103 protein-coding genes and 14 pseudogenes (1 of these 117 only partly in view) are annotated in these 113,566 nt (G+C 69.6%); 68 read left to right on the plus strand and 49 right to left on the minus strand.

What is annotated here, in order from left to right; all coding sequences use genetic code 11:
• Both LRS74_RS32650 and LRS74_RS32655 read left to right on the plus strand, forming a co-directional pair.
• Positions 1 to 121, plus strand: the 3' end of a protein-coding gene (locus LRS74_RS32650; RefSeq protein WP_277744399.1) for an oxidoreductase. The gene continues 725 nt to the left of window position 1, outside the view; 121 of the gene's 846 nt are visible here — the last part of the coding sequence; its start codon lies beyond the left edge, outside the window; the stop codon is at positions 119 to 121.
• Positions 122 to 237: 116 nt separating this feature from the next.
• Positions 238 to 687, plus strand: a complete 450-nt coding sequence (locus tag LRS74_RS32655; protein ID WP_277744400.1) for a GNAT family N-acetyltransferase — start codon at positions 238 to 240, stop codon at positions 685 to 687.
• Between the two features lie 196 nt (positions 688 to 883).
• Here the strand turns inward: LRS74_RS32655 and LRS74_RS32660 are convergent, their stop codons facing one another.
• Positions 884 to 2,488, minus strand: coding sequence for an MFS transporter (locus tag LRS74_RS32660; protein WP_277744401.1), 1,605 nt, complete (start codon positions 2,486 to 2,488; stop codon positions 884 to 886).
• A 274-nt stretch (positions 2,489 to 2,762) separates the two neighbouring features.
• Here LRS74_RS32660 and LRS74_RS32665 point away from each other — a divergent pair, with 274 nt between their 5' ends.
• Both LRS74_RS32665 and LRS74_RS32670 read left to right on the plus strand, forming a co-directional pair.
• The gene (locus LRS74_RS32665; protein ID WP_277741837.1) at positions 2,763 to 3,611 is read left to right on the plus strand and encodes an IS5 family transposase; all 849 of its coding nucleotides are present in this window, start codon (positions 2,763 to 2,765) and stop codon (positions 3,609 to 3,611) included.
• A complete protein-coding gene (locus LRS74_RS32670; RefSeq protein WP_277741838.1) occupies positions 3,608 to 4,006 on the plus strand; it encodes a hypothetical protein in 399 nt (132 codons plus the stop codon). Before LRS74_RS32665 ends, LRS74_RS32670 begins: the two co-directional genes overlap by 4 nt.
• Positions 4,007 to 4,078: 72 nt before the next feature.
• Here LRS74_RS32670 and LRS74_RS32675 read toward each other — a convergent pair whose 3' ends face one another.
• Positions 4,079 to 4,789: an N-acyl homoserine lactonase family protein gene (locus tag LRS74_RS32675; RefSeq protein WP_277744402.1), complete on the minus strand. Its 711-nt coding sequence runs from the start codon at positions 4,787 to 4,789 to the stop codon at positions 4,079 to 4,081.
• 276 nt (positions 4,790 to 5,065) lie between these two features.
• Between LRS74_RS32675 and LRS74_RS32680 the strand changes: the two genes are divergently transcribed.
• Positions 5,066 to 5,722, plus strand: coding sequence for a hypothetical protein (locus tag LRS74_RS32680; protein ID WP_277744403.1), 657 nt, complete (start codon positions 5,066 to 5,068; stop codon positions 5,720 to 5,722).
• A 178-nt stretch (positions 5,723 to 5,900) separates the two neighbouring features.
• Here the strand turns inward: LRS74_RS32680 and LRS74_RS32685 are convergent.
• The 3 genes and pseudogenes from LRS74_RS32685 to gyrB form a co-directional block, all read right to left on the minus strand.
• Positions 5,901 to 6,221: pseudogene (locus tag LRS74_RS32685) on the minus strand (MarR family transcriptional regulator); the annotation flags it as partial.
• Between the two features lie 377 nt (positions 6,222 to 6,598).
• On the minus strand, positions 6,599 to 7,432 hold the full coding sequence (locus LRS74_RS32690; protein ID WP_277744404.1) for an NAD(P)H-binding protein: 834 nt from the start codon (positions 7,430 to 7,432) through the stop codon (positions 6,599 to 6,601).
• 181 nt (positions 7,433 to 7,613) lie between these two features.
• Positions 7,614 to 9,647: a DNA topoisomerase (ATP-hydrolyzing) subunit B gene (gene gyrB / locus LRS74_RS32695; RefSeq protein ID WP_277744405.1), complete on the minus strand. Its 2,034-nt coding sequence runs from the start codon at positions 9,645 to 9,647 to the stop codon at positions 7,614 to 7,616.
• A gap of 670 nt (positions 9,648 to 10,317) precedes the next feature.
• Between gyrB and LRS74_RS32700 the strand changes: the two genes are divergently transcribed.
• Together LRS74_RS32700 and LRS74_RS32705 are read left to right on the plus strand one after the other, a co-directional pair.
• Positions 10,318 to 12,567, plus strand: coding sequence for a helix-turn-helix domain-containing protein (locus tag LRS74_RS32700; protein WP_277744406.1), 2,250 nt, complete (start codon positions 10,318 to 10,320; stop codon positions 12,565 to 12,567).
• Positions 12,568 to 12,579: 12 nt separating this feature from the next.
• A complete protein-coding gene (locus tag LRS74_RS32705) occupies positions 12,580 to 13,137 on the plus strand; it encodes an XRE family transcriptional regulator (protein WP_277744407.1) in 558 nt (185 codons plus the stop codon).
• A 121-nt stretch (positions 13,138 to 13,258) separates the two neighbouring features.
• On the opposite strand, the gene LRS74_RS32710 is transcribed toward LRS74_RS32705, so the two are convergent.
• The gene (locus LRS74_RS32710) at positions 13,259 to 13,714 is read right to left on the minus strand and encodes a hypothetical protein (protein WP_277744408.1); all 456 of its coding nucleotides are present in this window, start codon (positions 13,712 to 13,714) and stop codon (positions 13,259 to 13,261) included.
• A gap of 123 nt (positions 13,715 to 13,837) precedes the next feature.
• Here LRS74_RS32710 and LRS74_RS32715 point away from each other — a divergent pair, with 123 nt between their 5' ends.
• Both LRS74_RS32715 and LRS74_RS32720 read left to right on the plus strand, forming a co-directional pair.
• Positions 13,838 to 13,987, plus strand: a complete 150-nt coding sequence (locus LRS74_RS32715) for a hypothetical protein (protein WP_277744409.1) — start codon at positions 13,838 to 13,840, stop codon at positions 13,985 to 13,987.
• A complete protein-coding gene (locus LRS74_RS32720) occupies positions 13,984 to 15,096 on the plus strand; it encodes an ABC transporter substrate-binding protein (protein WP_277744410.1) in 1,113 nt (370 codons plus the stop codon). Before LRS74_RS32715 ends, LRS74_RS32720 begins: the two co-directional genes overlap by 4 nt.
• Positions 15,097 to 15,255: 159 nt before the next feature.
• On the opposite strand, the gene LRS74_RS32725 is transcribed toward LRS74_RS32720, so the two are convergent.
• Positions 15,256 to 15,792, minus strand: a complete 537-nt coding sequence (locus LRS74_RS32725; protein WP_277744411.1) for a hypothetical protein — start codon at positions 15,790 to 15,792, stop codon at positions 15,256 to 15,258.
• A 235-nt stretch (positions 15,793 to 16,027) separates the two neighbouring features.
• Between LRS74_RS32725 and LRS74_RS32730 the strand changes: the two genes are divergently transcribed.
• Positions 16,028 to 16,183: a hypothetical protein gene (locus tag LRS74_RS32730; protein WP_277744412.1), complete on the plus strand. Its 156-nt coding sequence runs from the start codon at positions 16,028 to 16,030 to the stop codon at positions 16,181 to 16,183.
• Positions 16,184 to 16,404: 221 nt separating this feature from the next.
• Here LRS74_RS32730 and LRS74_RS32735 read toward each other — a convergent pair whose 3' ends face one another.
• The 3 genes from LRS74_RS32735 to LRS74_RS32745 all read right to left on the minus strand — a co-directional run bounded on the left by LRS74_RS32735 (position 16,405) and on the right by LRS74_RS32745 (position 19,353).
• Entirely contained in the window at positions 16,405 to 17,589 is a 1,185-nt protein-coding gene (locus LRS74_RS32735; protein WP_277745038.1) for a DUF6596 domain-containing protein, read from the minus strand.
• Between the two features lie 23 nt (positions 17,590 to 17,612).
• Positions 17,613 to 18,020, minus strand: coding sequence for a YciI family protein (locus tag LRS74_RS32740; protein ID WP_144385189.1), 408 nt, complete (start codon positions 18,018 to 18,020; stop codon positions 17,613 to 17,615).
• 658 nt (positions 18,021 to 18,678) lie between these two features.
• Positions 18,679 to 19,353 carry a TetR/AcrR family transcriptional regulator gene (locus LRS74_RS32745; RefSeq protein ID WP_277744413.1) on the minus strand — a complete coding sequence of 225 codons (675 nt, stop codon included), beginning with the start codon at positions 19,351 to 19,353 and terminating at the stop codon, positions 18,679 to 18,681.
• A gap of 205 nt (positions 19,354 to 19,558) precedes the next feature.
• Here LRS74_RS32745 and LRS74_RS32750 point away from each other — a divergent pair, with 205 nt between their 5' ends.
• Together LRS74_RS32750 and LRS74_RS32755 are read left to right on the plus strand one after the other, a co-directional pair.
• On the plus strand, positions 19,559 to 20,767 hold the full coding sequence (locus LRS74_RS32750; RefSeq protein ID WP_277744414.1) for an FAD-dependent oxidoreductase: 1,209 nt from the start codon (positions 19,559 to 19,561) through the stop codon (positions 20,765 to 20,767).
• Positions 20,768 to 20,831: 64 nt separating this feature from the next.
• Positions 20,832 to 21,752, plus strand: a complete 921-nt coding sequence (locus LRS74_RS32755; RefSeq protein ID WP_277744415.1) for an RNA polymerase sigma-70 factor — start codon at positions 20,832 to 20,834, stop codon at positions 21,750 to 21,752.
• Positions 21,753 to 22,015: 263 nt separating this feature from the next.
• Here the strand turns inward: LRS74_RS32755 and LRS74_RS32760 are convergent, their stop codons facing one another.
• Positions 22,016 to 23,386, minus strand: a complete 1,371-nt coding sequence (locus LRS74_RS32760) for an FAD-binding oxidoreductase (protein ID WP_277744416.1) — start codon at positions 23,384 to 23,386, stop codon at positions 22,016 to 22,018.
• Positions 23,387 to 23,549: 163 nt separating this feature from the next.
• Here LRS74_RS32760 and LRS74_RS32765 point away from each other — a divergent pair, with 163 nt between their 5' ends.
• On the plus strand, positions 23,550 to 24,248 hold the full coding sequence (locus LRS74_RS32765) for a helix-turn-helix domain-containing protein (RefSeq protein WP_277744417.1): 699 nt from the start codon (positions 23,550 to 23,552) through the stop codon (positions 24,246 to 24,248).
• 50 nt (positions 24,249 to 24,298) lie between these two features.
• Here LRS74_RS32765 and LRS74_RS32770 read toward each other — a convergent pair whose 3' ends face one another.
• From LRS74_RS32770 to LRS74_RS32785, 4 genes are all read right to left on the minus strand, one after another.
• Positions 24,299 to 25,303, minus strand: coding sequence for a MerR family transcriptional regulator (locus tag LRS74_RS32770; protein ID WP_277744418.1), 1,005 nt, complete (start codon positions 25,301 to 25,303; stop codon positions 24,299 to 24,301).
• A 3-nt stretch (positions 25,304 to 25,306) separates the two neighbouring features.
• Entirely contained in the window at positions 25,307 to 25,978 is a 672-nt protein-coding gene (locus tag LRS74_RS32775; protein WP_277744419.1) for a HEAT repeat domain-containing protein, read from the minus strand.
• A 167-nt stretch (positions 25,979 to 26,145) separates the two neighbouring features.
• Positions 26,146 to 27,066, minus strand: coding sequence for a hypothetical protein (locus tag LRS74_RS32780; RefSeq protein WP_277744420.1), 921 nt, complete (start codon positions 27,064 to 27,066; stop codon positions 26,146 to 26,148).
• Complete coding sequence (locus LRS74_RS32785) at positions 27,063 to 29,165, minus strand: PEP/pyruvate-binding domain-containing protein (RefSeq protein WP_277744421.1); 2,103 nt, start codon at positions 29,163 to 29,165, stop codon at positions 27,063 to 27,065. Before LRS74_RS32785 ends, LRS74_RS32780 begins: the two co-directional genes overlap by 4 nt.
• 402 nt (positions 29,166 to 29,567) lie before the next feature.
• On the opposite strand from LRS74_RS32785, the gene LRS74_RS32790 reads away from it, so the two are divergent.
• From LRS74_RS32790 to LRS74_RS32800, 3 genes are all read left to right on the plus strand, one after another.
• The gene (locus LRS74_RS32790) at positions 29,568 to 30,803 is read left to right on the plus strand and encodes a glycosyltransferase (RefSeq protein WP_277744422.1); all 1,236 of its coding nucleotides are present in this window, start codon (positions 29,568 to 29,570) and stop codon (positions 30,801 to 30,803) included.
• Between the two features lie 465 nt (positions 30,804 to 31,268).
• Positions 31,269 to 32,450 carry a serine hydrolase domain-containing protein gene (locus tag LRS74_RS32795; RefSeq protein ID WP_277744423.1) on the plus strand — a complete coding sequence of 394 codons (1,182 nt, stop codon included), beginning with the start codon at positions 31,269 to 31,271 and terminating at the stop codon, positions 32,448 to 32,450.
• A 200-nt stretch (positions 32,451 to 32,650) separates the two neighbouring features.
• Positions 32,651 to 33,061 carry a hypothetical protein gene (locus LRS74_RS32800; RefSeq protein ID WP_277744424.1) on the plus strand — a complete coding sequence of 137 codons (411 nt, stop codon included), beginning with the start codon at positions 32,651 to 32,653 and terminating at the stop codon, positions 33,059 to 33,061.
• 1,150 nt (positions 33,062 to 34,211) lie between these two features.
• Here the strand turns inward: LRS74_RS32800 and LRS74_RS32805 are convergent.
• Entirely contained in the window at positions 34,212 to 35,507 is a 1,296-nt protein-coding gene (locus LRS74_RS32805; RefSeq protein WP_277744426.1) for a hypothetical protein, read from the minus strand.
• Positions 35,508 to 35,604: 97 nt separating this feature from the next.
• Positions 35,605 to 35,964, minus strand: coding sequence for a hypothetical protein (locus tag LRS74_RS32810; protein ID WP_277744427.1), 360 nt, complete (start codon positions 35,962 to 35,964; stop codon positions 35,605 to 35,607).
• 958 nt (positions 35,965 to 36,922) lie between these two features.
• Here LRS74_RS32810 and LRS74_RS32815 point away from each other — a divergent pair.
• The 6 genes from LRS74_RS32815 (at position 36,923) to LRS74_RS32840 (ending at position 42,201) form a co-directional block, all read left to right on the plus strand.
• On the plus strand, positions 36,923 to 37,405 hold the full coding sequence (locus LRS74_RS32815; RefSeq protein ID WP_277744428.1) for a macro domain-containing protein: 483 nt from the start codon (positions 36,923 to 36,925) through the stop codon (positions 37,403 to 37,405).
• A 316-nt stretch (positions 37,406 to 37,721) separates the two neighbouring features.
• Positions 37,722 to 38,921 carry a Cmx/CmrA family chloramphenicol efflux MFS transporter gene (locus LRS74_RS32820; RefSeq protein WP_277744429.1) on the plus strand — a complete coding sequence of 400 codons (1,200 nt, stop codon included), beginning with the start codon at positions 37,722 to 37,724 and terminating at the stop codon, positions 38,919 to 38,921.
• Positions 38,922 to 38,951: 30 nt separating this feature from the next.
• Positions 38,952 to 39,344, plus strand: coding sequence for a RidA family protein (locus tag LRS74_RS32825; RefSeq protein ID WP_277744430.1), 393 nt, complete (start codon positions 38,952 to 38,954; stop codon positions 39,342 to 39,344).
• A 61-nt stretch (positions 39,345 to 39,405) separates the two neighbouring features.
• Entirely contained in the window at positions 39,406 to 40,011 is a 606-nt protein-coding gene (locus tag LRS74_RS32830) for a TetR/AcrR family transcriptional regulator (protein WP_277744431.1), read from the plus strand.
• Positions 40,012 to 40,138: 127 nt separating this feature from the next.
• Positions 40,139 to 40,627, plus strand: coding sequence for a DUF4265 domain-containing protein (locus LRS74_RS32835; protein WP_277745039.1), 489 nt, complete (start codon positions 40,139 to 40,141; stop codon positions 40,625 to 40,627).
• Positions 40,628 to 41,253: 626 nt separating this feature from the next.
• Positions 41,254 to 42,201, plus strand: a complete 948-nt coding sequence (locus tag LRS74_RS32840) for a hypothetical protein (RefSeq protein ID WP_277744432.1) — start codon at positions 41,254 to 41,256, stop codon at positions 42,199 to 42,201.
• 445 nt (positions 42,202 to 42,646) lie between these two features.
• Here the strand turns inward: LRS74_RS32840 and LRS74_RS32845 are convergent, their stop codons facing one another.
• A complete protein-coding gene (locus tag LRS74_RS32845) occupies positions 42,647 to 42,781 on the minus strand; it encodes a hypothetical protein (RefSeq protein WP_277745058.1) in 135 nt (44 codons plus the stop codon).
• Between the two features lie 390 nt (positions 42,782 to 43,171).
• Here LRS74_RS32845 and LRS74_RS32850 point away from each other — a divergent pair, with 390 nt between their 5' ends.
• Both LRS74_RS32850 and LRS74_RS32855 read left to right on the plus strand, forming a co-directional pair.
• Complete coding sequence (locus LRS74_RS32850) at positions 43,172 to 43,672, plus strand: hypothetical protein (protein ID WP_277744433.1); 501 nt, start codon at positions 43,172 to 43,174, stop codon at positions 43,670 to 43,672.
• Between the two features lie 553 nt (positions 43,673 to 44,225).
• Positions 44,226 to 44,360: pseudogene (locus LRS74_RS32855) on the plus strand (IS5/IS1182 family transposase); the annotation flags it as partial.
• On the opposite strand, the gene LRS74_RS32860 reads toward LRS74_RS32855, so the two are convergent.
• On the minus strand, positions 44,357 to 44,986 hold the full coding sequence (locus tag LRS74_RS32860) for a type III effector protein (protein ID WP_277744434.1): 630 nt from the start codon (positions 44,984 to 44,986) through the stop codon (positions 44,357 to 44,359). The pseudogene LRS74_RS32855 and the gene LRS74_RS32860 sit on opposite strands and share 4 nt — an antisense overlap.
• A 125-nt stretch (positions 44,987 to 45,111) precedes the next feature.
• Between LRS74_RS32860 and LRS74_RS32865 the strand changes: the two genes are divergently transcribed.
• From LRS74_RS32865 to LRS74_RS32875, 3 genes are all read left to right on the plus strand, one after another.
• Positions 45,112 to 45,543: an Hsp20/alpha crystallin family protein gene (locus LRS74_RS32865; protein ID WP_277744435.1), complete on the plus strand. Its 432-nt coding sequence runs from the start codon at positions 45,112 to 45,114 to the stop codon at positions 45,541 to 45,543.
• Between the two features lie 100 nt (positions 45,544 to 45,643).
• A complete protein-coding gene (locus tag LRS74_RS32870) occupies positions 45,644 to 46,039 on the plus strand; it encodes a DUF2267 domain-containing protein (protein ID WP_277744436.1) in 396 nt (131 codons plus the stop codon).
• A gap of 58 nt (positions 46,040 to 46,097) precedes the next feature.
• Positions 46,098 to 46,541 carry a DUF2267 domain-containing protein gene (locus LRS74_RS32875; protein ID WP_277744437.1) on the plus strand — a complete coding sequence of 148 codons (444 nt, stop codon included), beginning with the start codon at positions 46,098 to 46,100 and terminating at the stop codon, positions 46,539 to 46,541.
• Between the two features lie 490 nt (positions 46,542 to 47,031).
• On the opposite strand, the gene LRS74_RS32880 is transcribed toward LRS74_RS32875, so the two are convergent.
• A complete protein-coding gene (locus LRS74_RS32880; RefSeq protein WP_277744438.1) occupies positions 47,032 to 47,793 on the minus strand; it encodes an SDR family oxidoreductase in 762 nt (253 codons plus the stop codon).
• A 167-nt stretch (positions 47,794 to 47,960) separates the two neighbouring features.
• Here LRS74_RS32880 and LRS74_RS32885 point away from each other — a divergent pair, with 167 nt between their 5' ends.
• The gene (locus LRS74_RS32885) at positions 47,961 to 51,752 is read left to right on the plus strand and encodes a BTAD domain-containing putative transcriptional regulator (RefSeq protein ID WP_277744439.1); all 3,792 of its coding nucleotides are present in this window, start codon (positions 47,961 to 47,963) and stop codon (positions 51,750 to 51,752) included.
• A gap of 184 nt (positions 51,753 to 51,936) precedes the next feature.
• Here the strand turns inward: LRS74_RS32885 and LRS74_RS32890 are convergent, their stop codons facing one another.
• Positions 51,937 to 52,272: a hypothetical protein gene (locus LRS74_RS32890; protein WP_277744440.1), complete on the minus strand. Its 336-nt coding sequence runs from the start codon at positions 52,270 to 52,272 to the stop codon at positions 51,937 to 51,939.
• Positions 52,273 to 52,383: 111 nt separating this feature from the next.
• Here LRS74_RS32890 and LRS74_RS32895 point away from each other — a divergent pair, with 111 nt between their 5' ends.
• Entirely contained in the window at positions 52,384 to 53,466 is a 1,083-nt protein-coding gene (locus tag LRS74_RS32895; RefSeq protein WP_277744441.1) for a hypothetical protein, read from the plus strand.
• Positions 53,467 to 53,528: 62 nt separating this feature from the next.
• Here LRS74_RS32895 and LRS74_RS32900 read toward each other — a convergent pair whose 3' ends face one another.
• From LRS74_RS32900 to LRS74_RS32910, 3 genes are all read right to left on the minus strand, one after another.
• The gene (locus tag LRS74_RS32900; RefSeq protein WP_277744442.1) at positions 53,529 to 55,694 is read right to left on the minus strand and encodes a peptidase domain-containing ABC transporter; all 2,166 of its coding nucleotides are present in this window, start codon (positions 55,692 to 55,694) and stop codon (positions 53,529 to 53,531) included.
• A complete protein-coding gene (locus LRS74_RS32905) occupies positions 55,676 to 59,038 on the minus strand; it encodes a type 2 lanthipeptide synthetase LanM family protein (RefSeq protein WP_277744443.1) in 3,363 nt (1,120 codons plus the stop codon). Before LRS74_RS32905 ends, LRS74_RS32900 begins: the two co-directional genes overlap by 19 nt.
• Positions 59,039 to 59,154: 116 nt before the next feature.
• On the minus strand, positions 59,155 to 59,337 hold the full coding sequence (locus LRS74_RS32910; protein ID WP_277744444.1) for a hypothetical protein: 183 nt from the start codon (positions 59,335 to 59,337) through the stop codon (positions 59,155 to 59,157).
• Between the two features lie 347 nt (positions 59,338 to 59,684).
• On the opposite strand from LRS74_RS32910, the gene LRS74_RS32915 reads away from it, so the two are divergent.
• The 3 genes from LRS74_RS32915 to LRS74_RS32925 all read left to right on the plus strand — a co-directional run bounded on the left by LRS74_RS32915 (position 59,685) and on the right by LRS74_RS32925 (position 63,738).
• A complete protein-coding gene (locus LRS74_RS32915) occupies positions 59,685 to 59,936 on the plus strand; it encodes a mersacidin/lichenicidin family type 2 lantibiotic (protein WP_277744445.1) in 252 nt (83 codons plus the stop codon).
• Entirely contained in the window at positions 59,903 to 60,178 is a 276-nt protein-coding gene (locus LRS74_RS32920) for a mersacidin/lichenicidin family type 2 lantibiotic (protein ID WP_277744446.1), read from the plus strand. The genes LRS74_RS32915 and LRS74_RS32920 overlap by 34 nt, the downstream gene beginning before the upstream one ends.
• Before the next feature lie 161 nt (positions 60,179 to 60,339).
• Positions 60,340 to 63,738 carry a type 2 lanthipeptide synthetase LanM family protein gene (locus tag LRS74_RS32925; protein WP_277744447.1) on the plus strand — a complete coding sequence of 1,133 codons (3,399 nt, stop codon included), beginning with the start codon at positions 60,340 to 60,342 and terminating at the stop codon, positions 63,736 to 63,738.
• Positions 63,739 to 63,816: 78 nt separating this feature from the next.
• Here the strand turns inward: LRS74_RS32925 and LRS74_RS32930 are convergent, their stop codons facing one another.
• The 5 genes from LRS74_RS32930 to LRS74_RS32950 form a co-directional block, all read right to left on the minus strand.
• Complete coding sequence (locus tag LRS74_RS32930; RefSeq protein ID WP_277744448.1) at positions 63,817 to 64,305, minus strand: AfsR/SARP family transcriptional regulator; 489 nt, start codon at positions 64,303 to 64,305, stop codon at positions 63,817 to 63,819.
• A gap of 1,148 nt (positions 64,306 to 65,453) precedes the next feature.
• Positions 65,454 to 66,164, minus strand: a complete 711-nt coding sequence (locus LRS74_RS32935; RefSeq protein ID WP_277744449.1) for an endonuclease/exonuclease/phosphatase family protein — start codon at positions 66,162 to 66,164, stop codon at positions 65,454 to 65,456.
• A 67-nt stretch (positions 66,165 to 66,231) separates the two neighbouring features.
• A complete protein-coding gene (locus tag LRS74_RS32940; RefSeq protein ID WP_277744450.1) occupies positions 66,232 to 66,546 on the minus strand; it encodes a hypothetical protein in 315 nt (104 codons plus the stop codon).
• Positions 66,547 to 66,979: 433 nt separating this feature from the next.
• Positions 66,980 to 67,414: a hypothetical protein gene (locus tag LRS74_RS32945; protein WP_277744451.1), complete on the minus strand. Its 435-nt coding sequence runs from the start codon at positions 67,412 to 67,414 to the stop codon at positions 66,980 to 66,982.
• A 2-nt stretch (positions 67,415 to 67,416) separates the two neighbouring features.
• On the minus strand, positions 67,417 to 67,632 hold the full coding sequence (locus LRS74_RS32950) for a hypothetical protein (RefSeq protein ID WP_277744452.1): 216 nt from the start codon (positions 67,630 to 67,632) through the stop codon (positions 67,417 to 67,419).
• A 433-nt stretch (positions 67,633 to 68,065) separates the two neighbouring features.
• On the opposite strand from LRS74_RS32950, the gene LRS74_RS32955 reads away from it, so the two are divergent.
• Positions 68,066 to 68,359 (plus strand): hypothetical protein, encoded by a 294-nt coding sequence (locus LRS74_RS32955; RefSeq protein ID WP_277744453.1) that lies wholly within the window; start codon positions 68,066 to 68,068, stop codon positions 68,357 to 68,359.
• 326 nt (positions 68,360 to 68,685) lie between these two features.
• Here the strand turns inward: LRS74_RS32955 and LRS74_RS32965 are convergent.
• A pseudogene (locus LRS74_RS32965) lies at positions 68,686 to 68,946 on the minus strand (transposase); the annotation flags it as partial.
• Positions 68,947 to 69,689: 743 nt separating this feature from the next.
• Between LRS74_RS32965 and LRS74_RS32970 the strand changes: the two are divergent.
• Both LRS74_RS32970 and LRS74_RS32975 read left to right on the plus strand, forming a co-directional pair.
• Positions 69,690 to 70,115 carry a hypothetical protein gene (locus tag LRS74_RS32970; protein WP_277744454.1) on the plus strand — a complete coding sequence of 142 codons (426 nt, stop codon included), beginning with the start codon at positions 69,690 to 69,692 and terminating at the stop codon, positions 70,113 to 70,115.
• Between the two features lie 212 nt (positions 70,116 to 70,327).
• On the plus strand, positions 70,328 to 71,665 hold the full coding sequence (locus LRS74_RS32975) for a serine/threonine-protein kinase (RefSeq protein WP_277744455.1): 1,338 nt from the start codon (positions 70,328 to 70,330) through the stop codon (positions 71,663 to 71,665).
• Positions 71,666 to 72,277: 612 nt separating this feature from the next.
• On the opposite strand, the gene LRS74_RS32980 is transcribed toward LRS74_RS32975, so the two are convergent.
• Positions 72,278 to 72,727, minus strand: coding sequence for a hypothetical protein (locus LRS74_RS32980; RefSeq protein ID WP_277744456.1), 450 nt, complete (start codon positions 72,725 to 72,727; stop codon positions 72,278 to 72,280).
• Between the two features lie 666 nt (positions 72,728 to 73,393).
• Between LRS74_RS32980 and LRS74_RS32985 the strand changes: the two genes are divergently transcribed.
• Positions 73,394 to 73,825, plus strand: coding sequence for a VOC family protein (locus LRS74_RS32985; RefSeq protein WP_277744457.1), 432 nt, complete (start codon positions 73,394 to 73,396; stop codon positions 73,823 to 73,825).
• Positions 73,826 to 74,185: 360 nt separating this feature from the next.
• Here the strand turns inward: LRS74_RS32985 and LRS74_RS32990 are convergent, their stop codons facing one another.
• Positions 74,186 to 74,989, minus strand: a complete 804-nt coding sequence (locus tag LRS74_RS32990; protein ID WP_277744458.1) for an NAD-dependent epimerase/dehydratase family protein — start codon at positions 74,987 to 74,989, stop codon at positions 74,186 to 74,188.
• Between the two features lie 54 nt (positions 74,990 to 75,043).
• Here LRS74_RS32990 and LRS74_RS32995 point away from each other — a divergent pair, with 54 nt between their 5' ends.
• Entirely contained in the window at positions 75,044 to 75,628 is a 585-nt protein-coding gene (locus tag LRS74_RS32995; RefSeq protein ID WP_277744459.1) for a YdeI/OmpD-associated family protein, read from the plus strand.
• Between the two features lie 32 nt (positions 75,629 to 75,660).
• Here the strand turns inward: LRS74_RS32995 and LRS74_RS33000 are convergent.
• Both LRS74_RS33000 and LRS74_RS33005 read right to left on the minus strand, forming a co-directional pair.
• A pseudogene (locus LRS74_RS33000) lies at positions 75,661 to 75,794 on the minus strand (IS630 family transposase); the annotation flags it as partial.
• A 180-nt stretch (positions 75,795 to 75,974) separates the two neighbouring features.
• The gene (locus LRS74_RS33005; RefSeq protein WP_277744460.1) at positions 75,975 to 76,196 is read right to left on the minus strand and encodes a hypothetical protein; all 222 of its coding nucleotides are present in this window, start codon (positions 76,194 to 76,196) and stop codon (positions 75,975 to 75,977) included.
• Positions 76,197 to 76,199: 3 nt separating this feature from the next.
• Here LRS74_RS33005 and LRS74_RS33010 point away from each other — a divergent pair, with 3 nt between their 5' ends.
• The gene (locus LRS74_RS33010; RefSeq protein WP_277744461.1) at positions 76,200 to 76,565 is read left to right on the plus strand and encodes a hypothetical protein; all 366 of its coding nucleotides are present in this window, start codon (positions 76,200 to 76,202) and stop codon (positions 76,563 to 76,565) included.
• A 262-nt stretch (positions 76,566 to 76,827) separates the two neighbouring features.
• Here LRS74_RS33010 and LRS74_RS33015 read toward each other — a convergent pair whose 3' ends face one another.
• Positions 76,828 to 78,429 carry an NACHT domain-containing protein gene (locus LRS74_RS33015; RefSeq protein WP_277744462.1) on the minus strand — a complete coding sequence of 534 codons (1,602 nt, stop codon included), beginning with the start codon at positions 78,427 to 78,429 and terminating at the stop codon, positions 76,828 to 76,830.
• 128 nt (positions 78,430 to 78,557) lie between these two features.
• Here LRS74_RS33015 and LRS74_RS33020 point away from each other — a divergent pair, with 128 nt between their 5' ends.
• Complete coding sequence (locus LRS74_RS33020) at positions 78,558 to 78,782, plus strand: hypothetical protein (RefSeq protein WP_277744463.1); 225 nt, start codon at positions 78,558 to 78,560, stop codon at positions 78,780 to 78,782.
• 121 nt (positions 78,783 to 78,903) lie between these two features.
• Here the strand turns inward: LRS74_RS33020 and LRS74_RS33025 are convergent, their stop codons facing one another.
• Positions 78,904 to 79,092 carry a hypothetical protein gene (locus LRS74_RS33025; RefSeq protein ID WP_277745059.1) on the minus strand — a complete coding sequence of 63 codons (189 nt, stop codon included), beginning with the start codon at positions 79,090 to 79,092 and terminating at the stop codon, positions 78,904 to 78,906.
• A gap of 351 nt (positions 79,093 to 79,443) precedes the next feature.
• The gene (locus tag LRS74_RS33030; protein WP_277744464.1) at positions 79,444 to 80,181 is read right to left on the minus strand and encodes an SDR family oxidoreductase; all 738 of its coding nucleotides are present in this window, start codon (positions 80,179 to 80,181) and stop codon (positions 79,444 to 79,446) included.
• Positions 80,182 to 80,273: 92 nt separating this feature from the next.
• On the opposite strand from LRS74_RS33030, the gene LRS74_RS33035 reads away from it, so the two are divergent.
• The 4 genes from LRS74_RS33035 (at position 80,274) to LRS74_RS33050 (ending at position 85,309) form a co-directional block, all read left to right on the plus strand.
• On the plus strand, positions 80,274 to 81,137 hold the full coding sequence (locus LRS74_RS33035; RefSeq protein WP_277744465.1) for a LysR family transcriptional regulator: 864 nt from the start codon (positions 80,274 to 80,276) through the stop codon (positions 81,135 to 81,137).
• A gap of 406 nt (positions 81,138 to 81,543) precedes the next feature.
• Complete coding sequence (locus LRS74_RS33040; RefSeq protein WP_277744546.1) at positions 81,544 to 82,197, plus strand: TnsA-like heteromeric transposase endonuclease subunit; 654 nt, start codon at positions 81,544 to 81,546, stop codon at positions 82,195 to 82,197.
• A 542-nt stretch (positions 82,198 to 82,739) separates the two neighbouring features.
• Entirely contained in the window at positions 82,740 to 84,290 is a 1,551-nt protein-coding gene (locus LRS74_RS33045) for a Mu transposase C-terminal domain-containing protein (protein ID WP_277744547.1), read from the plus strand.
• Positions 84,287 to 85,309 carry a TniB family NTP-binding protein gene (locus LRS74_RS33050; RefSeq protein ID WP_277738996.1) on the plus strand — a complete coding sequence of 341 codons (1,023 nt, stop codon included), beginning with the start codon at positions 84,287 to 84,289 and terminating at the stop codon, positions 85,307 to 85,309. The genes LRS74_RS33045 and LRS74_RS33050 overlap by 4 nt, the downstream gene beginning before the upstream one ends.
• Here the strand turns inward: LRS74_RS33050 and LRS74_RS33055 are convergent, their stop codons facing one another.
• The gene (locus tag LRS74_RS33055) at positions 85,310 to 85,621 is read right to left on the minus strand and encodes a hypothetical protein (RefSeq protein WP_277738997.1); all 312 of its coding nucleotides are present in this window, start codon (positions 85,619 to 85,621) and stop codon (positions 85,310 to 85,312) included.
• Positions 85,622 to 85,729: 108 nt separating this feature from the next.
• Between LRS74_RS33055 and LRS74_RS33060 the strand changes: the two genes are divergently transcribed.
• From LRS74_RS33060 to LRS74_RS33075, 4 genes are all read left to right on the plus strand, one after another.
• A complete protein-coding gene (locus LRS74_RS33060) occupies positions 85,730 to 86,560 on the plus strand; it encodes a TniQ family protein (protein WP_277744466.1) in 831 nt (276 codons plus the stop codon).
• 496 nt (positions 86,561 to 87,056) lie between these two features.
• Positions 87,057 to 87,638, plus strand: coding sequence for a restriction endonuclease (locus LRS74_RS33065; RefSeq protein ID WP_277744467.1), 582 nt, complete (start codon positions 87,057 to 87,059; stop codon positions 87,636 to 87,638).
• Between the two features lie 303 nt (positions 87,639 to 87,941).
• The gene (locus tag LRS74_RS33710) at positions 87,942 to 88,289 is read left to right on the plus strand and encodes a hypothetical protein (protein ID WP_347178183.1); all 348 of its coding nucleotides are present in this window, start codon (positions 87,942 to 87,944) and stop codon (positions 88,287 to 88,289) included.
• Positions 88,262 to 88,747: a hypothetical protein gene (locus LRS74_RS33075; RefSeq protein WP_277744468.1), complete on the plus strand. Its 486-nt coding sequence runs from the start codon at positions 88,262 to 88,264 to the stop codon at positions 88,745 to 88,747. Before LRS74_RS33710 ends, LRS74_RS33075 begins: the two co-directional genes overlap by 28 nt.
• Here the strand turns inward: LRS74_RS33075 and LRS74_RS33080 are convergent.
• Together LRS74_RS33080 and LRS74_RS33085 are read right to left on the minus strand one after the other, a co-directional pair.
• Positions 88,740 to 89,466, minus strand: a pseudogene (locus LRS74_RS33080) (transposase); the annotation flags it as partial. The gene LRS74_RS33075 and the pseudogene LRS74_RS33080 overlap by 8 nt on opposite strands.
• 132 nt (positions 89,467 to 89,598) lie before the next feature.
• Positions 89,599 to 90,537 (minus strand): hypothetical protein, encoded by a 939-nt coding sequence (locus tag LRS74_RS33085; RefSeq protein ID WP_277744469.1) that lies wholly within the window; start codon positions 90,535 to 90,537, stop codon positions 89,599 to 89,601.
• A gap of 105 nt (positions 90,538 to 90,642) precedes the next feature.
• Between LRS74_RS33085 and LRS74_RS33090 the strand changes: the two are divergent.
• A pseudogene (locus LRS74_RS33090) lies at positions 90,643 to 91,557 on the plus strand (IS5 family transposase).
• On the opposite strand, the gene LRS74_RS33095 reads toward LRS74_RS33090, so the two are convergent.
• Complete coding sequence (locus tag LRS74_RS33095; RefSeq protein ID WP_277744470.1) at positions 91,543 to 91,803, minus strand: hypothetical protein; 261 nt, start codon at positions 91,801 to 91,803, stop codon at positions 91,543 to 91,545. The pseudogene LRS74_RS33090 and the gene LRS74_RS33095 sit on opposite strands and share 15 nt — an antisense overlap.
• Positions 91,804 to 92,299: 496 nt before the next feature.
• On the opposite strand from LRS74_RS33095, the gene LRS74_RS33100 reads away from it, so the two are divergent.
• Positions 92,300 to 92,482, plus strand: coding sequence for a hypothetical protein (locus tag LRS74_RS33100; protein ID WP_277744471.1), 183 nt, complete (start codon positions 92,300 to 92,302; stop codon positions 92,480 to 92,482).
• Positions 92,483 to 92,556: 74 nt separating this feature from the next.
• Here LRS74_RS33100 and LRS74_RS33105 read toward each other — a convergent pair whose 3' ends face one another.
• A complete protein-coding gene (locus LRS74_RS33105) occupies positions 92,557 to 92,685 on the minus strand; it encodes a hypothetical protein (protein WP_277744473.1) in 129 nt (42 codons plus the stop codon).
• Positions 92,672 to 93,004: pseudogene (locus LRS74_RS33715) on the minus strand (hypothetical protein); the annotation flags it as partial. The gene LRS74_RS33105 and the pseudogene LRS74_RS33715, both read right to left, overlap by 14 nt.
• A 9-nt stretch (positions 93,005 to 93,013) precedes the next feature.
• On the opposite strand from LRS74_RS33715, the pseudogene LRS74_RS33110 reads away from it, so the two are divergent.
• Positions 93,014 to 93,814 (plus strand): annotated as a pseudogene (locus LRS74_RS33110) (nucleotide sugar dehydrogenase); the annotation flags it as partial.
• Positions 93,815 to 93,822: 8 nt separating this feature from the next.
• On the opposite strand, the gene LRS74_RS33115 reads toward LRS74_RS33110, so the two are convergent.
• The gene (locus LRS74_RS33115; RefSeq protein WP_277744475.1) at positions 93,823 to 94,152 is read right to left on the minus strand and encodes a hypothetical protein; all 330 of its coding nucleotides are present in this window, start codon (positions 94,150 to 94,152) and stop codon (positions 93,823 to 93,825) included.
• 85 nt (positions 94,153 to 94,237) lie between these two features.
• Positions 94,238 to 95,292, minus strand: a pseudogene (locus tag LRS74_RS33120) (transposase); the annotation flags it as partial.
• Positions 95,293 to 96,390: 1,098 nt separating this feature from the next.
• Here LRS74_RS33120 and LRS74_RS33125 point away from each other — a divergent pair.
• The 11 genes and pseudogenes from LRS74_RS33125 (at position 96,391) to LRS74_RS33175 (ending at position 104,445) form a co-directional block, all read left to right on the plus strand.
• The gene (locus LRS74_RS33125) at positions 96,391 to 96,816 is read left to right on the plus strand and encodes a DUF6069 family protein (protein ID WP_277744476.1); all 426 of its coding nucleotides are present in this window, start codon (positions 96,391 to 96,393) and stop codon (positions 96,814 to 96,816) included.
• 34 nt (positions 96,817 to 96,850) lie between these two features.
• Positions 96,851 to 97,047: pseudogene (locus LRS74_RS33130) on the plus strand (IS110 family transposase); the annotation flags it as partial.
• Positions 97,048 to 97,098: 51 nt separating this feature from the next.
• On the plus strand, positions 97,099 to 97,389 hold the full coding sequence (locus tag LRS74_RS33135; protein WP_277744477.1) for a hypothetical protein: 291 nt from the start codon (positions 97,099 to 97,101) through the stop codon (positions 97,387 to 97,389).
• A 1,048-nt stretch (positions 97,390 to 98,437) separates the two neighbouring features.
• Complete coding sequence (locus tag LRS74_RS33140; RefSeq protein ID WP_277744478.1) at positions 98,438 to 99,190, plus strand: DUF6236 family protein; 753 nt, start codon at positions 98,438 to 98,440, stop codon at positions 99,188 to 99,190.
• 60 nt (positions 99,191 to 99,250) lie between these two features.
• Positions 99,251 to 100,099, plus strand: a complete 849-nt coding sequence (locus tag LRS74_RS33145) for an IS5 family transposase (protein WP_277741837.1) — start codon at positions 99,251 to 99,253, stop codon at positions 100,097 to 100,099.
• A complete protein-coding gene (locus LRS74_RS33150; RefSeq protein WP_277741838.1) occupies positions 100,096 to 100,494 on the plus strand; it encodes a hypothetical protein in 399 nt (132 codons plus the stop codon). Before LRS74_RS33145 ends, LRS74_RS33150 begins: the two co-directional genes overlap by 4 nt.
• 88 nt (positions 100,495 to 100,582) lie before the next feature.
• Positions 100,583 to 101,056, plus strand: a pseudogene (locus LRS74_RS33155) (DUF6236 family protein); the annotation flags it as partial.
• Between the two features lie 471 nt (positions 101,057 to 101,527).
• Positions 101,528 to 101,941, plus strand: coding sequence for a hypothetical protein (locus tag LRS74_RS33160; protein ID WP_277744479.1), 414 nt, complete (start codon positions 101,528 to 101,530; stop codon positions 101,939 to 101,941).
• Between the two features lie 418 nt (positions 101,942 to 102,359).
• Positions 102,360 to 102,449, plus strand: a complete 90-nt coding sequence (locus LRS74_RS33165) for a helix-turn-helix domain-containing protein (RefSeq protein ID WP_277744480.1) — start codon at positions 102,360 to 102,362, stop codon at positions 102,447 to 102,449.
• Positions 102,450 to 102,500: 51 nt separating this feature from the next.
• Complete coding sequence (locus LRS74_RS33170) at positions 102,501 to 103,700, plus strand: IS21 family transposase (RefSeq protein ID WP_277744481.1); 1,200 nt, start codon at positions 102,501 to 102,503, stop codon at positions 103,698 to 103,700.
• Complete coding sequence (locus LRS74_RS33175; RefSeq protein ID WP_277744482.1) at positions 103,693 to 104,445, plus strand: ATP-binding protein; 753 nt, start codon at positions 103,693 to 103,695, stop codon at positions 104,443 to 104,445. Before LRS74_RS33170 ends, LRS74_RS33175 begins: the two co-directional genes overlap by 8 nt.
• Here LRS74_RS33175 and LRS74_RS33180 read toward each other — a convergent pair.
• The 4 genes from LRS74_RS33180 to LRS74_RS33195 form a co-directional block, all read right to left on the minus strand.
• Positions 104,381 to 104,872 carry a hypothetical protein gene (locus LRS74_RS33180; protein ID WP_277744483.1) on the minus strand — a complete coding sequence of 164 codons (492 nt, stop codon included), beginning with the start codon at positions 104,870 to 104,872 and terminating at the stop codon, positions 104,381 to 104,383. The two genes, LRS74_RS33175 and LRS74_RS33180, sit on opposite strands and share 65 nt — an antisense overlap.
• A gap of 119 nt (positions 104,873 to 104,991) precedes the next feature.
• Positions 104,992 to 106,614: an integrase gene (locus LRS74_RS33185; protein WP_277744484.1), complete on the minus strand. Its 1,623-nt coding sequence runs from the start codon at positions 106,612 to 106,614 to the stop codon at positions 104,992 to 104,994.
• Between the two features lie 13 nt (positions 106,615 to 106,627).
• Entirely contained in the window at positions 106,628 to 106,942 is a 315-nt protein-coding gene (locus LRS74_RS33190; protein ID WP_112437628.1) for a helix-turn-helix transcriptional regulator, read from the minus strand.
• Entirely contained in the window at positions 106,939 to 108,003 is a 1,065-nt protein-coding gene (locus LRS74_RS33195) for a site-specific integrase (RefSeq protein ID WP_277744485.1), read from the minus strand. Before LRS74_RS33195 ends, LRS74_RS33190 begins: the two co-directional genes overlap by 4 nt.
• 148 nt (positions 108,004 to 108,151) lie before the next feature.
• Between LRS74_RS33195 and LRS74_RS33200 the strand changes: the two are divergent.
• From LRS74_RS33200 to LRS74_RS33230, 7 genes and pseudogenes are all read left to right on the plus strand, one after another.
• Positions 108,152 to 108,313: pseudogene (locus tag LRS74_RS33200) on the plus strand (ATP-binding protein); the annotation flags it as partial.
• Complete coding sequence (locus LRS74_RS33205; protein ID WP_277744486.1) at positions 108,303 to 108,635, plus strand: hypothetical protein; 333 nt, start codon at positions 108,303 to 108,305, stop codon at positions 108,633 to 108,635. The pseudogene LRS74_RS33200 and the gene LRS74_RS33205, both read left to right, overlap by 11 nt.
• Before the next feature lie 72 nt (positions 108,636 to 108,707).
• A pseudogene (locus LRS74_RS33210) lies at positions 108,708 to 109,034 on the plus strand (hypothetical protein); the annotation flags it as partial.
• A 667-nt stretch (positions 109,035 to 109,701) separates the two neighbouring features.
• Positions 109,702 to 110,148 carry a hypothetical protein gene (locus LRS74_RS33215; RefSeq protein ID WP_277744487.1) on the plus strand — a complete coding sequence of 149 codons (447 nt, stop codon included), beginning with the start codon at positions 109,702 to 109,704 and terminating at the stop codon, positions 110,146 to 110,148.
• A 93-nt stretch (positions 110,149 to 110,241) separates the two neighbouring features.
• Positions 110,242 to 110,439 (plus strand): annotated as a pseudogene (locus LRS74_RS33220) (NADP-dependent phosphogluconate dehydrogenase); the annotation flags it as partial.
• Between the two features lie 342 nt (positions 110,440 to 110,781).
• Positions 110,782 to 111,291 carry a replication-relaxation family protein gene (locus LRS74_RS33225; RefSeq protein WP_277745040.1) on the plus strand — a complete coding sequence of 170 codons (510 nt, stop codon included), beginning with the start codon at positions 110,782 to 110,784 and terminating at the stop codon, positions 111,289 to 111,291.
• Positions 111,292 to 111,913: 622 nt separating this feature from the next.
• Complete coding sequence (locus tag LRS74_RS33230) at positions 111,914 to 113,098, plus strand: IS701 family transposase (RefSeq protein WP_277739403.1); 1,185 nt, start codon at positions 111,914 to 111,916, stop codon at positions 113,096 to 113,098.
• The last annotated feature ends 468 nt before the right edge of the window (positions 113,099 to 113,566 follow it).

Genomic DNA, 113,566 nt, shown 5'->3' on the forward strand with positions numbered 1-113,566 from the left:
GCTGCGGCTCGCCCTGGGCGGCGACGCGGTGGACTTCCTCGTCGGCCACCTGGACTCGGTGCGGGCCGAGCTCGCCGCGTGGGAGGAGGTCTCCCGGGGGACGGACTTCGACGCGCGGTGACGGTCCCGGGCGGCGCGGGACCCGTCGCTGCGGGCGGAATCCGCTGTGATCGACGTCGGGGAGTCCGGTGGAGTGGTTTTACGCTCGTGAAACACGTCTGACGGACAATCCGCAGCGTGAAGATCAGACAGGTCGCCTGGGAAGACGCCGATGCGATGAGGCTGCGGGCGCGGCAGCGAGCCGAGATCGCCGTCCGCTATGGCACCGAGGACAGTGAGCCTGGTGTGGCGCCGTCCGCTGCGGACGTCGCGGTGTTCTTCCTCGCTCACGACCATGACGGCGTGGCCGTGGGGTGCGGAGGGCTGCGTGATCTCGGGGCGGGGGTGGGCGAGGTCAAGCGCATGTACGTCGAGCCGGATCGGCGTGGCTCACACGTCGCGACGCTGGTTCTCCGCGCGCTGGAGGACTGGGCGCGCGCTCGGGGTTGGACCCGACTTCGGCTGGAGACGGGAGACCGCCAGCCCGATGCCGTGCGCTTCTACAGCCGCTCCGGATATGAGCGGATCCCGAACTTCGGCGCGTACGCGGGCGTGGAGTCCTCGCTGTGCTTCGAGCGGCTGCTGTAGCCGACACCGCCGCGTTGGTGGTGGACAGTGGTTCACCGCCGTGGTGTCACGGCCTCTGGTGGGGACGTCGCCTGACCCGGAGGCCGCGCCGTGGGGGAGGGCGGCTGGGAGGCTGATGGACGGCCGGCCCGCACCACCACCTCGGCCCCGACGGTTCCGGCCGGTTTCCCAGGGGAGAGGTGCTCGTGGGTGTGGGTCAGGGCGTCTCAGCTGTGGGGTGGGGCTGCTCGCGTGGTTTTCGCCGCGGCAGATGGCGGGTGAACGGGAACGCGGCGAGGGTGATGGCCGCGGTGACCAGGACTGCCGCCTTGAGTGCCTGGATCTGTGCGTCGGCGTATGCGTCGACGATGGCGTCGGCCTCGGACGGCGGCAGCCCGGCGCGCGTGGCGGCGGCCCGTACCTGGTCGGTGCTCACGAAGCTGACCCCGGCCTGCAGGGCGATGCTGGTCTGCTCCTGCGCCGCTTCGGAGATGTCGGGGTGGCTCTCGATCCGGGTGGTGAACGCGTTGACGAGGGCACCGATCAAGAGGGCGCCGATGAGCGCGGTGCCGAGGGATGAGCCGAGGTTCTGGGCGGTGTACTGCAGACCGCCGACCTCACTGCGACGGGCTTCCCCGACGCTCGACTGGGTCACGTTTCCCAGTTGGGAGGCGAGGAGGCCCATACCGAGTCCCAGCAGGGCCATCGACAGGGCGAAGGACAGCGTGTCGATCTGTGGCTCGACGGTGGCCAGAAGCCACAGGATCGAGGCGAGCAGCACCAGAAGCGCGAGCCGTACCACCGTACGGGGGCTGGCGACACGCCCGAGGAGGGGGCCGCTCATGGCGGACACGAGCATGGTGACCGACACCGGCAGCAGTTGGACGCCGGTTTCGAACGCGTTGTATCCCTGGACGATCTGCAGGTAGAGGGGGATGGTGAAGAACAGGCCGAGCAGGATGAGGTTCTGGCACAGCAGCATGGTCAGGCCCGCGCGCAGGGGTGGGACGGCGAGCAGCGAGAACTGGATGAGGGGCTCGCGTCCCTTGCTGTGCTGGTGTCTTTCCCACTCTCGGAAGAGCCAGAGGACGACGGCACCGGCGGCGATGACGAAGAGGGTGAGGCTGAACCCGAAGACGGTGACCGGAGAGTTCCGGGGCCGCAGCCACCCCCAGGAGCTGCTCTGCAGGACGCCCAGCACCACGAGCGCCAGACCAAGGGCGGACAGGAGGGCGCCGACGACGTCGAGCCGGGGCCGCGGACCGGTGCGCGGCTGGTCGGGGATCCACCCGATGCAGCACAGCATGGCCACGACCAGCACGGCCTCGCCGGCGAACACCAGCCGCCACGTCAGGTAGGTCGTCACCCAACCGCCGACCAGCGGCCCCACCGCGATGCCGGCTCCGGCGAGGCCACCGATGACCCCGTAGGCGACCGCCCGGTCCCGGCCCCGGTACGCCCCGGCCACCAGGGCGGCCAGGGCGGGCAGGACCAGCGACGCGCCGAGCCCCTCGATGACCGACCAGCCGAGGGCCAGCACCGGCAGGACCGGCGCTACCGCCGTCAGCGCGGAACCCACGCCGTACACGACCAGTCCGATGGCGAACCCGCGCCGGCGTCCGAGCATGTCGCCGAGCTTTCCACCCGTGATCATGAAGGCGGCCATGACCAGGGTGTAGAGCGTGATGACGCCCTGGATCGCGGTGACGTCCGTGTCGAAGTCCTCGACCAGCTGGCTGATCGAGACGTTCATCACCGATGTGTCCAGGACCATCAGGAACTGTGCCGTCCCCAGGACGATCAGGGCTCGCCAGCGCCGCACCTCGTCACCTCCGGGCAGTTCCGCCGCGGCCGGGGAGAGGCGTGCACGGCACCTCACCTCAAGGGAGCACAGATGGGGTCCGAGGTCGGGCATTCGGCATGCCCGGCGAAGCCGCGCCACCCGGACGGGTGCGCGTCGGGTGCGTGGCGCAGGGCCGCGTACCGCCTCTCAGTGGGCGGTTCGTGACTCTTTGAGTGGATCTGCTGTCGCCTGATGGTGTGGCGGCGGGGCGGAATCTGCCGGTCCGCGGTTGGTGATCTGGTGATGTGACCGGGTGAGTGAACGCAAGCCGTATCCGAGTGACTTATCGGACGAGCAGTGGTCGTTGATCGAGCCGGTGATCACCGCGTGGAAGGACCGGCACCGTTCGGTCAGCGGCCACCAGGGTGCCTACGACATGCGGGAGATCGTGAACGCGATCCTTTACCAGGGGCGGACCGGCTGCCAGTGGGCCTATCTCCCGCACGACCTGCCGCCCAAGAGCGCGACCTACTACTACTTCGCCGCCTGGCGGGACGACGGGACCGACCAGGTCATCCATGAACTCCTGCGCTGCCAGGTCCGTGAACGCGCCCGACGATTAGAGGACCCGACCCTGGTGGTCCTGGACACCCAGAGTGTCCACGTGGCCGCCGGGGTCCCCGCCTCCACGAGCGGCCACGATCCGGCCAAGCGGGTGCCCGGCCGCAAGCGGGGTCTTGCCGTGGACGTCCTCGGCCTGGTCATCGCGGTCGTCGTCCTCGCCGCGAACACCCACGACAACGCCGCGGGCATCGTCCTGCTGGACCAGGTCGCCGAGCACGCCGGCGGAAGCGTCCGCAAAGCCCTGGTCGACCAGGGCTTCAAGAACCAGGTCGTCGAACACGGCGCCGGCCTGGGCATCGACGTCGAGATCGTCGCACGCAACCCGCAGGACAAGGGGTTCGTGCCGCAGCCGAAGCGGTGGAGGGTCGAGCAGACCTACGGGATCCTGATACTGCACCGGCGCCTGGTCCGCGACTACGAGCACCGCCCCTCCTCCTCCGCCTCCCGCGTCTACTGGGCGATGACCCACGTCATGACCCGACGCCTCACCGGCGCGAACGCCCCCACCTGGCGCACGGCGCAGGCGGTGGCAGCGTGAACATCCAGCCCCTGCTTGACGCCCTGGACCTCCAGGAAGACGCCGCCCGGGCCCTGGCCAACGACCTCCGCGCACAAATCAACGACCTGCAGACCCGGCTGCGGGAGGCCGAGATGCACCTGGAGCACCTCGCGATCACCCGCAAGACCATCACCGGCCTCGCCGACCGGCTCCCCGCATCCCCGCCGGAACTGCCCGAGCACCCGGACTACCCCCGCATCCTCGCCGCCTTCAACCACGCGACCGGGCCGCTACGGGCCAAGGACGTCTGCGAAGCCCTCGGCCACGAACTGCTGCCGAAGAACGTCGAAGGCACCCGCGCCAAGCTGAAACGCCTGGTCAAACTCGGGATCCTCACCGAGGCCGACACCGGCAACTTCGCCAGGAAGCAATAGCAGACGGAACCTCCACCAGCGACCTTGCCCCAACCTCAACCGGAAACGGACATCACCTCACGAACCGCCCACTCAGAAGTCGCCCTGTGAGGGTTCCCAGACCGAGCAGTCGTGGGCGAAGAGCACGCGTCGTGGGTCGAAGTCGGCGAGTCGGTCCAGCCAGGACCGATAGGGGGGAAGCGGCTGTTTCACGCCGTCAAGAGCCGCTTGGCGGGCGAGGTGGTCTGAGGCGAACTGGGATGCGAAGTCGTGCGCCTGGCCGGCGAGGATCACGGAGCCGTCGCCTTGCCGAAGGACCAGGGACTGGTGGCCCTGGGTGTGTCCCGGTGTCGGAATGATCCAGACTCCCGGCCAGATCTCGGCCTCGCCGGTGAGTTCCTCGTATGTCGCGCCGGGAAAGTCGATCAGCTCGTCCACCGTGTAGCCGCCGCGGCGGGCCGTGGCCAGCTCCACGTCCTGGACCAGGATGGGCTTCCTGGCCAGGAGGGGATTCCCGCCGCAGTGGTCGAAGTGCAGGTGGCAGTTGACCACGAGAGAGATGTCGTCGGGGGCTGCCCCGGCTGCCGACAGGGCGTCCGGCAGCGCTCGGCGGTGGGGCCGGTAGTGGGCTTCGGTCCCGGCATCGGCGGTGCCGATGCCGGTGTCGAAAAGGATCAGACCTCGGTGGTGCTGGACCAGGTAGGCCAGCGCGGGTTCCACCCGCGGTTGCGGGCCGCCCGTCTCCGATGCGGGCCGGATGAAGTACCCCAGGTCCAGTCGACGGACCGTCATGTTCTGCCCCATGCCGTCATCCTCGCAGGCGGTGCCCCGCCGTCCAGTCGGTTTGCCGAGAGCGGAATGACCATCGGCGTCTGGTCGCCCAAGGGCGGTTCCCTGGGACCGGTGTGGGGGACTGCTGCGCCGCGCTTCCGGAGGGGGCTCCGGGAGACGGCCTCACCGGCTTCGAGGGGCGAGCCGGCCAGGGCGCCGGTCTACGTCGGGGGCCCTGATCGTGTGCTCCTCTGGGGACGCGCCGGTGGATGTCGTGGGGGAGGGGCAGAGGTTCGTTACTTGTAGGGGGTGACCGTACCGATCGTGCTCGCCGCCGCAGGGGTTGCTCTTCTCGTCTTCGGAGCCCTGGTCCTGCTCCGGTTCCCCGACAAGCCCGGGGGCACGATCCAGGCGACGTTCGGCGGCCAGGGGATCCAGGTCAGCTCGCTCGGAGCCGGGCTGCCGATCATGGTGATCGGGGCGACTCTGCTGGTACTCGCGGTGTTCACCCCCGTGTCGGACCGGCGTGGCCCTTCGCCCGAGGGGGGCGGGTCGCCGTCACTGGTCGGCCCCAGCGGTTCCCGCGTGTGCCCGGACCGGCTTCTCGAGGATGTCGAGGAGCAGCGGGTGAGCACGGTGGAGGAGGGCGTGATCGATCAGACGGTCCTCGGGCCCGATCAGTCGCTGTCCGGAGTGTTCGGCATCCGGTTGAACGACGATGGCACTCCCGTCGGGGCCATCCGGCTGCGGTTCTCCCCGGACAGCCAGGTCTTCAAGGTCGGCGCTGTGGCGGATGCCACGTGTACCCGAGTCGAGGACTTCGCCAACGACACGCGGGGCGGTGACAAACATGTCCTCCAGAACTGGGATTCCCTGCGGTTGCGCCTTGACGGCCGCTCCTTCGTCCTGCGGCTGGGTGCCGGCGGTGGGGAGGTCACGGGTAATTTCAAGGGTGTGGCGTCGTAAGGCACGGGCCCGGTGCATGCGCAGGACGGCGAGGGCCTGCCGGGTACGCGTCCATGGAAGACGGTCTGCGAACGGCACCGGCTGTGCTCTGGCGACGGGACATGGACACTGCTCCAGCGGTTTCAGGCCGCGGCGCCTCGCCCTCCCGTGCCGTCCCCGTCGCCGCGCCGACGCCGACTCACGGACGGGTGATGGCCCGCTCCAGCAGGCCGTGAAGGAGGCGCTGCTCCTCGGGGGTGAGGCCGGACAGCGGGGAGTCCACGGCGAGCAGTTCGACGAGGCGTTCGCGCAGTGCGGTGCCCTCGGCCGTGAGGACGAGATGCTTGGCACGGCGGTCGGTGGGGTGCGGGCGGCGCTCTACCAGCCTCTGCTTCTCCAGCTTGTCGACGACGAAGGTGGTGTTGGACGGCTCGCAGCTCATGCGTTCGGCGAGCTCCCGCATGGTCACCGGACCGCTCATCTCCCGCAGTGCGGTCGCCTGGGACGCGGTGAGGCCCAGGGTGGCGGCGCGCTCACGTCCAGCAGGATGGAGACGGCCCAGCCTGGCGGCCCCTGGACGCCTGACCCGCCGACGCCGCGCTCACACCGAAGGGGCGGACCATGAAACCGCGGAGCCGCCCCTTCACCGTCCGCCCCCCCCAGGCCGGCGACTCACCGCCCGCATGCCCAGGCCGGCGACTCACCGCCCGCACGCCCAGGCAGGTGACCAGGGTCGCCGACCCCGCGCGGCGCGAGGCCGCGAGACGATCCACCCGGACACCGCCTCGGGGTCCGGCGGCGATCGCCACCCTGCGCGAGTGGGGTCGCCGACCGCCCGACCCGCCCGGAGGTCGCATGCTCCCTCACCGGGAGGAAACCCCGACCTGGACATGAAGGTCAACGGAACGCGGCGACGTTCTCCGAGGCCCACTGCCGGAAGGGACGGGCCGAGGCGCCGGTGACACGGGAAACCGTGTCGCGCACCGTCGACAGCTCGTCGTTGACGTCCCCACCCGTGACGTCGAGCACGGCGTCCGCTGCCTCGGCCCCGAAGACCGCGACCATCCGCGCGTGGGCCTGCTCCCGGCTGATCTCGGAGAAGTCCAGGGCACGCCCCAGTGCGCTCGCGATCGCCGCGACCTGCTGCCTGGGGGTCACGCGCTCGGGACCGGTGAGCGCATAGGTTCGTCCCTGGTGGTCGGGCTCGGTCAGAGCCACCCGTGCCACCGCGGCGATGTCCGCCGGGTGGATCGTGGGCAGGGCGACGTCCCCGTACGGCGCGTGGATGGCCTCTCCCTCACGCACGGCCGTCGCCCACATCAACGTGTTCGACGCGAACTGTGTCGGCCGCAGGACCGTCCACGCCATCCCGCTTTCCTTGAGCAGCCGTTCAACCTCCCGATTCCCTTGAGCCGGGCCCAGGTGCGGATGCGTCTGCACGGTGATCGATGACAACAGCACCACATGCTCGACGCCCGCATGCCGGGCGGCCTGGAGGATCTCGGCATCCGGACCCAGATGGGGCACGAGGAACAGCGAGCGCACCCCCTCGAACGCGGGCTTCCACGACGTCGGGTCCGCCAAGTCCCCCTTCATCGCCTCAACACCTTCGGGAAATCGGGCCTGTGTGACATCGCGCGTGAGCGCCCGCAGCGGCCCGACCCCGCTGGCGTGCAACTCGTCGAGCAACACACCACCCACGTTGCCCGTGGCCCCGGTCACCAGAATCATGAGCGTTCCCCTCTCCTTACCCGTTGGTCATCTGAGCATCACGCTAGAAGCTCAACCGCACTTCAGGTCAAGGCGTCCCGTCGAGCGCCACCTCGTGGTCGAAGGCGCCTCCCGCGGCCTCCACTTCGGAGAGGTTGATCCGGCGCAGGGGGCGGGGGCGGGGGCGGGGCAGTGCCCACGGTCAGATGTCGAGGAAGCGGACGTCCTTGGCGTTGCGCTGGATGAAGTGGCGGCGGGCTTCGACGTCCTCACCCATCAGGACGGAGAAGAGGTCGTCGGCGACGGCCGCGTCGTCGAGGGTGACCTGGCCCAGGACCCGGTGGTCGGGGTCCATGGTGGTGACGCGCAGTTCCTCGGCGTTCATCTCGCCCAGGCCCTTGAAGCGCTGGATGGAGTCGTCCTTGATCCGGCGACCGTCATGACGCCCCTGTTCCAGGAGCATGGTGCGTTCGCGGTCGGAGTAGGCGTATTCGACGTGGTCCCGGCTCCACTTGATCTTGTACAGCGGGGGGCGGGAGAGGTGGACGTGCCCGGCCTCCACCAGCGGCCGCATGAAGCGGAACAGGAAGGTGAGCAGCAGGGTGTTGATGTGCTGGCCGTCGACGTCGGCGTCCGCCATCAGGATGATCTTGTGGTAGCGGAGCTTGGCGATGTCGAAGTCCTCGTGCACGCCCGTGCCGAACGCGGAGATGATCGCCTGGATCTCCTGGTTGTGCAGAACTTTGTCGATCCGGGCCTTCTCCACGTTGAGGATCTTGCCGCGGATCGGGAGGATCGCCTGGTACTGCGGGTTGCGGCCGGATTTGGCCGAACCGCCGGCGGAGTCTCCTTCGACGATGAAGATCTCCGACATCGCCGGGTCGTTCGACTGGCAGTCGGACAGCTTGCCCGGCAGCGCCGCCGTTTCCAGCAGGCCCTTGCGACGGGTCAGGTCGCGCGCCTTGCGGGCCGCGACCCGGGCTGTGGCCGCCTGGACGGCCTTGCGCACGATGCCCGCGGCCTCGTTCGGGCTGCGGTCGAACCAGTCGGTCAGATGCTCGTGGACGACCTTCTGTACGAAGGTGCGCGCCTCGGTGTTGCCGAGTTTGGTCTTGGTCTGGCCCTCGAACTGCGGCTCGCCGAGCTTGACCGAGATGATCGCGGTCAGGCCCTCGCGGATGTCCTCGCCGGAGAGGTTGGCGTCCTTCTCCCGCAGCAGCTTCTTCTCCCGCGCGTAGCGGTTGACCACGGTGGTCAGGGCCGTGCGGAAGCCCTCCTCGTGGGTGCCGCCCTCATGGGTGTGGATGGCGTTGGCGTAGGAGTACACGCTGTCGGTGTACTGGCTGTTCCACTGCAGCGCGACCTCGGCCGACAGCAGCCGTTCCGGGTCCTCGGCGGCGATGGTGATGACCGAGGGATGGACCGGCTCGCCCTTGCGGGCGTTGAGGTAGACGACGAAGTCGGTGATGCCGCCGTCGTAGCGGTAGGAGACCGTCTTCGCTGCCGGGTCCGAGTCGACTTCGTCGGCCGCGGCCGTCGCGCGCGCGGAGGGCCGTTCGTCGGTCAGGGTCAGGGTGAGCCCGCGGTTGAGGAAGGCCATCTCCTGGAAACGCCTGGCCAGCGTCTCGAAGGAGTATGCGGTGGTCTCGAAGATGTCGCCGTCTGCCCAGAACGTCAGCGAGGTGCCTGTCCGGGAGGTGGCCTCGTGGCGGGCCAGTGGGCCGATGGGGGCACCGTTCCCGTAGTCCTGCGTCCACCGATGACCGTCGGTCCATATCTCCGCCGACAGCCTGGTCGACAGCGCGTTGACCACCGACAGGCCCACACCGTGCAGACCACCGGAGACCGCGTACCCGCCGCCCCCGAACTTCCCGCCCGCGTGCAGCACGGTCAGCACCACCTCGACGGCCGGCCGCTGCTCCACCGGGTGCGTCCCCACCGGGATGCCGCGACCGTTGTCGACCACCCGCACGCCGCCGTCGGCCAGGATCGTCACGTCGATCCGGTCGGCCACTCCCGCGAGTGCCTCGTCCACGGAGTTGTCCACGAGCTCCTGCACGAGGTGGTGCAGCCCTCGCTCTCCCGTGGAGCCGATGTACATCCCTGGCCGCTTGCGTACGGCGTCCAGGCCCTCCAGAACAGTGATCGCGTTGGCGTCATACGACGCCGCGCCCACGTGGCCGGGCTGCTGGGATCCGGGAGTATCGGTGGCGGTGCGAGTGTCGTAAGTGGTCACAGATGCTCTCTTTCGGGCATGGCGGACCGCGCTCCCGCACCACGGTGCGGGAGCGGCCGGACAGCTGGCGGAGACAGGGCACGGCAGCCCAAACAGGGGCCCGGACGCCAACGGGCCTCGGGACCGTTGACTGCCGGAACGTTGTCCACGATACGGGAGATGCCCCTTGCTGGAGGGGTGAGAGAGCCTCTATGTGCCACCCTGTGCCCCGAACTCCCATGGCTTCGATCCCCCCTGCCTGGACTCCTTGAAAACGCGTCAGAGTGCCACTCGGGGGCTTTCTTGGCGCCTTGCCGCGTAGGGCCCCAGGTGCTATTTCCGGCGTACCCCTCCGCGGTCATCGGTGGCGCCGAGTCAGGCCGCCAGTCAGCAGCGGACGTTCACGGTTGCCGATGGTCGATGGTGCTGGCGAGCTGGTCGGCGTACTCCGTCGGGAGCGGCTTGAGCTGGGCGTGAGGGTGTTCGTTCGGTCCCGGGGGTGCGAGGCGGTGGGCGATCGGTTCCCGGTGCCTGCGGTGCCGTAGATGGTTTGCCGTGCCGGCGGCCGGGGTGGTGGGTGAGCCATCGGGCGGTGTTCCGCCTATTACGACACGGCGAGCATAAAACCAGCCATAAAAATATGGCGAGTCTATGCATAAGTTTGCGGTAGTGTTGGGGATGGAGGTGGAGGATGCCGACCGAGGATGAGTTGTTCGCGGCCGTGGACGCGCTGCTGGAGGGCGAGCCGGAGCTGCCGTCCCCGGCGGAGCGCGCGCGACTGCGCGAGGCGGCCGGTGTCACGCAGGGCCGACTCGCGCAGGTGCTGCAGACGTCGACGCAGACGGTGAGGAACTGGGAGGCGGGACGCTCGGAGCCGCGGCCACCGCGCCGTCAGGCGTACCAGCGGCTGCTGGACGGCTGGGCGGCCAAGTACACCGAGCCCGCTGACACCAAGCCCGAAGCGTTGCCGGTGCCGGAGACGTTCGCCAGCCCGGCAACCCCAGCGGCGGAGGAGGCGCAGCCGCAGGAGCAGGCGTCTGGCGCCGCGGCGGCTGCGGTTGTGACTGCTGCTGAGAGCGCCCAGCCTCGTCCCGCCGCCGTTCCCGCCCCGGCCGCCGCATCGCGCACCGCCAGGCCGTCGTCGACCTCGCGTCGCCCGGGCGTGAAGAAGGCCGCCCCGGCCGGCACCCCGACGTCCGGCGGCGCGTACGCGCACGGTCCGCTGCTCGTCATCGACGCCGGCACCGACCGGAATGTCACCGGCTACGGCGTCGGCGGCCTGCTCCTCGACGTGCCCGCCAAGTCCCTGCCCGCGCTGGTGGAGTGGACGCTCGCCGAGGCGCGGCTCGGCACGGAGAAGCTGCACGGCTCCGGGAAGGACGCCGACCCGTTGCTGGTGCTCACCCCGGCGGCGTGCGAGCGGTACGGGCTGCCCGTGGAGCTGTCCGAGGGGGAGCGGCTCGCCGGGCGGATCCCGGAGAACCACACGGTCGTCAAGCAGCTCGACCGGGCCGACTGGCAGCTCACCAAGCGTGGGCTCGGGCCGTGGGCGCGCATCTACCGACCCGCGCAGGGCCGCCGGCGGCAGTGCGTGCAGCTGTGCATTCCGTCGTGGCACGCCCTGGACGACCGTGCCTGGGGCCACGCCGCGCGGTTGGAGCCGGCGGAGCTCGCCCGGGTGCTGGGCGTCTACGCGACGCGGGTGATGACGCCGGTCGGGTCCACCGCCGTGACGGGCCTGGAGCTGATGACCGCGCTCAACCCACCCACGAGGGCGAGTGAGCCGGACGAGAACGGCAAGCGACACCCCGAGCACCGCCCCGGCTCGCTCGGCGTGCAGCCGATGGACCCGGCGCCGTGCGAGGCGACCGACGGACACCCGGTCCTGGCGGACCTGCCCCGCTTCCACGTGCGCGGCCCGGACGAGAAGCTGTTCGAGGAGGCGTACGACTGGGCGCGCGAGCTCACCGACGAGGAGTGCATGCGGCGCCACCTGGTCGGCATCGACGTCAACCTCGCCTTCGGCGCGGCCGCGAACGGCGCGGTCGTCGGCCTGTCGACGCCGCCCGAGCACGTCACCCACCCGACCTTCGACCCGACGCTGCCCGGCGCCTGGCTGGTCGACCTCTCCCACATCGACCTCTCCCGCGTCCTGGTCGGCAAGCAGTGGCGCCAACTCCAGGGCGACCTGCTGCCCAGCCCCTTCACACCCACCGGCGAGCGCCCGACCGGCCCCGCCTGGTACGCCACACCCACGGTCGCCTACGCGGTGGAGCTCGGCTACGACGTCGCCCCGCTCGAAGCGTGGGTGCGCCGAGAGAAGGGCAAGCCCCTCGACGGCTGGTACAAGCGACTGCGCGACGCGTACGTCCACACCATGGGCGACCTCGACGTCGGTGAGAAGCTGCCCCCGGCGGAGTTCCTGGCGGCCATGGACGGCTACAAACAACGTGACCCGGAACTGGCGATCGTCCTGAACGCCATCAAGATGACCACGAAGGGCGGCATCGGCAAGCTGCGGGAGAAGGCCCGCGGTGGCGGCTGGCGCCCAGGGCAAGCGTGGCCGGCCCTCGCCCGGCCGACCTGGCGCCCCGACATCCGGGCCGCCGTCATCTCCCGCGCCCGGATCAACATGCACCGCAAGATGCTCCACCTCGCCGCGGCCACCGGCCGGTACCCGGTCGCGATCCTCTCGGACTGCGCCGTGTACGCCGCCGACGGTCCCAGCCCGCTGGACGTCCTGCCGTACGACGCCGACGGCAAGACCGTCCCGGGCTCCTTCCGACTCGGCGTGTCGCCCGGGATGGTCAAACACGAGGGCACCCAGACCGTGCTGTGGGGCGCGGCGGTCCACGAGCAGCTGGACGGGGACGGCAAGGTCGCCAACCTCGCCCGCTACATCAAAACGGGCGAGATCACCGCCAAGGACACCGGAGAGTAGGAGACGAGGTCGATGGCCACCGTCGGGGAAGGGCTCGACAAGGCGGTCCAGGGCGCGTTCACGCGCCCCATCCCGAAGTCCGCCGGCGCCCAGATGCGGTACCTGGTCAGGCAGCACAAGGGCAGCACCAAGCAGGTCGCCCAGCTACTCGACATCACCCAGCGCACCGTCGAGCGGTATGTGAAGGACCAGATCAAGAAACCCCGGCCGCACCTCGCCGCCCGCATAGAGCGGGAGGTCCGCCGCCGGTGGCAGCCACAGGTCCGAGCCAAGGCCAAGCAGGCCGCGGCCACGACCGGCGGCATCATGATCGACACCCGCGCCCGCTTCGGCTTCACCGCCGCCCCCGGCAGCACCGATGACGCCCGACTACGCCACCTCACCCTGGCCCTACCCCCGCGCCACGCCGCCCGCCTCTTCGACGCCCAAGAGGCCGGCGCCACCGAGCAGCATCTGCAACAGATCGCCGCGGAGGCCCTGGGCGAGGTCTACTTCCGCGACGACGGGCGCCGCGCCCACGGCTTGGAGGTCGAGCTCACGGACCTCGAACACGTCGAGTTCGACCTGTAGGCGGCGGTCACACGACGCGGCTTCGGCCCACCGGTGACTGAGGGCTCCACTTGGCGGGTGAGCGCCTGAGTCGGCGACACCGAGTGTGAGGGGCGGCGGGTACCGGCCCTGCGCCAGCTGATCAGTCGGCGGCGACGGCCTCCACCGCGGTGGGGACGAGCACGACCTCCTGGGGGGTCCAGCAGTCCGAACGCTCGGTCGCCACGTCGGCCGTGCACCAGCGGCAGACGAGGTTCGGGCCGTCGCAGCCGTCCAGGCCGCAGCAGCCGTTCCGCCGTCCGCGCAGCGAGGTGAGCTCGGTGCCGTGCACATCGGCCCGGGCCAGGACGATGCCGTTCAACCCCGCGCGCTGGAGTCCCAGGGCCGCCCCTGTGGAACGTGGCCGGAAGACTCGCTCCCCGGCCTCCGGCGGATCGTAGGCGAAGGTGCCCGGACGCATCCGCGGCGGGCACCCCTCGTCCTTCGGCAGCGCGTACGGCACCGGGGCGCTGTCCGCATCGGGCAGCGGCACCTCTCGTACGGGTGCGGTGACATCGCCGTGACAGCGGCGGCAGCGGAAGACGACCATGCCTGCCATTGTCCGCTCCCGAGCGAGCCCGGCGCCTCCCGATTCGGGGGGTCCCTCTCGACCGGGACAGGGGAGCCACGTTGGCGGCGCGGTCCCCTCTGTCCCGGCGGCGCACAAATATTCGGTTGCCTGTTGGCGATGGTGGTGGATGCAATGTCCGGCATGATCACGCAGGTGCGCTCGCCGCGGCGAGATGAGATCGACGCGTACCACCGGGTCTTGCCATTCGGCGATCTGGGCAACCTGCGACCGGATCGTCACGCGGGAGACGTCAACGCATGAATACGTCACCATCGTCATCCGAAGCGAAGCGGACTGACGGTTCATCAGTGCGGATCGGCGCTCTCGTTCCGCTGACTCGGCCTGGCTGGGTCGAGGCAGGCCAGCACCTGCTCGCTGGACTCGAGATGGCCGTTCGCGATGTCAATGACGCCGGCGGGATCGTCGGAAGGCCACTCGAGCTGGTGGTCCGAGACACCGCGGCTGATCCACAGAAGGCTGCGGCGGCCGTAGACGAACTGGCTCGCCTGGGGGTGGCCGCCTTGGCGGGGGAGTACCACAGCGTCGTCGCTCGCGCCGCTGCCGCCAGGGCGGACGCCCTCGGCGTGCCGTTCCTCTGCTCGTCGGCGGTTCTCGACGCGCTCACCGAACAGCCGACTGAATGGGTCGCGCGCCTCTGCCCGGCGCAGTCCCACGGCTGGCAGATCTACGCGGACTTCCTCCTCAGCGCGGGCCACAGTCGAATCGCCGTAGCGGCCCAGCCGAGTGTCTACTGGGCATCCGGAGCCCGCATTCTGCGGGACTACCTCGCTCCACGCGGCGGCACCGTCATCGAACTCGACATGGGCGCGCTCGCCCCCACGACCGTGTGCGACGAACTCGTCCACCATGGCGCGACGGCCCTCCTCCTTCTGACCGGCCACCCGGAGCCGGCAGTGTCGATCGTCAAGTCTGTCCGCCGCGACCAGCGCCTCACCGAGATCATGATCGGTGCTCCGGCCGGGCAACCGGAGTTCGCCGAATGGGCGGCACTCCTGGGCGACGACGGCTCAGCGATCCCGTTCTTGCGCTACCTGCCCGAGCGTCTCAGTCGCCTCGGTGCACGCGTCGAGTCGGCCCTCCTCGAGCGGCTGGGCGAAGCGCCTTCCTTCGTCGCCTTCGAGGGCTACGACACGGTCACCGTCCTCGCCGATCTGCTGCGTTCTCACGGCGCGGACCGGGCGCGCATCGCCGAATCCTGGCCGCGCGTGGCAGTCGAAGGCACCCGCGGGCAGATCCGGTTCTCCCGCACGCCGGGCATCAGCGTCTGGCAATGGGCTTGGACGTCAGTCCAAGTCGTCGATCGGGATCCGGCGGACCTCCATCGCTTTCGGATCCTTCGCACCAGCTGAGACCACGGCGATTCGGGTGCGCACCGGGTCAGTCCCGGGGCGGGTGCGGCTGGACCAGGGACGGGGTGTCGTTGCCGCTGGCGTTGGGCCTGGTAGTGCCGTACGGGCGCAGGCCCCAGAGCCGGGAGCGCACCATCGTCGCGGCTACCGACGGCCTGGCTAATGGATCAGGGCATTCGCACTGATGATCACTAGGCCGATCAACATATCGAGGCATCCTGCCCGGCACGAGGACGGCCACCTGTGCCCAGCGGTGCGGGCGGCCGAAGTGCCCAAGCCGAACAAGGCGACGGTATTGAACAGCAGGGCAGCGTCTACAGCCGTGGCCTCTGCCCACCACCCGGCTACCGCGGCAAGCAGCATGCCCACCGTGGGCAGCACGGCGGCGACCAGTGGCCACTCGGCGAGCACCGACCGAAGCCTGCTCGGGGTGGCTGCCCCGTCGACGGACGCACGCTGGGCGATGACGTGCGCGTACCCGTGGGCGGCACTCGACGCCAGCGCGGTGAGCAGTACCCACAGCGCGTCCGAACCGGGATCGGCCGTCTCGCCCGTCGCGTCCAGCGCGGCCACCATGGCGCTGGCCAGCACCAGTCCGTAGATGCCACTGAACAGCCACTGCTCCGGCGGCCGTCGCCGCAAGGTCCCCGTTGGTGCGACGCCCTCGGGGCCGTCATGGTCAGCGCGGTCGGGCATCGCATCGCCTCGGTGCGGGAAGAGGGCTGGGTCTGCACATGCTCACCCGCGTGACGTCACGGAACACGACGCCACGCGAGTGAGCATGATTGTTGTGCCTGAAGGGGGGTCAGGGTGCCGGTGTCGGATGCCGTGCCGGTAACGGCCGGCACGGCATCCCACTGGCTCAGCGTCCCACGACACCCGGACGGCGATCACCGCGCCCCACGTCCGCCTCCAAGTCCTGGTCCCCGAGTTGGCCGGCCCCGCCCAGCAGACCGCCGATGCCACGTACGCCCTGCGCAATGCCACCGGCAGCGCCGAGCTGGACGCCCTGCGACGTACGGCCAAGGAAGCGTCCGCGGCCTTCATCGCTGCGGCCGCCGCGCTGCTGAACCCCCACCACCGCTGATCGCCCCGAAGGAGGCCACCGTGACGAACACCTCCCCGAACCCCGCCGAGACGCTGGCCGGGGCCGGGGCCGGGGCCGGGGCCGGGGCCGGGGCCGCGGTGGCGGGCCGGCCGCGCCCGCCCTCGCCCCGCGCCATCGAACGCCGCGGTGACGCTCCGCATGGGGCGACCGCTCTGGCCACGGGCGTGCCCCGTGCCGCGAGAAGATCCGAGCGCGACCCGTCAGCGACGTCGGCGGGTGTTGAGCCGGGCGGCCTGGCGCGTCAGGTGGTCGCGCTCGGCCAGGTTGGGTGCCTTGTGAGCGGCCTCGGCGTACAGCCGTGCCGCCGTCGCCAGGTCGCCGTCGCGCTCGTGGAGGTACGCCGCCACCGCGGCATGGCGAGGCAGTGAGGCGTCCAACTCGGCGAGCGCCGCCAGGCCGGCGCGCGGTCCGTCGGCCTCGCCGACGGCGACCGCGCGGTTGAGCCGGACGATCGGGCTGTCGGTCAGGCGCGTGAGCTCGTCGTACCACTCGACGATCTGCACCCAGTCGGTCTCCTCGGCGGTGGACGCGTCGGCGTGGAGTGCCGCGATGGCGGCCTGGGCCTGGAACTCGCCCAGCCGGTCGCGGGCCAGGGCGGTCTGGAGGATCCCGACGCCCTCGGCGATCAACGCAGTGTCCCACCGGCCGCGGTCCTGCTCGGCGAGCGGCACCAGGCTGCCGTCGGGCGCGGTGCGGGCGGCGCGTCGAGCGTGGTGGAGCAGCATGAGGGCGAGCAGCCCGGCCACCTCGGGGTGGTCGACGGCGGCCGCGAGTTGCCGGGTGAGCCGGATGGCCTCGGCGGCGAGGTCGACATCGCCGGAGTAGCCCTCGTTGAAGACCAGGTAGAGGACGCGCAGCACGGTGGCGACATCGCCGGGCCGGTCGAATCGCACGTCGGAGACGGTGCGCTTGGCCCGGCTGATCCGCTGCGCCATGGTCGCCTCGGGCACCAGGTAGGCCTGGGCGATCTGGCGGGTGGTGAGCCCGCCGACGGCGCGCAGGGTGAGCGCGACCGCGGACGCCGGTGTCAGCGACGGGTGGGCGCACAGGAAGTAGAGCTGGAGCGTGTCGTCCGCCGCGGGCGCGGGCCCGGGCGCCGGCTCCTCCTCGAAGCGGTCCTCACGCCGGCGGCGGGCGGCGTCGGCGCGCGTCGCGTCGAGGAACTTGCGCCAGGCCACGGTGACCAGCCAGCCCTTGGCGTCCCGTATGGGGTCTCCCCTGCTCGAGCGAAGCCGAGAGCTTGGGGAAGGGTCGGCCGGCCACACCCGGAGCGCCTCGACCAGAGCGTCCTGCACGGCGTCCTCGGCCGCCGCGAAGTCGGCTCCGCGGCGGACGAGGACGGTGAGCACGCTCGGCGTGAGGCTCCTGAGCAGGAGCTCGTCCATCGGTGACGTCATTCCGTGAGACGTCATTCCGTGATGGTGGGCGGTGCGGTCAGGAAGGGGCGCACCTCCAGCCACTCGTGGATCGGCCTGCCGCCGGCCCCCGGCGCGGCCGACAGCTCCCCGGCCAGCTCGACGGCCCGCTCGTAGCTGTCGACGTCGATGATCATCCAGCCGGCGATGAGGTCCTTGGTCTCCGCGAACGGTCCGTCGGTGACCGGCGGGCGCCCCTCACCGTCGTACCGGACCCACGCTCCCTCGGGGGCGAGCGCCTGACCGTCGACGAACTCGCCGGTCCTCTCCAGCCGGGCCGCGAAGTCGTTCATGTACTGCACATGCGCCGAGATCTCCTCCGGCGTCCACTGGTCCATCGGCACGTCGTTGATCGAAGCCGGGGCGCCGCGGTAGTGCTTGAGCAGCAGATACTTGGCCATCGTGGCCTCCTCGGTGCTGGTGCGACCCATTGTGGTCGCGTTCACCCCGGGGACGGAGCCGGACGCGGGTTCTCGACATCGCCGTCCGATTTTTTTGAGCTCTACGGACGAGCCTGGGCGAGCCGTCTCGCGGCGTGCGGGTCCTGGTCGTCGGCGCCGCGCCTGCGCCACGTACGCCCGAGCCGGTCCCGACGGCCGCAGCCGCGGCCGAGACGCCGGCGAGGGCTGGAGGAACGGTTTTCTGCGGGCTACCGGAGGGCACGCGCCGCGCACCAGGCTGTCGCCTCCACTTGGCCGTGAGCGACGTGCCGGCCCCGATCGCGGCGGCCCGCGCCCAGCGCCGCCTGGCTGCGGCCACCAAGGAGGCCGCGCTGCGCCGGGCCGTGCTGGGCGCGCCGCCTCGTCGCGCGGCCGGACTGCGGCCAGGACCAGGCGGGCCGGGCTCCGTGAGACGTGCGGCTATCGACTCCGGACCGAGGTCCGGAGTCGAGGTCCGGATCGGGGAATCCGACATGGTCGCGGCCACCTGGTCCGCCGACGGGGACGACGCGACTGACGTCGCTGTCGTCACCGCCCGGGTTCGGGCGGCGGTGGAACCGAGTCGCAGCCACCCGAAACGCGTTCCGGGGCTCGGGCCCTTTCCGCGCGAGGTCCGCCGTCAGATCCGACCGGCGCGCGGGGGGCCGTCGTCGTGTGAGCTGTCCGCTTCGTGTTCCCTGATCGCTGCCTCCACCAGGGCTCGTGCCGCCCAGGTGATGGCCTCCTCTTCGGCCTCCGGGCCAAGGCCGCGGACGTCGCGCAGAGCGATCTGCGCCTCCCAGCCGACCACGATGGTCAGGGCCGAGATCAGCCGCTGGTACGACTCCTGGCTCAGGGTGCCGCGGAGAGGTTCGCAGGCCTGCTCCAGCCATTCGATCCGGCGGGGGCCGCGGCGCGGGGTGGCCGGCTCCGGGGTTTCGCTCGCCGGTGGATCGACGGTCAGGCGGATCAGCCGGCGGCCAAGGGGAAGCGACTGCGGTGAGTACTTCAACAGCGTCCTTATGAGGGCGTCCACCCGGGCTGCGGGGTCGTCGGAGATCGAGGGGTCGGCCAGCGCCTCCTCGACCGGAGGCTCGTTGAGCGCGCCGGCGGTCGCGTCGATCAGCAGGTGGTCGAGGCTCGGGAAGTAGGCGTAGACCGTCCGCCGTGACACGTCGGCGGCGGCCGCGATCTCGTCGATGGACGGCGTCGCTCCGCCGGCGCTCAGCCGGACCGCCGCGTCGACGATCGCCTTGCGGGTGCGGCGGCGCTGCGCTTCACGGCCACCGCGGCGGACTGGATCGTCACTGGTCATCGTGCCCTGTCGCTCCCCGGGTCGGATTGGCGGGGCCTTGACGCCCCCTCAGGGAATAAGTATATCTTCATGCAGTCGCTGCACAGCAGTGCAGTAATTGCACGGACATGAACCTAGCTGTTGCGCAGGTCACATAGCCGTACCTGTCACAGAAACCGGGCCGTCGGTGTCTTGAGGCCGAACCCCTTGAAGCGGAGGACACACCATGAACGAGAACACCCATGTGGTCGTGATCGGCGGCGGGTACGCCGGCGTCATGGCGGCCAATCGCCTCACCCAGCGCGGCGATGTCACGGTGACGCTGATCAATCCGCGCCGGAGCTTCGTCCACCGGATCCGTCTGCACCAACTGGTGGGCGGGACGGACGGCGCGGTCGTCGACTACCGGGAGGTCCTGGGCAAGGGTGTCCGGCTGGTGGTCGACACCGTGACCGAGATCGACGCGGCCGGGCGCAGCGTGAAACTGGCGTCCGGCGGCACGGTCGGCTACGACTACCTGGTCTACGCGGTGGGCAGTGGCAGCGCCGATCCGAACGTGCCGGGGGCGGCCGAGTTCGCCTACCCGATCGGCACCTTCGAGGAGGCAGGGCGGCTGCGGCCGGTCCTCGACGCCGCGCCCGCGACGGCCGCGGTGACGGTTGTGGGCGCCGGTCCGACCGGCATCGAGACCGCCGCCGAGCTGGCCGAGCAGGGCCGCGCCGTCACCCTGGTCTGCGGTGGAGTGCTCGGCCCGTACCTGCACCCCCGGGGCCGCCGCTCGGTGGCCCGGCGCCTGGCCAGGCTCGGGGTGACCGTGCTCGACGGCCCTGACACGAGGGTGACGGCGGTGACCCGTGATGCCGTCCGGCTCGGTGGCGGCCGCGAGCTGCCGAGTACGGTGACGATCTGGACCGTCGGCTTCGGCGTACCGGACCTGGCCGTACGCAGCGGGCTGAGCACCGACACCCTGGGTCGCCTGCTCACGGACGAGACGCTGACCAGCGTGGACGATGCACGCATCATCGCGGCCGGGGATTCGGCGGCGCCGTCGGGCCTGCCGCTGCGGATGAGCTGCCAGGCCGCGATGCCGATGGGCGCGCGGGCCGCCGACACGGTGCTCAGCCGGATCGCGGGGGAGCAGCCCGAGACCCTCAACCAGTCCTTCGCCGCCCAGTGCATCAGCCTGGGCCGGGGCGACGGCATCTTCCAGTTCGCCAACCGGTCCGACGTCGCGGTGTGGTTCAACATCGACGGCCGCCTGGGCGCGAAGCTCAAGGAGACCGTGTGCGTGGGCGTCGTCAAGCACTTGGCCGACGAGGCGGGCAAGCCCGGTGGGTACCGCTTGCACCGTATCTCGGGAGGGCCCGCGCGACAGCGGCTGCTGCAGGCCAAGCAGGCCGAGGCGCCGGCCACCGCGCAGCGGGCAGGGGTTTGAGCGAACGCCCGCCGACACAAAGGACCTTGACGAGGATGCACACCCAGAGGGCTCAGGACCGGACATGAACGACCCCGCCACCGACCCCGCCACTGCCCCGGCCACCGACCCCGCCACCGAGGCGTTCGTCGCCCACCGCAACCTGCTCTTCACCGTCGCCTACGAGATGCTCGGATCGGCGGCCGACGCCGAGGACGTCCTGCAGGAGACCTGGCTGCGATGGGTCAAGGTCGATCTGGGGCAGGTGGGCAACCAGCGCGCCTACCTGGTCCGGATCACGACCCGGCAGGCGCTGAACCGGCTGCGCACCATGCAGCGCCGCAAGGAGGCGTACGTCGGCTCCTGGCTGCCGGAGCCGCTGCTCACCGCGCCCGACGTCGCCGAGAACGTCGAGCTCGCCGAGAGCGTGTCGATGGCGATGATGCTCGTCCTGGAGACGCTGTCGCCGACCGAGCGCGCCGTCTTCGTCCTGCGCGAGGCCTTCGACCTCGGCTACGACGAGATCGCCGCCGCCGTCGACAAGAGCACCGCGGCCGTCCGCCAGATCGCGCACCGCGCCCGACGGCACGTCGATGCCCGCCGCCCCCGCCAGGCTGTCTCCCCGAGCATGACCCGGGCGGCTGTGGAGTCGTTCCAGCGCGCGCTCCAGACCGGGAACCCGCAGGACTTCCTCGACGTGCTCGCCCCGGAGGTCGTCCTGGTGGGCGACGGGGGCGGCATCAAGCAGGCCGCGCTGCGCCCGGTCGCCGGCGCCGACAAGGTGACCCGCTTCATGGTCGGCGGCCTCGGCAAGCACGGGCGCCGGATCACCGTAGCCCCCACCGTGGTCAACGGCAGCCCGGCACTCCTCGTCCACCTGGACGGCGAGATCGACGGCGTCATGGCGATCCACGTCGAGGACGCCCGCATCACCGGCCTCTACTACGTCCGCAACCCCGAGAAGCTCTCCCACGTCGCATCCGAAACCCCCCTCACCCTCCGCTGAACACAGGCTCCCCCGCCCGCCGTCGTGCCCACCCCGCCGGTGCCCGACACGGCGGCGACGGCGGTCACCCTGCCCCGGACCACAGACAAGCCCCAGGTCGCTGACCTGGGGCTTCGTCATGGAGCGGATGACGGGAATCGAACCCGCGCCATACGTCCTTCACGGTCGTCCCCACGAGCGGAGGACTCTCGGTGCGGTAAGCACCGTGGAGGGAGCCGGTCCGCACCGGCGCGGTGGCTGACCACCCGTCACCGCGGCTCCGCTCAACCGGGGCGGATGTTCTTGTTGTGGTGGAAGGCGTTGTCGGGGTCGTACTTGGCCTTGACCTCGGCCAGTCGCCGGTAGATGCGATCGCCGTAGGCCTCGCGAACGCGGCTGGTGTCGTCATCGGAGTCGAGGAAGTTGACGTAGACGCTGTCGGCGCGGTGCGGTTGGAGGGCGTGGAGGAACCGCCGCGCCCACGCGGTCTCGGCTGCGGCGTGCTCGCCGGACTCGTCAGGGAGCCACACGCCGTCGATGACGATGTTATGGGTCACGTCGCGACCGGCGTAGGCGGTGGCGTCGTGGGGGACCCGGGCGACGGCGCCACCCATGTGGAACATCGCCGAGTACGACCGGGGCGAGCCGCCGCTGTAGGCGTGATCGGCGATGACGGCGATGGCGTCGTCGGACAGGTCGGCGAGGTCCGTGGACTTCCAGTAGTAGTGCCATCCGTGGAGGACGGTGTCGTCGAGGGCGCCCTGGAAGGCGACGTACGGGGTGGGCGCGATCAGGTCCACAAGCGGCCTCCCCAGCCGGCGGAGCGCCCGTACCGCGCACTCGCCGTCCTCGATGGCGCCGGCGTAGCAGCAGACGACGGCGATGGCCGGCCGCCAGTGCAGCTCCTCGGGGATGACCGGCAGTGGGGGGATGGTCCCGAGCCTGACGACGGTCCCGAGCTCGTCGGGTGCCTCGGCGGCGAAGTCCCGGTAAAAGCGCAGCACGTCGGTGGTGTCGTCGGCCGCCCAGAAGACGGGGCCGGCGATCACGGTCGGGCCGACGGGGTGCAGCGCGAAGCGGAACATGGTGACAACGCCGAAGTTGCCGCCGCCGCCTCGCAGCGCCCAGAACAGGTCGGGGTGCTCGTCGGCGGAGGCCCGAAGGATGCTGCCGTCGGCGGTGACCACCTCGGCGGCCAGCAGGTTGTCGACGGTGAGCCCGTGTGCGCGCATGAGGAAGCCGATGCCACCGCCGAGGGTGAGCCCGGCGACACCGGTGTGGCCCACGATGCCGCCGGTGGTGGCCAGACCATGGGCCTGCGTCTCGTGGTCGACGTCGCCCCACAGGGCGCCGCCCTGTACCCGGGCGGTGCGGTCGGCGGGGTCGACCCCCACGGCCCGCATCGCCGCGAGGCTGATGACGATCCCGTCGTCGCACACCGCGGTGCCTGCCACGTTGTGGCCCCCGCCCCGTACCGCGATCTCCAGGTCGTGGTCGCGGGCGAAGCGCACGGCCGCGGCCACGTCGGCGGTCCCGCCACATCGGGCGATCAGCCGGGGGCGCCGGTCGACGGCCCCGTTCCACACGGCTCGGGCGGTGTCGTAGTCGGGGTGGTCAGCTGTGATCAGCCGGCCCCGGAACCCGCCGATCTCCATGGCGATCGCCTCCTCGCTCGGATATGGCCGACGTGCTCGGTGGTCGTTCGTCGTCACCTCCTCGTGTGCCGATTTCCATCGGATCACCGGGGACCACGGCCGTAAAGTCAAGAATCTGTACTTCAGAGCTCAGAGCCAGGGGCAGGAGTGCGACACTGGGGTCGTGCGGAGCTATGGCCAGTACTGCCCCATCGCCCGCGGCGCCGAGATCTTCGCCGAGCGCTGGACACCGCTGATCATCCGCAACCTGTACCTGGGCTGCGGCAGCTTCACCGAGATCCTGGAGGGCGCCCCCGGGCTCTCCCGGACCCTGCTCTCCCAGCGGCTCAAGCAGCTCGAACGGCTCGGCATCGTCGAGTCGGCAGCCAAGCCCGACGGGCGCGGGCGCCACTACGCGCTCACGCCCGCGGGGCACGACTTGTTCAAGGTCTGTGTGTCGCTCGGCGAGTGGGGTGCCCGCTGGCTGGAGATCGCCCCCGAGCACCTCGATCCCTTTGTGGCTCTGTGGTCGATGTGCAACATGCTCCGCCGAGACCGGCTCCCGGATCGGCGCGTCGTCATCCGCTTCGACTTCACCGGCCGCCGACCCCATGAGCGGTTCTGGCTGCTGATCGAGCACGGGGACACCGAGATCTGCAAGACGTACCCCGGCCTCGACGAGGACCTCTACGTCACGGCTGAAGCCGAAGCCTTCATCAAGTGGCACGCCGGCCAGCAGACCTGGGCCGAAGCCACCGGCGACCGCCGCATCCAACTCCACGGCCCCTCCTGGCTCGTCAAAGCCTTCCCCACCTGGAACGCCCGCAGCGCCTTCGCCCACATCAAGCCCGTCTCCCGGACAGCGGCGAGCTCGGCGGCCTGACATCTGCGACGCACCCGAACCGGCCCCCGCAGCACCCCGGGAGAGGTTCGCTATCGTGCGTCGCGTAGCGTGAGAATGTATGTCGCGGTCAGCGCGACGGCACGGTCTTCGTCCTGTGACAGATCCGCGAGGGCACGTGACGACGTGATCCCGGGGATGTCCGCGAGCGCCTGTGCCAGCCGTCGACGCGCGGACGATCCCATGGTGCCGCTGCTGAGGCGGTCGACGAGCCCAGTGGCGATCTGATCCGCCAACGCGGGATCACTCGCCAGCGTGCTGAGTGCATCGGCTGCGTCGGCGTCGTTCCTCTCCTCGACGACCATGTCGATGAGCGTCGGGACCGCGTCGGCCACTCCACGTGCTCCGAGCGCCAGAGCCGCGTGCCCGCGGACCGCGATGTCGCGGTTCGTGAGGGCGTCCCGCAACAGTACGGTCGCTTCACCGTTCGGTATCTCGGCGATGGACTGGACGGCGCGTTTCCGCACCTCGGCCGCAGGTGAGTCGAGTCCCTCCGCCAGCAGTGCCAGCCCGTCCTCGCCCGATTGCGCCAGAGCCCAACGAAGCGCCCCGGCGACGTTCGGGTCCGACTCGCTCAGCACGGCCTCGACCAGTGCTTCCACCGGCGCGGGAACTCCCTCGACCGCGGACAGGGCCGCACGCTGCCGCGCCCCCGCACTCGTCGACCCCAACGCCTGGAGGAGCGCGATGCTCTGGAGGACGTCCTCCCAGCCGGCGGGTTCCGCGGCACCGATCCGACGAAGTCGCGTGAGCAGCTTCGTCTCCGCCGCGATGCGGTCTCGCGTCTGGCGGATGAGGTCGTCGACGAGCTCCGCGGGCGCGAAGCCGGGGTCGTCGAGCGCGCGCCTGACGTCGCGCAGCGACAGCCCCAATGACCGCAGGCTCTCGATGTGGAAGATTCTCCGGATGTCCTCGCTGGAGTACTGGCGATAGCCGGAGTCGGTACGACCCGTCGGCCGCACCAGACCCAGCGATTCGTAATGCCTGAGCATGCGGGCGCTGACCCCGGACCGTCGCGCGACATCACCGATCAACACTGCCTACTGCCCCTCCTGACGGGCCCCGCCGAGGGCTACGACGCGCTTCGCCTCCTCGATCGCGAACTCGAATCCGGCATCCGGGTCCCGCCAAAGGCGTTCCGTGGCGATCGCGTGCGCGCTCACGCGAGGGTCGAGATCCGTCGTCGCGACGCCCAGCGTCGGCAACATCACCTCCCCGAGCGCGATCAGCGCCCGGCTGAGACTCAGCTGCGTCTCGCCTTCGCCGCGCCCGAGCTGTGTCGCCAACAGTACGGCCAACCCGTGCTCCTCACCCTCGGGCACGAGCACGACCGCTGCCCGCCAGGCGCTCCGGGCCACCTCGTCGTCGGCGTCGGACAGCAGCGCCGGTGTGATCGCCGGCCACGCTCGCCGATCCCCGATCTTGGACAGCGTGTGCAACGCCTGGCTCCGTGCCTGCGCACGCTCCGAGCGGACCTCGTCGAGAAGCAACGGGACCGTCATCGACGCCGCGTGGCGGGTCAGCGCCCACGTCAGCGTTTCGCGCACGGAGAACTCGGGTTCGCGCGCGCATCTTTCGATGAGCTTGCCGATGAACGCGGGGTCCGGGTTCGTACCGACCGCCAGCGCTGCCCGCAGTCGGATCGACGAGCTGTCGTTCTCCAACCTCTGGAGAGCTCGCATGGTGTTGGTGGCCTCTTTCGGCATGGTCATGAGGACGGCCTCCTTGGCATCAGTGAAGCCCTTGTCACCGTGTCAAGGTCAAGCGGAGCCAGACCGGGAGATGGCCGGAAGCGGCGTCGCGCACCGGCTCACGGCGTCCGTCGGCCGCCGTCCCCGGGTGTCCGCCGAGGTCGTGACGGTTCTCCGGGGTCGGCCGCTCAGCGCCGGGGTTCGGCCTGGCCCTCGCCGAGGACGCTCGCCGTGGCGCGGTTCGTCGAGGCGTCTTCGATGCAGCCCCGCAAGCGCATCAGATCGTGCGGGGTGAGGGCGGGGCGGATCACCCCGGCGTACACCTCGTCCTCCAAACCTTGCAGGAAGGCACGGTCGTTCTGGGCGGCGGTGGAGCGACGGCAGGTTTGCCACAGATCGCCCGCGGCGAGTTCCCGGGCCTCCGGGGTCTCGTCGCCGCGCATCTCGATCCGGAACACCACGGTGGAGGCCGCCGCGTCCGGGGTGGCCTCCGGACGGGTCTGGGTGGCGTCGGCCAATTCCTCCCGCATCAGCGTCAGAAGCACCACAGCGGCGACGGCGGCGGCCCCGGCCGCCAGCTTCCGTCCGGCGCGGGACGGCGGTACGGCCGGACGATCCTCCAGCCGTGCCGCGCGTGCCGCCCCGCCGGGCGCGGTGTCGGCAGGGGCGGTGAGGGCTGCCAGCCGTCCGGCCAGCCGGCGTTCCGCGCCCGGACGGGCGGTGGCCGAGGCGATCTTCTGGACGGCGAACGCGATACCGGAGAGGGCGGCTCCAGCCACCATGAGGACGGGGACGAAGACGAAGGTCCGCTGGGTGCCGTTCACGTCCTCGGAGCCGATCCAGCGGAAGCGGCGGTCCGGCGGCGTCTCCCGGGACTGGTCCAGCCGCCGCTGTACCTCCGCGACGCGGGCGTCGTACTCCGTCAGTCGTCTCTCCAGCCGGGACAGCCGGTTGAGGAGGATGAGGCAGGCCAGGAAGCCTTCGATCACCAGAAGCAGTACGCCGGAGATCAGCGCGCGCTGCCACTCCCACCGGTACAGGTACAGCACCATGTAGTACCCGGCGTACGCGGCGGACAGACCGCCGAAGAGATAGCCCACGTACTTCATGCCGCCGCTCCCTTCCCGCTCGTCGAGGTCCGCGGCGCCGCGTGGTCGCCGGCCTTCTCCACCGCTCCGGTGCCGCCGTCCACCGAGAGTTCGGTGCCGGGCGGGAAGCGGTCCAGGGCGTCGGATACGCCGACGGCGGTGGGCACCTGGTACTCGCGGGCGAGGACGGCGAGGTGGGACAGAACGCTGCCGGTCTCGGCGACCAGGCCCGCCAGTCCGGGCAACAGGGGTGCCAGCGCGGGGTCGAGCACGCGGACGACCAGCACCGCGTGCTCGGGCCGGTCGCCGTGTCCGTCCCAGGCGGTGCCGGTGCCGAAGCCGCCGCCCGCGCCCTGCCCCGCGCCGGTGCGGCCGCGCGTGACCGCGAGCTGTGCCACCGGGTGGCCGTCGGCCAGTCGGAAGGCGGAGGGCAAGGCCGGGGCGTCCGGCCTGGGGAGGCGCTCAGCCAGATCGGGCGGCAGCCCGCCGCCGTCCGCGGCCTCGGTCAGCTCGCTCCAGCGCAGCAGGAGGAGACGGGACAGCCCCACCGCACCGTCACCCACGCGCAGCCTGGTGCCGAGTTCGCGGACCATCCCCGCCTGCATCTCCTGCACCCAGCGGATACGCAGCCGCAGACCCTCCCGAACCGGGAGCGATCCCACTCCGTGCGGCACGCCCATGCCGGCCGTACCCTCCGGGAGGGCGGGGCGTGCGCCGAGCGTGGGCGGCAGCAGGGACAGAAGCACGGGGTGGTGGGCGAGTAGTCGGGCGTCGCTCAGGCCCTGCGCCCGGCCCTCGGCCAGCACGGCCAGCGCCTCACCGGCGGCCGTCGCCCCGGAGCCCGGCACGAGCAGCGCGCCGGCCAGCGATTCCTGCGCGTGCAGGGAGGACAGTACGGCGCGCCCCCACGAGACGGCGTCCAGGATCTGACCGCTGAGCATCCGCGCCGGCACGGGGAAGTCGGCGAGCCGCCGGTCGACATCGGCCATGAGGTCCAGCGCGAGCAGCGGCAGGGCGGAGCGCAGCCGCCCCACCCGCCAGGCGGCCACGACACGGCGGGCACCAGGGGCGGGGTTGATGAAGTCCCGTAGGGGATGGGCGGACCGGACCACACCGAGCAGCCGCAGGTCGGCGGCGGCCCGCCCGTCGACGGTGGTGACCACCGGCAGGCTGCGGAGGCTGCGCCGGGGAGCCGCTCCCGTGATGTCGAGGGCGAGGGTGAGGCCGTGGGACATGGGGGAGACCCACAGGTCCTCCTCCAGCGGCTGGAGCACTCCCGGAAAGGTCTCGGCGACCGGGCCGGGACCCAGCAGCCGCGCGCCGCGCGGCGGCCGGACCGCCATCGCGGTGATCGGACGGGCCTGGAACAGCCACAGACGCCCCTCGGCGTCGAACCCGAACTCCATGTCCTGGGGGCGGCCGAACACCCGCTGGGTCCTCCTGGCCAGCCGGACCAGCGCGGTGGTCTCTCGTCGGCCGAGCAGCCGTGCGGAGCGGGGTTCGGCCGGATCGGTCCGTAACCGTCTGCCCGAGCGGGACAGTTGGTAGCGCACTCCCTGGGTGCTGCCGTCCACCAGCCGGTCGGGGCCGCCGCTGACGGCGCTGACCAGGATGCGGTCCTCGCGGCCCGCCACCGGGTCCGCGCCGAACATCACCCCGCCGGTGACCGCCCGCAGCATCGGCTGCACCAGGACCGACATGCCGTCCAGCGGGTCCGCGTTCCGCCCCTCGGGAGGATGGAGCACCTGCACGCGGCGGGCCGAGTCCAGGACCGTCCGCACCGCGGCGGTGAACTCCTCCCAGCCCCTGACGTCGAGCACGGACTCGAAGCGGCCGGCCATCGAGGAGTCCTCGGCGTCCTCGTGCGCCGAGGAGGACCGCACGACCAACGGCCGCCCGTCCTCCCCGGCCAGTTCGCTCCAGGCCCGACGCAGTTCCTCGTCACCGGCGGGAACGCCCTTCGCCCGCCCCGCGGGTACGAGGGCGAAGCCGGGGAGCACCGGTAGCCCCGCCACGGCCGCGCGAGCCAGATTGGCGGCCTTGGCACCGGTGACGGCGGGATCCTTCGCGTGTTCGCTGTCCAACGGCACCACCGCCAGCAGATCCGTCTCGATTCCCACATCCCCCTCCTCCTCCGCACGCGCGCGGACCAGAGTCGGCCCTCAGACGCATGCGATAGCCCCTGCCAGGTACAGACGCCTGATCAAGTATGGGAGGTTGAGAGTCGGTTACTTCCAGGGGTAGACCCCACTGATCTGCCGGCGACGCCTGAACTCAACTCACCGTGCAGGAGTTCTTGAGACGGCGCATGGGAGATCCTCCTGAGCCGACGCCACCGCCGTACGCGGCGCGCCCGCCGCTTCGCGAGGAGGCTGTCTCGTCCACTGCGGACGGACAAGGGGAAAGGGGGGCTCCCCTCTTTCCATGATCAACATATAGCGCACCGGGGGGCTTGCGGCAAGAGCCGGGTCGTGCCGCAGAATCACCGACCTCAGCCGAAGATCACGAAAGCGGGGAGTCACATGCGCGTGTTGTTCTCGACGTACGGGTCGCGCGGGAGCGTCGAACCGATAGGGGGACTCGCGGTGCGGTTGCGGGAACTCGGCGCGGAGGTGCGGGTGTGTGCGCCGCCGGACGAGGAGTTCGCGGAGCGGCTGGCCGAGGTCGGTGTGGCGCTGGTGCCGACCGGCGCGCCGGTGCGCTCGCTGGTGACCACGGTGACTCCGGGGTCGGCGGGACTGGCGCAGCGTGCGGCCGACTTGATGGCCGCGCAGTTCGACACGGTCGCCGCGGCGGCCGAGGGATGTGATGCGCTGGTGGCGACCGGCCCCTTGCCGGCCACGGCCGGCGCGCGGTCGGTGGCCGAGAAACTGGGCATCCGTTACGTGCACGCGAGCCACCAGCCGGTCAGCCTGCCCTCGCCGTACCGCCGGCCGCCCGCACGGCGGGGCCGGCCCTTGCCACCGGACGCGACCGACAACCGGGCGCTGTGGGACCTTGACGCCCAGATCGCGAACACGATGTTCGGCGAGGAGCTCAACACCCGGCGGGCGTCGATCGGCCTGCCGCCGGTGGACAACGTCCGCGACTACGCCTTCACCGACCATCCGTGGCTGGCCACGGACCCGGTCTTGTCCCCGTGGCAGCCGACCGACCTCGACGTGGTGCAGACCGGCGCCTGGATCCTGGCCGACGAACGCCCGCTCCCGGATGCGCTGGTCGCGTTCCTGGAGGCCGGCACCCCACCGGTGTACGTGGGCTTCGGCAGCACACCCCTGAGCGCCCCGGAGGACTTCGTCCGGACGGCCGTCGAGGCGATCCGCGCGCAGGGCCGCCGCGTGGTCGTCTCCCGCGGCTGGGCCGACCTGGCCCTGATCGACGACCGGGACGACTGCTTCGCCGTCGGCGAAGTCAACCATCAGGAACTGTTCCGGCGGACGGCCGCCGTCGTACACCACGGCAGCGCGGGCACCACGACGACGGCCACCCGGGTCGGCGCACCTCAGGTGGTGGTCCCCCAGGGAGCGGACCAGCCGTACTGGGCCGGCCGGGTGGCCGACCTGGGCATCGGCGTGGCACACGACGGTCCGACACCGACTGTCGAGTCCCTTTCGGCCGCGCTCGAGACGGCCCTGACCTCAGAGACCCGCGCACGGGCAACCACCGTGGCCGGCACGATCCGGACCGACGGGGCGACGGTGGCCGCGAAGCTGCTGCTCGACGCCGTCAGCCGAGAAAGGTCGCCGGCGTCAGCGTGAACCACCGGGACCGTCGACGGGGGACGGTGGACGGCACTGGACTGGACCGCGGCCCGGGCATGCCCGCTCCCCACTCCCCACGTTTCGCGCGTCCCTGGACGGAATCGCCCGGTGGCAGCTCGGGAAAGAGGGCGTCCAGGACGACGTGGCGGAAGCGCTGGTGGTGGGCGGGGGTGAGGGCCACCTCCCACCCCAGAGGCACCCTGGCCCTCTTGGCTCCGCTGTTGGTCCTGGTGGTCGGTGCCCGGGCCCACGGCTTCCCCGCCGCGCGCAGGACCATCACCGGCTGACCGCCAGGGGCGCGGGTCCCGCGGACAGCCGTGTCCCGCGCCGGAGCCTCGCCATGTGACCCCTGCCACAATGATCGATTTCTCGAACGGAGGCGTTGTCCCGGCCCCTGCTGACGGTGTGTGGTGCGCAGAGCAGAAAGATCGTCAAGAGCCGTTGAAAAGAGGGATGATGAACATGTCGACACGCCTGATACGCACCGCGCTGGTGAGCGTGACCGCGGTCGCGGCGGTCGGTGCGGCCGTGCTGACGGCGCCGGTGGCCACGGCGGCCGGCGCGACCGGAGCGAAGGACACCGGACACGCCGCCACCCAGGACGCCATGGACAAGGCCGTCGCAGCGGGGGTGCCCGGCATCGTGGCCGAGACGCGCGACGCGCACGGGGTGTGGAAGGGCACCGCGGGCGTCGCCGACCTCACCACGCAGCAGCCGCGCGGCAACGGAGACCGGTTCCGGGCGGGCAGCACCACCAAGTCGCTGGTGTCGACCGTGATGCTCCAACTCCAGGCGGAGGGCAGGGTCGACCTCGACGCCACGGTCGACAGCTATCTGCCGGGCGTGGTCCGGGGGAACGGCCACGACGGTACGAAGATCACGGTCCGCCAGCTCATGAACCACACCAGCGGCATCTTCAACTTCACCGACGACGCCGCGTTCCGGAAGGCGGTGATGGGGATCGACTTCCTCCAGAACCGCTACGACGACTGGACCCCGCAGCAGGTCATCGCCCTCGCGCTGAAGAACCCGCCCCAGTTCGAGCCCGGCACCTCCTGGAAGTACTCCAACACCAACTACCTCCTCGTCGGGCTCATCATCGAGAAGGTCACCGGCAACTCCTACGTCGAGGAGATCGAGCGGCGCATCACCAGGCCGCTGAAGATGCGCGCCACGTACTTTCCCGGCACCGACTCCGAGATCCCCGGGCCCACCCGGCACTACTCCACCTTCGAGGAGGAACCCGGCAAGACCTACGACGTCACCGAGCTGAACCCGTCGTGGGCCTGGGCGGCCGGCGAGATGGTCACCAACTCCTCCGACCTGAACCGCTTCTACACCGCGCTCTTCCGCGGCAAGCTGCTGCGCCCCGCCCAGCTCAAGCAGATGATGACCCCCGTCGAGACCCAGGGCAACCTCCCCCGGCAGCGCTACGGCCTGGGCCTCATCGAGTACGAGACGAGCTGCGGCACCAAGGTCTGGGGCCACTCCGGTGGCATCCACGGCTCCTCGACGCAGGCGTTCGGCACCAAGGACGGCAAGCACATGATCGCGCTGAACTTCAACGGCGACTTCGTGGGCGGCGGCAAGAACGTCGTCTCCGCCGAGTTCTGCACCTCGGCGGGCACCCCAGCCGGATCATGACGCGCCGGCCCGCCCCAGGCCCACCGCGCACCCCGGGTGTTCGCGACGAACTCCTGGGCGACGTCCGGCCGTTGCGCGCGCGGGGACTCACCGAAACCGGTGGCTCGCGGTCCGGTACGGACGGTCGAAACGCCCTCTGGCGTTGTTGATCCACTTCGTGATTTTCTCGGTCTCAGCCCTTGAGGAGAGAAGGAATGACCATGAGACGCTTCGTCCGTACCCTGGCCCTGACCGGGGCGACCGCTGCCACTGCCGGCCTGACGCTGCTGGCCGCCCCCACCGCCCAGGCCGCGCCATCCGATGAGCCGGCGTGCGTCACGGCCGCCGCGACGAAGTCCTTCGGGCGCGGCGAGATATCGATGTGCCCGCAGAGCGACGGCACCACGCGAGTCACCGGCTGGGTCGAGGACCTGCTGCCCGGCAAGGGCTGGGGCACGCCGGACGGGCGCTGCGCGGGCTGGTGGATCGAGATGGGCGCGAAGGGCGGGATGGTCGGCCCGCTGGTGTGCCCGCACTTCACGAGCTCGCACGAGACGACGTACAAGTTCGACTACACGTTCCAGCCGGAGGCTCCGGTGACAGGTGCGAAGCTGAACGCTTTCACGGCCTGACGGGCCCGATGCTCGTCTTGCTGCCGCCGCCGGCACTCCCGGAACAGCGCGCGAGCCAGATCCTCGCCGGGAGCGCCGCGGTTGCGATGGCCGTCGAGCTGACCGGCGGGAACGATGGCTCGCGGTGAACCATGTCGAGTAGTCGATCTCGCAGGCTATGGGCGAACCCGACGGCCGCGCCCGCCGCCGAGCCTTCTCCACACCGCGTCCTTCCGGGTGGGGAGGGACGGGCGGTCGCTATGCCGCGCCTGGGGGACCAGGCTGGGACGAGAAGCTCGGGCCGGAAGCGAGGGTGCAGATGGGGAGAGGGCAGCGCAAGAAACTTGGGCTGCTCGCCGCCTCGTTGACGGTGGTCGTGCTCGGCATGACCACCGCTGTTGTGGCCCCCCGACTGGCCGACGACGGTCCCTCCTGCCGCTCCGCACCCGCATCCACCGTCGCACTCGCAGGCGATCCTCGAGCGGCCACGCGCGCCCTTGACCCAGGCGAGGACCTGGCCCGGATCGGGCGGCTGAAGGACGTGCCTTCGACCGCTCTGTGTTCCAGCACAGCAACGGCACCTACCGGACCGCGGCGCGGCACGTGACCGGCCACCCGCCCGCGGCCACCATCGCCCAACGCGAGGCATACCCAGGGCGCGCCGACGGGTTCTTGGACGGCTGGAAGCAGCTATCCGAGATCTACGACCGCTGGGCGCGTACGCGCGGGATCGAACGGCACCACGCCGCGCAGCTGCGGTTCGAGATGAGAGATGACTACATCTCAGCCTTGCGCCGAGCCTGGTAGCTAGCGGCGATGCCCTCGCCGCCGATGCGGAAGCGCCGTTCAACGACGACCTGAGGCACGGACTCGGGAGACCGCGACGCTATGGAGGGGACGCGATACCCCCTTCCAGCACGCCCGGTATCGGCCCAAGCGGACGCCTTTCCAGGGCGAGCCGGCGGTGAGGTGCTGCGCCGAGCGGCACCTCACCGCCGACCCGGCCGGAGATCGCCTGCCCCGCTGGCATCAGTACGGGACGACACTGAGGCAGCCGGTCCACCAGGCTCGACAGTACGAGCGCAGCGACCACGCGGCCGCCGGTACCGCGCACCGGCGCGATCCGAGCCAGCCGATCGCGCACCACCCGCCGCCCTGTTCACGTGTGCCCTCAGAGTGGTCTTTCACCGACGGTCCGCAGCATGGACCTCACTTCCTGAAGAAGTGATGGGTAGTTCTGCCCGTAGGTTGCGACGGCCGCGTACACCGCGTCGAGGGCCGCCTGGAGTGCGTCGGTTTCCGCGGCGTCGAGGAGCGCGGGGAGAGCCATGTGCGGCTGGGACATCGGCAGCGACGAGGCCGGCCCACCAGCCGTGGCCATCACCACGTACTCCTCCTCCGAGCGCGACGCCTCCGGGTTCGTGGACATCATCACGGCGGCTATGGAGCCCACGAACTGCGGCATCTCCCCGGCGGGCATCGGCGCGGGTGCGCCGTCGTGGACGGGCGGCTGGAAGGGGGCCCGCTCGGGCGGGATGGCCTCGCCGACGGTCCTGTCGGGGACGCGCGGGTCGGATTCCAGGGCCTGCCACGCGCGATCCGGGTCGTCGAGCGGTGGCGGCAGCGGACGCCCCTCGGCCAGAGCGCTGAGGCCCGCGGCGATCCAGTCGAGCTGTGCGAGGCCGGCCGCCTCGCACGCGCGGCGCGCCGCCAGGAGGGCGACCGCGCGCTGGGCGGCGGGGCCGGCGTCGTCGATGGCGTGGACGAGGTCCGGATCGAAGTCGAGCAGACCGAGCACGTTCCCGTCGACGTCGCGCAGGGCCTGACTGGGAAGCCTCCCGCCCCACTCCCACCGCTCGTACGCGAGCTCGAGTTCGCGCTCCGCCTCTTCCTGGGCGAGGCGGGCGCGGCGTTCGGCTTCGGCGCGTTCGGCGGGCGAGGGAGGGGGCGGCTGCTGGCGGGCGTGGTCGTGCCAGTAGGCGGCCTGCTCCGAGGTCTGCCGCAGTACGCGGTCCGGCGCGGGCGGCGCGGGCCAGAACTGCAGCAGATAGCAGTCCAGTTGCTGCTCATCATCCATCCGGGTGTCCCGCTGCCCCGCCTCGTCCATGCCCCTGGCGCAGTAGCGCACCCGGTAGTCGATCTCCTCCAGACCCAGCTCCCAGCTGGCCTCGCCCGCCCACTGCACCAGCTGGCTGCTGTCCGACACGGGGCGGAAGGACACCTCCACGACGTCCTCCCACCCCTCATCCAGCGGCGGAGCCTGGTCGCACACCTCCACGGTGAAACCGACCTCGCCCGTATGTAACCCCGTCGTCAGCCACAGCGCGCCGGGAACCGCCGCCCCGCACAACCCGGCGCTCTGCCCCGCGAACGCCTCGTCGAGGCCCGGGCCGCAGCCGTCCGGATCGCTCTCGACGTAGATCTGACCATAGTGAACGTGAACCTCACCCTCGACCGGCCTGCGCACGAAAGCCTCCATCCCCTCCGGGAACGAACCATGCGCCGCAGCTTAGGGAACACCACTGACAACCCCGCGCTTCAGACGAAACCCCGGGGCGCCCTCCCTATGCCTGCGTCGTGCAGGGTGTCGGGTAGGTGGGGGTGGATTGTTCCGGATTGGTTGCGAGAAACGGCTTCGCTCTGTCGGTTCCACCGGCCGGGCCAACAGGCGCCCACCAGGCGATCACCCGGGCCGCCATCGCCTCGGGCCGCAAGCCCAAAGGATCGAGACCGAAGTGATCCTCCAACTCGTGGCGCAGGAAATCACTGATCTCCGTCTGACTGGCGCCGTCATGCAACTGCCTGAGCAGCGGGGCGAGCATGCAATCGTACTCGTCCTGTACAACGTCCGCGACGCCGATCGGATCCCACTCATTGAGCAGCTGCCGCAGGTCGTTCTCGGTAGAGGCGTTCCAGGTTCTCATCACCCCCAGACTGCCACCCGAGCGGCCTTCATCCCCCCCATGAGCCAAAGGGAACCGTCACCGCCCACGTTCAACACCGTGTGCCCCGGCCTACCGCCGGCCGCGATCAGGCGTCGACAGCGTCTCGTTCACGACCTGACGAACGTCGCAGGATCAGCACAGCCGACGTGCCTTGTGCTGTCGGAACGGCGCCACGGCATGCGATCGGCCCGAGCAGTCGCTGGTCCGGGCGTGCAAGGTCATCGCGTTCGGCGCGGCGGCGGCTTCGCACAGCCATGGGGGAGCGGTGCCCTGGTGGGGAGCACGGTGGCCGCAACGGTTGGGCACCGTGATCACATCGTCGGCGGTCGTACCCACGGCGCCAAGCGCTCCCCGGCGGCCAGATTCTCGCGCCACCGGGCACATGACGAAGACCGGATCAGTGAAGACCAGTTCCAGACTGTGGTGGTACGTCAGGTCATGGCCGGCGCCCAGTCGCAGAAGCCCAGCGTCCCAGGCGACAACGTCCCAGTCCCACCAGGACCCCTCTGAAGACGAATCACGCGTGTGCCCCTCGAGTCGAACGTGCGGGTCCGCTCCACGGACCTCTGCAGGCCGGCCTTGCCCCCTGGCGCTTCTGACTACGCAGCGGCCACCAGCATGCGATCCCGCGCTCCAGCTCAATGGTCCAGGTCAAGGATGGTAGGGCTCGCGTTGGGCACCCTTCGCTCGGCATGGCCTGGGCCTGGCCGTACGACGTCAGTATCGGTACGTGGCCGGAACACACCGGCGCGCGGTGGCCCTCACCGCTCCGCTGGCGGCCGCCGGCAGCGGATCTGACTGACTCCGGTCACCGCTCCTCCCCTGGGGGTGGCGGTGTCCGGACGGCGAAACGCCTGCCACCCGGGCGCGCTGTGTGGCGGGCCGCCCGGCGTCGCGGGGCACATGGGTTGTCAGTCGCGATCGATACCGTCCGAGCATGGGTGCAGAGATCGCATACGCGCGCGGCGACGCGACCAGTCCACACGAGCCGGGAACCAAGATCATCGCCCACGTGTGCAACGACGCCGGACGGTGGGGAGCGGGCTTCGTCATGGCCATCTCCCGTAGATGGCCGCAGCCCGAAGCCGCCTACCGACACTGGCACCGCGGCCGCGCGGACAACGACTTCGCCTTGGGCGCGGTCCAGCTCGTACAGACCCAGGACGACCTGTGGGTGGCCAACATGATCGGCCAGCACGGCATCCGCAGGCACACCATGGCCGAGGCGCCCGTGCGGTACGAGGCGGTCGACCAAGCTCTGAAGATGCTGTCGCGGCATGCTTCGGTCATGGCCGCCTCGATCCACATGCCCAGAATCGGGTGCGGACTGGCTGGCGGACGATGGGAGAAGATCGAACCGCTCATCGCCCAGCGCCTGACCGAACAAGGCACCCCCGTGACCGTCTACGACCTCCAGTAGGAAGGGACCCGCCGCGCTGAGGAAGGCCCGTGCTGGCAGGGGCAGAGGCCCGTGGACCTGCGGTTGCAGCGGAGCGGCCCGCTCAACGGGTCGCGGATCCACCTCGTGCCACCTTGCGCGGACTCGGCGAGGATCCGCGACATGACGCTCCATCTGCCGCCATCTTCCGTGGTGCAGGCGGCCGGGCCCGTATGAGGGTTTGCTTCCTCCGGCCAGTTTTGAAGCGAGTGCTTCAAAACATGCTAACGTCCCACCCCCAGGGGCAGTCGATCATCGTCGCCCTTGTTCTGAAGCGTTCGATCCAAAAGGGGGGCCCATGCCGATCGCCGTCTACGTCCTGGGGCTTGGCATCTTCACTCAAGGCACCTCCGAGTTCATGCTCTCCGGGCTGCTTCCCGGTATGGCCGCTGACCTCGGGGTTTCGATTCCTCAAGCCGGGCTGCTCATCTCGGCCTTCGCCATCGGCATGGTTGTCGGCGCGCCCCTGCTCGCCGTCGCCACCCTCAACCTTCCCCGCCGTACCGCCCTCATCTGGCTTCAGGCCGTGTTCGTAGCCGCGCACATCGCGGGCGCGCTCGCTCCCGGTTACGGCTTCCTCTTCGCGACCCGCATCGTCAGCGCCCTTGCCTACGCCGGGTTCTGGGGCGTCGCCGTCGCCACCGCCGTCACGCTCGTGCCCGAGAGCGCCAAGAGCCGGGCCGTCGCCGTCGTCGCCGGTGGCCTCACCCTTGCCACCATCGTCGGCGTCCCCGCGGGCACCCTCCTCAGCCAGCACGCCAGTTGGCGCGCCGCCTTCTGGGCCGTGGCCGTGGCGACCGTGGCCAGCCTCGTCTGCACTCTCATCGCCGTCCGGGCGGATCACGGCACGCCCGGTGACCTGCCCCGCTCGGTGCGGGCGGAGCTGCGCGGCATGGCTCGGCCGCAGCTCTGGCTCTCGTACGCCATCACCGCCTTCACCTTCGGCGCGGTCATCGTGACCTTCAGCTATCTCGCGCCGCTGCTGACCGACGTCACCGGCATCGGTGAGAAGTGGGTGCCCGCGCTGCTGGCCCTGTTCGGCGCCGGCGGTCTGCTCGGTCTCGTCATCGGCGGGCGCACCGCGCAGGCCCACCCGCTCGCGACCCTCGGCTGGGGGCTCGGCGCGCTCGCCGCGGTCTCCGTGCTCCTGGCCCTGGCCGCGCGCAGCGCGATCGCCGTCATCGCGCTGGTGTTCCTGCTCGGCATCGCCGGGTACGTGACCAACCCGGCGCTGCAGTCGCGGGTCTTCGCGCTCGCGCCCGATGCCCCCACCCTCGTCGGCGCGACCAACACCGCCGCCTTCAACGTCGGCAACACCCTGGCTCCGCTCCTCGGCGGTCTCGCGATCGACGCCGGCCTCGGTTACACCTCCGTCGCCTGGGTCGGTGCCGGCCTCGCCGCCGCCGGACTCGCGGGCGTACTCGGCGCCGTACGCATGCAGCGGAACGCTTCCGAGTCTGCTGGACCCCTTGAGGCCTCTACCCGTGCCGTGGTCTGACCGCCACACCCTGAAGAAAGAGACAACGCCATGACCTCTTCCCTCACCCGCGTCACCGCCTCCCCCGACTGGTACGCACCCACCCGTATCTCGCTCGGCATGCGTGTCGGTGACCTGGTCTTCACCTCCGGCCAGGCCCCCGTCGACGACCACGGCGCCACGGTCGCGCCCGGCGACTTCGCCGCGCAGGCCCGGCAGGCCATGGCGCACGTCGGAGCCGTCCTGGAGGGCGGCGGATCCGGGCTGGAGCGGCTGGTGAAGGTCACCGTCTTCGTCACGGACATCGCGCACCAGGAGCTGTACGAGGCGGTGCGCGACGAGTCGTACAGTGCGCCCTTCCCCGCCGAATCGTTCGTCCAGGTCGCCGCGCTCGCCGATCCCGCGTGGCTGATCGAGATCGAGGCCGTCGGCGCCGTGCGCTGAGCCGACGCCACGCCCGTCAGCGTGTTTTGTACGGCTGTTACAAAACCTCTAGGGTGGGGCTATGGCCAGGCCACGGCAGTTCGACGAGGACCGCGTCATCAGCGCGGCCATGGAAACCTTCTGGCGTCAGGGCTACGAGGGGACCTCCACCCGCGACCTCTGCGAGAGCACCGGGCTCGGGCCGTCCAGCCTCTACAACACCTTCGGCGGCAAGCGGCAGCTGTATCTGCGCGCCCTGGAGCGCTACTACGAGACCGCCACCACCGAGCAGGTCGAGCTCCTGGCCGGGCCCGGGACCGGCCAGGAGCGGCTGCGCGCGCTCATGGCGCACGCCATCGAAGCCGATGTGGCCCCGGGCGAGGACGGTGGCGCGGACGCACCGCGTGGCTGCTTCGCGATCAGCGCGGCGATCGAATCCGCTGCGCTGGATCCGGACGTACGGAAGGTCGTACGGCGCACCTTCGACCGCGTCGAGGACGCGATCCACACGGTCGTCGTCGAGGGGCAGGCCGCCGGGGAGATCCGTACCGGCACCAATGCGCGCACCCTCGCCCGTCAGGTTCTGAGTTCGTACTACGGATTGCGGGTCTTGGGGCGCGTGCACGAACAGCGGGATCTGCTGCTCGCGACGGCGCTCGCCACCCTCGACTCGCTGCGGGCGCGCTGAGTCCCGCTCCTCGGCACGGGGCCCGGACCGAGTGCCTCCACGTGTCCTTCGACCTCCGGCTGTCCCATGACGGCGAAGATTCATCTCCAGTTCAGACCAGGGGCAAGGTGCCATGGGCGCTCGGCGCATGATGGCCGTCATGGAGAACGTGGTTGAGAAGATCAAGGTCTGGTTCCGATTCGTCCCCCGGGAAGGGTGGTTTCCGCAGGACACCGAGGGTCTGTGGGCGACGAAGCTGAGTGACGACACGGCCCGTGTCGAGAATATCCCTTTCCTTCAAGACGGGGTGGCCGAGGGCGACGTCGTGCGGTACCGGACCGACGCCGACGGGCTCCACTGGGCTGTCGGGCAGATCAGCTCCTCCGGCAACTGCACGATCCGTGTCGTACCCGTACCCGCTGGTCCCCTGGGCCGCAGTGCTCAGGCGGTCCATCAGCGATTCTCGACGTTCGGGCTCGGAGGTGAGGTCTTCAGTAAGGACTTCCCCATGGTGGCTTTCACCGTGCCCGCAGGCGCGGACTTCGCTGGGATCAAGGCTCTCCTGGCACAGGGGCAGGCGGAAGGGTGGTGGCACTACGAGGTCGGCTGCGGTACCGGCGAGTGGTGGGGCGCCTGATTGCTGCGGGGGCCTACCGCCTTTGGCCGCTGTTCGACGTCCGCGAGGCGCCCGCTGAATTCGCGGACGCCATGGAGGAAGACCTTCGGCGTAAAGGCACGGAGGCGATGGAACGCGTCTCGGCAGTCATGGGCAGGGTGGAGCGCACGGTGTCGGGGCCCAGTCCTGTGGAGCGACAGGCCCAGGCGTTCCTGGCAGCTGCCCAAGCTGCGCTTGCCGCAGACCCAGAAGTGTGGAGGTGGCAGGCTGCGCGGAGTTGGGCAAGCCGTCGCCGGAGGCGGCTTACCCCGATGTCGGCAGCGGGCGACCCGGTGCTGGGGAGCTGCGCCAATGGGGGCGTCGGGGTTCGCGACGTAGACGGCGAGCCGGCTGAGTGAGGCCACAAGGTCTTCCAGTGCCACGGCGTGCGTACGACCGGCGGTACATGCGCGCGCTCCCACTTGGCCACGCTGGTGCGGGCAGGCGAGCCCGCAGGAGTCTCCTGCACGGCAGCATCGCACCGCACGCGGCCTGCGTGTGCCACGCGCGTGCGGCGCACACCCGGCTTCATCACGAGACTCGGTGTCGTCCTTCCTCAGAACGGCACCGGGCCTCGCGCCATGTAGATGTCCCGGTACGCTTCGCGCATGTCAATACCGGGGGATCAGCCGAATCCGTACGCCCAGCAGCCGCAGCCCTACGGCCCACCGCAGCCGCAGCCGCCGCAGGGGCAGCCGAATCCGTACGCGGCGCAGATGCCGCCGCAGCAGCCCGCGCCCCAGCCCGGCGCGCCCGGTCCGTACGGGCAGCTGACGATGCCGGGGGCTCCGCTGCCCTCGTCTGGCGGATTCGGACCCACCTCGCCGCCGCCCGCCGCGCCTCCGGCCAGCGTCGGCCGGAACAGAGGTTGGTTCTGGGGCCTGGGCGGGGCGGTCGTCGCCTCGGCGGTCTGGGCGGGCACGCTTTTCGCTACCGGCGGCTTCGGCGATGACGACAAGCCGGCGGTCGAGGAGAAGCCCAAGGCGAATCTGGCGGGCTATCACTACGTCAGCGATCTGTGCGAAGCCACCGACCTCAGTCCCTACAAGGGACGCGGCTACGCGATGCAGGAGCGCGAGGGCAACCCTTTGGCGTCGGGGTCCCGGCAGTCGGCGCTCGACTGGATGACCTGCGACCTGGACTTCAATCCGCCGGACCGCGGCCCCTCCGACTACTCGTCGGCGTACGTCAGCACCGAGGTGTACCTGCACAAGGCATCCGACCCGGCCCCCGAGTTCGCGGCGCGGTACAAGGCGTACAAGGACAAGAAAGACCGGTCGGACTACCACTACGTCGTGAAACCGGCATCGGGCTTCGGCGAGGAGGCGTTCCTGGTGACGGAGGTGCCCAATGACGGCGGCACCGACGACCCGGCCGAGGTGATCCTCGCCATCCGTGACGGATGGATGACGTATGAGTCCAAGTGGTCGGAGCTGCGCGCCCCCGACTCCAAGGGCAAGTCGGCGACCGCTGAGGAGGCCGCCGCCATGGTGGAGCAGAGTGCCAAGGCGACGCTGGCGAAGCTGAAAGGGAAGCAGGCCGCTCAGGGCCAGTAGGCCGGCAGCGCGGTCGCGCGGGCGATGGTGACCATGGCCTTCTCCAGGGCGTACTCCGGGTCGTCCCCGCCGCTTTGGACGCCCGCGTCCGCCTCGGCCACCGCGCGCAGCGCGACCGCCGCCCCCTCCGCATGCCGCGGTCACCAGACTCGCCGTCACCGTGATCGCGCGTTCGCTGCCCCCGTGCCCAGCGCCGCCGCCAGGCCATGCTTCCCATGCGGCCGCGCTGCGCCGGGCCCGTGCCGAGCGTGCCCCCGGCCAACTGGGGGTGCAGGCCATCACCGCACAGACGTCACACAGGAGACCCCCGAGACCCGCGGCTGCGTTGAGGACGCGGCGAGTGCCGGGCCCTGGTCGGCAACGGCGGCCCCTTGTCTCCAGGAACGGGGTGGGGCCGGCCGCTCCGCGGCCGGCCCCACCGGTCAGGCGTGGACGCAGTCGGCGATCACGTCGAGCGTGAACTCGGCCGAGCTGAGCTGGTGTGCAGGTGCCGGATCCACCGGCCCGGAGGTTGCAGGACGGCGTGCGGGGCGTCGACGCCGGTGATGTAGCGGCGGATCTCGGCGAGCTTCTCCCGCATGATCGCGACCTCGTATGCTGGGAGTTCGGACGGGTCGGAGCAACGGAACCTCCTGAACTCGGTTGCCCGGTGGCGGCGGTGGAGTGAGCTGATGGCCTTTGCCGGTAGCGACCTCCAGGGCGGCGAACAGGGTAGTGGTGCCGGCACGTATGTCGTCGTGGCTGCGGCGTTCCGGAATGCCGGGCACCATCGGCAGCAACCGCTGCCCCCGGGGAAGCTCTTGCGGTTTCTGGGGTCGATCGCATCGGCCTGCTGTCGCCTGGTCTGAGGCGATCTTCTCGATGCCCACGGGCACTCCCGCCCACGCACGAAGGAGCGAACATCACGACCGTGGTAGTTCCCGGCGCACACGACTCGTTCTTCCTGAACAACTTGACGAAAGAGCCAAACATGAAGCCAGACAAGCGCAAGAAAATTAATTTCTCGCGCATAGGGGTCAGCGCTGCCGCGTGCCTTGCGCTGACTCTCCCCCTTACCGGCACCGCGATAGCCGACGCGCCTGCGCGCGAAAAGGCCGCCCCAGTAGAAGCGATGGGATCTCCGGTCATGGAGGCCATGAACTGGTTTCTCCACCGGAAGGGCGACAGGTCCTATAACAATCTATGTGAACTAGCAGTTGCCAAAGCCTGGAACCGCTCCATCGTCCACTCTTCGGCCAAGACGCACTGGACATCCTCGGACGGCGCCAAGCACACCTCGGGCATGCCTCCAAAGGGTTCCTTTGTCTTTTGGGACAACGGGGGGAGGCATTGGCACGTAGGACTTTCGGACGGCGCGGGAGGTGTCTGGGGTACCAATTTCGGCAGCGGAGGTGCCATTGACTTCAAGCCAAACTACAAGAGGATTCCCGGGTTCAAATATGTAGGCTGGAAGTCTGGCAACCCCGGCTAGACCAAGGGCAACAGCGAGGATGGCTCGCCAGGCATCCTGGCGAGCCATCCTCGGCTCGCACTTCCATACGCCACACCACGCTTGAGCCCTGGGATCACCGCAGGCCCGGGTGCCGCTCGGTAGGTCGGCGTCGTAGCGGCCTACCCTTCGCACGTCGAGCTGCTGATGCGCCCTCAGCCGCGGTCTTCCGTTTGTGGTGCCACTGGCAACGGCTGACCCGTCTCACTACGCTGCTGGTGTGGTGCCTAGTACTGGGCGGGGAGCAAGGCCGTCGAGGCCCTGACCTTGATCGAGAACCTGCCCGACAGCGAACAGCACCGCTGCGGCTTCTCGCCAGGCTGGAGCGTCCGGGCGTACGAGGAATCTCTCGACCTGGCTCTGTTCGAGGCAGCGTTCTGCTTCAGGTGCCACGAAGTCCGCATGCAGGGAACGGCCGTGCCCCCGCGCTGGCCACCCAGTTCTTCGACGCGGACACTCCGCCGGCCCAGGCCCTCCTGGCCCTCTTCCGCGCGGCGGCCCCGTAGCCGGCTGGCCCGGGTGAGCGGGCTCGCGCAGGTTCAAACCGTTCCGGGCCATCGCCACCCCCTTCGACGAACTGGTGACCCGCTACCTCGCCGGACTCCACCTCACCTCACCCATCCTCTGGCTCCGCGAACCCCGGCATGATCAATTGTCCGGCGCGATCTAGGGCGGTGTGAGGGTGTCGAGCTGCCCGGCGAGGTCGGGGTGGGTTGTGATCAGATGACGGCGGGTGGCAGCCAGGGGCGCGATGAGGGCGGCGGGGTCGTCGTGGGCGAGGGCCGTGTGGAGCTCGCTGATCGGGAGGCGGGCGGCCGGGGGAAGGTCGGTGAGTGCGGTGATCTGGCCGGCGAGGCGGCGTAGGTCGGCGGCGTTGCCGCGGGCCCAGGTGGCGGTCGTGCGCTCGGCGGCACGGCGCCGGCGGGTGGCGGTTACGCGCTGTTCGCCGGTGGTCCCGGCGGGGCCGGGGCGGCCGCGCAGGTAGCGGCGCTCGGCGGCCTGCCGGCTGGCGACACCGAGGGGGTGGGCGAGGTCGGCCCAGCTGGCGCCCGCGTCGCGGGCCGTTTCGATCAGGCCGGTCTCCCATCCGGCGAGCTGCTCACGGACCTGCCGCAGCAGCATCAGGGAGGCCAGGGCCTGCTCCGGGGCCGGCCCGGCGCCGGGGGCGTCGGGGTCCTCGTGCTGGGCGGTGCGCAGTGCGTCGTCTATGGCGTGCAGGGCCGCCACGGCGGCGAGGAACGACGCCGGGTTGTGGGCCTCGGTGCTGGACGAGGACGGCTGGTCGGCCGGGGCCACGGAACCTCCCTCGGGTTGTCATCGTGTGGACGACATCGTGTTTGTCATCCATTGGATGACATGGTACAACGGTTTCCGTGAGCGCATTGGCAGTCACTGCCCGAACCTCTGGAGGTGTTTTTTCCATGTTGATGCGCACTGACCCCTTTCGTGAGCTGGACCGGCTGGCCCAGCAGCTGATGGGCCCGGGCACCTGGTCGAGGCCGTCGGCGATGCCGATGGACGCATACCGCGAGGGCGACGAGTACGTCGTGGCCTTCGACCTCCCCGGCGTCAGCGCCGAGGCGATCGACATCGACGTCGAACGGAACATGCTCACGGTCAAGGCCGAGCGCCGGCCGGTGACGAAGGCCGACGACGTACAGATGGAGCTGTCCGAGCGGCCGCTGGGCGTCTTCTCCCGCCAGATCGTGCTCGCCGACACCCTCGACACCGAGCGCATCAAGGCCGACTACGACGCGGGCGTACTCACCCTGCGCATCCCGATCGCCGAGCGCGCCAAGCCCCGCAAGATCGCCATCGGCGTCGGATCCGGCCACAAGGAGATCTCCGGCTGACACCGGCCGGACCGGTGCGGGGGACGGGCACCTGAGCTCCCCCTCACCCCGCCCTCCGCACCCCCAAGGGCAGTCCGAAGAAGAAGGGGGCGCGGCCGAGATGACTCTGCGACGCGAAGCGTTCCTCGACCACGTGAAACAACGCGGCGAATACGACACTCTGGAGGAAGCCGAGCGCGCGGCCCGTGTGGTGCTCGCCCTGCTCGGCGCGCACCTGGTCGGCGAAGTCCGCGCCCAGCTCGCGGCGCGCCTACCGGAGGACTTCGCCCTGATCCTTCTCAACCCGCTGCAGAGCGCCGAGCCGCTGTCGCCGGAGCGCTTCGTGCGGGCGACTGCGGCCTGGATCGAGGGCGCCACCGAGCAGACCGCGACGTGGGACGTCGGCGCCGTGCTGTCCACGGCCGCCGACGCCGCCGGCGACGACCTGCTGGGGCAGATCCTGCTCCAGCTCCCCACCGGCTACGACCTGCTCTTCGGCCGTCCCCAGCCCACCTGACTCATACCGGGGTGCCGCACACCGGCACCCCCTAACTCCACGAAAGGCATGCACCGCAGTGATCACCGACGTGCGCGTACCGCTCGAGCACCAGCAGCCGTACGGGACGGCGCATGAGCAGATGCTGGAGAAGGTCCGCTACGAAGGCGCCTACCCCACCCGCGAAAAGGCCGACGAAGCCGTCCGCCTGGTCCTTGCGGGGCTGGGACGCCAGCTGACCGGCGACGAACGCGTCGACCTGGCCGCCCGGCTGCCCCTTGAGGCCGCACGCGTCCTCACCATGCAGATCCCCGACACCCAGCCCCTCACCGGCTGGGCCTTCGTCAAGGACCTCGCCGCCCGCACGGGCGCCTCCCTGGCCACCACCCGCTGGGACACCGGCTCCGTCTTCTCCGTCGTCGCCGCCTACGCCGGCCCCGACCTGATCACCCGCATCCTCCACCAGCTCCCCACCGGCTACGCCCTGCTCTTCGGCCGCGCCGAACTCACCCCGGCCGCGTAAACGGGCCGTGTCCTTCCGGCACCAACGGGGTTGGAGACGGTGACATATGTACGGGCCGCCAAGCCCCCACGGGACTCGTGCCGTCGGCGACACCGGTACCGCGCCCGGCGCCCGGGGCCGCAACCGGCCCGCCCGGTTCCCTCCGGCCGAACTCCCTGCGGCCTAAGGCCCCGATCGCGGATCGGGTAGGCCGTAGGTAGCGACGGGCCAGCCTGGTTCGCTCCTCGTCGCACTCCCCGGGGGGGGGCGAGTCGCCCCGACGCCATGCCGCTGATGCGCGCGCTCGGTGAAGATCGGCTCACTGCCTCCGTCGCCGGTCCTCCGGTCCGCCGGCGACGGCGCCACTCGCGACACCGCGCCGCGCACGCGAGAAGGGCCACGCTCACCGCTCTCCGCAACTCTTCGCTGCCACGCGCCGGCTCCCGTTCCGCGAGGACACAGCGGCCGCCCCCACCCCCGGACGCTCCAGAGAGGGGGTGGGGGCGCGGACTCAGTGCGAGGCGACGAGGCCCTGGGCGAAGCCGCCGTCGACGGCGAGTTCGACATTGGTGGTGAAGGTCGCCTCGCCGGCCAGGAACAGCGCGGCCGCGGCGACCTCCTCGACCGTGCCGTTGCGCTTGAGCGGGGTGGTCTCGTCGCCCTGCCGCTCGAACTCGCGGCGCTGCTCCTCGGTCAGGCCGGGCACACCCATCGTCGGGGTCTTGATGAACCCCGGCGCGACGGAGTTCACCCGGATCCTCCGGGGGAGCAGCTCGGCCGCCAGCACGTGGGCGAGAGCGCGCATCGCCTCCTTCGACGCGGAGTAGGCACTCAGCCCGGGAAAGACGACGTCGTTGGCGACCGTGGTGAAGACGATCGAACCCTGGTCCTCGATCAGCGGGGCCAGCGCCTGCACGGTGAAGAAGACCCCCTTGGTGTTGATGTCGAAGTGTCGGTCCCACGACGCCTCGGTGACCTCCGCCAGCTCGGCGAACTCCGCGATCCCGTGGTTGACGAAGAGGTGGTCGACACGGCCGAGCGTCTCCCCGGCGAACTCGGCGAGGGCCGCGATGTCGGCCATGCTGGCGGCGTCGGAGCGCACCACATGCGCAGCCTGACCCTTCAGCTCGGACCGCGCGGCTTCGAGGGTCCGCTCGTTACGACCCGTCAGGACGACCTCCGCCCCTTCGGCGAGCAGCGCCTTGACGATCGCCAGACCCATGCCGTGCGTGCCGCCGGTGACCACGGCCTTCTTACCTGTGAACCTGCTCATCATGACTCCCTATTCGTGGTGATGGTGTGGCTGGTGGGGTGACGAGGACGACTCTGCGGGGTGGCGCTTTCAATCCGCCTGCGATTCGCCTGCGGTCCGCTTTCGGTCCGCGTTCGGTTCCCCGCCCGGCCCGCACCGGCCCGCGTCCGGCCCCGTACGCTGGACCGATGCGTTTCGGGATACTGGGCCCACTGGCCGTGTGGACGGCGGACGGGGAACCCGTGGCGGTGCCCGAGGCGAAGGTCCGCGCCCTGCTGGCCGGTCTCCTGGTCACACCGGGGTGGGTCGTCTCGTCAGACCGGCTGATCGAGGACCTGTGGGGCGACGCGGTGCCCGCACGCCCCGGCAGGGCGTTGCAGACCCTTGTCTCCCGACTGCGCAAGGCGCTGGCAGGGAAGGGACACGAGTCGGGCGCAGGGCACGAGCCGAGCGGTGGACGCGGGCTGGTGGTGCACCGGCCGCCGGGGTATCTGCTGAGGGTGGCCGGCGAAGCGGTGGACGCGGAGTGCTTCCTCTCGCTGGCCGGCCGGGCCCGCCGCACCGCCGACCTCCACGCGCGGGCGGCCGGCTTCTCCGCGGCTCTCTCGCAGTGGCGGGGGCATGCCTTCGCCGACTTCGCGGACGATCCGTTCGCCCGCGCGGCGGTGACGCGCCTGGAGGAAGAGCGGCTCCTGGTCTGGGAGGAGCACGCCGAAACCCGACTCCGGCTGGGCGAACACGGTCCCCTGGCCGGCGCCCTCCAGGAGCTGTCGGAGCGCCATCCGCTGCGCGAGCGGCTGCGCGCGGCCCAGATGCGGGCCCTGTACGGCGCGGGCCGGCCGAGCGAGGCCCTGGCCGTGTATCAGGACGTGCGCCGCCGGCTCTCCGACGAGCTGGGCCTGGAGCCGGGACCCGAGCTGGTCGCGCTCCAGAGGGATATCCTCCGCCAGCTCCCGGAGGTGCTTCCCGGTGCGGGGGCGCAGGCTCCCGCGGAAGCGGCGTCACGGCGGGCCGTCTTCGACGTGGCTCACGCGCGGGCGGCCCGTCCCGACGCGGACGGCTCGGGGCTGGGCAGGTCGGAGGTGGGCGGCCTGGAGCTGGCCGGCTCACAGCTCGACCCCTCGCAGGCCAACCCCCCGAAGGCGGACCACCCGAAGGCGGACCGCCCGGAGGTGGACCGCCCGGAGTCGGCCGGCTCGCGTTCTCGTACGAACCTGCCCGTCCCGATGACCGGCCTGATCGGGCGGGCGCAGTCCGTGACGCGGATACGGGCGCTGCTGACGGCGGGGCGGCTGGTGACCCTGACCGGGCCGGGCGGAGTCGGCAAGACCCGGCTGGCGCTGGAGGTGGCGAGCGGGGAGGCACGGTCGGGGAACCAAGAGGAGGCGGGGGAGCCGGGGACGCCGGGTGACTCCTTCCCGGACGGCGTGTGGCTGGTGGAACTGTCCGGGGTGACACGGTCCGCGGGATCCGGCGGACACGTCGGGCTCGTGGGACCCGGCGGACACGGTGAGGCCATCGGGCCCGTCGGGGCGGAGGCGGCTGCTCCGGTTCTCTCGGGGCCGCCTCCGGACGGCGGGCCCGGCGCGGCGGTGGACGGTCTCGCGGAGCTGGTGGCCGTGGCCCTTGGCATCCGCGACGACGCTCACCCCGACACACCGCCGCCGCCGGGGACGGCCACCCGCTCCCATCCTCTGGCCGACCGGCTGGCCGACGCCCTGCGCGATCGGCGACTCCTGCTCGTCCTGGACAACTGCGAGCATGTGATCGAGGCCGTGGCGGCGCTGGCCCGTGTGCTGCTGCGGGCCGCGCCGGGACTGCGCGTGCTGGCCACCAGCCGCGAGCCGCTGGGCGTAGCCGGCGAACAGCTGTGGCCGGTGGCGCCGCTGGACGTGCCGGAGCCCGGCGCCGCGCCGGCCGAGGTTCGGCGGTCGAGCGCGGTCCGCCTGTTCGTGGCCCGGGCCGCCGCCGCGTCCCCCGGCTTCGTCCTCTCCGACGGCGACGCCGAGGCCGTCGCCACCATCTGCCGCCGCATGGACGGCATACCACTCGCCGTCGAGCTGGCGGCGACCCGGCTCCGCGCCCTGGGCGTGGCCGGGCTCGCCGAACGCCTCGACGACCGGTTCGGACTCCTCACGAGCGGACGGCGGGACGCCCCGGCGCGCCAGCAGACCCTGCGGGCGGTGATCGACTGGAGTTGGGAGCTGCTGACCGCCGCCGAGCGCACGGTGCTGAGCCGGCTGGCCATTCACTCCGACGGCTGCACCCTGGAAGCCGCCGAGGCGCTCTGTTCCGGGGGCGGGGTGAAGCCCACCCAGGTCATGGACCTGCTGGCGCGCCTGGTGGACCGGTCGCTGGTGGTGGTCACCGAGGAAGCCGCCGGCAAGGGCGACGGAGGCACGGTGGGCAACGACGGAACGGACCCCGCCGACCGGCTCCGACCCCGTTACCGGCTGCTGGAGTCGGTGGCCGCGTACTGCCTGGAACGGTTGCGAGCGTCCGAGGCCGCCCCGTCGTACGGCTCCGGGGACACTCTCGCGCCCGCCGCCGGACCGGTGACCGCGTACGAACGGCTGCGCCGCGACCACGCCCGCTACTACACGGCGCTCGCCGAGCGGGCCGACACCCACCTGCGCGGCGGCGACCAGCAGCGCTGGCTGCGCCGGATGGAGGCCGAGTCGGCCAACCTCCGCGGTGCCCTCGACACCGCGGCCGCCACGGGCGACGCCCCGCTCGCGCGGCGACTGGTGCGCGCCATGGCCTGGTTCTGGTTCCTGTGCGGTCGCCTCACGGAGGCGAAGCGCTCGATGGCCACCGCCCTGGCCGTCGCGGAGACCGCGGCGGCGGAGCACGGCGCGGAGGAGTCGGATGCCGGCGAGACCGACCCCGCCCGGGCTCATGTGGCCGCCTGGCATGCGGGGATGACCCTGCTGTCGGGCGAACCGCTCGACTCCCGCCGCGGCTGCCATGGCCCGCTGCGGCTCTACGAGGACATCGACGATCCGGGCGGCCGGGCCGGACCCGGGTGGTTCCTCGGCTACGCCTCGACCATGTTCGGCGCGATGGAGGTCGGGGAGGAGCTCGTGCGCCGGGCCTTGGCCGACTTCCGCGCGCTGGGCGACCGCTGGGGTGTCGCGGCGGCCCTGAGCGTACGGGGCGTGCAGCGTTCCGTACGCGGCGACCTGGCGGCCGCCCGGTCCGACGCCGAGGCAAGCCTCGCCCTCTTCGACGAGCTCGGCGACGGCTGGGGCCGGCTCCAGGCCACCGGGGTGCTGGGCAGGCTGGCGGAGATCGAGGGTGACTACCGCGCGGCGGAGGCCGAGCATCGGGAGGGCCTGCGCGTCGCCGAGCGCCTGGGCCTGTGGACCGAGGCGTCCACCCGCTGGTCCGAACTGGGCCGGATCGCCCTGCTCAGCGGCGACCATCCGCGGGCCGAGCGGCTCCACCGGCGCGGCAGGGACCTGGCCGTGCGGCACGGGGACCGCCGCGCCCAGGAGTTCGCCGAGGTCGGCCTCGCCCTCGGCGCCCGTCGCCAGGGCCGCCTGGACGAGGCCGAGTCCGGTCTGCGCACCTGGCTGGAGTGGAACCGCCGCTTCGACGCCGCGAACGGTGCCGCCCTCATCCTCGCCGAGCTCGGCTTCATCGCCGAACTCCGTGGCGACTCCGAGGCCGCCCTGAGACTACACACCGAGGGCCTGACCGCTGCCCGCGCCACCGGTGACCCGCGCGCCGTCGCGCTGGCACTGGAGGGGCTGGCCGGCGCCCGCCGACTCACCGGCCAGCACGAACTCGCCGCCGGCCTGCTCGGCACCGCCTCGCGGTTCCGCGCCTCCGTGGGCGCCCCACTACCCCCGGCGGAGCGCGGCGACGTCGACCGCGTCACGACGGCCGTACGTACGGCACTGGGCGAGGAGGGCTTCGCCGCGGCGTTCGAGCGGGACACGGAACCGAGCGCCGGCCCCGTACCGGGTGCGGGGTAGCCGGCACTGCCGGTTGGTCCCGCCGTAAGCTCCAGGCGCTCAGGTCGGAGACCCGGTGGGTGCGGCGCGACAGGGCCCCCGCCCGCCGGCGAGCGGTGCCGGGGAACGAGCCGGTCGGCGGCGAGGTCAGTCATCGGATGTGACGCAGGGTCGGGCGCGGAGCCTACGCTCGCACCAGCTTGGATCAGCCTCCCCAGCGGCCTCCGAAGGCCACGTCGACACTCCCGGCCACGGCTTGACTACGGCCTTGGCCGCAAACGACAGAGCGTGTTGACTCGGTTCGGTTCGGTTCGTTTCGGTTCGGTACGGCTTCGGTGACAACGCCGTCCAGGACCCGCTCGACCAGTTCGCCTCCCACCATCACGTGGTCTGAATGACCGAACACACTCCTGCCCAGGCGCTGACGGTACAGCGCCACCGGACCACGGGGATTGCGCTGGTCCAACTGCCCGACAAGGATGACGGCGAGGCCGCCGACGAGGCCCGCCCGGCCGGGGCCCGCGACGGAGGTCAGCAGCAAACGGGGAGTGGTCCTGGGCTGGTGCCCAGGACTCAGGGGGACTCAGGGGGCTGAGGCAACATGGGGGAACCGGGATCGGAGCCACAACACGCGCGGACGGAAGCGGAGTTCGTGGCAGCGATGCGTGCACTCAAGAGCGCGTCCGGTCTGACGTACCGGGAGCTGGAGCGCCGTTCCGGGGCCTTGGGCGACTTTTTGGCACGCAGCACTCTCAGCTCCGCGCTGGGGCGGGACCTGCTGCCCCGCGCGGAGCTGGTTTCCACCTTTGTGCGCAGTTGTGGCGGCAGCGAGATCGACGTGCGGTTGTGGCTCCAGGTGCACCGGAGGCTGGCCCAGGGATCCGAACACGAACGTGCGGGGAGCGCTTCTGACGCCCCTTCCCCGGGCGTGGCCGGTCCGGCGTCGATCGATGCGGATCCGCGTCCCGATGCCGTCGCGTGGGACGATCCGCAGGCAGGCAGATCGTCACGGTCAGGCCGTATGACGCGACGGACGATCACGCTGATGCTCGGTTCAGGTGTGGTGAGCATGCTGTTGACCATGGCAATCGGGGCGTCGGTTCTCGAAGCACAGAACCCTGGCCACAGCAAGACCGGTCACGGCGAGAGAACACCTTCCGGGCGATCGACGCCTGCCGCCGGTAGTGCCCCGACAGACGCCGGGAGTTCACCCCACCCCTCGAAGTCGCCGCCGCCGTTGGCATCCGGCCCATACCGGATCCGTACGGCAGCCGGCCTGTGTCTGTCCGAACGCCCGCGCCTCCCGCCTCCCGAAGCCTTCACGAGTACGGAACACTTCATGTATCAGACCGCGTGCAAGAACGGGAGCACGGGGGTCGTCCTCCGGCAGTGGAGGGATGGAACTTACAAGATCATGGTTCCCGGGTACGAGGACGAGGCTATGCGCTGTCTCGGTGTGGTGAGCGCCGGGGTGGTCGAGGGAGCGTCGGTTTCCATCCAGTACTGCGGCGAACACACACTGAACGAGGCCGAGCAATTCCGCTTGGAACCCGTGAGTCGTCCCGCTCACGGATTCCTGCTCAGAGCAGCCCACTTGGATCTGGTGCCAGCAGCGAAGGACCTGTGTCTCGGCTCGCCGGACACCGATCGCAGCGAATGGTCCCCGGTCTTCCAGACGGAATGCCGCCCCTCGTCGCCCCGTCAGGTGTTCCAGTTCGACCCGCTGCCTCGGTAGCGGCTCGTTCAACCCCGGCATCAGCCCCAACTCAGCCCCAGCGCCGAACCTTCAGCCTCCTTCTACCGTCCGGTCGTGGCGCGCCCGGTCAGCCGCGCCGTCTGCTGTTGCACCAGCGCGGCGTACCGGCCGTCCAACGCCATCAACTCCTCGTGATCGCCGCGTTCGACGATCTCACCGTGGTGCAGCACCACGATCTGGTCCGCGTCGCTGACCGTGCTGATCCGGTGTGCGATCACCACCCGGGTGCAGCCGAGCGCCGACAGCTCGGCGGCGATCGCGGCCTCAGTCAGCGTGTCCAGGTGGCTGGTCGCCTCGTCGAGCAGCAGCACATTGGTCTTGGCCAACAGCGCCCGGGCGATGGCCAGTCGCTGCCGCTGGCCACCCGAGAGCGCGCTGCCGCCTTCGCCCACACTGGTGCTGAGCCCCATCGGCATGAGCTCCAGATCCGCCAGGAACTGCACCTTGCGCAGTGCCTCGCGCAGTTCGTCGTCGCTTACGCCGCCCCGGCCGAGCGTCAGGTTCTCCCGGATCGAGCCGCCGAATATGTACGGGAACTGCGTGACCACGCCGAATCGCCGGCGCAGCGGTTCCAGGTCGTAGTCATCGAGCGGTCGCCCGTCCACCAGGACAGTTCCCGCGGTTGGCTGCAGCAGCCCGGTGAAGAGCCGCGCAAGTGTCGTCTTTCCAGAGCCGGTGGACCCGACGATGGCCACCTTCGACCCGGGCGCCACGCGCAGGTCAATGTCCTTGAGCACGGGCGGTGCACCGAGGTCGTACCGGAAATCGACCCCGCGCAGCTCGATCTCACCGCGGAGCCCAGCCGGCTGGAGTGCCTGCGGGCGGGTCGGCTCGGGCTCCTCGTTCAGTACGTCGTAGATGCGCTCCAGGTGCGAGCCGAGCGTCTGCAGGTAGCGCACAGCCCCCATCACCTGGCTGACGGGCGCGAGCAGCTGACCGGCGATGACGTTCAGGCCGAGCATGGTTCCGAGGGACATCCGCCCAGCGGACACCTGAAGGATCCCGAAGAGCAGCAGTACCAGCGGCGCGGCGACGCGGAACACGCCCATCGCCGACTCGTTGACGAGGTCCAGCCGCTGCCGCCGGAAGCCGGCCTCGATCGATGTGGCGAACCGTTCGGCCCACCGCCGCAACGCCCAGTCGGACAGCCCCGAGCTTTTCAGGTACTCCGCACCGGCCAGCGCGTCGATAGCGCTGCTCTGCGCCTTCGCTTCGGCGGACAGCTCGCACTGGGCACGCTCGTGGATCCGCCGGAGCGTGATCAGCACGATACCCACCTGGGTGACCGCCAGCACCGCGACCACCGCCGCGTACGCCGGGCTCATCGCCGCCAGCAGCGCGGTGAACACGAAGACGAAGACAGTGTCCAGGATGAGCGTGGCAAACTGCGAGGTCAGCATGTCGCGGACGGCCATGTTGCTGCTGAGCCGGGACATCAGGTCACCGGCGCCGCGGTTCTGGAAGTAGGCGTACGGCAGCCGCATCAGGTGGGTCATGAAGCGCTCGCCCAAGGCCCGGTCGAGGCGCCGTTGCAGCACCAGCAGCGCCAGCCCCCGGGACAGCGTGACGACTGCCTGGGTCACCACGTAGGCGCCGACACCTACGGCGAAGAGCGACAGCATGTCCGCGCCCTGTCCGATGAGGACGTCCACGCCGTACTTGGTCGCCCAGGCCGAGGCGAGGCCGAGCACCTGCACCACGGCCGAGAGGACGACGGCGAGCAGCATGAGGTAGGGGGCGAGGCGGACCAGGTCACGCAGGAACCGCAGAGCCAGATGGTCGCGGATCCGGCCGCGCCGGCGTTCCACCGCCTCGCCCGGCGTGAATTCCAGGACGGTGCCGGAGAATTCCGCGAAGAACTCGCCGTGGGTCATCGACCGCCGGCCGTACTCGGGGTCGACCATCCGGATCCGGCGCGGCCCCACCTTTTCGAGCACGGTGAAATGGTCCTCGCGCCAATGAGCGATGGCGGGCAGGCGGACGGCGGCCAGCCCGGCAGCGTCCACCCGAAGTCCCCGTGCGGCCAACCCGTGGTCGCGGGCCACCTCGATGATGCGGCGGGCGCTGGTGCCGTCGCGGCCCACCCCGAATTGGGCGCGCAGCTCCCGAACCCGGGTCGCACGTCCCAGACCGCCCAGCACCATTGCGAGACAGCTCGGGCCGCACTCGGTGGCGGTCATCTGCACGATCACCGGGACGCGGGGCACGATGCCTCCTCGAGGTCAGCACGGTCGGCGGCGGGGGGTTCGAGCAGCAGCACGTTCGGGACGAGTTCCGGCCGAGCCGCCCGCAGCAGTCCGTAGCCGATGCCGGCAGTGCCCATCAGCAGCCCGGGCACGTGCAGCCCGTCGGGTACTCCGCAGCGCTCCTCTTCGGCGAGCACGGTCTCCGCGACCACACGCGCGGTGCGGCGCGCTGTTGCGACGAGCGCACCGTCGCCTGTGGCCCGGCCGGCGGTCAGCAGTGTTTCGGCCAGGCCGAGGTCACCGTGGCACAGGCAGTCATTGCCGGTACCGGAGACTTCGCCGCCGTCCACGAGTTCGTGCCGCACAGCGGCGATCGCGGCGTCGAGGTCGACGCGTGCCTCGGGAAGGTGCAGGTCGCCGAGCATGGCCGCGCGGGCGAGGCCGACGCCGGCTGCGCCGTGGCACCACGCGTTCATGAAGGTGCCCTCCGGGCTGGCATCTCGCAGGTCCGGCCAGTTGCCCGCGGCGGCGTCGTACTGGCTGTGCTCGTACCGCACGGCTCGCTCGGCCCCGTCGAGGAACCGCTGCTCACCCGTGGCCTTGGCGATCTCGACCAATGCGTAGGCGATCCCGGACACGCCGTGTGAGAAGCCGAGCAGTGGTGAACGCGCGGCGAGGGCGGTGCGCCAAGCCAAGCCGCCGCCACCGCCGTCGTATGCCGTGGCCGTGGCGAGCAGCCGGTCGCCTGCGGCCCGCAGGGCCATCACGGTCTCCGCGGACGGGGCGACCGCGTGCAGGGTACGCACCGCAAGCGCCGCACCGGCGGTCCCCGCCACCACGTCGAGATGGTGGTCGTCCTCGAATCGGCGCACGAGTTCGGGTGTGAGGCGATGTGCCTGAGCCAGGAGCGGCTGCGCCCGCCACAGGGCGCCGAGCCGGGCGAGCGTGTGAACGTAGCCGCCGAGTTCGCTGAACCCTCCGAGGCCGAGCATGTTCCGGTCGGTTTCGTGCCAGTCGAGCACGGCGTCAACGTGGTCACTGAGCATCGCTGCGATGGCCTCGGCTGCGGAGCGGAACCTCGACAAGTCGGTCTGTGCACCGAGTTGGGCGAGAAACAGCGCGATGCCGGGCAGGCCGCTGTAGCTTTCGAACCCTGTCGGGACGACGCTCCAGTGGCGGTCGGTCACCATGGCGAGGGTCAGCCACACCGGCCGGTGCTCCGGGTCGCCGAGCGCGGTGTGCAGCAGCTGGTCGCCGATGCGGACGGCGGCGCGCTCGGCGAGCGCCTGGTCGATGTCGTCGGGCGGCATGGTGTGGACCCGTGGTCGCGGGGCGCGCGGGCTCTCACCGAGCTGGAGCGCGGCCAGCGACGCGGACACCGCCCAGCGCTGTTGCCGGAGGTCGGCGGCGGAGAGCCCGGCGATTCGGTCCTGTACGAGGTCCAGCCCGCTGCGGGGAAAGAAGTCGCGCACCACGACGCCGCGGTCGTCGTACAGGTCCCGGGAGTCGGGCCGGGTCCAGAAGAACGGGATGTCGCGCCGGGCGAGTTGCCGGATCTCGCTGGCGGCCACGGACTGGCTTCCCGGAAGGTGCGGGTGGCGCGTGGCGAGAAGCTCGAACAGGCAGTCACGGTCCAGAGCGTCGCCCAGCACGGCCGGGTGCCACGACTCCCCGAGAATCCGGCCGTACACCATGGTCGGCAGCGCGATGAACCGGATCTCGTCGGAGGCGAACGCGGCGATGAGTCCGTCGCCGGCAGCCAGCTCGTCACGATGGTCGAGCAGTAGTCGGTAGCAGGACTCGAAGCCGGCGATCACGTCGGCGGCGTACCGGGTGGGGTCCACGGGCGCACCGTCCACGGTGGGCAGATTCTGGCCGCCGGGTATCCTCGTCCGTGCCCGGAACCGCCGCATGTGGTCGGTGCCGGCGTCCTGCCACTGCGGCACCTTCATCGGGCTGATGTCCCCGTTGCCGCCGGCCATCCCGGACAGCTCGGTAGCCACGACGGTCTCGCCGTCCTGCTGGATCAGCCGCTGCGGAAGCAGGCCCGTCGCCAGAACGGACTCCTCGATCCGGTTCACGGCCTCGGTGGGGAGTGCCAAAGGCCGCCTCTCGCGGGTGGCGGGAGGTACCTGCTGGAAGATCGCCTCCAGGTCGACGACGACCGGGTGTTCGCCGGCGGCGATGACGTTCTCCAGGTGAATGTCGGAGGCGCGCAACAGATACAGCAGGGCTACCTGGGCGCCGTGGCGCCAGAAGAAGCGGCGGAGCTCGTCCTCGTCGGAGCAGCCCTCGGAGCGAACGAACTCGGCCCAGCCGTAGGCGTCGCGCTCCACCAGGGTCAGGCGTCGCAGGGGGAAGGCCGGGCCCTTTGCGTTGAGCCAGTCGACGACGGCGTAGAAATGCGACTCGGCGGCAAGGCGACGTGGTTTGTAGACCACCTTGCCACCACCGCGAAAGGTCAGAATCGACACGCTGCGTCCACCGCGGTGCGTGTCGCCGGAGCCCGTCCGGAGGTCCACGATGTCGTTCAGCGAGCTGCCGGCCACACCGAACGCCGCACGCAGCGTGGGCAGGTCGGCCAGCACGCGCTCGGCCAGCTCACGCCGGACGGTCAACCAGGTTTCCAACTCATCGACGAGTTCCCGGGTGAGCGTCGGGAATTCCGCCAGAATGCGCAGCGCGCAGGCGGGTTCGCGAAGCTGCTGGACGAAATCGCCGAACCGCGCCGCCGATGTCCCCCCTGCCAGTGCGCCGGCGCGACGTGCCTTCTGAAGCTGGGCCACCAGCACGGGAGTGGTCATCGCCAGATGCGCATCGTGGTGTGGCCGCAGCAGGGGATGGCTGTGGGGGACCTCGGCATCGTGGCCGTACGAGCTGCTGAGCCGGTTCAGTTCCTCATGCAGGCGTCGCTGGTACCAGGACGACAGCGGATGGACCAGTGCCAGCAGGCCGGCGGCCGGGCCGAGATCGTCGGCCGGCCACCCGTCGTCGAACCCGGATACCTCCTCGGACAGATCGACCGACCAGGCGCGCGCCACGCTCGTCAGCCAGGGCGGAGGGTGCGGGAAGCGGTCGCGCAGGCTCTCGGGCGACTCGCCGGCCAGCAGCCGCAGCTTGTCCTCGTCGAGACCCGATGCGTGCCACCGGGAGAAGTCCGGCTCCAGACCGCCGGTGACGGCTTTGTCGGTCCGCCAGGCGTCGAGTCGGCGCGTTCCCCGGGCGCGGGCGGCATCGGTCCTCGATTGCACCGGTGGTCGTCGTCGCCGTTCCTCCAGGGACAGCGCGGTCCACCAGGTGGGGTTGTCTAACACATCGCTCTCGACGCCCTTGGGATGGGTCGTTGCGATGCCGCGTGTGGCCATCACTTTTCTCCGTTGCGATTCGTCACGGTGGCAGGGGCTCCGGGTGGGCGGGCGACGAAGGGCGTCTCCGCCCACCCGGTCATGCGGTCGGATGGCCGACCGCCTCTATTGCGGGATCAGCAGCAGCCGACGCTGAGGATGCCGCAGGTACCACAAATGCTGTGCTTGAAGGTGGATATCGTGACCGTGATGGTGAAACAGAGTGCGCTGCTGCCGCCGCCGTTGATCTCCTGCTCGTTCAGGTCGGTCAGATCCATTTCACCGATCGGATCCTCGATGAGTTCCGTTCGTCCCGTCATTGCTGTCACCTCCCGTCGTGGGAACCGCAAGCCGTCGCTGTTCTGGCCGAGCGTGCCCAGCGTGTCAAGCTGCGGTTCGCTATCGGTTGTCTCTCCGTCGACGCCCGGTTCGAGGTCGGTTCAGTCTCGGTATAACCCGTCATATCGCTCTTGACGCCCGGCCGACGAATGCCGAAGGTGGTCCCCGATTCCATTCGGCGGCACCGGTTCCTGGCCGAGCCGAGTTTTGGATTCCGTCGTCTGTTCGTGACCGCGGCACTTCTCGCCGCCACAGCACTGCCGCATCGCTCCTCGGATCGTGCGGCAGTCGGAGCAACTCACGGTCCACCACTGATCGGAGGAAATTCGTGAATACCGCAGCGAGGGCGTGGAAAGACCCGGTATTCCGGGCCACGCTCGACGACAGCGAACTTGCCGGGCTGCCGGACCACCCGGTCGGCATCGTCCAGTTGGACGGACTCGCCGTGGACGGGGCCTGGGGCGCCGGCACCGAGTCCACCGCGACGATGGGCTGCTGCAACGGGTTGCCCTACACGTTCCGCACGTGCCTCACCTGCTACCCCCTGTGGACGTGCCGCACGTGCTGGGGCTGCTCGTGAACGCGGCCGTGCGTGCGTGGAAGGATCCCGCGTTCCGCACGACGCTCGACGAGGCCGCTCTCGCGGCACTGCCCGACAGTCCGGTGGGTGTCGTCGGCGGCATCGACGCGGACCTGGCCGAGATCTTCGGCGGGGACCGGCCGTTCACCTTCCACACCTGCTTCACCTGCGCCTGGGGCAGCCTCGGCTGCACCAACACCTGCTGGGTCATGACGACGGGCTGCACCTCGGGCAGCTGCTGACGGCGGTCATCGGACCCGACAGCGGAGTAGCGAAGTACGACCAGCCTCTCCGGTAGGAGTGGGGTGGACATCGCCGTGGCGGCGTCCACCCCGCGCTGCAGAACCGGGACATCGATTGCCGCGGGCCAGCGCCCGGACGCGCGTTTACTGAAGGCGGATGCATGCTCGACCAGATTTCCTGCACACCGAACTGGTGGCGTGGCCTGACCCGGTCGGAACGGACCGAAGACGGCACAACCCCATCCATCTCCGAGGAGCAGCGCGACTACGGCCGCCGACGGCGCGAGGCATGGCGTGGCGGCTACATCGTGCGCGACGCAGACATACGGCTGGACCGCTGGGAGCGCCTCGGGCTCACCGAGGACCGGATCATGGAACTGCTGGCAGAGCCGGCCGAGGCGCTCGTCGCCCGCCTCCCCGACCGGCCGGACTGGCTGAACGCAGTCTCCGAGGCGTGGCGACGGTTCGGGTCGGTGCGGCTCGACGATCTCGGCATCGGCGACCCACGGGCCGACTGCGGCCACGACAGTCACGACGGCCAGGCTCCGCACGAACATGCTCCGTACGACCAGACCACCGGGAACGTGGTGTTCTTGAACCTGATCGCGCCCTTGCTGGCGTGGAGTCGGGACGAACTCGCCTGCCGGGTCACCGAGTTGTCTGCCCGCCACAGGCGCGAGGAGCGCCTACCGCCCAGCCACACCCTGTTGCAACCGCCTCTGGACCGACTCCTCCAGATGATCCTCTCCGTGATGGTCCTGGAGGTGAACGTCGCTCGGCTCGAGGGCCGGCTGGCTGGCGCGACGCCGGGCGAGCGGATGGCCTCGTTCGTCGAGCACATCCGCGAGCCGGCGACGGCCCTCCGTATGCTCGCCGAGTATCCGGTCCTGGCCCGGGAACTGGTCGCCTGTCTGCGAACCGCGGTGAACGTCCGGGCCGAGTTCACCGAGCGCCTTCTCACCGACCTGCCGGAGCTCCGTCAGACCTTCGGCGGGACCTGGCACGGATTGGCCGATCTCGCCCACATCAGCTTCGGCGCCGGTGACACCCATCGCGGCGGCCGGACCGTGGCGATCCTCACCTTCACCGACGGCCGCAAGCTGGTGTACAAACCACGCAGCCTCCGCGTAGAGGTCCATTTCAACCAGGTCCTCGACTGGCTCAACGCGAGGGGACTCCGCCATCAGCTCCGGCCGCTGCGCGTCCTGGACCGAGGCGAGTACGGCTGGGTGGAACACGTCGACACGGCGTCGTGCGACCACGAGGACCAGGTGGACCGCTTCTTCTGGCGGCAGGGTGCCTACCTGGCGCTCTTCTACGCTCTCTGCGGCTCGGACATGCACTTGGAGAACGTCATCGCAGCGGGGGAGCATCCCGTCCTCGTGGACCTGGAGGCCATCTTCCAGGTGCCGCCCCGCCTCGCCGGCGATCAGCCGGCGCCGCTCTCGCTGGGCGACGCCCCGCGCGTGGTCCGGGACTCGGTCCTGCGGGTCGGCCTGCTGCCGGAGCGGATCATCACTGTTGACGAAGAGGGCATCTATGACGCGGAAGTCAGCGGTCTCGCCGGCGTCGGCGGCCAGCTCTCGCCCGGTCGTATGCCCACCTTCGTCGGAAGCGGCACCGACGAGGTGCGGGTGGTGCGGGACCGGCGCGAAATGCCGGAGACGCAGAACCTCGTGCGGCTGGCCGGTCGCCAGGTCGACGCCCTCGCGCACATCGAGTCTCTGGCCGCCGGATTCACCGAGTGCTATCGGATCATCGAGACGCACCGCGACGACTTGCTCGCCGCCGAGGGGCCGATCGCCGGGTTCGGCGACGACGAGGTGCGGTTCATACCGCGCCCCACGATGACGTACGGCCGCGTGCAGATGGAGTCCTGGCACCCGGACCTGCTGCGCGACGCGCTCGACCGCGAAATCTTCTTCGAGGTGCTGTCGTCGGGGTTCGTCGACCTGCCGGACCGGGACGTGCTGCTCGCCAGCGAGCAACGCCAGCTCGCCGACCAGGACATCCCTTCTTTCCACACCACGCCCGACTCGACCGATCTCTTCGACAGTTACGGCGTGGTCGCGCACGACTTCCTGGAGACCACCGGGCTGGACGCGGTGCGGGCCCGGATCGGCGCGATGTCCGAAGAGGACCTGCGCCGACAGCTGTGGTGTATCCGGGCGTCCATGTCCGGGCTCACCGTCGGCACGTCCAACTCCGGGAAGGGCGAGCCGAGGCCGCTGCCGGACGCGGAGATCGCCCCGGACCTCGCGATCCGGGGTGCGCGTGTGGTCGCCGACCTGCTGCTCGACGCGGCCCTGACCGCTGACGGCAAAGCCCCCTCCTGGCTTTCGGTGAACTTCGTCGGCGACCGCTTCTGGAAGGTCGGGCACGCCGGCCTCGATCTGTACAGCGGAGTTCCCGGGGTGGCGCTGTTCCTGGCGCAGCTCGCTGCGGTCACAGGTGACCCGCGATACCGCCGTCCCGCCGAGCAGCTCGCCCAGCAACTGGCGGACACAATCGAGCACCTGAGCCCTGGTGAGGACCGCGGTGCCGGGCTGGCGATCGGCGGCTTCAGCGAGCTCGGCGGCCTTATCTACGTGCTGACCCGATTGTCCGAGATACTGCGGGAGCCGACGCTGGTCGAGGCGGCCCGGCACGCCGCGACGATGTGCCACGCCCGATTCGCCGAGGACAAGGTCCTCGATGTGATCAGCGGCACCGCTGGGGCGGCACTGGCGATCCTCGCCCTTCATCGCGCTCACCCCCACGATCGGACCTTCGACGCCATCAAGGCTGCCGGAACGACAATCGCGGCCCGGGCGGTCGACGTCCCCGGCGGCACCGCGTGGCGGGCCGAGTTCGAGGACTCTCCAGCGCTGCTCGGGTTCTCGCACGGCGCCAGCGGCATCGCCTATGCGTTGGCCCTGATAGCCCAGGTCACCGGTGAGGGCCGGTTGGCCGAGCTGTGCGGGCGGGCGCTGCGCTATGAGCGGCACCACCTTTCACCGGAGCGCCGGAACTGGCCCGATCTGCGGACCATCAGCGGTCCGGGCGCCTTCATGAACGCATGGTGCCACGGCGCCGGCGGTGTCGGTCTGGCGCGCGCCGCCATGCTGCGACTGCCGGTCCTGTCGCCGTGGCACGACCTCATCCGCGAGGATCTCGTGATCGCGACCGGCCGGGTCCGCGACGACCTGGTCGTCGACGGCCGCTACACGGGTATCGGCAACGACTCGATCTGCCATGGAGATCTCGGGCTGGCCGAGACCCTGCTGGCGGCCGGCTCGGTGCTCGGCGAGCCGGATGACACGGTACTGGGTCGGCGGTGCGCGCGAGCCGTCGCCGAGCAGGTCCTGGCCGGTGCGCCCCGGCCCGGGGTGCCGCAGCGTGTCAGCACGCCGGGCCTGCTGATGGGACTCGCCGGCATCGGCTACGGCTTGCTCCGTGCGGCGATGCCAGAGCGCGTTCCGAACGTGCTGTTGCTGGAGGCGCCCTGCCACGGCGGGGAGCCGGGCAGGTCACCCGTGTTCGAAGGCACGGCAGAGCAGCAGGTGGCCGCCACTCCGTGACCGCAGCGCCCATCGAGTGGCGATCCGGACGCCACGCCTGGCACCCGGATCGCCGCTGTGTTCGACGATCGGCAGGGTTCAACGATCGACAGGTACGGGAAGGAGCGGCATGTTGACCTCACCTCCCTGCAGAATGGTGCGTTCCAACCGCTGGATACCGGCCCCGGGATCGATGCCCAGCTCCTCCCTGAGCGTGCGGCGCAGGTTCCGGTAGACGCTGAGCGCGTCGGCCCGCCGGCCGCTCTCGTAGAGCGCGGTCATCAGCAGCTCGCGGAAGTGCTCCCGTAGCGGGTGCGCGGTTACCAGGGACTCGAGCTCAGGAATCAGTACGTCATGCCGACCGCAGGCCAGCCCCGCGCGCAACCACAGCTCGGTGGCGGTGAGCCGCCGCTCGTTGAGACGGATCTGCTCGGCGGCGATCGCGGGAGCGTCCACGACGTCCACCATGGCCGACCCCCGCCAAAGCGCCATCGCGTGGCCGAGATGCTCCATCGCCTCGGCGGGCGTGCCCGAGGTGAGCGCCTGTCGGCCGGCCGAGCAGCGCCTCTCGAACTGTTCGGCGTCCAACTCGCCTGACGGTACGCGCAGCTCGTACCCGGCAGCCCGGGTCCGCAGGACATCGCCCTCCGGGTCGTCCAGGCTCCGACGGAGCCGGTGGACATACTGCTGAACGAGTTTGCGCCGGCTTTCCGGCGCCTCCTCCGGCCATAACTGCCGGACGAGCTCTTCGCACGACACGACGTGGTTCGCTCGGACCAGCAGTACCGCGAGCAGAGTTCGCCACTTGCCCTGTGGAAAGTCCTGCCAGGTGCCGTCGGCAGATCTCGCTTGAACGGGGCCAAGTATCCGGTATCGGATCGTTGGGGGCAGGGCCACTGCGACCGCCTCTCAGCTTCTCACCGTGTTTCCGATCCGAAATCGGCGTCACGTTCGTTGGCTTCTCCTGGCGCTGAGCCTTGAAGTGACCGGTGATGTCGGGCAAGAGCAGCCGCCCGTCCTGGACAAGGCGGGAATGTCCAGCCTGGTCAGCGGCGTGCCGCGGGTACGATCCGGACAGGCCGCCCTCGCCGTCGTTGTTACTCCTCGGGCCGGGGCAGGTGGGTCTTGGCGGCGTCATGGGTGGTGCTGCTGATCGACTCGGCCGGGGCGTAGACCAGGTTTCAGCACGCCGGTTCGGAACGTCGGGACGAGAGCAAGCGGGATCGTCTACCCGTGCCTCCGAGGCCTTGAGGGACGTCGCGACGGCGACGAAAACCGCATGCGCGCCTGGCCAACGGACCGGGGCCGCATGGTGCCGGTGTCCGTGATCCATCCGTCCTCGCCCTGTGACCCGTCGCAGCATGCGCACCCGGACGGACATCGCAGCCGTGCGGGACTTCCGCGAACGACTCGCCACCACCCTGGCCGCGTAGCGCTTACACCACGGCGCCACATCAGGCACGTGCCACCAGCAAGCGAGGCCACCGGTCCGCGCATGACGCGATCGATAGACCCTGGGTAGCGACCCGAGTAACCCCAGGCCCATCCGCCGCTGCAGCGCCCTGAAACCCGAGGAAGACCCTGGCCCCGCGGCTACCGGGTCGACCGGGCGCAGCGCCGCGTGTGGTGGGAAGAGCCGTACCTCAGGTACGCAACGCCCGCCGCCGCGAACTCGCCCGCTTGGCGGGCGCTGCGCGGCGAACTCGTCCGGGGCCTCGCTGTGCCGCCGGCTGCCTTTACAGGTCGAGCTCGGCGACGATGGCAGCGTGGTCGGAAGCCTGGTCGCCGGGTCCGGTCACGGTGTCGAACGGGGTACCGAACTCGAAGATCCCACGCCGCTCTACCTCGACCTTGTCCACCCTGGCGAACAGCTCCGGGGAGAACATCAGGTAGTCGATCTTGTCGTTGAGGTTCGTACACTTCCCATGGGTGCCGGGCGGCCCCTCGTAACTGTCGTGGTTCATCGCTTCCTTGAGGCTGGTGGCCTCGAGGAACATGAGCGGCGGGCTGCCCGGGGTGTCGTTGAGGTCCCCGGCGACTACGACATGGGCCGAGCGTTCGAGCGCGGCCTGGTAGAGCTGGGCGACACGCTCGGCCTGGAGCTTGCGCTTGTCGCCACCTCCGCCGCCGCGCTTGCTCTTGAAGTGGTTTCCGAGGAGCCAGAGCGGTTCGCCATCGATGTCGATCTCGAATTCCGGGCAGTCCCGGCTGAAGATGTCCCGGGAATCCTTCTTGTCGAAGATGTGCGAGCGTACGGAGGTGATCGGGTGTCGGCTGAACAGCCCCACGTCGATGCCGCGAATGTCGTTGCCGTCGATCAGCAGGTTGAACGGATACGGCTCTGTATCGAACTGGCCTGCCAGCACCTGTTTGTTGAAGCGGTGCAGGGTGAGCCGGTCCTCGACTTCGACCGTCAGCAGTATGTCGGCGTTGACCTCGGCGATCACCTTGGCGGTGTTCTTGACGGCGTCCCAGCTGAGGTCACCCTTGACCAGTTCGGCCCAGCCGACCCAGTCAGACCGTCCCGTGACCTCGGTCCTGACCTCGATATTCCGGCCCTCGCCCTTGAGTAGTCGGGCCCGTCCGCGCGGCTCGTTGACCAGGAATCGTCTGGGTGGAGATGTCTTGGGAGACGTCGACGCTGTGCTTCTTGAGAAGCTCGATGATCTTTGTCTTGTCGTTCGCCGTATACGTGTCGTGATCGAGGGTTTCGACAAGTTTCCTGTAGTCCTCGAGCACGGCGTCGCGTACCGGGTCGTTTCCGATACCGAAGACGATGGGCCTCCGGAAGAGGTTTTCGCAGTTGAAAGTGGCTATGCGGATGCTCATGACCCCTCCTCACCTGTATTCGATTCTCCGGCGGCGCACCATGGCTGTCGAACGGAGCGGGGCCGCTCCCGGGAAGGCAGCCCTGGGGCGTCTGCCGCGGAGCGGTCCCTCGCGGTGGTAGTCCGCCGACCCGACGGGCGGTGATCACCGAAGGTGACATCACAGCGGTGGTGAGCATGTGTGAGCGCGACCGGGCGAGCGGGCCCCGCCGCGAGTGCCGCGTCCCCCTGTTCCGGGTGGAAAACGCCTCGGCAGTGTGGTGGTCGCCATGCTCTTCGGCCCATGGTCAGTTGCCGGATATCGACGTCGACCCTCGGAACCGGTGGCGACCCGGTGCCGCCCACGGCGACTCGTGCTCGCACGCCTCGTGCTCCGGCGCGGCGTTCCCCGAACCCGAGGTCTTTTTCGGGGGCGTCTGACTTGTAGGTGCGGCTCAGGGGGGCAGCGCCCACGGGGCTTGCGGGTCGCCGGACGGGAAGATGTCGTCGGTGTTGAACACCAGCAGGGCGTTCTGCTCGCTGTCCGTGACGTACAGCCGGTTGCGGTACCAGGCCAGGCCACCCGCGTGCAGGCCCCGGATCAGTTCCGCGGTGTACTCGTTGCCGTTCGGCTTGGCTGTCACCAGCTTGATGTAGTGGTAGCGGGGGTTCGCGGCCCGGCGGTCGATAAGGGCGACGCGTGCGCCTTTGGCTTCGTCCTTGTTGTACCAGGAGACCATCATGCGCGTGCCGTCCAGGCCGGTCACGTCGTAGTAGGTCGTGATGCCCTGAGGCCACCAGTCCTTGGACTTGGCGTCGGGGTCGCCCGGGGACCAGCCGTAGGCGGCGACGGGCAGGGGCGTATCGTCCGGCCAGTCGGGAATCTTCACCGCTACCGGGGGAAGGCCCAGTTGTTCTTGGAGGGCAGGGGGATCGTTGTCGCGTTGTACCTGCCGAATTTCCGGGTGAGCCAGCGGATTCCCCGTACGTGGGCGGCGGTCTCGGACGGTTCGAAGGTCAGTGTCAGCGTGGGTTTCGCCGGGGCGGCCAGGGCCGTCTCCGGCACGAATAACCCGCCTGTCGACGCCACGATGGGGGCAGCTGCCATGCCCCGGAGGATTGTTCTGCGTCTGGTGTCCATGGCGCCGTACCCTAAGCCGGAATTGCCGGTTCTCCTCCGCCCGGTGGGATGGCGCTTCCTGACGATGCGCCGGCTCCGTGAGGTGGGGCTCCGCTGCCGGTGAGGCCGGGTGTCTGCGGGCCCGGGCGCGCGGCGGGCCGACGCGGGGGCGGGGCCGTGCGCGGTGCCGATTGGTGCAGGGGGTGGGCCCGGTGGTGTGGTGCCGGACGGCTTCGGTCGGCAGGCGGACGTTCAAGGACGTCGCGACCGATCCGGTTCCGGGAACTCACCTCCCCGCGGTAGATCGAGCGCGGCCCATGGATGGTTGAACGAGGGAGGTTCCTGGGCTCGGTGGCACCGGGCTCAAGGCTGAGGGACCATGAATCTGGGGGCTTCAAGCACTCGACGCGGGAGCGTAACCATGAACACCAAGCCCGCCTGCGGGCCGCAGCGCGACCCTGATTTCTTCGAAGAAGTCGACAGACTGTTCGCCAAGTACCCTGAGGCTGCTGGCAGGTATGCGGTGAAATGCAGAAGGCTTGAGCTCGAAATACTGAAGATCGACTTTAAAATGCAGGTAGGGGTCACGCGCATTGAGGACGGTCGCCTCATCACGGAGTTCGTGGATCGCGACAAGGTCGCGCGTGCTCACCACGCCTGCTGCGAGTGGCCTGACAACGACGACGGCCTTTGTAACCGGATATGTCCGGAGTGACTCGCACCTGACGAGCTCGTGCCTAACGAGCTCGTGCACGTTTGGCGGTGCGGCGTCGACTTCCCGCCCAGCGGGAAGAACCAGCATCGTCGACGACACAGAGATCCGGGTCCGACGCCCCGCCGTCGGTCGCGAGGACCGGAAGACGTTCATCTCCGGCAAGAGCAAGCAGAACGCCGTCAAGGCTGCGGGGACGGCGGGCGGGGTGATCGGATGGATGTCGGTGCGGTACTGATCGCGCTCGCCGATGTCGGGGGGGCGACGCTCGGGGGCGCGCCGCTCGCCCAGCGCGGTGCCGACCGAGCCAAGCGACGTGCGCTGGTGGTGACCAGGCCGGGGCCCCGGTATCCACCATCCGCGATGACCTTGGCGTTGCCCACGGTGTCCTTCGCGCCGGACAGTTCGCATGCCGTGCAGTCGTTGCGGTTGCCGAGCACAGGCCGGCCGACGGCCACGACGCGCCGGGTGTCGGCGTCGATGACGACCTGGTGGTTGGTGGAGCACCGTGGTTTTTCGACTGCTCGGCCACCGTGTGGTCACCGGGTTGGAACCAGGGTGCCGTCCACGATCAGCACGGGCTTGCGTGCCGCAGTGCCAGTTGCTTGGGCAGCGGTGGCCCGTTGAGTCATGAGTGTGGGCGGAGGAAACGGCTTGCACGCGAGGCCGGGGCCGGAACGGCGGCTGCACCCTCCGGCCCGGCTGACCGACGAAGGCCAACTCCAGGCAGCAGACGGCCGGACAGCATCTCGGGGCCGCGGAGCCGGCAAGACGCGGCTGGCAACCGACAACCAGCCCGAGATCAACAGCTGGGGCGAGCACCTCGCCGCCAGGGCGGGCAGCCGTTCTGCTGGCAAGCCGCGGAAGTTGCTGAAAGGGGCGCGGCCAGTTCAGCTGCGGTCCTGACGAGGCGGGGACACTGGACCCTCAGTGCCCCTGATTTCCGAGTACGGACCCCCGACCTGCAGATGAGTACCGGTACTCACGCCACGTTCTCATTCGCCCTGTTATGGAAACCGGCTGATGTCGACCAAGGAGCCCTGGAATACCTGGCGCCCGCGCCTTCCTTCTTGTTAGCGTCCCTGGCAGCGTCAAGTGTCAGTAACGTGAATTGAACAGAGGGGACTGAGTGAGGCTCCATAGGTGTCTGGGCGGGCGGAAGGCGGAAGACGCCAGAAGAACCGCCGCTATCGGCCGCAAGGGTCACGAACTTGCCGTTGGAGCGGTCTCCGTCCTCTTCGCCGTGACGGGATGCTCCACACCGAGCGAGGGCAGAGACCGCAACGGAGGGCTCGCGTACGAGCCTCAGCGGGTGCGCGTTGACCGTGCTGAGATGCTGTTCGAGCGCTCTGTGAAGGAGATCAACCAGGTGGCTGGCATGCGCCCTGCGCCCACCGCGGACACGGATCCTTGGAGCATGTCGTGCGAAGGGGTGGACCATGGATACCGTCTCCGGGGCATCTGGCATCTCTCCGGGCCACCGAAGGAAGAGCTCAGGAAGGTGATGGACCGGCTGCACCAGGAACTCCCGCAGCGCGGCTGGAAGGCATACAGATTCGCTCGGGCTCATTCAATGGGTCGACAGCTGCAACTGGACGTCGAGGAGATGACCGAGCACCACACCGTGGTCATCGAGCTCATCCTGCCCTCCACGTACAAGAACCCGTCGAAGTGGGAGAAGAATAAGCCAGACAGTATCTGGGTCTACATGAATTCTCCCTGCTATATCGATCCCGACTACGACGCGCCATATGGCTGATGCGTATGTACCAGGATCATGCCCAAGCGGTACCGAGGGCGCCGTGACGGCATCAAATCCGTCGAATTTGCAAAATCGCCCAATCTGGGCACATCGGGATCCGGGATTCCCAAGACAACAGGCGCTTGGGCTCGGCACGTCCGCGATGCTCGCGACCCGTTCATACTGTACGTCTGAGAACGCTGGGCGAATCCGGAAGGGTTGAGGGCAGGGTGGACCGGGTCGGTCACTACGCCGTGGTGCGCAAGCTCGGCGAGGGCGGGATGGGCACGGTCTATCTGGCGCACTCGCGGGGCGGGCGGCCGGTCGCGATCAAGGTCGCCAGGCCCGAGCTGGCCTCCCAGCCCCTCTTCCGGGAGCGGTTCCGCGCCGAGGTCGCGGCCGCGCGTAAGGTCGGCGGCTTCCACACCGCCCCCGTCGTCGACGCCGACCCGGACGCCGAGGTGCCCTGGCTCGCCACCGCCTACATCCCCGGCCCCACCCTCTCCCGGCTCATCGCCAACCAGGGCCCGATGGGAACCCGGCAGCTGCGCCGGCTCGGCGCCGCACTCGCGGAGGCCCTCCAGGCCATCCACGGCTGCGGACTCGTCCACCGCGACCTCAAACCCGGCAACATCATCATGGCCGAGGACGGCCCGAGGGTCCTGGACTTCGGCATCGCCCGCACCCTGGAGACCGCCGGCCTCACCCTCACCGGCACCGCCTTCGGCACCCCCGGCTTCCTCGCCCCCGAACAAGCCGAAGGCCACCCGGTCGGCCCCGCCGCCGACGTCTTCGCCCTCGGCGTCGTCCTCGTCGCCGCAGCCGGCGGCAGCGCCTTCGGCGGCGGCACCCCCGTCTCCCTGATGTACCGGTCCGTACACCACCCGGCAGACCTCACCGCGGTCCCCGTACCACTGCGCGGGACCGTGGCCGCCTGCTTGGAGAAGACGCCGGAGCGCAGGCCCACCACCGCGCAACTGCTGGAGTGGTTCCCCGCGGAGGACCCCCGCGAGGCGGACCATCCGGCCACGCCCACGGGGGTGGGTGCCGCCGCGTCGGCCGCGCCGGGCGCAGCCGTGGGCGCGGGCCCTTCCGGGGCGGCCGTCGCTGCCAACACTCCCAGGGCGGTCGGGGTGGCTCTTGGCACGCCCGGGACGGCCGCTGCCGCGGGCTACGCCCCGACCGTTGCCGCCGCCGCGGTCCCGCCCCCGCCCGCGTACGCCCCGACCATCACGGCGGTCGCTCCCCAGCCGCCCGTGCCGCCGGATGGTGCCCCGACCTCCGCCGACCCGGAGTTCCTCGCCATGAACCGCAAGAACGCCGTCCTGGTCGACCGTGACGGCGTCGTGTTCACGCGCAACGGCCGCACCACGGAGTACCCCTGGCACGCCCTCGCCTACCTCGAGCACACCACGGACGACGCGCGGAAACCCAAGCTCACGGTGAGCCTGCTGCTGACCGACGACAGCGCCCGCATCTGCACGGTCACCGCGCGCAACAGGGACGAGGCGCGCGGCTGGAGCGCCCAGCTTGACGCCGTGCTCCGGCAGTTTGCCCCTGAACTCTGACCCCGGCGTCTGTTCAGCGACCAGCTGGTCGACCAGGCGACACCTGTCGGGCACCTACCACCTGGTGCTCGGGGAGCGGGCGAGGCCAGGGTCCGGACCGGATGGTGCGTCGGCCGACGGAGGCGTGCACGTCTACGAGGCCCCCCGGGCACCAGTTCCGGCTTTCGCCTAGTACTGCAACGGTGCTTGAGCTGGTTGTAGACCCCGCTGGCCGCACCCGGCGGTGGAGCAGAGGCAGCGACCTATGTCTGTCGTGATCACAGCCGGGCGGCGTGGTGACTCGCCTCAGTTCGACTCCCTGCTCGCTCGTATCCGCGGCGCCGACGGAATCCGCACCGCCCTCCGTGCCCCGGCCGCGTACAGCCGCGACCTGGCACCGCCGGCCCACCCGGCGCAGTCCCGCACAAGGCCGCCCCCGTACCACCCCACAGCCTGAGCTCGGCCGAGGTCAGGCCGTCACCGTGGCTGACCGAGCACCTGGCGGCGGCGATGCGAGCGCGACAACACCCGGCGGCCCCGACGGCCAAGAGGGTGGGGAAGGCGTCCAACCGCCTTCGAGCGTGGTGTGCTGGCCCGCCCCTGTGGCCTGGTGCTCCGTTTCTTGTTTCCTCGTCAGCAGTTTTCGTAACTCCCGTTGCGGAACCGTCCCCAGTTCGTCGAGCCAGGCACCACCGTGGAGCTCCCGTCGTTGACAAGACGGATGCGGAACTTGATGCAATGACCCTCTGCGAGGTCGTACGGCGCGCCGTCGCTCGCCTCGCTCACCACCGGCTGTTCCCGGTGGCCGTGGCGGTTGTAGAACCCGAACTTGTACACGTCGGGCTCCGGGGTCACGTCCCACACATCGACCTCGACATCCTTGCCGTCCGCCTGAGTGTCGGTGAGCCGAACCATGTCGCCGTCGGTGAAGAACTCAACGGCGCCGCCGGGGTTGTCGTCTGACGTGAAGAGGGTGTAGTGAGGGCCGTCTGCCGACGCGGGCCCCGCACCCAGAATGGTCAGCGCGACGGCGCCCGCCATGATGCCGCCGCGTCGGCTCCACTGCACGATCTTCGTACTCATGTTTTCCCTACCGTTGTAGCCAGGCGACCCCCGTCAGCCGGGGATATCGCCTGACAACCTTCCTGGTTAGCGCGGCATAGCGCTTGACCACCGCGGCTCGTCCGGCCGCGTCGACTGCATTTCATCTTGATCGGGGAGGGGGCGGATGGGAAGGCCTCAGTGATGCGGGTGAGTGAACGATTCATTCCCTGAACTGCATTGCCGGGAGGATGGGGATCAGAAGCTGGCCGATCCTCGGCCTTACCTGCACGGTGCCCTGCGAGTGCCCGACCGCCCGGTGATCCATGTCGACGTCAAGCCTGCCCAGCGGTAGACCTTGTTCAGGGACCCGCTGCGGGGCTCTGCGCCGCTGAAACCTCGGTCGCCCATTGGACGACGTGCCGAAACGCCGCGCCGTCGTCTCGTGCCTCACCTACTCACTGGCATCTGAGCATTCGCCCCGAAGCGGGCGGGGCGGGCGGCACCTAAGGGTTGTCCCGTAACTGATCTTTGGCAGCACGAGAGTGGCTGGCCGGGATCGCGTCCCAGGTTCCCTTTAGGGAGGCACTGACCTCGGCTCACCCCTGCGACCGCACGACACAACAGCGCGTAGCAGGCGCCTCTTCCCGACAACGTGCGGACCTACCGACCTGGGGAGATGAGCAGGGACCCTGTTATCGTGCGCCGATGTCAACGATCAAACAGTTCCAAGTGACCTTCGACTGCGCGGAGCCTGCGCGCCTCGCCGCCTTCTGGTGCGAGGTGCTGGGGTACGTCGTACCGACGGTCCCGGAGGGCTTTGCCACGTGGGAGGAGTACCACCGCTCGCTGCCGCCCGAGGATGAGATCTACTTCGCGTGCACTGATCCCTCGGGTGTGGGCCCGCGCTTGCTCTTCCAGCGAGTCCCCGAAGGCAAGGTCGTCAAGAACCGGGTGCATCTCGATGTGCGGGCCGGCTCCGGGCTCGTGGGTGAGGAGCGCCTGGTCACACTCGAGGCCGAATGCGCACGGCTGATGGCGCTCGGCGCGAAACACGTGCTGACGCAGCGCGCCGATGGCGTCAACGAGTCGTGCATCACGATGCAGGACATCGAGGGCAACGAGTTCTGCCTCGACTGATTCTCCTCCGAGACTGCGAGGTGGGGAGCCGTCTCCGGCCTTGGGGAACATCGGGGCAGCCGATATCGGCTGTCTCGATGTTCCCCAAGGCCGCCCGGGTCTGACGGCCAGTGGCGCACTCTGGACGCAAAATTCCGCGAGCGAGACGCCGTTATCGAGCAACTTGAGTGGTTCCGCGTGCACGCGCCCCGCTCTGTCACTCACCGGCTCATCCGGCAGACAACAACCGTAACAACCGAGGTCGAAGAAGCCTGAGTTCAGACTGGCTTCGGCTTCGGTCGGCCGAACCCCCCCCACCGCCGGCGTGCGCCCTGGCGGATGCTGCCCGAACCCGTACGTGGCAAGCCGCGAGAGGAAGGCTCAGTCCTTCAGCATCTTGTCGCGCACCGGGATCCAGTTCAGGGCGGAGCGGATGCCCTCCTCCAAGGACAGCTTCGGCGTCCACCCCAGCAGCGTCGCGGCCCGGTCACTCGTGGTGTACCCGCCGGTCACATCACCGGGCCGCGGATCGGTGTCGATCGTAGCCAAGGGCGTGCTCACCACACTGTTGAAGGCTGTGCACAGCTCCCGGACGGTGGTGCCGGAGCCGGTGCCCAAGTTGATCGCGATCGACGGCTTCGACTCCGTGAGGATGGAATCGAAGCGGTCGATCGCCGCGACGTGGGCCGCGGCGAGGTCCCAAACGTGCACGTAGTCCCGGATGCCCGTCCCGTCGCGGGTCGGGTAGTTCACGCCGGTGACCGGGAAAGACGTTCCCTCCTGGTGCGCCTGGATCAGCTTCCCCAAGGCGTGGCTGGGGCGCCTGAGCTGGAGACCGGTGCGCAGCAGAGGGTCGGAACCGACCGGGTTGAAGTAACGCAGCGACAGCACCCGCATCTTTCCGGCCGCGGCGATGCCGGCGAACATCTCCTCGCACACGGCCTTGGTCCGCGCGTCATCAGCACTGCTCGTCGGGATCTGGGCTGGTTGGGAACAGAGGTTCTCTTTGGACTTCGACTTCGCAGTCCTCGTCGCTGCGGGTGTCGGTGGCCACGAGGCGGGCCGAGAGGGGGTCCACGCCGACCGCGGTGATGCTCCAGCCCCGCTGGGCCAGGCCTGCTGAAGGTGCCGACGATGGGGGCGGGGTTCTCGCTGCCCGGCGAGCTGTCCGCGCCGGCTGTTCACTAGTGTTGCGACCGGGAAGGTTCACCGGGGCGCGGCCGGGCTAGCCTGGCCCGCATGGAGGAGTTCAACGGGGTGGAAGTCGTCGCGTTCCCGGATGCGGCGGCCTTTGAGGACTGGCTGGCAGAGCACCACACCCGCCGCGAGGGCGTGTGGGTCAAGGTTGCGAAGAAGGCGTCGGGGATCACGTCGGTCACCGATGACGAACTGGTCGACGTGGGGCTGTGCTGGGGCTGGATCTCCGGACAGCGTCGGGGCTTGGACGACCGGTATTTCCTGCAGAAGTACGGGCCACGGCGACCGAGGAGCCTGTGGTCGCGGGTGAATGTCGAGAAGGTCGCGGCGTTGGCGGCAGCGGGCCGGATGCGAGAGCCCGGCCTCGCCGAGGTCCAACGGGCCCAGGAGGACGGCCGCTGGGACCGCGCGTACGCATCGCAAGCGACAGCCGTTGTCCCGGACGACCTTGCGGCGGCGCTTGCCGCGGACCCGGCGGCGCGTGCGGCATTCGACGCGCTCGACCGGACCGCCCGTTACCTCGTGATGCTCCCGCTGCTCCAGGCCTCGACGCCGGAGACTCGGCAGACGCGGCTGGAACGGGCGGTACGGGACCTGGCGCAGGGGCGGCAGGTGGGCGAAGGGTAAGCGTCCCGGTGACACTCCGGCCAGGACGTCGGGGCGTTGCGCCAGCGCAGGTAGCGCTGCAACTCCCGCGTCTGGCCGGTGCGGTTGGGATGATTGGAGCTGGCCAGGGTGAACTGCCGCAGCGGCCCGAAGTGCGCCTTATCGGGTTCGCCCAGGACGCGTTCGTCTGAACCTGCCCGTGGGTGGGCCCGACGAACTCGTCGAGCGAGGCGGGCAGGCGCCCCTGGTACGCACACGCAGCACATCAGCAGCGGGCGGACACGACGTCGACCTGGAATCAGCCATGACGCCGATTATTCCGCCTGTCCAGCGCGATACCTCACGTCCGGATCCGTCCGGCCGCGCGTCACCGTGTGGTGCGCAGGTGTTCGCGCCGGGTGGTGGCCAGGGCAGACCAACGGCTGCGAACGGCCTGCTCGTCGTCGATCCACCGCGCTGATGGCGGCGTGCCGAGCGGCCGGTCGGCCATGTAGTGGGCGATGTCGACGTAGTACGTGTAGTCGCCGCCCTGGGTGAGGTTGCGCAGACGGCTGATGGAGCCAGTGACCTCGGTCTCGTCGGCGAGCACGGCGTGGTGGAAGCACAGGGCCAGCTCCAGCAGGACCTCGGCGGCGACGAGTCCGGCGACGCCGATCTCGGCCCGCAAGATGCGGGCGCGGTCTTCGACGTTGCGGTCGGTGCCGGCGTCCCGGATGAGGGCGGCGATCTTCGTGGTGAGGGTGGTGGCGCGCAGGTCGAGCCCGGTCAGGAGTTGCTCGGCGAGGTCGAGTTCGTCGTCGGCGCGGTCGGGGTCGGTGAAGGCGAGGGCGAGGGCGCGCTGGGCCTGGCTGGTGGCACGTTCGCCGGCGATGCCGTGCTGCTCGGCCTCGGTGCGGGCGGCTTCGTGAGCGGTGGGGAAGTCGCCGGCGATCAGTCAAGCCGCGGTCGTTGGTGCTGAACAGTGCCCGCAGATCACGTTCCATCACGCCCCCTGGTAGATGTCCAACAGTCCCTAATCATGCCCGCCGCGCGTCGGCCTTCGGGGACAGTCCTGATCGGCGACGCGGCCAGCAGCGGGCCCTCGGGCTCGTGGTGGGGCCGCGGCCCCGCACCGATAGAAGAATGGCAAATTCTCTTCCAGGTGCGCATCCGCAGGAGGTCCATTTCGTTGAGTGATCCCCTGCGGACGCGTCAGTCGTCCCACCCCTCGCTGAGGTCGGTTAGGACATGGGCCGCCTCCCCGTAGGTATCGCCGTCCGGGTCGTCGGCGAAGGCGACGAGCAGCTCGACGCCCTTCTCACGGTGTCCATCCATGCGGGCCAGGGCACTGGCGGCACCGATGCGACTGTAGCCGTCGAGCGGAATTCGAAGTCGCCTGCGCGTTGGGCCAGTAGACCAGTGGGACGCAGGAGGTTGCCCAGGAAGGCGTTCCAGAGCGGTTCCTTGACCTTGTGGGGCCGCTGGGCGTGCAGGTGCGGGACTAAAACCTCGACAGCTGGGGCGATGTTCCCGCTGATTCTTGCGTGGGCGAGGAGGTCGATCAGTTCCGGCAAGTGGTTGCGTACCCGTTGCGCGGCCTGCTCGGCGGCCTGGTTGTCTTGAGGTATCTGATGGCGGTCCTTCAAGAGGCGGATCGCACCGTCGTGGGTGCTGCGGATGTTCTTGTGGGCGTTCTGCTCGTAGATCAGCTCGACGAATGACTCGTAGGCCCCGGCACGGCCGTCGGGCAGCGGACGGGCGGGATCGGCCGCGTACAGCTGGCACAGCATGAAGGCCATCAGCGGGGTACGGGCCATGTCCTTCAGGCGGGAGCGCGCGAGCCCGGCCATGAATTCGACGGCGTGGCGGCCGGGGTCGTCCAGGGCGCGGAACCAATGCGTGGCGTAGGTGAGCAGGTCGTCTCGGGAGAAGGGCTGTAGTTCGTAGCGCGGTGCGTGTCGACCCAGAGTGCTGAGTTCTCTTGCGGGCAGCGGGCGGGTGGCTACGACGAACCTGTACAAGTCCGTCCCGGCCGAAGTCGCGCTGGCGAGCATCGTCAGAACAGCGCTGCGGGTATCGGCGTCGGGGATCTCGTCGAGGCCGTCGACCAGGACCAGCCAGGATGTTCCGGGACGTGGAGGGTGGCGGAAGAAGTCCGTGCCCAGCTCATCGAGTAGTCCGACCTGCCGCAGGTCGCCGGATACGGCATTGGCGAGAGCGGTGGGCAGTAGGTCCGTGCCGGTCAGGGCGGTCGCGTTCACCATGACCGGGATCGTCTTGCTGGTCGTGCCGCTCAGCCAGCCGTCGGCGGAGTTGGCCAGGTGGGCGCGCAGCAGCGTGGACTTGCCGCCGCCGGGTCCGCCCAGCAGTACGCACATGGCCCGGTCTTCCCCGAAGACCTCGGCGGCGGGTACCACGGGGCCAGCCTGGTTGTCCGCCGCCGGGGTACGAGCTTGCTGGCGCACGTAGACATCGGCCAGCGCAGGCAGATTCGGGGCGTCTAGGACAGAAGGGTAGGGGTGCTGGCGCGCCGCCTTCTGGGCGGTTTCCAGGTACATCTCCAGTCGGGCCGTGCCGCGGGAGTGCGCCCCGCGAAGGCGGGACAGCTCCTCCCTCTCCGAGTCGCTGATGCCTAACGCCTTAAGGATCGCCTTGAGCGTGAAAGACGACGGCGGTCCCTTCTCGGGGTTCAGCGCATTGTTGACCGTCGCCTTGCTGACCGCTTCGCCAGCGCGTTCTGTCCGCCTGACGATGTCGGCTTGGCTCAGGCCCTGACGGTCCATAGCGGCCTTGAGCCGCCTCTTCAGTTCCCTGTTGGCGCCGTTGGGCTCCGCATCGGCCACCCTGCCCCCTGACCTTGTTGTTCATCCTTGTTCACGTGAACCCGGTGAACGTCTCGTGCGGCAATTCTGTACTCGACCGGCCCGCCGGTCCCGTCTGAATCGGCACGATCGTTATGGAGGAACCGGAGATGACCATCGAACTGGTGGCGGCCAGCGGCCCCATTCTGCTGGTGGCAGTGCTTGTGCTGCGGCGCCGGCAGGCCCTTTCGAAGCCGGTGGGACTGGTTCGCGGCGTCCGCGACCTGATCACCCTGCGCATGGTGCTGCGCGATGCCGAGCCCGACCAGCGCGAGAGCCTGCTGGCGGCACACCGCAAGTGGCGATGTGAGCCGGCCGAGAAGCCCCGAGGCTGAAGTCTCAAGATCAAGCACCGGCGGGGGCAGTGAGAGCCCCGCCCGGCGCCTGGCCTATTCCTCCCCGTCGTCGTCATCGTCGAGGTCGACGGCGTCCGGGTCGCGCCAGGGCCGCAGGCCCTCACGCGGGACCGAGGCGGTGAAGAATGGAGCGGCCCAGCACGTTGAGGTTCCGGTGCCCGAGCGGCCAGAGCCGGGCCACGCCCTCGTCCCGGGTCTCGTGGCAGTTCGAGAACACCGCCTCGCGGACCTTCACCGGCAGCGGTGTCGTATCCAGCGCGACGACCTGGCCCGGGCGGTGCACCACCACACGTGCGGACGCGTCCTTGGCCGCCTCCGTTCGGCGAGTCGTACTACCCGGGCGAGGGCGACCCCGACTACAACCCGATCTGCGACTGCCCGGCCGTCCCGCGCCGGTTCTGCATGAGCTGCGCGGGCTGTCCTGCCTGCCGACCGTGCACATTGTCCCGTCTCGGATGAGCTGGTCCGGGAGCGGGGCCGTCGCCTGCGGCGACCGGATCGATTGAGACGCCGCGTCGCCGGAGATCCCAGTCGACCTGGTCCTGGTCGGACGGATGCCTCCCGCTGTCTCATCCGATCCGGTCCGTCCGCACCGTTTCGTGGACCCGCCGGGGCTTCGTCGGCTCAGGGCAGTTCGTGGTCACCAGGGGACGACGCCGTCGTCCTCGAAGAACGAACCGGTCGGGCCGCCGTCGGGCAGGGTGGCGAGCCGGAGCGCTGTGGCCGCGCCCTGTGCGGGGGTGCGGGATCCGTGGAAGCCTGTGAAGTCGGTGGCGACCAGGCCCGGGCAGGCGGCGTTGATCAGGATGTTCGTACCGGTGAACTGCCGGGCGTACTGGACGGTGAGGGCGTTGAGAAACGACTTCGACGGCGCGTAGGCCGCCATGATCGGGCCGATCTCGGTGTCGGGGTCCGCCTGCCGGGCCAGGGAGCCGACGCTGCTGGATATGTTGACGATACGTGGCGAGGCCGAGCGCCGCAGCAGTGGCAGCATCGCGTTGGTCACCCGGACGACACCCATGACGTTGGTATCCACGACCGTGCGGAGCACCTCCAGGTCGAGCACGGTCGGGTCCTGCTCCCACCCCGGGCCCATCTCGCCCGAGATGCCGGCGTTGTTGACCAGGGCGTCCAGGCGCCCGGCCAGCCGTTCGACCAGTTCCGCGGCATCGGTGACGCTCCGGTCGTCGGTCACGTCCAGCGGTACCCCGAACGCGTCCACGCCGACGGCGCGCAGCTTCCCGACGGCGGTTTCGCGTCGGGCGGCGTCGCGGGCTCCCACGCCCACGCGGTACCCGAGGCTGCCCAGCCCGGCCGCGATCTCGTACCCGATGCCCTTGTTCGCGCCGGTCACCAGCGCGATCATCGTTTCGCTCATGCTGATGATGTTGGCTCGCGGACGAGTGGCGCGGCCAACACCGATACGGTGTCCTGTCATACCTGCCAGGTATCACCGCGTATGCTGCGGCCGTGGACACCCTGGAGACCCGCGAGTTGAGGTACTTCGTGGCCGTCGCCGAGGAACTGCACTTCGGGCGCGCCGCCGAGCGCCTCGGCATGGCCCAGCCGCCGCTGTCGCGGGCGATCCAGCAGCTCGAACGGCGCCTCGGGGTCTGCCTGCTGCAGCGCAACCGCCGTGGTGTCCGCCTGACCGGTGCCGGAGAGGTGCTGTTGCACGAGGGCCGGGCGGCCCTCGACGCGACCGTCGCCGCCGCTCGCCGCACCCGGCGTGCCGGCGGTGCCGACAGCCCTGGCGGCCCCCGCGGTCGGCTGGTCCTCGCGGTGAAGGCCGCCGCGTCCCACGAACTGCTGCGGAAACTTCTCGACGCCTACGCGGCCGAGCCCGACAGTGCCGAGATCGAGGTGCTGCCGTGCGGCATCTGCGAGCAGGAAGAGCTGCTGCGCGACGGACGCGCTGATGTCGCGCTCATGTACACGCCGTGGAACTCCCTCGCCGGGTTCGACAGCGAGGCACTGACGACCGAGGGGCAGGTTGCCGTCCTGCCTGCCGGGCACCCCCTCGCCGCCCGCGAGACCTTGTCCCTGGCCGATGTCAGGGACGTCCCCGATCTGCCGCTCGCTCGCTGGCCCACCCACGGCACCTACGCACCCGGCCCGGGCCCCGAGATCCACAACCAGACGCAACTGGCCCAGTTGATCGCCCTCGGACGCACCGTGGCGGTCGTCCCCGACTCCGCCCGCTCCTGGCTGTGGGCCGAGCACACGGCCGTCCCCCTGGCCGACGCACCTTCCGTCGTGACCCACATCGTCTGGCCCGCCCGCAGCCGCTCCCTCGCCCTGGCCGGTCTGGTCCGCACGGCCGCACGGCTATGACCAGGTCCTGCCCCCATCGGTGAGCACCCGGGACGGCTCAGACACCACCGGGGTCCGCGGGACCGGAGAAGCAGACCCAGGGGACCGGATCATCTGGGACAGCGAGCGAATCGGGCCAGATCATGTGAGACAGGGACCGGACCGCCTGAGACGGGACACTGGGCAATGCGTGCCCTGTCTCATCGGATCTTGACCGGGCTGTCCTGTGACAGTTGATCTTCCTCTTTGTCACTGAATCTTGCTCAAGCTCGGCTTGTTGCCACTACGGTTTACTCGATTGGGGCGGGGTGACCGGGTGAGCACTGCGGGTGCGTTAGAGCGTGACACCGCCGGAGGCGGATTCACGCTCCGGTTCGGCGGCACTGGAGGCCACGAGCGGGTTGTTCCGTTGGGTCAGTGCCGTGGGCTGGCGTGGGAGGAGGCAGCTCCGGTACGGACGTTCCGCTGGTCGCGCGGACTCGGGCATTTCCCAGGCTGGTGGTGGGCCGCATCGACTGGACGTCATGTGGGGTTCGAGTCGTGGCTGGAACAGGACCGGCTGATCCTGTTGGACTTCGATCCGGATGTCGTGGGGATCGCTTCGCAGCCGTTCTGGCTGCACTGGCACGACGGGAAAGAGAAGCGGCGCCACGCCCCGGACTACTTCGTACGGCTCGCCGACGGCCGTGCTCGCGTGGTCGATGTCCGTGCCGAGGACCAGGTCGACGAGCGGACAGCTGAGGCGTTCGCAGCCACCGAGCGGGCCTGTTCGGCGGTCGGCTGGGAGTTCAGGCACGTCGGTGTCCCGGACCCTGCGCTGATGGCAAATCTGCGGTGGCTTGCCCGCTATCGGCATCCGCGCTGCGCCGGCAGACGTGAGATCGCAGCCCGGCTACAGGAGACCTTCGCAGCACCGACGCCGTTGCTGACGGGAGCCGAGGACGTCGGGGACCGGCTGGCGGTGTTGCCCGCGCTGTTTCATCTGATGTGGAGGCAGGAATTGGTGGCCGATCTCGCGCATGAGCGACTGGGCCCCACCACACTGGTGAGGGCCGCTGGCTCAGCGGGGGGCTCGTCGTGAACGCGGGGCGTCGGCCGCGGCGGCCTGTGGGGGTGTCGATCGGTGATCGAGTGCGAGTGGCCGGGGTTCTGCACACGGTGATCGCGGTGTCCGGCACGACCGTGCGTCTGGCGGACACGGATGGTGCGGTCACCGATATCGGCCTGATCGAGTTGTCGGCGGCCGACGATTTCGAGGTGGTACGCGCGTCGTCGCGGACACCGGTTCCGCCGGCGACGCCGTTGGAGGGGCTGCCGGAGGCAGTGGCGGCGGAGGCGTTGTGGTGGGAACAGCACATCGTGGAGGTGATGCGCGGGGTTCCGCCGCAGGCGCCTGCCGGCACGAGGCCGAAGCCGGAGTACGACCCGGCAGTGGTGTCGCTGACCCGCCGCGAGCAGGCCAAGGCAGCGGAACTGACTGCTGCGGGGCGGCCGGTGACGCCAAGCGCGATCGCCAAGCGACGCCGCCGCTATGAGGCCCACGGAGTGGTCGGGATGGCCGACCACCGGTCCGCCAAGCCCGTCAGCGCGCACGGCCGGGTGGACCCGCTGGTGGTGGAGGCGATGCAGAAGGCGATCGCCGAGGCCGCCCGGGATTCCACCCGGACGGCGACCTACCTGTTCTGGAGGACCGGTCAGATCCTCGACGAGGATCACGGCCGGGGCTCGGTGGAGCTGCCGTCCCAGCGCAGTCTCTACCGGCTGCTGGAGAAACTGTCGGCGGGCAAGCACACCACCGGATCGGCCCGCACCCGCCGGTCGCTGGCGGACCGTCCCCACGGGCCGTTCGGCGAAAGAAGTGCGACGGCACCGGGCGAGCTCATGCAGATGGACTCCACCCCGCTGGACGTGCTGGTCCGCCTGGACGACGGGGTCCCCGCCCGAGTGGACCTGACCGGCATGATCGATGTCGCGACCAGAAGCCTCACCGCGGCGGTGCTGCGGCCGACAACCAAGTCCGTGGACGCCAGCGTGTTGCTGGCCCGCACCGTCACTCCCGAGCCGATGAGGCCCGGCTGGGCCCAGGCGCTGGCGATGTCACGCTCGGCGTTACCGTTCAGGCGGCTGCTGGACATTGACGCTCGAATGGAGCACGCCGCCGCCCGGCCAGTCATCGTCCCCGAGACCATCGTGGTCGACCAGGGGAAGGTGTTCATCTCCCGCAACTTCCGGGCCTCCTGCAACTTTTTGGGCATCAACTTCCAGCCAGTTCACGACGCCTCGGGCTGGGAGAAGGGCCATATCGAGCGGATGCTGGGGTCCGTCGGAACTCTGTTCGCCCAGTTCCTGGCCGGATACACCGGCTTCAACGCCGAACGCCGCGGCCGGCACGTCGAACAACAGCCGCTCTGGCCCTTGCTGGAGCTGCAGGAACTCCTGGACGAGTGGATCGTGGTCTGGCAGAGCCGGCCCCACGACGGACTGCGCGATCCCCTTCACCCCGGGCGGATGTTCAGCCCGAACGAGAAGTACGCCGCTCTCGTCGAGACGGCCGGCTATGTCCCGGTCGCGTTGTCGGCTGATGACTACATCGAGCTGCTGCCCGCGACCTGGCGGGCGATCAACGCCTACGGCGTGAAGATCAAGCACCGGACTTACGACGACCAGGCCCTCAACCCGCTGCGGCAGCAGCGGTCAGGCGTCAAGGACCGCAAGGATCTCTGGGAGATCCACTACGACCCCTACGACGTGTCCCGCATCTGGGTCCGTGACCACTGGAACGGCGGCTGGATCACCCTTTTCTGGAAACAACTGCACCGCGTTGCCGCCCCGTTCGGCGAACTGGCCTGGGACCACACCCGCCGCACCCTGCCCGGAGCGAGTGAGGAGCAACTCGCCGATGCCGTCGCCGACCTGCTGCGACGCGCCCATCAGGGATCCGCTGACCGTGGTGACCCAGGCACCAGGGCCAGGCTCAGCCGCCGGGACCGGCGCGTCGCAGCCCGCACCAAATCCAGTCCGCCCTCCACCCCAATCGCGCCCGAGGCTCCCCCTGCCGACCGCGTTGCTGACGGGGAAGCGGGCCAGGCCGACGACGCTCCCGAGGAGAACATCGCCAAGGTGATACCGATGCCGATCTTCGACCCGTTCACCGAAGCGGACAAGCGGTGGTGAGCCAGGAGCCAGGGCAGGGTGGGAATCCCACAGATGGGTACGGGCATCTGCAGCTGACCACCCTGCCGGGCTGGCGCGGGTTCGCCACCGAGATACCCGCAATGCCGGAGCTGCTGCCCGAGGCGATCTGGTCGGGTCTCGCGGACGACAAACGAGCCTGCTACGACGATGACCGCATCGACCACCACTCACGGTTGCTGGTGGTCCAGACTCCCACGATCCGCCAGGTCATCACCTCGGGCCGCCGCCTGATCCAAATGAACAAGAACGCCCACTACGGACGATGCGGCCTGATGGTCTCAGGCCCTGCCAGAACCGGCAAAACCACCGCGCTGACCCAGCTCGGCAAGACCGTCGAGGTGATCCACCGAAGGCGTCACCCGAACTCCTCCAGCGACATCCCGGTCATCTACATCACCGTCCCACCCGCCGCCACCCCCAAGATGATCGCGATGGAGTTCGCTCGGTTCTTCGACCTGCCGATCTCCACCAGGAGCAACATCACCGACATCGCCGACGCGGTCTGCGGCGTCAGTACGGACGCCCACGTGACCCTCGTCGCGGTCGACGAACTCCACAACCTCAACACCGCCACACGCGCCGGCGCCGAAGCCTCCGACACCCTGAAGTACTTCTCCGAACGCATCCCGGCCACCTTCGTCTATGCCGGAATCAGCCTGGAACGCACCGGACTGCTCTCCGGCCCTCGCGGAGAACAGATCGCCGGCCGGTTCGGCATGGTCCGCACCGGACCGTTCGGCCAGGACCAGCAGTGGACCGCGCTGATCGCAGCCCTGGAGGACAGCCTGAGGCTCCACCGCCACCGGCCCGGTGCCCTCACCCGACTCGACCGCTACCTGCACCAGCGCACCCACGGGATGATCGGAAGCCTGCTCTGGCTAATCCGCGGCGCCGCCATCAATGCCGTCCTGGACGGCACCGAGAAGATCACCAAGAAGAGCCTCGACACCGTCGACGCCGACTTCACTTCCCAATCCCCACGGCCACCCGCCACGTGATCAATACCCATGCTGCCCCGAGAACGAGCCGAGAGGATCCTCACCCTGCACGCGGCCGGATGGCCGGTGCAGGCCATCGCCGACCACATCGGCCACAGCCACCAAACCGTCCGCGACTACATCAACGGCCGGAGAACGCCAGGGACTCGGGCCCCACGGCCAAGCCTGCTCGCCGAACCCCTCGCCAGCTACTGCCGTCAGCGGCTCGCCGAAGATCCGCACCTGCGGACCAGCGTTCTGTTCAAAGAAGTAGCCGACCTCGGCTTCCAGGGAAGCCGAGCAACCTTCTATCGCGAACTGAAGCGCCGACACCGCCTGCTGGTCCCGGCGGACCGCCAGGAAACCAACTCGCAGGAGGAGCCTCCCCGGGCCCCATCCGGGATGTCCCGCACACTCACTCGCAGGCACGAGCGGACACCGGTGCTGCCACAGCGAGTCCCTCCGATCGCAGGAGAAACCCTCAACTCCTACCTGGCCCGCATCGCCCAGGCCAACCACCTCACCGCCATCGAGGTACTGGCAGTACTGCCCACCTGGTTCTCCACGAAGACCAACAACATCGACGACCGAGCCCAGCACCACATGCTCGCCCCCGCAGCCACCCACGCCCTGCACGAACTCGCTCACCTCACCAGCACCACTCCCGTCGGCCTGGCTCGCGCACTCCCCGCCTTCGGCACCGACGAAAGCCCCGTCCGGGCCACGACCGCCTGCCACCGGTGCACTGCCCGCCTCGGCATCCACCAGCCCGTCCCCGTCCACCTCCCGATTCACCACAAGGTCTGCACACGGCACGGAATCTGGCTCAGCGATCTCGGAGAACCCCACCTCGACCTCTCCATATGCCTCGAGATCACCACCGCCCAACACCGGGCGAACCGCCTCCTCCGCCGCTTCACACCCCAGCAGCTCACCCTCGCCCACCAGAGCGCGGTCGAAGCCGTCCCATCCTGGCCGGCCTCCCCAGCCACCGTCCCGCACCACTGGAGATACCGGCTCCTCGCACTGCAGACCCACAATCACCAACGCGGCGTCCCGACCGACCTCGACGCCTACACGCACGCAGCGATCTACCCCGACGCCCTCGAACTCGCCGCATCAGTGCTCGCCAAGCATCCTCGCGATCCAGCAAGATCCACTGGCGAGAGCTCTCCGCATCTCCGAACGACGGCACCCACGGTTCACGGCCACTTCGCCACTCAAGATTCCTCGTCGCAGGTCAGAGCGACCGCGTCAAGGACGACTCGGTGACACAGGACAAAAGGGCCGGGCCCGGGAGAGCTGACTGTGACCGGCAAGGCGGTCGTGCCGGTGAGACCGCTGCCGGCCAGCGTGATCACCTGGCCGTGAGTGGAGGGCCGGCTGCCCAGCGCGGCGGCGACATTCTGCGCAGCGCGAGGCGTGAGTCCCCGCACTGACCTGTGCGGAGGCGAGCACACGGAATAGGTGTCGGTCCCGTGGACGGCGAGGACCTCGGTCAGCGCGGCGGCCGCGGTCTCGGCCAACCCGTCTTTGCACCTGTGCCGCAGATGGTCCGGGATCTCGCTGCGCTCCGGTTCTCGGCGAAGTTGAAGAGGACACGCGAGAGCTTGTGGACCCTTAACCCGGTTAAGGGTCCACAAGCCAAGCGCTCACCCTCAGCTGCCTGCCGTCGACAGCCCAGGCGTTGTCGCGCTCGGGATAGACGGTGTCTCGGGTGGGGAGCTCTACCGCTGGTGGACAGCCGAACCGCGGGAGGGGAGAGCAAATGGGAACGGGCACGGTGATGCTGGTGGTGTTAGCCGTCTTGGGTGCGGGTGCCTTGGTTGGGGTCCTGGTCCGGGCCGGGCGTCGCGAGGCCGAGGCGGAGAAAGCCCGGCTGGCGGAGGAGGCGCGGGTCCAGGCCGTGCGGTCGATGGAAGCGGTATGGGCGATGGACCCCCTGGAGTTCGAGGAGTACGTCGCGGACCTCTGCCGCAGGGACGGCTGCACCGGGGTGCGCCGGGTTGGTGCCTCAAACGACCTGGGCGCCGATGTGATGGGCTGGCTGCCGGACGGGCGGAAGCTCGTGGTCCAGTGCAAGCGTTACGCCAAGCACCGTACCGTCGGCAGCCCGGACCTGCAGAAGTTCAACGGCACCGCCCGCAGTGAACACGAAGCGGACGTCCCGCTCTTTGTCGCCTCCTGCAAGTTCACCAAGCAGGCTCGGGCCTTCGCCGCCCGCCACGGCCTGGTCCTCGTCGACGTCGACCTTCTCGGCTTCTGGAACGGCGGCACGGCCCTGACTGCGCTCCTCGATCTGGACATCGGCCGGTCCGGTACCAACCGGAAGCTGACCCCGGACAGCTGAACCCTCATGCCGCTCAGTCGCGAAGATTGGTCCGAAGGGTTGGCCGTACTACTGCAACGGCGTTTTGGTCGGTGACGGCCACCGCCGGGCGGGTACGCCGCTGCGCGCCGCTCAGGACGAGGCCGGTGCCCCGGCCGGTTTGTGGACGGGCCGGGGCCTGGCCGCGGTCGGCCTCAAGGCCGGGGGCGTGGTGACCGAGCGGCAGGCCTAACTGCTCCTGGGGGAGGGCCGTCACCCAGACGCCGACCAGATCGAGCGCGAGCGCCTGAAGGGGCGGGTGACGATCCGGCGAAGGCGCGGCGGGTGACCGTGCTGGGCAGGGTCATCAAGCACAACCAGTCGCAGGAGACTGAGAAGGCCAAGGAGCGGACGCTCTGGCTGGCCATGGACTTGGTGTTCCGGGCGCCGTCGACGGCACAGATCGCGTGGGCGCTGCTCGGTGAGGAGCACCGCCTGGTGCTGGAGCTGTGCCAGGACATCGCCCGAGACAAGACGCTGGCGTGGTTGGAGGACTCGTTCGCGCAGGCTGTGCCGCTGAGGATGCCTGGGTGTCTGGGGGCCCTATGCCTTTGGTCAAGGAAAACGGGCGAGCGTTGGGTTGGTGAGCCGGGCAGCATGTCAGGGTGGCTGATCTGCTGTGGGGTGACGTGAAGTGCTTCTTCGACCCGGACTTGATGGGGTCGTTGCCGGACGTGCGCGTCCCGAATGCCTCGGTGGAGGACTGGCAGGCGGTCCTCGATCTTGTCGCGGAGAGCGGCTGGAAGTGTCGATATTCCGAGGGAGAGACGGTGCTTCCGGTGCCTCGGGCGGAGGCCGTGCTGTCCCGTCCGGCGGATTCCGAGCGCCCGGACCTGCGGGTCTGGCCGACTGCCGACGTGCTGGCGATCTTCCGTTTCCATGCCGACGATGAAGTCGACTTCGATGTCGACCTGCGGGAGTTGCAGGGCCAGGAGCGACTCGACGTGTTCTGCGGCTTCCTTCGGGAGATCGGGCGGCGGTTGGGCAAGCCGGTGCTGATGGATCCGGAGGGCGACTGGGGCCATCCGGTGCTCGGCTTCGATGTCGAGGCTGATCGAGTCGTTGTCCTCGCAGAGCCGCTGGTCAGGTGACTGCGGCCGACGGCTGGGGTTCGTATAGGGTGCCGTCGCGGAGCATGGCGAACAGGACGTCGGCCCATCGTCGGGCGAGGCAGAGCAGGGCCTGGGTGTGGTGCTCGCCCTGGGCGATCTTCTTGTCGTAGTAGGCCCGGGAGGCCGGGTCGCCCAGGGCGGCGAATGCGGAGAGGAAGAAAGCCCGTTTGAGCTGCTTGTTCGTCAAGGACGGCGGCTAGTGATCCGGCCAGGCTCGGGACGATCAGCGCGGCCGCGTCGGTGCCCGGAACGGTGACGGTCTGCTCGTCCAAGGCGTTGAAGATGTCGTCGACCAGCCGCTCGGCCATCCGCGGGGCCTTCGGCCGCAGCAGTGTGACCAGCCGCCGACGGCCCGCCTTGCGTATCTGTGCCGGGGATCCGAACCGGTCCAGCAGCGTGAGGACGGCCGGGTGCTGCAACCGTGGCCCCAGGACTCTCTCCAGCGAGGGGTGGATCTGGGGCAGCAGGCCGTGCAGCCTGTTGGCGACCCGGGTGGCCTCGCCAGCGAGGTCGCCGTCGAAGCCTACGATCATTTCCAGCTCGGCGATCGTCTCGTCCTCGCTGTCGATGGCCCGGAGCGTGTGGGGCATCGCGCGGGCGGCGTCGGCGATGATGAAGGCGTCCTTCGCGCCGGTCTTGGCCTCACTTGGGTAGAGGTCGGCGATCCACCGCATCGTCAGGCCGGGCAGGTAGGCGACAGCCGGCAGCAGCGGCGCTACAGGTGCGGCCCTGGATCTTCCCAGCTCATCCACCTCAGCCGTCTCATCAAGACCAGTCCGGCTTCGGCTGTAATGCCTGTGCCCAGGCGGGATATGAGGCACCCTGGCGGGTCAGGGCCGGGCGGCAGCGAGCAGCTGTTCCCGGAGATCTCGTACGGCCGGCTTCGATTCATGGGGTTGGGCTTCGCGGACGAGGTCGAGGAAGCGTCGGCGGACGCGGGCGGATTCGACGTGTGAGCCGATGCGGATGGCGCGCAGGCCGGTGGCGCAGGCGGCTTCGAGGTCGTCGACGACCAGGAGGGCGCGGGCGGCGGCGATGGCGTCGAAGGCGCTGGAGCGGGCGAAGTCGCGTTCGGCAGCGGCGGTGCTCAGCAGGTCCAGGGCGCTGGTGGCGTGTTGGGGCTGGCCGCTGCTGCGGGAGAGGAAGAGCAGGACTTCGCCGAGGGTGGAGCTCAGTTCCGCGTGGTCGAGGTAGGCGATGTACTCGGGCCGGTCCTCGACGGCATGCTCGTGGAAGATCTCCTGGGCGTGACGGACGCTGCGCAGGGCCTCAGGTGCCTCGCCCTGGAGGGCGGCGAAGCGGGCGGCCAGGGCGTAGAGGCCGGCGCGCAGGACGGGGTGGGCGTCGTTGCGGGTTCCGTACAGAGCCAGGGCGATGCAGTCGGAGGCGAGGTCGGGCCGGCCGAGGTAGCCCCAGATCCGGGCGAGGCACTGCAGCAGGTGTGAGGTGAGGTTGCGGTCCCCGCTTTCGCGGGCGGCGTGGACGGCCATGGTGAGGTAGCGGATGGCCGCAGGCCCCTGGGCGACGTCGTGGGACATCCAGCCGACGCAGCCGGCGAGGTCGGCGAGTTCGCGGAAGAGGAGCCGGCCGGTGGTCTCGGTGTAACGGCCGTCGCGGATGAGGCCCGTGGCCCAGGCCAGTTGCCCGGTGGCGGAGTGCAGAGTGCTGCCGCCGCCATGGCGGTTGTCCAGCTGCCGGAAGGCGCGGGTGTAGTCGGCGATCCGCGCGGCGTCTCCGGCGCCGAGCCGGGACCCGCGCGACTCGCTCACCCCAGGGAGGGTGTGGGAGGGGGCGTAGGCCCAGGTGTCTAGGCAGTGTCTGATGGCTCTTGGCCGGGATGGTGGATCTGTTGCCGTGCCGGGCAGGAGCCTGTCATGGTGCGTCGCCATGAACTGACGAACGCTCAGTGGGAACGTATCGCTCCGCTGCTGCCGGAGACCGGTGGGCCGGGCGGGCGGTGGGCGGACCACCGGAGGGTGGTCAATGGGGTCCTGTTCCGGACCCGGACCGGGATTCCCTGGCGTGACCTGCCCGAACGCTACGGCCCCTGGCAGACCGTGTACGAACGACACCGGCGCTGGTCGGCCGACGGCACGTGGGCGAGGATCCTGCGCGCGTTGCAGACCGGCGCCGACGCCAGTGCCCGGGACGCAGACGGCTCCTGGGCGGTCAACGCCGACTCCACCACCTGCCGGGCCCACCAGCACGCCGCCGGAGCCCGGCACCGGCCCCCGGTCGACCACCCGCAAAAAGGGGCGGGACCCGTGAGGACCCGGAGGGACGTGAGGCCCTGGGACACTCCCGGGGCGGGCTGACCAGCAAGGTCCATCTGCTGGCCGACGACCGGTGCCGACCCCTGGTCTGGCTGACTTCCCCCGGCCAGCGCAGGGACAGCCCGATGTTCATCCCGCTCATGCAGGCCCTTGCGGTCGCCCGCCCGGGACCCGCGCACCCGGCCGGACCGGGCCCGCGGTGACAAGGCGTACTCCAGCCGCGCCAACCGCGCCTACCTGCGACAACGCCACATCAAGGCGACCATCGCGCAACCGGAGGACCAGCGTGCAAACCGCAGACGGCGGGGCCGGGCGGGAGGCCGGCCACCGGCCTTCGAACACGAGCAGTACCGCCACCGGAACACGGTCGAACGCTGCGTCGGCAAGCTGAAACAACACCGGGCAGTGGCGACCAGGTACGACAAACGCGACTACGTGTTCCAAGGAACCCTGGCCACCGCAGCCATCGTCATCTGGCTCCGCGATCTCATCAAAGAGCCATCAGACACTGCCTAGCGCCGGCAGGAGCCGTTCGGGCTCGTACGGGATCGCCGGACGCGCCTGCTCCCCAGGGTGTGGGCTGGGCGTGGTGCTGGTTTGGGTGCCGTTGAGGAGCGCGGCGGAGGTCATGTGGGTCAGGTCGGTGAGGAGTTCGGTGGGCCCGCGGAAGCGGGTGAGGTCCTCAGAGTCTGCTTCTGCCAGCCCGAGGTCGGCTGCCGTCAGCCGCCGGCCGCACTTCGCGGAGAAGACGGCCGCGAGCAACTCGGGATGGGCGGGCGCGGCCTCTCGCCGCCCAGCCAGCGCCGTACCCGGGAACCATCGGGACGCACGTGCGGGTAGCCGGCCCGCCCTGCTTCCCGGGTGACAGCGGTGGCGAGGCCCTTCTTGGTGAAGTCGCATATGCGGAACCAGTAGGCGAATGCGCTCTCGCCCTGCTTCGGATCGGTCTGGGGAACACCGGACGGCATGGCGGCCTCCGCAGGAATGTCTGCGCTGGAACCCTCACCGGCGACAGTAGGGCACCACAGCTCAGCCTGGTAGCGCCCCCGGTGGTCCGCCCCCTTTCGCTTCCCCCGTCCCGCCCGCCTTGCGCTGGCCGAAAGCGCCGCGCACACGCCTCCTGCCTCCGCCCATCCGGCCCCGCCCACACTCCCAGCACGAACAGGCATGCAGGCCCACAGGTACAGCCCGAAGGCGTGCGACGACCGACAACCTGCCCACGGCTTCCAGCTGAGGGCGGGCAGCAGGGGAAGACCCCGTGGACGTCCCGTACATCGTCGTGGACCAGCTCACCCCGCAGCAGCTGCGGACGTGGAAGACCTACTTCGGTGACGTCGACCGGCCGTGGTACATCGAGGAAGGCATCTGGCGCCGCCCCAGGAGAAGGCCACCGCGGGCCCCTCCGGCTGGAGCGGCGAAGGCGACGCCCGCCGCCGGGTGATCCACTGCCGCTACCGGTACGGGTTGGTGCCGGACCACCGCCGCGCCCGCCATCGGGCTGAGGGACCTGTACCTCTACCACTCGGTCGCCGCGCCGCCGACGAGATCGCCGCACACGAAGCCGTCGTCCAGGCCGCGCTCGCGGCCGGCGGCTGGAAGCAGCAGCCCGGCGAGGGGAGGTTGACGGCTCCGGAAGGCCCTCATCCGCGCTCTTGCGGCACACCAGGTCGCCGTCCTGCGGGCCTTCCAGCGGGTAGGGAAGGAACTGGTTGTCGTGCCAGAAGCCCTCGGGGTCGAGGTAGACGACCTGCATGCCGCGCTCGCGGGCGCGGGCCTGGACCTTGCGACGGTCGGCGTGCAGCCCGACGACGAGCAGGCCCTTCGCGCCGTCGGCCCACTCGACGTCCGGTACGGCCTGGTCGTAGCGGCGCATGAAGCAATCCCCCACGCCAGCCCTCGCGGCGAGGACGTCGAAGTTGTGCGTGATCACCGGCCCGACCAAGTGCCCCTGGGCATCCCGCACGCCGCCGCGATGGCCACCCACACCGCATCGAGCCGCCTGCGCTTCACCACCGACATCACCGAGGCCGCCGCCTTCGCCGACGTTCACTTCCTCGCCGTCGGCACCCCCATCGACGCCGATGGCCGCAGCTACGACACCGGCCAGGTCTTCGGTGCCGCCCGCGCCCTGGCCCCGCACATGAGGCGGCCCTGCGTCATCATCGGCAAGTCCACCGTCACCGTCGGCACCACCCGCACCCTCGCCGCCCTCGTCGCCCGCCTCGCCCCTGCGGGAAGCGACGCTGAGGTCGTCTGGAACCCCGAGTTCCTGCGTGAGGGCCACGCCATCGACGACACCCTGCGCCCCGACCGCATCGTCGTCGGCGTTCCCTCCCCGCGCGCCGAGGACGTGGGGCGTAGGGTCTACGCGCCCCTGCTGGAGAACAAGGTCCCGCTGTTCGTCACGGACCCCGCCACAGCGGAGCTGATCAAGGGCGCGGCCAACGCCTACCTGGGCATGAAGATCTCCTTCATCAATGGCGTCGCTGACATGTGCGCCGCTGCCGGCGCCGACGTCCAGCAACTCACCGAAGCCATCGGCCTCGATCCGCGCATCGGCCGAGGTGGCCTGAACGCCGGCCCCGGCTACGGCGGCGGCTGCCTGCCCAAGGACGTCCGCGCGTTCACCGCCTCCGCCGAAGCCCTCGGCGCTCTCGACGCCGCATCCCTCCTGCGCGCCGCAGAGCACGTCAACGAATCGAGGCCCGCAGCCGCCCTGCGGCTCATCGAGGAGACCCTCGGCCGACCCGTCACGAGGGTGAAGGTCACGGTGTGTGTCGTTTAACCTCTGGCGTTTGGTGGGGGCGCGGCAAGGGTCACCTGGCCGGTCCAGGACTCGGGTTCCCGGGGCGGATCCCAAGTCACTTCGACGTCGACTTCGTGGAAGTCGTGCGCGAGTGCCACCACCATTGCGGCCGCAGCTGTGCGCGCCTCGGCTGGGTCGGCGTTGATCGGCACGTCGGCGAGACGCCCGCAGAGCATTCCGCCTTCCTCGGTGAGGACGCTGTGGCGCCAGCCTTCCGGCGTCGCCAGCAGGATGATGCCCTTCGGCCTGCCGAAGAAAGGCCGCTTCTTCGTCCGTTGTCGTCTCACCATGTAGCCATCCAACATTGTCGGCGCCTTGGCGGTTGAGGCAGCGGAGATTCAGGTGCTGCGGCGGGGTTTGGTCTCAACCTTGTGGTGGGCGGGGCGCCGGGTCGAAACGCCAGAGGAATGCCTGCCAGCAGCGGTCGACGTCGGGAGCACATGCGCCGGTCCGTGAGGACCACAGCCACACGGGCGGGGCCTCGCGTCCTTCGACAGGTGCTCGACCTTCAGCCGGATCAGCGTGCCCTCGATGACGGGGAGTTCGCCGTCGTGCTCCAGCCAGGCGGCCCGGTGAGTCAGCCGCGGGTGGACCCGGTCCCATGCCTGAGTCTCGGCCTTTCCGTAGTTCGCGGTCACGGTGAGCGTGATGACCGAGGGCTCGGGCCAGGTCTCCGGCCTGGCGAAGCGGAACTCGGGGCCGTGTTTGGGCGGGCGTCCGCCCTTGGGGTCGTAGACCCGGGGCGGTGTCGGCAGCCGCATGACACGGTCAGAGCGGACCCGGCCTACGAGCTCGACCGGCAGGTCACGCAGGACCCAGGCCAGGCGGGTGACGTCATAGCCGGCATCCGTCACGATGACGATTTCCGGGTCACCGGACCGCCACTGGCCTGCGGCGATGAGCCGTTCAACAACGCCGCGGAGCTGGGCTGCGGTGACGGCGGTCGCGTCGTCGGCGGGACCGAGATGAACGGCGTCCAGGATCGCGGTCCAGGGCGTGGCGCCCATCTCCAGCACGGCGACGAACGAGTATGGCCCCTCGGGGGTGAACTGCGAGGCCCTCTTCGCGCGGCCGTAGACGTGGCAGAACAACCGCTCCGCCGAGCACGGAGCATCCGACCGCAGCCACGGCGAGATGTCCACGGCCAACACGAGCCGACCGTCCAAAAACCGCGGAAGCGGCAAAGCAGCCAGTACCGTCCGCAGTCGTTTGGCATCGATCCGGCCGTGGTTGAGCCCGTCGTGCATCGCTCCGTGCCCTCGGCGGTGCTCGGGCAGCAGCGTCAGGTCCACCGCGGACCTCACCGCCCCGTCCGCACGCAACACCGCATCCGACAGCTCGAACAGTTCATCGCTCCGAGCGGTCAGACACTCGTAGAACTCACCCCGGAAACGTGACGCTCCCGCGAACGCTTCCTCCAGGGCGTCATCAGGAAGCAGACTCAACCTCACGGCCTTTGTTGTGATCACGTGTGCCCTTGGTCGGAGCGCATGATCAGGCGAAGGCCGCCTGCGCGTCTGGTGAATGTCCAGGTGAGCTACCTAGTTCGAGGCAGTGTTCGAGACCGGAGATTGAGACTGCCTACGATGACCGGATGGCGATGAAGCAGGTCTTGGAACGTGCGAGCGAGCTGGTGGGCGGCGATGCCTCCTCGGCCACGTGGTGTCGGTTGACAGCGCCCATCCCCACGCCTCCCAAGGAGGTCCATCAGGCGGCTGGTGGGGGGCGTTTGCGACACCGGCGCAGACTGCTGCCCTACATATTGGCGGGGAGTGGGCTGGTTCTGGCCTCTCCGCTGATCTTGCTCGCAGCACTTGACGCAACCTCGCCGGGCGAGATCAAGAAGGACCGTCGTAAGTGGAAGGCTGTCCGGGCACGCAAGGCTCAGCTGCTGCCCCCACTCGGCCTGGACCGTGCCTTCGACGGCAACTGGGACACCACCGCCGGTCAACTTCTCCTCACCTGGTACAGCCAGGCGCCCGATCGGGAAGTCTCATCGTGCCGACGGCGGAGAAGGTCTCGCTACTGGCCGTCCCATCCTGGTGGTGGTTCCGCGGGCGGCCCAAGACCCTACGCGTCGTGGCCGAATTTCCGGTTGGGGCAGCCCGCTGTGAGATCCCTGAGTTCGCGGATCACGACATCCCTTTCTTCTCGCTCCGCTTCCCGGATGGATCACGGCTCAGCCTCGAAGCCGAGAAGGGGGAACAGACCGTCCGTTTCCTCGCCACATGCCGGACCCTGGCCAAGCAGTGACCCGGACGACCGCGCCGCGCCGTGCTCAGCGCCCTGGCGGTCGGCAGTCCCGACGGTGGGCGCCTCAAGGCCAGCATGGGCCTGGGCTCACCTCAGGCGACAACGGAGGTTAGAGAACAAGCTGACTTGTTCTTTATGGTCTGACGCGCAGGGCCGGGATAGGGCTTGACCTCAAGTGAGGTTCAGGTTGGAGGCTTCTTCGTATGCCGCTGGCCGTAGGGCAGCGCAGCATTTCACACGTTGGAGGAAGTCTCATGCCGAGCAGTGCCGTTCCAAACTCCGCTCCCGCTGTGCCCGCCGCAACCTCGGACCACCGTTCCGGCCTCACCTGGTGGAAGGTGCTCGTCACCAGCGCGGTCGGCGCGGTCGTTGTCAATCTGATCGTTCTTGCCGTCGCCAAGCTGGCCGGTGCCTCGCTCATCGTCGTCGACGGCAGCGAAGAGCACCCGATCACGGTCGGGGGCGTCATCGGCGCCTCCGTCGTCCCGCTGGTCGTCGGGACGGGCGCTGCCCTCTTGATGGGCCTGTGGAAGCCGGTCTTCCTGCGGATCGCGCAGTACGTCGGTGGTGGGCTGGCAGTGTTGTCGGTTGCCGGCCCGCTGTCGTCCGGCGCCGACGGCGGCACCGTCGCAGCCCTGTCCCTCATGCACATCACCCTCGGCGTGGCGGTCGTCACCGCCCTGAAGCTCCACCGCCGAACGATGCCCCGAACGTGATCACCCGTATGGGGATTTCGGGGACGTGAACACGGCCTTCGCCTCCCTCAGCGGTTCCACAGGTGCGGACGCCCACTACCGGCGCCGCCGCGCGGGAGGGGTGCAGGCTCCGCGGCACCTGTTCAACCGATGCTCGGCCAGCTCCACCACTGCCTCCTGACACGGACCCTGTTCGATGAAGCGATCGCCTTCCCGGCAGAGCCCCAGCCAGCAGGAACGGCCACTGCGTGAACGGAACGGGGCGGCTTGTTCAGGGGCGGCAGGGGAGACGATCATTCGGCCATGAGACCCGAAGTGCTGACGTTCGTCGCCGACGGACCGCTTCCCGACTGGGACGCGAGCGAGGAAGAGATCGACCGGCGTCACCACCAGCTGGCGGCTATCTCCCGCCCCGTCACGTCCGAAGAGGCGGCCGCGCTGGCCACCTGCTTCGGCCCCGACGACTGCTACGGCGTCGCCTGGACGCTCGTGCACTTGATCGAGACGGCTCCCGGCCCGGTGCCGCAACTGGACGATCCGGGTCCGGAAGCCGGCGACTGGGCCGAAGTTCTGCGGGCGCGATGGGGCGGCTGAGTCGCCGCTTTCGGATCTTGCCCTTCCTTCGCCACCCCTGCCCCTCCGCTTGGACCATCGAGCGAACCAGAGGATGATGCCTGCGATGTGGGGTCTGGCGATCCTGGGCCTGTTGTTCCAGGGCTGATTGCCGCAGGACGCACAACGAGAACGTACGTACGAGAACACGAGAGAACGGAAGGGCACGCATGCGAGGGAGCGGCCGACCGGCGATCCGTCGCGTCACCACCGCGTTGATCGCCGGTGTGGCCGTAATGCTGTGCCTGGCCACGGGCTGCCAAGCATCATGGGCCGCCCCCGTACCGGCCACTGCGGACATGGTCCGCGGCCACTGGACCGGGGACTGCGGGGCCGTCGTCGACATTGCCGAGGACGGAACGTTCCGGTTCACGAACTTCCAGTCCGACGCCAGGGGAGAGGGACCCGAGCGGCCCGCCTGACCGGCGAGGCCCTGTATGACCATTTTGGTCAAGCGGGCGGCTTCGTTGTCAGGCCCCTCCGTACGCTGCTGTGAGGCGCGTGAGGTGGGAGGACAACGTGGCCCGCGACGGATTCAATCAGGGTGACCACGACACGTGGGCGAAGGGCTTGATCAAAGGCATGAACATGAGCCTGGAGCGGGCCGCCGGCAGAACCTCTCTCGTGTGCCGGTCCAGTTCCAAGCCTCGACCGTCGCCGGTTGCACTCGGATGCCTCCCGCCTGAGCGGCGAGGATGCTTATCGCAGGGGTGGCGGCCGTCGTCGCCCGTGAGCCCAACGCGTTGCACTGGACGCTTGGTGGGGCCGCGGAAGGTCCTGGCCCTGTTCCGCCCCATGTGTGGAAGTGGACAAGGACAGCCCGTCGGCCGTCGCCACTCAGATGATGGCCTACCGCGTCACGAGATCACGGACCAGGCGGTGGCCCTCGGGCCGCCACGGGCGGATCACGGCGGGCGGCGCGCCCAGCGGCACGGTGAACTCGTCGAGGCCCTCCGCGGCCGGTAACAGACGCGAACAGCATTTCCGGACCACGGGCGGAGTCCCCCCGTCTGACAAAGAGGAGCGCATCGTGCGGGAGATTGCCCTCTACCACCCGTACGTCCACGTCCGTGACGACCGGTGGCTCAAGACCGCAGCGCTGTACTGGCCCCGGCTGGCCCGGGTGGCCCCTACCGGATATCCACTGACCGACTCCGATACCGCCCTGATACTCGACGACGAGCTCGGTTTTATTGTCACGGTTTCACCAGATACTGCCGCCCAGGCGGTAGCCCCGCTCTTCCTCGAGCTGCTGCGCACCCAACAGGACCGCCTCGTAGCCGCACTAGGGGGTGCTCTCATCCGCGCCAGCATCGGTTACCCCGCAGACGCTCCCTACAGCGGCCAGTACCAGGGGCATCCCAGAGCTGCCACTCGACTGGCTGCAGTGCACTGGGAGGAGATGAACGCCGAATTACGTGAGGCGTTGTTTGATGCTGGGCTTGCTCTCGAGGCCGCCAGGGGTCGGCCCGCCGGCCCCGCCTTGCGTTGGATCGCCATGCACCCACGTCTGGCTTGGGCGTACAAGTGCGTTCTCACCGAGCAGGTCGCCGAGATAGGACAGTTCACACCCGCGACCGACCAGCAAGACGCTCACCTCTCGCCCCACGGATGGACCACCGAGCGCCTCCTCGCGGCACTAACCAGCACAGGCGCAGAGGACACATCACCGCCAGGCACCACACCACCCGACCCCACGCACTCGGTGGGTCTACTCGCGATCCGTACCGTCATCCCTCAGTGGGCGGTTCGTGACTCTTTGAGTGGATCTGCTGTCGCCTGATGGTGTGGCGGCGGGGCGGAATCTGCCGGTCCGCGGTTGGTGATCTGGTGATGTGACCGGGTGAGTGAACGCAAGCCGTATCCGAGTGACTTATCGGACGAGCAGTGGTCGTTGATCGAGCCGGTGATCACCGCGTGGAAGGACCGGCACCGTTCGGTCAGCGGCCACCAGGGTGCCTACGACATGCGGGAGATCGTGAACGCGATCCTTTACCAGGGGCGGACCGGCTGCCAGTGGGCCTATCTCCCGCACGACCTGCCGCCCAAGAGCGCGACCTACTACTACTTCGCCGCCTGGCGGGACGACGGGACCGACCAGGTCATCCATGAACTCCTGCGCTGCCAGGTCCGTGAACGCGCCCGACGATTAGAGGACCCGACCCTGGTGGTCCTGGACACCCAGAGTGTCCACGTGGCCGCCGGGGTCCCCGCCTCCACGAGCGGCCACGATCCGGCCAAGCGGGTGCCCGGCCGCAAGCGGGGTCTTGCCGTGGACGTCCTCGGCCTGGTCATCGCGGTCGTCGTCCTCGCCGCGAACACCCACGACAACGCCGCGGGCATCGTCCTGCTGGACCAGGTCGCCGAGCACGCCGGCGGAAGCGTCCGCAAAGCCCTGGTCGACCAGGGCTTCAAGAACCAGGTCGTCGAACACGGCGCCGGCCTGGGCATCGACGTCGAGATCGTCGCACGCAACCCGCAGGACAAGGGGTTCGTGCCGCAGCCGAAGCGGTGGAGGGTCGAGCAGACCTACGGGATCCTGATACTGCACCGGCGCCTGGTCCGCGACTACGAGCACCGCCCCTCCTCCTCCGCCTCCCGCGTCTACTGGGCGATGACCCACGTCATGACCCGACGCCTCACCGGCGCGAACGCCCCCACCTGGCGCACGGCGCAGGCGGTGGCAGCGTGAACATCCAGCCCCTGCTTGACGCCCTGGACCTCCAGGAAGACGCCGCCCGGGCCCTGGCCAACGACCTCCGCGCACAAATCAACGACCTGCAGACCCGGCTGCGGGAGGCCGAGATGCACCTGGAGCACCTCGCGATCACCCGCAAGACCATCACCGGCCTCGCCGACCGGCTCCCCGCATCCCCGCCGGAACTGCCCGAGCACCCGGACTACCCCCGCATCCTCGCCGCCTTCAACCACGCGACCGGGCCGCTACGGGCCAAGGACGTCTGCGAAGCCCTCGGCCACGAACTGCTGCCGAAGAACGTCGAAGGCACCCGCGCCAAGCTGAAACGCCTGGTCAAACTCGGGATCCTCACCGAGGCCGACACCGGCAACTTCGCCAGGAAGCAATAGCAGACGGAACCTCCACCAGCGACCTTGCCCCAACCTCAACCGGAAACGGACATCACCTCACGAACCGCCCACTCAGAACCTCGATGCCGTCCCTGCCACCAAAATCGCTGCTCTACGGCGCAGACGGCAGGCCGAGTTCGACGCCTTCCACGCGGCCATTGACGAAGCCGTGGAGCTGCTGCGTGACAAGCTGACCGACGTATCCCTGCCAGAGGCCCACATGCAGTACATCGAACTTGAGATCGAGCGTCGCTTCGAGACTCCGCTGCTTGAGCTGCGCAAGGCCATGAAAAGCGCACGCATCAACACCACGTTCAGCGCCGCCAACCTCAAGTTCGAACTACCGGCCGGCATAGCGGCTGCTGGCGGCGGCGCACTGGCCGGCCAGCCGGTTCTCGGTACGGCCATCGGAGCCGCCATCGCACTGTCCTCCCTCCACAGGCAGGCCGGTCAGGACCGTGGAGACCTCCGCAGCACCTCGCCCGTCGCCAGCTACCTGCTCAGCGTCGAGCAAGCCCTCGCCCCCCGTTCGCTAATTCACCGCCTCACGATGCGCAGCTGAGAGGGCGCCTTTCCTAAGATTCCATCCTTCTCCTACGCCACCGAGGTTGTGCGTCCGGTGAAGGGCGCCTGAAAGAACCCCGGCCTGGCAGCGCTCGCACCGACGTCGTCATCACCGCCCCGGCGATCGACGTGCCGGTGCTGTTTCTCGAGGCGTACAACTGCTACGAGGACGCCGCGCTCATCGCGGCGAAGTTCGATAAGCGCTGGTCCGCGCCCGAGCCTCCCCACGGTTCGGTGCCGCGGCATCCCGTCGGACCTGCTCGTCTTTCACCAGGTCGGCCCGCCCGTGCTGCGGCTTCCTGTTCCGCGCGACGCTGTTCCTGCTCGCACTCGGCTTGGCGGCGGCGAGCGAGGGCGGCGTCACGACGGGGTTACCGATCGCGTTCAGCAGCGACTGACGGACTTCCCAGCCGATGCGCCGGAAGGCTGGGCTGGCCGTGCCGTACTCGCTCGCCCTGCCCTGGGGCAGATGCAGAAAGTCGCCGACCTCACCTGCGAGCACTGGCAGGGCCAGGCCAGGTTTCGGACTGAGGTTCCGGCGGAGCAGCTCGTCGCCGCGCTCACCGTTAACCCGGTGGGCGAGCCGCAGATCGAGGACACCGTCCGCGAGGCCCTGACAGAGCGCGGGCATGACGTGGAGGACGACTCGCCGATGTCCAGGCTGGTCCGTCAGCTCACTGAGTACCGCCCGCCGCTTGCCTACAGCGCGGGCGGGCTGGAGCTTCCCTCCATGGAGCAATGGCCCGGCGGAACGATGATGCGCGAGGCGGCACGATGGGCGACGTACTGGCCCGACTGCCACCACCTCAGCGCCAGCAGCGCCTGGCCATTCCGAGGCGTCACGCCGCTCGGCCCAGTAGGCCCGGGTCGAAGTCTGCGCTGACGGCGGCGTGATCTGAGAGGCCCCGTTGCAGTTCGACCGCTCGCTGTGCTGGCGGTCGAACTGCCAAGGTGAGGAGATCAGCTACAGCGCCGCCCGCTGACGATGCGGAGCGTGCTTGTCTGAAGGGCCCGGCTCTCGCCGGGGCCTTCAGCGTTCATTGGCCGATGCGGCGCGGTGTTACCTCGCCGTTTTAGTAGGTCTTGTAGTCGTAGCGGGACTTCGTCGACCAGGCTGATGGCGCTCTTTGAATCTCCCCAGATGTCGCTCTTGAGCTGGCCAAACCTGCTCAGGTGATCTCCCCACCCATTGCGTGACCTTTCCCGGCGTGTCGAACTGGTGTCGGCGTGTCGTGGAGAGCCTGCGTGAGCACGGAGTTCGGCCTGTTTGAAGGGCCCTGGATGCTCCCTGGGAGGAAGACGTGGATGCTCACGCACTGCGTCGCCAGGGCTGGTCGATCTCGGCGATCGCCCGGCACCTGGGGCACGACCGCAAGACGATCCGCGCCTAACTGAACGGCGAGAGAGTCTCCGGATATCGCCGCCAGCCGCCTGACGCGTTCATGCCCTTCCTGGAGTACTGCCGCCAACGGCTCACCGACGACCCTCACTTGTGGGCATCGACGCTCTTCGATGAAGTGGTGGAGCTCGGCTACGCAGGCGGATACTCCACCTTCACGCGGGCCCTGCGGCGATACAAAGCTCGTCCGCACTGCGAACCATGCCGGACCTCGAGCGGCCGCGACGTGGCGATCATCGCGCACCCACCGGGCGAGGAGATCCAGTTCGACTGGGTTGAGCTCCCGGACCCGCCCGCGGAGTGGGGCGTCGGCGCCATCGCGCATCTCCTGGTCGGTGCCCTGGCTCACTCGGGACGATGGCGGGCCGTGCTGGCGGAGGCGGAGACCTTCCCGCACCTGGTTCAGGCCATCGACGCCGTGCTGCGACGCCTGAGCGAAACGGCCCGGAGGTGGCGGTTCGACCGGATGGCCACCGTCTGCCACCCGCCGACCGGACGGATCCTGCCGACCTTCGCCGCCGTCGCGAAGTACTACGGAGCTGGCGTCGATATCTGTCCGCCGCGACGGGGAAACCGCAAGGGTGTCGTCGAGAAGGCCAACCACTCAGCGGCCCAACGCTGGTGGCGAACCGTCCCGGATGGCATCAGCATCGAGGCAGGTCAGAACGGCGTGGACAAGCTGGCCGTTCAGATGGACGGCCGCAAACGCAAGCTCGACGGGGCTTCGACCACAGTCTCCGAGCTTGCGGAAGCCGAGCCGCTGCTGGAACTGCCAAGCCGCCCGTTCCCGGCCGAGCTGGAGCAGACCCGCGTCGTCAGCCCGCAAGGACTCGTCTCCTTCGCCGGCAACCACTACTCCGTCCCGCCCGGGCCGACCGGCGCCCACGTCACGGTCCGGATCCGCCTCGGCGAGGACGACCTGCATGTGGTCACCGCCGGCCGCGCGGTCATCGCCCACCACCACCGGGCACCGGACGGAGCCGGGCAGACCATCCGCGACGCCGGACACGTCATCGCCCTCGAACGAGCCGTACTCGCCTCGTTCTCCGACAAAGCCCCCTGCCGAACCAAAGTCCGGAGGCCTCCATCGGCCGCGGCCCAGGCGGAAGCCGAAAAGCTTCGCGGCCGACCTGAAACAGACGTCGCGAACCGGGTCGTGATCGACCTGACACACTACGCCGCCGTCGCCGACCGGCTCCGGCAGGCCCCCACCCACGAAGACCAGGAGCGCGAGAGTGAATGACACCATGCCGATGAGCGAGGCACGCCGCTACCAGCAGCTGCGAGGCCACCTGTCCTATCTGAAACTCAACGACGCCGCCGAAGCCCTTCCCCGTGTCCTGGACCAGGCCCGAGCCGAGCGAATGACCCTCACCACCGCCCTGGAGAAACTCCTCGAGATCGAAGTCGAGGCGACCGAAGCCCGCAAACTCTCCTCCCGCCTGAGGTTCGCCTGCCTGCCAGACCCGTGGACCTTGAACGACTTCGACTTCGCCGCCCAGCCCGGCGTCGACGAGAAGCTCATCCGCGACCTGGCAACCCTGCGGTTCCTCGACAACGCCTCCAACGTCCTGCTGGTCGGCCCGCCTGGCGTCGGCAAGACGATGCTGGCCGTCGCACTCGCCCGCTCCGCGGTCGACGCTGGCCACCGCGTCTACTTCACCACCGCCGCCGAACTCGCAGCCAAGTGCCACAAGGCCGCCCTCGAAGGCCGCTGGTCAAGCATCATGAGGTTCTTTGCCGGGCCTCGCCTGCTCGTGATCGATGAACTGGGCCATCTTCCGCTTCCGGGTGACGGCGCTTCGGCCCTCTTCCAGGTGATCAATCAGAGGTATCTGAAGTCGAGCACGATCCTCACGACCAATGTCGGTATTGCCAAAGCGCACATGTTCCGGCGAACCCGTGCCAGGTGCTGCCGAAACTTCACGGGTTCGACAGTGTCGAGGAGGCTTCCCAGTCGCCTCGATGTTCGCGCCACGCGGTCCTGAGGGCTTCGAGCTCGGTGCGGGGGAAGTGCTCACCCCACTTGCCGCGGTATGCGCTCTCGCCGTACTCCCTCACGACCTCGTCGAAGCATCGGATCACTGCTCGGGCCACGACGTCGATGTCCTGGTGGGTGGACCAGATCTCGGTCCCCTTGTTGTCGTGGTCACTGCCGTGGGCCAGCTCCAGTAGGCGAATCCACACGTCGGTGCCGTCACGGTAGAAGATCCACCGGAAGGCGGCGGGCTCGGCCTCGAACTGTGCTCGGGACTCGGTTTCGCCGGCGATCAGACGTGTCACTGCCGTCAAGAGATCTTCGGGGGCAGCGGTGATATAGGAGGCCGTGACTTCGGCTTCCGCCTGTTGGTCGCTGACGATGCAATCGGCCCAACCATGTCCGGACAGGACCCAGGCGAGACGCAGGTGGGCCATCCTCATTCCCTTCTCCAGTCACGGATTCCCTGCGCTGACCACCGATGGACCTCGCACACATCAGAGTCTGAGGGATGGCGAGACTGCTGACCAGCGGATTCTCTGACGCTGACTGATGCTCAGTGATCGGGCATGCGCCCGGGATCGACGTGGTCGGCGAGATAGATCAGGGTGGCTTGCGGGTCCATGCCGAAGGCCGCGGCCACGAGCTTGGGGTCCATGGTGTTGACCAGGTCGACGAGACGGGTGCTGCGGATCATGCGGGGTGGGAAGCCGCAGTCGTCAAGAACGTGGGAGAGATAGGCAGTGGAGGCCGGGCTCCGCCCGGCCTTTGTTCCTTTGGTAACCATGACGTGCGGGTTGTCTGTCCGCCACGCCTCGCGGTGGGCCAGGCACCGCTGCAGCACTGTCCAGGAAGCGGGGTCCAGGGGGACGGCATGGGGCCGCTTCCCGAGCCGGACAGTGTGGGCCTGCTGGTCGATGTCGTCGATCTTCAGCATCCGCATCTCGGAGCTGGAGGCGCCATGCAGCAGAGCGAGCATGCCCATCACCGCTTCGTGCGGGTGCACGTGCTGGTCGGTTGTCCACCGCTCAAACAGCTCGCGTTGCTGGTCGAGGGCGAGGGTCTGGCCGCGGAAGCCGTTCGTCTCCTTCGCGACCAGCTCGCGGGTGGGGTCGACCAGCAGCATCTTCTGGGACCGCGCGAAGCGGAAGAACTGCCGCAGCACGGTCAGCCGACGCTTGCGTCCCTTGGGCAGGACGGCGAGGAAGGCTTCGACGTCGTGCACGTCGAGGAGGGCCCAGTCGTTCTTGTCCCGGTCGTCGATCAGGAAGAGTGCGAGGTCACGCAGGGTGGCCAGGGCTGTCTCCAGGGTGTGATTGTTGCGAGGGCGGGTGCCAGCTCGGCGGGCTCGGTCCTGGGCCCGCATCCGGGAGGTGTTGAAGGCGGCGACGGCTTGCCGCAGCGGTTCGGGGACGGCCTCGATGCGTCGTTGCCGTCGGCCGACGGCGAGCCGTTCGGCCTGGTCGGTGGGCAGGGCCAGGTGGCGGAGGGTGAAGAAGTCCTCGAGTGCGCGGGCGAAGGAGCCCATCGACCGTCCGGGCCTGCGGGATCTTTCCAGCAGGGCCTGGGGAGAGGTGGAGTGCCCGTCTTCCAGGAGTCGGCCGAGGTCGGTGACGAAGCCGCAGGCTCTGGCGGTGCAGTGCCGGGCGGCGACATGAGTGACGAAGTCCCCCAGCCAGGAGGGTGGATCGGCGAGCCGGTCGCGGAGGTGTTCCCCGCGGATGAAGGGACGGCCGGGGTGCTTTTGCCAGCAGGCCGAGCACAGCCCCAGTCCGGCATGTCGCCGCAGCTGGCCGCACTCGCGGCAGGTCCTCGGAGGCTGCTTCTGCTGCCGGGGCCGTGAACAGTGGCCGCACCAGCCGGTCGTCTCACGCAGATAGCCGGTCCTGCGGCAGCGCGGACATGTCTGCTGGGCAGCCCGTTGTTCGGCCTTGCGCCGGCAGTCGCGGCACAGACGGTTCTGCGATGACCGGACGGGGTGGCCGCATTCCTCGCAGACGCGTGAGCAGATGATGCACCGGCCGGTGTCCTGCTGCAGAACACGGTCGCGGCCGCAGCCGGGGCAAACCGCCTTGGCGGCCTGCTCGTTGAGCTGGCGCCAGCACCGGCAGCAGTGCTGGCGGTCGAGATATCCGACAGGGGCACTACAGGTGACGCAGTCGCGTTGCTTCTCGCCCATCGTCGCCCGCCGGTCACAGAGGCGGCATCGACCGGCCCCTGGCGGAGGCAGCCTGCGGCAGGTCGGCAACTGGACGAGGAGGTGCGATGGGCCGTTCGACGGGGGTGGTGTCGACCTCGATCAGGTCGTTGGGAGTGCACTCCAGCGCGGTGCACAACGCGGCCAGCGTGGTCATCTTCACCTGCGAGGGTTCCTTGGTGAACAGCGCGGACACCGATGCCGAGGAAAGCTCCAGGCCAGCCTTCTCGGCCAGCAGCCGCCGCAGTTCCGTCCCGGTCCACACCTCGCGCTGAGCGGCGGCCATCCGCAGCCGCCATTGGATCTTCATGCCGTGGTGTCCTTCCCGGTCAGCTTGGCCAACGTGCTGGCGACAGCGCGTTGATAGGCGTCCTCGATGAAGGTCGCGGAGGGCCGGACATACCTCATGGTCGAGCTGACCGTCCAGTGACCGAGCATCTGCTGGATCGCCACGAGATCGACGCCCCGTTCGTAGTTGTGCGTCGCGCAAGCTCTTCGCAGAGCATGCGGGCTGAACCGCTCTGATGCCGGGCGTCCTTCGAGTTCCATCAGATAGCGGAGCCGGTTGCGGATGGTCCCGCGATGCAGGCTGCCGCCTGACTCGTCGGCGAAGAGCACCGGCGAGTCAGGGAACTTGGGCCGCACGTCCTCCAGGAACCACCGCAGCACCAGGTCCAGGCCGTCGAGCATGGGCACCCACCGAGGCCGTGGTCCGGACGTGTGGGCTCCCTTGCCGAAGCGGACGTGGAGCTTGCCGAACGGACCTCGGGTGAAGTGCAGGTCCGGCTTCTCCAGCAGCGATGCCTCCTCTGAGCGGAGACCAGCGTGATACAGCGTCCGGAACATCGCATAGTCCCTCGCTGCGGGTCCGTACTTTCTTGCGGTCGCGATCCTCTGCTTCATGAAGGAGAAGAACTCGTTCACCCGCTCTGGTGTCGGCGGCGGCAGCAGGGCCGGCGAATCGTCCCCGACATGGCGGGAGGCGTTGAACTCATCGACCGGGCAGACCAGACGGACACCGAATGCAGCCTCGATCTCGGCCGCCTTGCGGGCCTGCAGGAACCGGTGGAAGCCCTTGAAAATCTGCACGTACTCACGGCGGGTCGACGTCTTGCGGCCCTGAACGGCCAGGTCACCCACCACGCGGTCGATGTCCTCGGGCGTGACTTCCCACGCAGGCCGTCCCAGTGCGGTGAGTGTCCGCTCCAGCAGCCCGATGTCGTTGTCGACGGTCACCGGGCTGAACCCGCGGGCCGGCCACGAGGCGACGAACGCGTCGAGGCACATGGTCTGGAACTGCCACGGGTCCGTGGTCAGCGGCTCCTGCGGGACGGCCCCGCCCACGATGACCTGCAGTCTCGCCTCGGCCACCGGCACACCTTCCTCGCACCTGAACGGTCAAGGCAGCACCTTGAAAACCAGGGTGCCACCGCGAGAACCAACGAGGACCCCAGGGACGGGATACGGGCAGGTGGCAGCGGCAACTCTTGTGAGGGAACAAGTGCCAGCCCCAGATGACTGGGCCAGCGCCTTCGGCGATGCGACCGTTGCCGCTGCGATGCTCGATCGGCTCCTTCACCGCGCCGCCGTAGTCGGCATCGACGGACCGTCCTACCGGCTTCGCTCGCACCAGTCCCACTCCGACAACCTCCGCAAAGGGGTGACCGGACGTGCTGGTTGATTTCCGGGAGTGCCCTATCTGCTGGACGTCGTTCCAGGTCAACCCCAATGTGGCAGCCCGGCACACCTACTGCACACCCCGCTGCAAAGCAGAAGCGGGCCGGCGCCGGCGCTGCGAACCCGACGAAGCCGTGGACGCGGCTGAAAGCGAGCCGATGACGCCAGCGTCGCTGGACCCGACACCGCTCGCGCCGACGGCCATCCGGAACTGCCCCCACTGCGACAAGCCCGTCACCATCGTCGCCCTGCTGGCCACTCCCGAGGCCGCACGACCCACCATCCCAGCCGCCAGCCGGGACGTGATCCCCATGCGCAGAAGCTGACACGGTTCGACGGGAATCGGCGCGACACGATCAGTTGCCGTTCACTACTGTCACATGGGAAAGGATGTGGACATGGCGCTGGTCAAAAAGGGGTCACGGCTCATCACCGTGGATGGCACCACCTACCGGTGGCGACTCCGCGGACGGCCGACCTACGACCAGGGCCTGGTCATGTCACCCCTTACGTACGCGGTCGAACACGCCCAAACTCCCGGCACCACACTGGTGATCACCACCAACCAGCCGCACCCGAGCAACTGGTTCGGAACAGCCGGCAGCCCGGTCCTGCCCGCCCAGGTGGCTGACAGCATCCGCACCGCTCTCACCGACGGCTGGAAACCCGAGAACCCTGACTCGCCGTTCCACCTCGACCAGTCAGCTGGCTTCGTCTCGTCCCACTACCCACCCGCACTCAAGGACTCACCGACCCAGCCATCGGTGAGTCCTTCTGCTTTCCGCTCCCCACATTCCTCAGTTGGTTCACTCCGTGAACCAACTGAGGCGAAGAGCGGCAGTGGGGAAAATTCGAGATCCGCATCAGGGCCACAGCGGCCGTCCTTACCGGCTGCCCCGGCTTATCCTCGGCGCCTGTCACCTGGGTCCGATCACCGCGGTCGCGCCCGGGGCACAGTGGCCGTCCCCCGGGGTCCGACCACCGTCTGCCGGCCGGGTGCCGGTTTGTGCTGCGGTCCCGTCGTCGGTCGTTGGCCTCGGCTGCGCCGCCAGGTCACCCAAGGGCCCCGGCTGCCGCTCGTCCGCTGGCGGCCTTGCCCGTTCGCCGACCAGGCATTGCCCGGGCGGACGTCCGCTGTCCGCCCGGGCAGGACGCCGCTGATCAGATGCCCGCTGTCGCGGAACTCGTCGCGTCGCGACTGGGGTCGCATGTGGCGGGCTGACGCCTGCTCAGCCATCGTCCGTCCAGCCCGGTGGCCTCGGTGAAGGGGGCAAGGGAACGGGCGTACGATGAGGCCGGTAAAGAATCTTGCTCCACATATGCGCGGTTTCTGGTGCCGCGTCGCCGGTGCGCCCTTGTGTGAGCAGGTGGTCAGATCGATGTGGGGGCACGATGACGACTGCCGTCAGACGTTCCGTCAGCAAGGCGATAGCGCCGATCCTCGCAGGGTTCGTGCTCATGTCGCTGGTGGGCTGCTCGCCCCAGACAGCGGAGTTGACCAAGGAAGAGGTCGTCGGTGTCTGGCGCGGCCAGGACCAGGGGCGCGTAGAGTTCAGGAACGATGGCGGGTTCGAGCTGTCGGGCACACCCCGCAGCGCGATGGTCTTCTCCTTCTCGAGGCCGCTACCTGGGGACATTGCCGGCTCGGGGACCTGGAACTTCGACGATGGCGAGCCCAGCAGTTCCATCACGCTGCGGTTCGACAAGGGGGGCTCCTTCCCTGATAACAGCGAGGTCGAATTGCTGACCATCACGCATGGTGGCGAGCACCCGACCGCATATTTCGACATCGACGTGGACAAGGCTTACGGATACGAGGTACGGCGTGTGCGCCAGTAGCCGGAGCGTGTGGAACGTCTTTGGTGGTCCGCCTTCTGCCGCAGGCTGGCCGCCGCGCTAACGGGGCCACAGGGGCCGGTGTTGGAGGGCGAGGACGCGGAGCACTTCGCGCAGCGGGTGGAGCAGGCGCTGTACGCCTCGAAGATCATGTCCTACGCCCAGGGCTGGAACATGATCCAGGCGGCGTCCGCAGAGTACGGCTGGGACATCGACCTGGGCGCGATCGCCGCGATCTGGCGCGGCGGCTGCATCATCCGCGCGGCCTTCCTGGGCCACATCCGCAGCGCCTTCGCCGAAGACCACGGGCTTTGCCTATGCGTTTCACGCCAAGGCCGAGATGACCGCCCACGGCGAGAGTGCCGGACCGCACCGGCCCGCCAATGGAGCGCTCGGGCACAGGCCGCTGCCGTGTTAACCGCGGCCACGTCGAAGACCAGGCCGTTGGTGAACCGGGTGTCGACGTGCCAGCTCTCCAGTGAGGGCGGAGACCGCCCCGCGGGCAGCGGCCGTCACGCGTTCACCTCCAGCGGCTCAGCCGCCGAGGCAGCCTGCAGCTGCTCGCCGAATCCCTGGCCTTGGTCGGGCGGACCCACCGCGCGCAGCAGAGCTACTGGTACTGCACTCTGGCGGGCCTTGCCGAAGCCGCCGCCTCGGGCGAACTCGCGTCGACGGCCGGCCGGACCTTCCGGGAAGCGCATCGCCGCCAGCAAGACGGGCCTGCGGGAGCACGGCCTCGCCCTGGTCGACACCGTCATCGCCTTCCACCAGGCGCAGGTGGCCGACCACGCCGACTGGCAGCTGGAAGTCCCCCACCCCACCCCAGCCGGGAACCTGGTGCCCGACAGCGCGGTGCTCCTGGCCGACGGCTCCAGCGCGTTCGTGGAGATCGACCGCACCAAGTCCTACGCCCGCCTGATCGCCAAGCTGGAACGCTACGACGCCTACCGCAACGCCCCGGCGTCAGGCCGCGGTAACGCCGCCCGCCCCCCCACGCTCCCACTGGAAGGAGACCTACGCCGGGCCGTCCCTGGACCGGCCGTTTCCCGCCGATGCTGTTCGTCTTCGCCCCGGCCCCGCGCCGCGCGGCCCCGGCAACGAGGGAGGCCGCCTTCCACGACCGCGCCCACCGTCCGTCGAACGTGAACTACCGGCTCACCGTGGCGACCACGACCCTGCACCTGCTAACCTGGCACGGGGCCGACCGACCGGTGTGGCGGGTCGTGGGTCACGGCGAGGACCGGCGGTCGCTGGCAGCACTGCCCAAGGCGCGGCGAGCACGGCGGGTCCGGCTGTTGCCCAGGCCGGGCCGCCCTCGGGGCGGCTTCCGCCTCCGGCCGGACAGGAGACCTGGCCGGAGGCGAGGTCCGACGCCCCCGGCAGCCAGCTTTCGGGCAGGCGGCAGGCGCTGGACCGGAGCCTTTTGCGTCTTCCCGGATACGGTCGTGGTGAACCGGGTGACGGCCTGGCTGAAGTAGCCGAGCTGGTGGGCCGGTGCAGCCAGGCTGTGCAGGTCCTCGCCGAAGTGGCTATCGCCTGTGTGGGTGTCGGGTGGTGGGTATTGTCCAGTCGTACAGTATGGCGAGTGCGATGCACCGGGCGTCCCGGCGCTCGTAGCCTGATGCCTGGATCTCGGCGATCGCTCCTGTCAGCTTTCCTTGCTTGATGAGCTCGCGCGCTCGGTCATGGGTTGGTGCTGGGACGGGGAGTCCTAGTACTGCAACGGTGCTTGCCGTGACTGCTGGCCAGTTTGGTCGTTGGTTGCGTCATGGGTGGGGAACTTGCTGATGCCCGGTCGTGGGCTGGTGAACTGAGGGCCTTGCATGAGCGGTTCGTGCACCGTTTCTCCAGGTCAGAGCCGCGGGAGTCGGCTCTTGCCTATATGCAGGGGCTGATAGCTCCGCTGGAGCGGAAGAACGGATGGACGCTTGCCGAGGAGGCCGGGCATGCGGGTCCGGACCGGATCCACCGGCTGCTGAACCGAATCGACTGGAACGCCGATGAGGTCCTCGACGACGTGCGGGACTATGTCGTCGAGCATCTCGGCGACCCGGAAGCGGTGCTGATCGTGGACGACACGGGATTCCTGAAGAAGGGAGTCCGCTCGGCTGGGGTCCAGCGGCAGTACTCCGGAACCGCCGGCCGGACGGAGAACTCCCAGATCGGGGTGTTCCTCGCCTATGCCGGCGGCCGTGGCCGCACCTTGATCGACCGCCGCCTGTATCTGCCCACCTCCTGGACGGATGACCGTGAACGCTGCCGGGCCGCCGGCATCGAGGACACGGTCGCCTTCGAGACGAAGGTCGTCACCGCAAGGGCGATGGTCCGCCGGGCCATCGCGGAGAAGATCCCGTTCCGGTGGGTGACCGCGGACGCCGCCTACGGCTTCTCCAAAGGTTGGCGGACCGAGCTGGAGCGGGCCGATGTCTTCCACGTCATGGCCACGACCCGGCACGACACCGTCGTCACCCGCTGGGCCATGGACCACCCCGTCCACGACCTGTTTCCCGGTCTCCCGAGGCAGAAGTGGAAGCGCCGTTCCTGCGGCGACGGCGCCCACGGGCCACGGGTCTACGACTGGGCCAGGGTGGAGGTCCGTCCCTGGCACCGCGAAGACCGCCGGCATTGGGTGATCGCCCGCCGCAGCGTGAGCCGGCCGCAGGAGATCTCCTACTACATCGCCTACTGCCCCGCCGAGACCACACTCGACGAGCTCATCCGTGTCGCCGGCAGCCGGTGGGCAGTGGAGGAATGCTTCCAAAGCGCGAAGCAGGAATGCGGCCTGGACGACTACCAGGTCCGTCGCTACGACGGCTGGCACCGCCACATGACACTGGCCATGGCCGCCCACGCCTGCCTCACCGTCCTGCGGGCCCGCGAACTCGACACCGGGAAAGCAGAAACGGATCCTCCGACCTCGTCCCCCTCAGCCTTCCCGAGCTCAGACGCCTGATCCACCGCCTCACCCACCGCCACCCAGCACCCGTCGACCACGTGCTGCAGTGGTCACACTGGCGACGCAGACGACAACACCAAGCCCGCATCAGCCACTACAAACGACGCGGCCACACACCACCAGAAACTGCCAAACCCTCACAGCAAACACCGTTGCAGTACTAGGCCTCGGACGATGTCGGGGTCCCAGTTGTGCTTGCGTGCACGCCGCATTCTCAGCCGGACAGATATCGACCAGATCATGTCCACCCCCAACCATCGCTGATTCAGCCTATGGGAGGGGGAGGTTCGGTTGCGGTTCGGACTTCGTCGGCCAGGACCACAGCGGCCGCCCTGACCGGCTGCCCCGGCTCATCGCTGGCGTCCGCCACCGGGGTCCGACCACCGTCTGCCAGCCCGGTGCCGGTTCGCGCTGCGGCCCGCCGTCGGCCGTTCGCCTCGGCTGAGCCGCCACGTCAACTGAGCG

The organism is Streptomyces sp. LX-29 (assembly GCF_029541745.1).
Classification (GTDB): Bacteria; Actinomycetota; Actinomycetes; order Streptomycetales; family Streptomycetaceae; genus Streptomyces.

Bases quoted from the DNA above. Each gene is read 5' to 3' on its own strand.
- LRS74_RS32675 (WP_277744402.1), bottom strand. From the start codon at position 4,789: ATGGGGCAGAACATGACGGTCCGTCGACTGGACCTGGGGTACTTCATC.
- LRS74_RS32690 (WP_277744404.1), bottom strand. From the start codon at position 7,432: ATGATTCTGGTGACCGGGGCCACGGGCAACGTGGGTGGTGTGTTGCTC.
- LRS74_RS32700 (WP_277744406.1), top strand. From the start codon at position 10,318: ATGCCGACCGAGGATGAGTTGTTCGCGGCCGTGGACGCGCTGCTGGAG.
- LRS74_RS32705 (WP_277744407.1), top strand. From the start codon at position 12,580: ATGGCCACCGTCGGGGAAGGGCTCGACAAGGCGGTCCAGGGCGCGTTC.
- LRS74_RS32710 (WP_277744408.1), bottom strand. From the start codon at position 13,714: ATGGCAGGCATGGTCGTCTTCCGCTGCCGCCGCTGTCACGGCGATGTC.
- LRS74_RS32720 (WP_277744410.1), top strand. From the start codon at position 13,984: ATGAATACGTCACCATCGTCATCCGAAGCGAAGCGGACTGACGGTTCA.
- LRS74_RS32725 (WP_277744411.1), bottom strand. From the start codon at position 15,792: ATGCCCGACCGCGCTGACCATGACGGCCCCGAGGGCGTCGCACCAACG.
- LRS74_RS32735 (WP_277745038.1), bottom strand. From the start codon at position 17,589: ATGGACGAGCTCCTGCTCAGGAGCCTCACGCCGAGCGTGCTCACCGTC.
- LRS74_RS32740 (WP_144385189.1), bottom strand. From the start codon at position 18,020: ATGGCCAAGTATCTGCTGCTCAAGCACTACCGCGGCGCCCCGGCTTCG.
- LRS74_RS32745 (WP_277744413.1), bottom strand. From the start codon at position 19,353: ATGACCAGTGACGATCCAGTCCGCCGCGGTGGCCGTGAAGCGCAGCGC.
- LRS74_RS32750 (WP_277744414.1), top strand. From the start codon at position 19,559: ATGAACGAGAACACCCATGTGGTCGTGATCGGCGGCGGGTACGCCGGC.
- LRS74_RS32755 (WP_277744415.1), top strand. From the start codon at position 20,832: ATGAACGACCCCGCCACCGACCCCGCCACTGCCCCGGCCACCGACCCC.
- LRS74_RS32760 (WP_277744416.1), bottom strand. From the start codon at position 23,386: ATGGAGATCGGCGGGTTCCGGGGCCGGCTGATCACAGCTGACCACCCC.
- LRS74_RS32775 (WP_277744419.1), bottom strand. From the start codon at position 25,978: ATGACCATGCCGAAAGAGGCCACCAACACCATGCGAGCTCTCCAGAGG.
- LRS74_RS32780 (WP_277744420.1), bottom strand. From the start codon at position 27,066: ATGAAGTACGTGGGCTATCTCTTCGGCGGTCTGTCCGCCGCGTACGCC.
- LRS74_RS32790 (WP_277744422.1), top strand. From the start codon at position 29,568: ATGCGCGTGTTGTTCTCGACGTACGGGTCGCGCGGGAGCGTCGAACCG.
- LRS74_RS32795 (WP_277744423.1), top strand. From the start codon at position 31,269: ATGTCGACACGCCTGATACGCACCGCGCTGGTGAGCGTGACCGCGGTC.
- LRS74_RS32800 (WP_277744424.1), top strand. From the start codon at position 32,651: ATGAGACGCTTCGTCCGTACCCTGGCCCTGACCGGGGCGACCGCTGCC.
- LRS74_RS32810 (WP_277744427.1), bottom strand. From the start codon at position 35,964: ATGAGAACCTGGAACGCCTCTACCGAGAACGACCTGCGGCAGCTGCTC.
- LRS74_RS32815 (WP_277744428.1), top strand. From the start codon at position 36,923: ATGGGTGCAGAGATCGCATACGCGCGCGGCGACGCGACCAGTCCACAC.
- LRS74_RS32820 (WP_277744429.1), top strand. From the start codon at position 37,722: ATGCCGATCGCCGTCTACGTCCTGGGGCTTGGCATCTTCACTCAAGGC.
- LRS74_RS32825 (WP_277744430.1), top strand. From the start codon at position 38,952: ATGACCTCTTCCCTCACCCGCGTCACCGCCTCCCCCGACTGGTACGCA.
- LRS74_RS32830 (WP_277744431.1), top strand. From the start codon at position 39,406: ATGGCCAGGCCACGGCAGTTCGACGAGGACCGCGTCATCAGCGCGGCC.
- LRS74_RS32835 (WP_277745039.1), top strand. From the start codon at position 40,139: ATGATGGCCGTCATGGAGAACGTGGTTGAGAAGATCAAGGTCTGGTTC.
- LRS74_RS32840 (WP_277744432.1), top strand. From the start codon at position 41,254: ATGTCAATACCGGGGGATCAGCCGAATCCGTACGCCCAGCAGCCGCAG.
- LRS74_RS32845 (WP_277745058.1), bottom strand. From the start codon at position 42,781: ATGCGGGAGAAGCTCGCCGAGATCCGCCGCTACATCACCGGCGTCGAC.
- LRS74_RS32850 (WP_277744433.1), top strand. From the start codon at position 43,172: ATGAAGCCAGACAAGCGCAAGAAAATTAATTTCTCGCGCATAGGGGTC.
- LRS74_RS32865 (WP_277744435.1), top strand. From the start codon at position 45,112: ATGTTGATGCGCACTGACCCCTTTCGTGAGCTGGACCGGCTGGCCCAG.
- LRS74_RS32870 (WP_277744436.1), top strand. From the start codon at position 45,644: ATGACTCTGCGACGCGAAGCGTTCCTCGACCACGTGAAACAACGCGGC.
- LRS74_RS32880 (WP_277744438.1), bottom strand. From the start codon at position 47,793: ATGAGCAGGTTCACAGGTAAGAAGGCCGTGGTCACCGGCGGCACGCAC.
- LRS74_RS32885 (WP_277744439.1), top strand. From the start codon at position 47,961: ATGCGTTTCGGGATACTGGGCCCACTGGCCGTGTGGACGGCGGACGGG.
- LRS74_RS32905 (WP_277744443.1), bottom strand. From the start codon at position 59,038: ATGGCCACACGCGGCATCGCAACGACCCATCCCAAGGGCGTCGAGAGC.
- LRS74_RS32910 (WP_277744444.1), bottom strand. From the start codon at position 59,337: ATGACGGGACGAACGGAACTCATCGAGGATCCGATCGGTGAAATGGAT.
- LRS74_RS32925 (WP_277744447.1), top strand. From the start codon at position 60,340: ATGCTCGACCAGATTTCCTGCACACCGAACTGGTGGCGTGGCCTGACC.
- LRS74_RS32940 (WP_277744450.1), bottom strand. From the start codon at position 66,546: ATGAGCATCCGCATAGCCACTTTCAACTGCGAAAACCTCTTCCGGAGG.
- LRS74_RS32950 (WP_277744452.1), bottom strand. From the start codon at position 67,632: ATGGCAGCTGCCCCCATCGTGGCGTCGACAGGCGGGTTATTCGTGCCG.
- LRS74_RS32955 (WP_277744453.1), top strand. From the start codon at position 68,066: ATGAACACCAAGCCCGCCTGCGGGCCGCAGCGCGACCCTGATTTCTTC.
- LRS74_RS32970 (WP_277744454.1), top strand. From the start codon at position 69,690: ATGCTGTTCGAGCGCTCTGTGAAGGAGATCAACCAGGTGGCTGGCATG.
- LRS74_RS32980 (WP_277744456.1), bottom strand. From the start codon at position 72,727: ATGAGTACGAAGATCGTGCAGTGGAGCCGACGCGGCGGCATCATGGCG.
- LRS74_RS32985 (WP_277744457.1), top strand. From the start codon at position 73,394: ATGTCAACGATCAAACAGTTCCAAGTGACCTTCGACTGCGCGGAGCCT.
- LRS74_RS32995 (WP_277744459.1), top strand. From the start codon at position 75,044: ATGGAGGAGTTCAACGGGGTGGAAGTCGTCGCGTTCCCGGATGCGGCG.
- LRS74_RS33020 (WP_277744463.1), top strand. From the start codon at position 78,558: ATGACCATCGAACTGGTGGCGGCCAGCGGCCCCATTCTGCTGGTGGCA.
- LRS74_RS33030 (WP_277744464.1), bottom strand. From the start codon at position 80,181: ATGAGCGAAACGATGATCGCGCTGGTGACCGGCGCGAACAAGGGCATC.
- LRS74_RS33045 (WP_277744547.1), top strand. From the start codon at position 82,740: ATGCAGAAGGCGATCGCCGAGGCCGCCCGGGATTCCACCCGGACGGCG.
- LRS74_RS33065 (WP_277744467.1), top strand. From the start codon at position 87,057: ATGGGAACGGGCACGGTGATGCTGGTGGTGTTAGCCGTCTTGGGTGCG.
- LRS74_RS33105 (WP_277744473.1), bottom strand. From the start codon at position 92,685: ATGAGGGCCTTCCGGAGCCGTCAACCTCCCCTCGCCGGGCTGCTGCTT.
- LRS74_RS33115 (WP_277744475.1), bottom strand. From the start codon at position 94,152: ATGTTGGATGGCTACATGGTGAGACGACAACGGACGAAGAAGCGGCCT.
- LRS74_RS33135 (WP_277744477.1), top strand. From the start codon at position 97,099: ATGAGACCCGAAGTGCTGACGTTCGTCGCCGACGGACCGCTTCCCGAC.
- LRS74_RS33160 (WP_277744479.1), top strand. From the start codon at position 101,528: ATGCAGAAAGTCGCCGACCTCACCTGCGAGCACTGGCAGGGCCAGGCC.
- LRS74_RS33170 (WP_277744481.1), top strand. From the start codon at position 102,501: ATGCCCTTCCTGGAGTACTGCCGCCAACGGCTCACCGACGACCCTCAC.
- LRS74_RS33180 (WP_277744483.1), bottom strand. From the start codon at position 104,872: ATGGCCCACCTGCGTCTCGCCTGGGTCCTGTCCGGACATGGTTGGGCC.
- LRS74_RS33185 (WP_277744484.1), bottom strand. From the start codon at position 106,614: ATGGGCGAGAAGCAACGCGACTGCGTCACCTGTAGTGCCCCTGTCGGA.
- LRS74_RS33190 (WP_112437628.1), bottom strand. From the start codon at position 106,942: ATGAAGATCCAATGGCGGCTGCGGATGGCCGCCGCTCAGCGCGAGGTG.
- LRS74_RS33215 (WP_277744487.1), top strand. From the start codon at position 109,702: ATGACGACTGCCGTCAGACGTTCCGTCAGCAAGGCGATAGCGCCGATC.
- LRS74_RS33230 (WP_277739403.1), top strand. From the start codon at position 111,914: ATGGGTGGGGAACTTGCTGATGCCCGGTCGTGGGCTGGTGAACTGAGG.